Consider the following 115,343-nt stretch of genomic DNA (forward strand, 5'->3'; position numbering starts at 1 on the left):
CCGCAGCGACTCATCCCCCACGGGACGGCGCTGAACAACACCATGCGTCAGGTCGCCTCCTCGATCGGAACGGCGGTTCTGGTCAGCGTCATGACCATGGCCACCCGTGACCCCGAGGTGTATGGAGCGGAAGGACTGGTCCACGGTGCGAACGTCTCGTTCCTGGTGGCCGCGATCATCGGTGTGTTCGGTATCGTCGGTTCGTTCTTCATCAAGGACTCACACGGGCGCGGCTCACAGCCCGCGAACTCCGAGTAGCGGCCGGACGGGTGTTCATCGCGACCGAGCCCCGAACCTCACCTGGGGAGGTTCAGGGCTCGGTCGCCTCGGGCGCGCTGAACGACCGGCGGAACCGATATCCACCTCTGGGTACGCGACCTCCTCGATCAGAGGTGAGACCACCCGGGGCCGGTCGCGTCGTTCAGTCGGGCGATGATCTGCTCGCGCAGGCGCTCGGCCCGGGCGTCGGTGAAGTCCTCCAAGGCCGTCAGCGCCTCGCGCCACCGCCCACGGGCCGCCTCCACGTCACCGGCCTCGACCATCACCGAAGCCGACCGGTTCAGGCACACCGCGAGCCGCCACCACTCCCGGTGGCCGCGGTACTCCTTGGCCGCCTGCCGATAGAACTTCGCGGCCTCGTCCGGACGGTCGATCGCCCGATAGACCTCGCCCACGCCCTCGAAGGCCTCGGCCTCACGCACGTGGTCACCGATTCCGCGGTGCAGGCTCGCCGCCTCGTGAAAGGCGTCAAGGGCGTCTTCGGTGTCACCGAGACGTACCTGGATCCTGCCGAGTTCCAAGAGGGCGAACCCTTCCCGCACGGGGTTGTCCAACTCCCGGGCGACGTCCAGCGCGCGCCGCGTGCGGGGCAGAGCGTGGTCCATCCGCCCCAGTTCCCGCCACGCCGCCCCCGAACACACCAGGCAGGCGAACTGGTTCATCCGGTTGCCGGTCTCCTCGTGTATCTCGATCGCCTCATCCGCCAAGGCCACCGCCTCGCGGAGTTCGCCGGAGTCGAGTAGAGCGTCGGCCAGGTTTCCCAGCACGACCCCTTCCCAACGCCGCTCTCCCCGGCGCCGGACGATCTCCAACGCCCGCTCGAAGTGGTCGCGCGCCTCCTCCAACCGATGCTCGCGCAGGTGGAGCAGGCCCAGGGAGTTCAGCGACATGGCCTCTCCCAGCTCATCACCGGTCTCCTGACGCAATCTCAGGGCGTGCCGATGTTGCCCGAGGGCCTCCTGTCTTCGGTGGGACTGCACATAGGCCATCCCCAGGCTCTCCGACAGGTCGGCCTCGGCCGCCCGTTCGTTCTCGCGCCGGGCGGCTCCGAGACCGATGATGCTTGCGGCGATCCACTCGCTCATGGGGGTGCGGAACACGTGGACGTGCCTGAGTACCACGGGCAGACGCCAGGCGATCGAGTCCAATCCGATGGAGACGGCGGTCTCGGCGGCGGCGACCAGGTTCCGACCTTCGACCTCGAACCACCGGACCGCTTCCGCGTTGTCATCGAACTCGCGAACATGACGGTGCGCTCCGACGTCCGACTCCGGGCACGGGTCGAGATGGCGTAGCGGTGAGTCAACGGCCCGGGCGGCGGCGTCGGCGGTGCGCAGGTACCAGGTCAGCAGACGCGTCAAAGCCTCCTGCCGGCCCTCGGGGCTCTCCTCCTGGCGGGCCTGATCCCAGGCATAGGAACGCAACAGATCATGGAAGCGGTACCGGTCCGGGCCGATCTGCTCCACCAGGTGCGCGCCCACGAGCGAGTCCAGGACGCGGCGAGCCCGTCGGACGGAAAGGTCGGACAGGGCCGCCGCGGACGCCGAGTCGAAGTCGTCGCCCGGATGCAGCCCCAACATGCGGAACTGGCGCGCGGTCTCCTCCGGCAGGGCTCGGTAGGACCAGGCGAAGACGGTGCGGACGGCGTCGGCATCCTCCTCATCGTCTGTGGCCAGCGCGTCCCACAGGGCCGATTCGTCCCGTAGGTCCTGGATGAGTTCGCCCAACGGCATGTGGGGGCGGCCGGCCGCGCGTTCGGCGGCGATGCGTAGGGCCAAAGGCAGACGCCCGCACAAACGGGCCAGTTCGGAGATCTCGTGGAGGTCGTCACGGGGCCGGTGGCGTTCGGTGACGTGTTCCAGAAGTTCCACGGCCTCGGCCGGTTCCAGCGTCCGAACGGTGAGGCGGCGCGCCCCTTCTCTGGCCACCAGCCCGGACAGTCGGTCTCGGCTGGTGACCAGGACCGCGCAGGCGGAGTTGCCGGGGAGCAGGGGGCGCACCTGTGCGGCGGTGGCGGCGTTGTCGAGCAGGATGAGAACGCACCGGTCGGCCAGAAGCGAACGAAAGAGGGCGGAACGGCTATCGATGTCCGGGGGAACGGCGTCGGCCGGAACGTCCAGGGCACGGAGGAAGCGGTTCAGGACCTGGTCGGGTTCGACACTCGATCCCGCACCGTATCCGCGCAGGTCGACGTAGAGCTGTCCGTCGGGGAAGTGCTCTTGGACCCGGTGCGCCCAGTGCAGGGCCAGGGCGGTCTTACCTACCCCGGCGGTCCCGGTGATGACGTGGATCGGTGACCGGGGCCCGCCTTCGGGCCCCCCATCCCGAAGGTGGCTGCTGAGCACTTCCATCTCGCCCAGGCGGTTGACGAACCCGTGCACGTCACCGGGGAGCTGACGGGGGACGGGGGCGAAGTGGGATCTGGAGTCCTGCCCGTGGAAGTGCACTCCACCAGAGACGTCTCGGGCCTGCACCGCGCGCCCCGCGACGTCGGCCATGCTCGATCGAGTGGCCCCGCCGGGCTCTTCCTCGGGTTCGGGGGCTCTAGGGCCGACCACAGCGGAGTTCCGCCTCGGTCACTTCACGAGGGAAGTAGCGCGTCAGGTCCTCACCGATTCCGTGCAACGCGGCGATCTCCTCTCGACACCGCGTGGCTATGGCGGGATCGGTGAATCGCGTCCCACCTTCGAGAACGCCTCGGGCGTCATAGAGGATCCGGTAGGCGACGGTGTCTCCCAGGGTGACGACTTCCGGAACCCGGCCGTTTCGCTCCAGCGCCGCGAGGGGTTCGGGGGAGATGACGCGGACGTCCTCCCCGCATTGGGCCCGCAGGTGGAGGGAGTGCAGTTCCCACAGGAGGTAGGTGGTGAAGGGCTTCTCCACGATGCGGATCCGCCGGAGCGTGCACCCCTGAGCGGCGAGTGCCGCGAACGATTTCCGAAGGGAGGGACGGTTCTTCTCCAGAAGCCGGAGTGACTCTTCAAGGCGTCCATCGCGGAACGCCATCCAGCTTTCACTTTCCGGCTGGTGAAAGTCTTGCCGGCGTTCGACCTTCCAGACATCGGTGTTCCTGAGCGAGGACATCCGAGCGTCGAATTCATCGAGATAGGGATCGAGCGCCAGACGAACACCAGGGAGACCTTCGATGGTGTCAAGCATCGGGAATGTCCGCTTTCGCTGAGGTCAGAGTATTGCGGGGGATGATGACGAGTCGTTCGTCCTCGGCGATGGCGGCGCCAGGGGGAAGCCGTCGCGCGTAGGCCTCGGTCAGATCGCGTCCGATCACGGCGATGTCGCCGTTGTCGAGCTCCCAGATGTCGGGGCATCCGCTGGCCCGGTCCGTGTTGCCCAGCTCGGCGGGTGACCTGCCGAGCCTCCGCTTCATGGTCGCGGTGGGGTCCGCTTCCCAGGGGCGAGGCGTCATCGTGGGATCCCTCCACGCACCTTTTCGGGGGCGGGTGCGTGCAGGGAGGCTAACACGAATTCACGTAAATTTACAGTTGCTTATTATGGCATTGCGGGCTGAATAGGGGCGCTGTGCCCCGGGTTGGGCCTGTGTTGGAAGTGCGTCCTGAAGTTTCCTGGTTCCAGGTGGAAGATCTGGGTTTATTCGTGCATCACGCGAACATGAAAATGCGCGTGCATTGTATTTGGTGTGACAGGGTTCCATTCGAAGTTCGTCACCCGTGGGTCCACGGAACCAGAGGCCGACCGTTGCGTCGGGTGGGGCCTACCGAGGTGCCTCGAAGCTTCCGGACGGGGCCTGAGCCCCGGTGGTGCGGCATCGCGGTCAACGATCGTGGCGTGTACGCACCCACCCCGGACCGCGAACGGTGGTTCGCCATCTGCGGCCGGCGGCGGGTGGCGAACGGTGAAGTTCCGGCGCTGGTCAGTCCCAATGGTTGAAGAGCGCCTCACCGAGGCTTTCGGGCCGCCAGTACTTGATGTCGCTCGTCAGGACCTCAGGCCAGGCCGTGGCGTCGAACGGACCGTTCAGTTCCTCCGGGGTCAGCACCCGAAACCCCGACATCTTCGCCAGGGCGGCCGTCAGAGCGGGAGTGTGGACGAACATCAGCGGGCCCGACTCCACGAAGCCGGCGGCGAAGTCGGTGATTCGAGGCTCTGCTGCGGCCAGTAGCGCCGAATCACGTGTGCAGGCCACGGCGACCGTGCGGTCGTGGTAGGCGATGAGCCCTTGGTGGAAATTGGGTGTCACCCCGTCGGCGATTCGGAATCCGACCACCCTGCCGCCCGTGCGACGGGCAGCCGTATGACAGGCATACCGGAAATCACGGAGGTCCACCATTCGGCGATGGTATCCACTTCGCCGTATCGCTGTTGGTCGCCATGATGAGAGAGGATGATCCTCATCGGGAAACGCCACAATGCGTACAAGATCCGGATGCGAGCCTGGCCGGACGCGGAATAGGCGCTGCGGGTGGTGGTCGTGCCCACCACCCCCTCGCCGGCACAGCCGGGTTGGAAAGGGTCTATCTTCTCGGGCATGGATCATCAGGGAGACTTTCGTCGGGTAGCGCTTGAGTCGGGCATCCCGGACGACGAGATCGACAGGTTCAGCCGGCACCTTCATTTGGCGATCGGGTTGGTCAGGTGTGGCGAGGGTTCCCCGGTCGGGCACATCGGTGGGGCGCCCCGGCTGCCGGTGGGCATGGAGTGGCCGTCCGCCGGGGACATTCCGTTACCGATGCTCCTCTCCGTCGATTGTGGGGCGCTGCCGAGGATCGACGGCTTCGACCTGCCGGCGGACGGGACGCTGCTCTTCTTCGTTCACAAAGAGATGGACTGCGACGAATCGCGGGCCGATCCGGGACAGTACGCACGAGTCGTGTACGTGCCGGACGGCACCGAAACCGCGGTCGCGGAACCCCCCGACGCAGCGTGTGTCGGCGAGCGGATCGACGTCCGCGCCGAACTCAGAGCCGATCTACCCCTTTGGCTGGAGGAGGGCGACGAGGACGAGGACTGGCACGAGTTCTGGGAGGATCTCGAATGGGACGACATGTCATCCTTCCAGCAGCGGTTGGCCCGGTACATGGAGCGTGAACTGCCGCACCTGGACGAACTTCGGTCTCTGGCCTACGGCCTCTGGTCGTCCGACGCCTACCTCGTCATCGGTGGGTACGCCGATGACGAGGCGACGGTCGGCAGCATCATGGCGAAGACCCTCGCCAATGGAGAGTGGTTTTCCTATCTCGACGAGGACGCGTTCCGGCTGGCGAGCGAATGGATACCGCTCGCCCAGGAAGGGCGGGTCTACGCGGAGTACTACACGAAATTCATGATCCGCCACGACGACCTGGCCGCCGCTCGGTGGGACAAGGCACTGACCGCGACCATTTTCAATGCCCCGTGACCAGGTTCGACGCACCTCTACCCGGATGGCCGGCGAAGGCTGTTCGCGAAGGCCGTGTTCCGTGCCGGGTTCGATGAGCAATGACCGGTCCGCCTCCGGCCGGGGTGGTAGATGTTCACACGACGCCCCCATGGCCGCGACCACATGATCGATGTGCTCGGTATCGGTGGACTCCACGGTCGGCCGCGGCCCCGCCATCGACAGGTCGATACTCATGTCACCTTCCAGAACCTCGGTATCCGTGGCGCTGAAGAGAAGACTCGATCCTGTTGAGAGCGCCGGTTCCAGACTCTCCGGTGGCTCCAGGGCTTCGCCGGTGACGGGTACGGACGAACACGGACGCTTGCGAGCATCACCTCATCGGCGTGGGGGAGGACCGGATCATGACTTCACCGCGAACCCCTCACCCGGAATGGGCGAGGGCCCTGCACCGGGCACGTGTGGAAGCAGGATGGGACGTGCACCGCCTGGCCGTGGAGATGGTGCGCGCCGCCAGAACCGAGGCCACGGCCACCACCGAGTCCCTGGCACGACGCATCCGAGAGTGGGAAGCAGGGCGGAACGCCATTCGCGAGCGCTACCGACCGCTGTTGGCCCGTGTCTTTCACCTGGGTCCGGAGATATTCGCCGAACGGCCCGTGGGTGGTACCGACACCACACGGGTGCGGTCGGTCACCAAGGGGCTCATCGCTCTCGACGAGCTGACCGGGGGCACGGACCTGTTGCCCATGGCGGTGCGCAACGCGCGTTCGTCCCATCAGGCCGCCCTGGTCGGTGATGACAAGGAGATGGCGTCGGCGGCCGCGGAGGCCTTACAGGTCGCGGGATGGCTGGCCTTCGACGCCGATGACCACCTGTTGGCCAGACGGTTGACCAGTGCTTCGGTCCTGACCTCCCGCGCGGGCGGTGACCGCTTCGCGGAACTGTTCGCCTTGGCGCAGCTGGCCATGCAGGATGCTCACGAGTATCGCCCCGATCAGGCGCGCACCGTGTGTGAGCACGTCTTGAAACAGGACGTGTCGCCTCGGATCCGTGGGTTGTTCGAGCTGAGGCTGGCACGGGCCCAAGGCCAGGAGGGGACACCCGTCCGGGCCAGGGAGACCTTGAACCGGGCGCGTGCACGGTTGCGGGGAGAGGACCGGGACCGTGATCCGCCGTGGACGTGGTGGATCACCGACGCGGAGCTCTCCTGGCATGAAGCCATGATCCACGTCGACAACGAGGACTGGGGCGCTGCCGTGGAACTGTTCGAGAGCGCACTTGGGGGCCGTCCACCCGGCTACGAACGGGGCGTGCTCAACGACGCCGCGCACCTGGCGCACGCCCTGACCCGGGTGGGAGCCTGGCCGGACGCGGAACAGGTACTGCGGGTGGCGGTCGTGCCCGCGGTGGGGCGGGTGCGTTCGGGCAGGGCGCACGCGCTGTTGCTTCGAACGGGTGCTGAGGTGAGCGCAGACTCGGGACCACTCGCGCTTCGGGAACTTCTCGCCCAGGCCACGACGTAGAGGTTTTCGGTGGTGGAGAAACGGCTGGTGGCGAGGGGGTGATGTTCTGCTTGGTGGTGCGGGCGGAACCCCCCGGTGAGGGCAGGGGATGGGTGAGGGTGGCTCCCGATGGGGGCTCGTTGGAGAGGGCGGGGTCCGCAGGGAGTGGAGTGGGGCGGGCGATCCCCGGTGGGAAAGAGGCACGGAGCGGGGTGGCCGACAGGGTTGTTCCTGTCGGCCACCCCGGGGTGTGTGTCGGTGTCGGGCCGGGTCAGGACTGAGGGGCTCGGGCGGTGGTGAGGAAGGCGTCCCACTCGGAGGAGGAGAAGGGGAGGAGGTCGACGAGGTGCAGTTCACCCTGAACAAGGCCGGGGTGCGCGCCGCCAAACTCGGCAAGGAGGGCCCGCCGTCCGGGTTCGAACAGGCGGTGCACGTGGGCACCCTGCACCGGTTCAAGGGGCTGGAATACCAGCACGTGGCCATCGCGGGGGTGAGCGAGGGGCTGGTGCCCCGCGCCGACCTGGAACGGCTGCGCGAGAGCGATCCGGCCCGGTACCGGCAGGAGGTGCAAAAGGCGCGGTCCACGCTGTTCGTGGCGGCCACCCGTGCGCGGGACTCCCTGGTGGTGTCCTGGCACGCGGACCCGAGCCCGCTGCTCCCCGAGAGGGCGGTGCGCGGGCCAGAGCCCCACGACGAGACCACGGCCGACGACGTGGAGGGCGGTGGGTTCGAGGACGGCGGCCTCTTCAGGCCGCCCGGGGCGCTGCTGTAGGGAGTCCTTCGTAGAGGTCGATCCACGCCCCGGGTCGTGGGGCCTGGATCGACCTTCCACTGAATGGCCGGGGATCGGGCTCTCCCGGCGCGGGTGCCGAGGTCGCGGAGTTCCTCCTGCTTGGAAGACCTCGTGCGTGTGCCGGCCCAAGGCATCGAGCCAGGGATGGCCCCCCAACCTCGGGAACGGTCGCCTCCCGGCCCTTCAACGCGCGGTACTCCTCGGTGTCGGGAAAGTCCGTCCGTGGCCGGGACCGGCCCGGGACGAGGGGCCCGCGCGTGTCCGAGCGGAGTAGCGGGCCGTTGTCGAGACGGCGCGGCCACTTGCGGCCACCGGGTGGTCGCGCGAGGCCTCCAGCACCGGGTGGAGGCCCGGTGGATCGATGGCACATCGGTCGTCGTGGACGTCCGGCGACGCGAGCTTGAGCGCGGGGCACGTCCGAGGGTGGGCCCGAGGTGGTCGACGAGCTCGTGTTCGGTTCCTGACGTGGACCCGGATATCCCGGTGGACCGTCCGGATCGAAAATGTTGTTTTGGGGTATTTGTGGCTGGAGATGATCCCGGCTCACGTCAAATCTCGCCGAAAGAGTGTGACCACATACGGCCAATCACAGGTTCAGGCCCCCGGATCTGTGTCGGATATGAAATCGTGTCCACCGAACCGGTCACCATTATGCTCGTCCAGGCCGTCAGCATCCACCGGCTCAAGCCATGGTCAGGACGAACAACCTGAAGGACCGGTATTGGGGATGGTCGCTATCGGGGGACAAGCGCATCGCAAATCGTGACAACAGCATGTAGGACCGACATAAAGGTTTACTCGTACTGTCCGGGTTCTCTGCTCCGATACCCGCCTTGGCCAGGGGTAATGGGTCAGGGTCCTGTCTTGGGGGAGGGGGAGGCTCTGGGGCGCCAGGGGATGAATTTAATCTGTTGACGCCGCAAGAAGCCTCATATAACGTCAGGCCGAGCATTCGGCGAGGGGGATCGAGCACGACATCATGGATGTGCTATTGGCGTGCCATGATTTCGGGATCATCGTATGAACCCTGAGCCATCCGTATCGAAACATTCAGAGTATCTCGATATCAGTGATGCTCGAAATAAGCATCAGAATGTCAGTTCGCACTCTGATGAATCTCTATTGGGTAGAGGCAGTAAAGGCGCAGCCATGGTAGCCGATCGATTCGATGTCACCAGCACCGAGCCCGCACAACGGAGCAAGGCAGAGGCCTTCGCTCGACTTCACGGCGAGGACGGACCCTTCGTCATCCCCAACCCCTGGGATGCCGGAACCGCAAGGATCCTGCAAGTCTTGGGGTTCGATGCCCTGGCCACCACCAGTGGCGGTCTCGCGGCGGTCCTCGGTAAATCCGACCGTAATGCCGAGGTGACTCGCGACGACACCCTCGCCAACGCGACGCAGATCGCCGCGGCGACGCCGCTGCCGGTCTCGGTCGATCTGGAAGACGGCTTCGGCCCGACCCCGCGGGACGTCGCGGAAACCATCACGCTCACCGCGTCGACCGGTGCGGTAGGAGGCTCCATCGAAGACTCCTCAGGCCGTAGGGAAGACCCTGTTCGGCCATTCGATGAGTCCGTCGAACGCGTCGCGGCAGCGGTCGAAGCCGCTCGCGGACTCGAATTCCCTTTCATGGTCACCGCGCGTGCCGAGAATTTCCTCTATGGACGGAACGACCTCGACGACACCATCGCAAGGCTGCGGGCCTTCGCCGAAGTCGGAGCCGACGTCGTCTACGCCCCGGCCCTGCCCGACGCCGAATCCATCCGACGCGTGTGCGAGGCCGTCGATCGACCCGTCAACGTCCTTCTCGGGGCGGGCCAGGGGTTGACCGTATCCGAACTGTTCGACCTCGGTGTCCGACGCGTCTCGCTCGGATCCTCGCTTTCACGCGTCGCGCTGGGCGCGTTCAAACGCGCGGCCACCGAACTCCTGGAACACGGCACCCACGAGTTCAATCATGACGCTCTCACGATGGCCGACATGCGTGAATTAATGGGCAAATAGGAGATAAGGGGATAATGGCGTATCTGAGTTCCCCCCAGTATGTCTTGGGGGAGATCACCGAGCCCTACGACGCCATCAAGGGCTGGCGCGAGCGCGTCGAAGACCTCCAGATGACACCGGCCCCCGAGATCTGGGGCTGGGGCCGGATCCGTCGTACCGAACACGAGATCTCCGACCTGGCTGTGGCCTCCGGTCGCGCCACGATCGAACGCGCCGGAATCGAAACCGACGAAATCGACGAGCTCTACCTCTGTTCGACCGCGTTCCCGACCTCTCTCGAATCCCAGGCCGACCTCGTGGCCCGAGTCGTGCGTGGTCTGGGTCTGCGTCGGGCCTCCGTCACCGGTATCGGTCTCACTCGATGCGCGAACCTGCTGATGGCACTGCGCGCGGCTTGCGCCGCCGTGGACTCCGGCCAGGCCCGGACCACCCTCGTCATCACCACGGACCGGATCGAGTACGAACCCCACCGGATCGAAGACTTCGCGCTGTTCTCCGATGGCGCCGCGAGTTGCGTCGTCACCGCCGACGAGCCCGGCGATGGTTTCCGCTTCGGTGCCGCAGCCGCCGCCCAGGACTTCACCGCGGCCGAACCGTCGAGGCGGATCTCGGCCGACCTCGCCGTCGAGGTCAACGAACGCCTGCGTCGTGCCACCGGCGTCGAACCGGTTGACGTCGACCGCCTCCTCCACAACAACCTCTACCTCCCGATCGTGTCCCTGAAGGAGTTGCAGGCGGGCTTCGCCCCGGAGCAGCTGTACCTCGACAACGTCACCCGATTCGGACACTGCTTCGCCGCCGATCCGCTCATCAATCTGACCGACCTCGACGAGGCCGGCGAACTCCGCGACGGTGGGGCCTACCTCCTCGCGTCCAGCGTGCCTGGAATACGGACGGCTCTCCTCCTGCATCGCCACGTCTGAGACCGCACACCGAGGTAGACACTCACCGGAGCGAACCATGCGCAACACCGGACACCAGAACGAGCCGCGTCTCGACACGACCACCTCCCTGCCGATCCGCCCCCACCACTTCTCCCCGGAGACCTCCGACGCCGTCGACGCGGTGCTCGCCCAACAACCCCGCGTCTGGCTTCGGCGATTGCTCGGCGACGCCGAGTCCCAGCAGACGAGGCTCCTCGCCCTGCGTGTCGCCGACACCGTGCTCGACGCCGCCTCGGACGAAGCCGAAGCCGACCCGGTCGAGCTGATCCTCCGCCGTCGCGAGGCGATCCGGGAGCGTATGGAGGCGTATAGGGGCGGACCGGCGTGGGATCGGCTCATGCGCCAACGAGCCCCGCTCGCGCTGAGCGCCGGCTGCTGGCTCGACATGATCTCGCAACCCGCCACGGAACCCGCCGTCATCGTCAACCGTCTCGGTGCTCACCAATTCGCCCTCAAAGGCGAAGGCGTCGTCACCGACTCGCTCGAAGCGGTGCGCCGCCGTGCCCTGGAGGCCGCCGGGATCCACTTGCCGCCCCTACGCGCCACCGATTTCGCCGGCCACTGTGAGACCCGACCGCTCACCGCGGTCCACGCCGCCTTCTACGCGGCCCTGTCCCTGGTCTCGGCCAGCCGGCTCCCCGAGGTCATCGGGGTCCACTGCGCGTACTTCCTCCTCGGTATGGACGAGCGCCTACTCGGCGGGACGGCCATCGCCGAATCGGATCTGCTCGCCGTCCTGGAGCAGTACCGGGGCCTGTGCGAGGGTTCGCCCACCGGCGCGCAGGACTGGAACCGTCTCCGCCGTGCCGTCACCACCGTCCTCGCCCTCGAAGACGAGTACCTCCGCATGGCCGACGAGTTCGTTTCCTGGATCGAGGGGTTGTCCATCGACGACAAGGTCGCCGCGATCATCTCTCGTCACATGCCCTTCGCCGGTAAGCAGCACAAACAGGTCAAGGTCGGCGGCAGGCTTCTGACCGACTGGTTCGCCGATCCCGATCGAGCCGACCTCGCCGCGTTCCTCGACGCGCTCGGCTCCTCTCGCCAGGTGCGGACCCGCGCCGACGGCACCGTCCGCTTCATGGAAGCCATCAAGTTCGGCGGGCCGATGTTCGGGATCTTCGACGCCGAGGAGGCCGCGACGTTCTCCGAATGGATCGACGCCGTCAACGCAGGCGAACGCGGCGAGACCACCCTGTCGCCGAACGAGGCCGGCGACGCCGCCGCCCGGCGCTGGCGTGACCGCGTCGCCGCCGGGCCCACACCTGCTCGCGTCGTGTTCGAGCCCTCGGGTGCGCTCGACGACCGGGAGCTGTTCTACCGTCTCGTCAACACCGAGTACTTCCCGAATGTGCTTCCCCACGCTCGCGAGCGGGTGGAGCAGGGCCTGTCCGAGGCCGAGACCTTGTTCGAGCATGGAGCGGACGGCCGCTTCACCGACGCTTCATGGTTCGAGTACAGCCCCGAGGCGCTCCTGGAACGCGCCGAGGCCATCTACTGGCGCAAACTCGTCGAGCCATACCGCAGGCTCGAAGAGGTCCCTGGCCGTGACGAGGTCGTCTTCGGACAAAAACTCACCGCTTTCGGCAGCATGGTCGACGGCGCCTGGGTCCATCGGATCGGCGGCCTCGGCCGCTATGACCGTCGCGCGGACGGCATGCTGATGGGCATCTACGCGGACGAGATGGGCCGTGGTGACGTCGCCAAGAATCACATCACCCTCATTCGCCGTGTCCTGGAGAGCATGGACATCCACCTCCCACATATCCGCAGTGAGGAGTTCAAGGATCAGGTCGAGCTTCCCGACATCTACGCCTTCCCGATCCACCAGTTGAGCCTGGCGCTGTTCCCCGACTCCCTCTACGACGAGATCGTCGGCTACAACCTCGGGATCGAGATGCTGGGGCTCGGCGAGATGCGTCTCCACGAGATCCAGAAGCTGCGCCGTTGGGGTTTCGACACCGTTTACGAGGAAGCGCACCTGACCATCGACAACTTCTCCTCAGGGCACGCCCGACAGTCGGTCGACCTGATCAACATTCATCTCGACGACGTCGCTCGCAACAGCGGTGAGGAAGAGGTGCGGCGAAGGTGGCGGCGGGTGTGGCGCGGCTACGCCTCGTTCGCCTACTACCTCGAAGTCGACCTGGTGAACCGCCTCAAGAGCGCACCCGCGCCGTCCACCGAACTCGTCATCTGAGGAGAAGCGCCGTGACCGCCGTCTTCGACCACGACCTTCTGCGCACGCCGTTGTTCGAGGCCCGTCATCGCGACCTCGCCGACCGCCTCGACCACTGGTGCGCCGCGCGCGACGACCAGGGCGAGACCTCCGTGCCCGCCGACCGGTGCCGCGCACTGCTCCGCGAAATCGGTGGTGCCGGCTGGCTGCGTCACCTTGACGCCGATGCTCCTACGTCCGACCTCCGATCCGTCTGCGTCAGAAGGCAGGTCCTGGCCTTCCACGAAGACCTCCTCGACTTCGTGTATTCGATTCAAGAGCTCAGCGCCGCCGCGATCATCCGCTATGGGACCGAGGAACAGCGCCGACACCACCTGCCGGGCCTCGCGGCCGGAACGAGTGTCGGAGCGCTGGCCCTCTCCGAACCCGGCGCCGGATCCGACCTCGCCGCCGTCGCGCTCGAAGCGAGACCGGACGGCGACGGCTTCGTCCTCGACGGCGTCAAGACCTGGATCGCGCAGGGCGACATCGCCGACGTGCACGTCGTCCTCGCGCGCACGGGCGAGGGGCCCGGCCCCCTCGGCCTCACCGCTCTGCTGGTTCCCGGCGACACCCCCGGGCTCAAGGCGTCTGCGATCGGAGCGATCGCGCCCCGCTCCTGGGCCGAACTCTCCTTCACCGGATGCCGTGTCGGTCCTGACGCCGTGCTCGGCGAACGCGGGCACGGCTATGTGGTCGCCCTCGACGTCCTTGAACGGGCCCGTATGACCGTCGCCGCCGCCGCGGTCGGCTTCGCCGGGCGGGCCTTGCGCCTGGCGGTCGAACATGCCCGCTCCCGCAAGGCCTACCGTGGCCGCCTCGCCGATCTCCAGCTCGTCAAGTCTTCGCTCGCGGAGATGCGCATCAAGCTTTTGGCGGCCTCGTCGCTCACCGCCCGAGCCGCCTGGGCCGCCGACAACGGCGAGGACTACGCCGAGGCCTCCTCCGTCGCCAAGGTCCACGCCACCGAGGCCGCTGGTGAGGTCGTCGACGCCGCCGTTCAGATCTTCGGCGCGTCAGGACTCGTCGCCGACAGTTCGATCGAACGCCTCTACCGCCAGGTCCGATCCCTACGCATCTACGAAGGTCCATCCGAAGTACTCCGGATGGGTATCGCCGAATCACTGTGACCGACCATGAGCGACCAGGAGCCCAAGTGACCACACCGCTCAACGCGGTCCGAAGCGACGACCCGTACCCGTACTACGCCGCACTCACCGCCAAGCGTCCATTCGCGTTCGACGATGAGATCGATTCCTGGGTCGCCGCCGACGCCGAAGCGGTCCAGGCCGCTTTCAACGCCTCCGAGCTCGGAGTACGCGCGAGCGGCGATGAGGTACCCGCGGCGATCACCGACACACCCGCGGGTGAGGTCTTCGGCCAACTGGTCCGGATGCGGGACGACGAGGCCGCCGCCGAACTCAAGACCGCCATCACCACCGTGCTGACCGGGGTCACGCCCGAGGCGATCGCCGAGGCCACTCGCCGCCGTGCCCGCGAAGCGCTTGAGGACGGCGTCGACTATCGCGCACTCGCCTTCGGTGTCCCGGTCGCCGCGGTCGGTTCCTTGTGCGGCGTCCCCGAGAACGACCTTCGCCGGGCGGTCGAGTTGACCGCCGCGTTCGTTCGCTGCGTGCCCGCCTCCGCGGGCACGGAGGACTACGCCGCCGCGAACGAGGCCGCCGCCCGACTCCAGCCGCTCCTCGCCGCCGCGGCCGAACGCGACGGCCTGGCCGCCCGCCTGGTCGAGACCGTCGCCACCGGCCACGTCCCGAGGCGACCCGCGCTCGCGAACGCGGTCGGACTCCTGTCCCAGACCTACGACGCGACCGCCGGCCTCGTCGGCAACACCCTCCTCGGGCTCGGCCGGCACGAACGCGGCGAGGACTTGCGAGCCTTCGTCGACGAGATCGCGCGCCACGACGCCCCGATCCAGAACACTCGTCGCTTCGCCCACCGACCATGGACTCACGGCGGGCAATCCGTGGCGGCGGGACAGAAGGTGCTGCTGCTCCTCGCCGCCGCCAACCGTGACCCGGACGTCAACCCCGAGCCCGACGTCTTCGATCCCGCACGCCGGCACCCGGTCTCGTTCACCTTCGGTTCCGGTCGACACGGCTGTCCCGGACGCGCCGTCGCCATCGAGATCGCCGTCGCCATCGTCGCCGAGGCCGAAGCGGCCGGATGGACCCCGCGCGACCTACCAGGGCGGCACCACTACCTGCCCTCCCCGAACGCCCGAATTCCGGTGCTCGAAGGGGGGACCTCGTGACCGGCCCTCACCCACGGCCCTGTGCCCCGACCCGCTCGAGTGAGCGCCGCTCAGCGCTCGTCCCCGTCGGGTCCGGTGCGCCCATCGAGGACCCGCTCTGGACCTGTCACGCCACCGACCAGGGAGAACAGCCATGAAACCCGATAGCGACCTGCCCCAGGCGTTCATCCTCACCGGAGCGTTCTGGGTGATCTGCCGCAGCCCGCTCTACCTGACCGAACTCGCCGGCCGCGGCTTGAAGATCCTCGTCATCACGCCCGAAGGTTTCCGTGATCGAGCCGAGGCCGTCCGCCGCCAGGACAACGGACCCGCCGCACTCATCGAAGACGTGGCCTATGTGGCCGGCTCGCTCGACAAGGAGGCTTCCTTCAACCCCGGTGTCATGGCCGCCGTCACCGCCTGGTGCTCGCGGTACAGCATCAAAGGTGTCTACGCGGTCGGCGAGACCCTCGTCGAGCCGACCGGGATCGTCGCCGACGCACTCGGCCTGCCCTTCCCCGGTATGAGGGCCACCCGCGTGTGCCGCAACAAGTACCTCCAGCGCTGCTATCTCCATCGGCACAGCCCGGCCTCGCTCATCGTCCCACCTTCCGAACGCGAGGCGATCGACCCTGGAACACTTGAGTTCCCAGTGGTGCTCAAGCCGGCCACCCGCCACTCTTCCTCCGGTGTCGTCTCCGCCGACGGCCCCGTCGACGTCGCCCGTGAGCTCGTCGAATACCCCGACCACGAGACCGTCCTCATCGAGCAGAAGATCACCGGTCCCGAGTACTCGGTCGAGACCCTCAGTCAGCAGGGACGGCGCGTTTTCGCGTCGGTCACCGCCAAGACCACCACCGATACCCACAGCAACGCCTTCGTGGAGTTGTCCCACACCGTAGGCGGCGATGATCCCGCCGATAGCGCCCTCCTGCGGGTCAACGCCGAGATACTCGACCGGCTCGGCTTCGAGGACGGCATCACGCACTCCGAATGGCGGCTCGACCAGAGCGGAACCCCGCACCTGATGGAGATCGCCGCTCGTACACCGGGTGATGGTCTGCTCGCCCTCTACGAGCTCGCCACCGGTCTCCCGCTCGAAGAGCAGATCATTCGTGTCACCCTCGCAGAGCGCGCCGAATACCCCAGGCCCGTCCGAGTCGCCCGCCAGGTATACCTTCGACATCCACTCGGCGTCCTTGAGGACGTCAGGCTCGACTGGCCCGACGTCGCCGCGTCGTGGGTGGGCGAGACCGACATGTGGCCCCGTATCGAGCCGGGAAAACCCGATGACGCACCGAGCCTGCGTGCCGTCATGGTCTGCAAGGAGAAGGGCACACAGCTCAAGCCCTTGCGATCCTCCGATGACCGCGCCGTCACCTTCTACATCGACGCACCGGACACCGAACAGCTCGACGAAATCGAGGCCCGTGTTCGCTCCGCCATCGACATCGTCGTGTCCTAGGAGCGCTCAGTGACCACTACTCCGCCCACCTTGGCCGCGCCGCGCGTCTGGGAGACCTTCCGCGACAGTCCGATCGCCGCCAAGGTCATCCTTCTCGGTGTCACCGTCAATCGCCTCTCGGGCTTCCTGCAGATCTTCATAGTCCTCTACCTCACCCACGAAGGCTTCACCTCGGAGCAGGCCGTCGTCGCCGTGGGCTGTTACGGTGCCGGCGCCGTCGTCGGTGCCCTCGCCGGAGGCATCGCCACCGAACGTCTCGGCCCGCGGGCCGCCACCGTGATCAGCATGGCGGCCACCGCGGTCCTGACGGCCTCACTGCTCTACGTCCCGAACTATCTGCTGCTGCTCGCCTTCGTCACCACGGCCAGCGCCTGTACCCAGCTGTTTCGACCGGCCTCGTCGACATTGCTGTCGTCCCTGGTCGCACCTGAGCGTCAGACGATGATCTTCGCGATGTACCGTCTCGGCCTCAACCTCGGCGCGACCGGCGCCCCGTTGGTCGGCTACGGACTGTACTACCTCGGTGGCGAGAGTTTCGTCTACCTGTTCTGGGGTGAGGCCGTCATCGCCGCGGCCTACGCGGTGCTGGCCTACAACACACTTCCCGCCAAGAGCGTGCTGCGCCCGACCCCGGTCGAGGGCGACAAGACCACCGTGAAGGCACGCGAGGGTTATGCCGCCGTCCTCGCCGACTGGAGGTTCTCGCTCTATCTGGTCGCGGCCCTGCTGCACTCGATCGTGTTCGTTCAGTACGTGACGACCTTGCCGCTCCAAATAGAGGACCAGGGCATCGCGCTGTTCTGGTACACGCTCGCGGTCTCGGTCAACGGCGCGATCGTCATCGCGTTCGAATTGGCGATCACGAAGATCACCCAGCGACTCGCGGCGCGGACCGTGCTCGCCGTCGGCTTCGCGCTCGTCGGGGCCGGCGTGGCCTTCTACGCGCTGCCGATCGGGCCGGCCGCCCTGATCGTCGCCACCCTCATCTGGTCGCTGGGCGAGATCACCTCCGGACCGGCGTTCTTCGCTCACCCCGCCACCGTGGGCCCGCCCCGGCTCAAGGCCTACTACCTGGGCAGTTTCCACTTCATGTTCAGCCTCGGCATAGCTGTGGGGCCGCTGATCGGCGGCTGGCTGTACCTCCACATCGGATCACTGATGTGGCCGTCGATCGGTGTCTGCTCCCTCGTGGCGGCCGTCATCGCCTGGACATGCGTCCCCCGGCCGGAAACGTCCGTCCACACCTGAAACATCGCGACACGAGCACGAGCCCGCACTTCACAGGAAGGACTCGACGTGGGATACGCACCTCGCCGAAAGACGGTGTCCGATGATCCGATACGGCACCTTCGGATCGCCGGCATCGGTGTCGGACCGGCCAATCTCAGCCTCGCCGCACTACTGCACGACGACCCCGAGCAGCCGAACCTGTTCTTCGACCGCAAGGCCGACTTCAGCTGGCACGACGACCAGCTCCTGCCCGGAGCGACCCTCCAGGTGTCGATCTTCAAGGACCTGGTGAGCCTGTCCGACCCGACCAGTCGCTTTTCGTTCCTGTCCTACCTGCACGACCACGGGCGCACTTACCACTTCTTCAACGCCCAGTTCGCCGAAGTGCCCCGCGCGGAGTTTCGCAACTACCTGGCCTGGGCGGCGCGGGAAAACGAGAACATCGCTTTCTCGGAGTCCGTCGAGCGCGTCGATTTCGACGGGGTCTTCCATATCACCACCGACCGCAGGGAGGTCACCGCCGACAACATCGCGGTCGGCGTCGGTACCGTACCGTGGGTTCCCGACTTCGTCCGCCCGTACCAGGGCGCCACCCAGTTCCACGTCAGCGAACATCTGAGCAGGTCAAAGGGCTTGGGTGGCAAGCGCGTCGCCGTCGTCGGCGGTGGTCAGTCCGGCGCCGAGGCCTTCCTCGACCTGCTGTCACGACCCGAGTCCGAGCGGCCCGCCCACACCGCGTGGATCTCCCGGCGTCGCAACTACTTCCCGATCGACGACTCGGCGTTCACCAATGACTTCTTCATGCCGGACTATTCCGACTACTTTTTCCGGCTGCCCAAGAACAAGCGATCCGAACTCAATTCCGCCCACTTACTCGCTTCCGATGGAATTTCCGAGTCCACGCTTCGCGCGATCTACCAGGAGTTGTACAGGCTCCAGTTCATCGACCACGACGATCACCGCTTCGGACTGCTGCCCAACCGGACCGTCACCGCCATTCACCCCGGTGGAGGATGTGCCTGGGAGCTGACCCTGAGCCACAACGACGAGCCCGATCAGACCCAGGGCCTGGCCGTCGACGCGGTCGTTTGGGCCACCGGCTTCCGGAGCGCCCCGAAGACCTTCCTGGAGCCGCTGCTCGACCGCATCGAGACCGAGAACGACGAATTTCGCGTGGACGAGGACTTCGTGGCCGGCTGGGACGGCCCGCCCGACCGCAACATCTTCGTGCAGAACGCGGTACGCGGCCAGCGTGGGCTGCCCGACGTCAACCTGAGTCTCAACGCCTGGCGCGCGAAGCGCATCGCCGATCGCTTGCGCGGCCTGCCGGTCGCCGACCGGGCGACGTCGTTCATCGAATGGTCTTCCAAGGACTCGCAATGGATGCTGTAGACATCGTGATCGTCGGTGGTGGCATCATCGGCGCCGTCATCGCCTATGAGACCGCGGCCGCCTTCCCCGACGCCGACATCGTCGTGGTCGAACGCGGGCTGGCCGCCCGAGGTGCCACCGCCCGCTCGGCCGGCGTCCACTTCCCCCGTGGCGCGACCGAGCGCGTCCGGACCATGACCGACCACAGCCACCACTACTGGCAGCGCCTCGCGACCAGGCTCGACCTGCCGATTCACCGGATCGACGCGACCGTCATCGCTTCGACCGACCGCGCCGACGCCATCCATGAGACCTACCTGTGGCCCGGTCCACGGACCGGCCGCGATACGCCATCGGGTACTCGCGATTGGACCCTGGGCGGGTGCCACCACGCCGACGTCGCGGGAGTCGCCGGCGCGTTGCTGGCCGAGCTGCGCCCGCGTGTGACCGTCTGGGAGGGCGTCGAGGTCTCCGCCATCGAGGACGGCGACATCCAGTGCCTGAGCCTGAGCCACGGTGAACGTCTGTGGGCCCACAGCGTCGTGCTCGCTCCCGGACCCTGGATCGCGCACCCGGCCTGGGCCGAACCGGTCGCGCCCTTGGAGCTACGCGTCAAGAAGATCGTCGCGGCGCACGTCGACGCCGTCCCCGGTCCGAGCGACGCGTTGACCGTCTTCGACGATGAGGACGCCTTCATGTTGCCGCTCCACCACCGCGGGCGATTCCTGTTCAGCTATACCTGCGACGACTGGGACGTCGACCCCGACACCGTCGAGCGTGGGCTCACCCCGGCCGATCTCGCGGCCGCCCGCACCGTCCTGGAGCGCTACGCGCCCGAGATGGCGCCGCTGTGTCGCTCCGGTCGGGTCTTCTGCGACGCCTACGGACCGGCTCGCGAACCCGTCGTCACCGAACTGCGTCCCGGCTTGGTCTTCGCCGGCGGCGCGGGCGGTTCCGGCTACCGGCTCGCCCCCGCCATCGCCGCGGAGACCGTGGACGTACTCGTGTCCACAGCCCTCGTGCCCTGAACCACTGAAGACGGAGACAGCCATGATCTTGAATCGATACAGCGAATCCGAACTCACCGAAGCCTTCGGTATCGACATGTCCTCGGTCGACGGACTCGGTGTCGGCGCGGGTTGGGGCCGCGTCGCTCCGGGCGCGAGTTCCACCAGCCATCAGCACGACGAGACCGAGTTCTTCGTCATAGTCATCGGTGAGGGCGAACTCCACATCGATGGTGCCGTTTACCCGGCGCGTCCTGGCACCGTGGTCCTGTTCGAGCCCTTCGAGTCCCACGTCATCACCAACACCGGTGAGGGTGACCTGGTCTTCTTCACCCAGTACTGGCGCGACGCCGCCCGAGCGCGGGCCTCGGCCACCTCACGGTCACGGCCTCATGCCGTCGACCGCCCGCAGTTCGTGTTCTCCACTCCACCGACCCCCAACGGGGACCTCCACCTCGGTCATCTCTCCGGCCCCTACCTCGGCGCGGACGCCTATGTGCGCTTCCAACGCCTGTGCGGCAACCGCGCCTGGCACCTCACCGGCAGCGACGACTTCCAGAGCTACGTCGAGGCCGCCGCTCAGCGCGATGGCGTCACCCCGGCCGAGGCCGCCCGCCACTACTCCGCCGAGATCGCGACCACCCTGGCCGCCATGGACATCGAAATCGACCAGTATTACACCACCAGTGTCGACAAGGGCTACGCCGAAGGCCTGCGACGGTTCTTCACACGCCTGGTCGAATCCGACAAGGTCCGCCCGAAGGCCACACCGGCTCTCATCGACGGAGACAACGGAAGGTATCTGTACGAAGTCGACGTCTCCGGTACCTGCCCGGGGTGTTCCCACCCCACCGGCGGCAACATCTGCGAGGAATGCGGCGAACCCAACCTCGTCGCCGACCTGGGAGAGGCCCGCTCGCGCCTGAGCGAGACCGCGACCAAGCGGACCGACGTCGAACGCTGGACCCTGCCGCTCCACGAATTCGCCGACGTCGTAGCGGACCACCACCTGCTCGGTCGAGTTCCGGCCCGCCTGCGCGAGCTCGCCCACCGGGTCTTCTCCCGTGACGGTTTCGAGCTGCCCGTCTCCCACCCCTCCGACTGGGGCGTACGACCGGCCGAGGACGAGTCGGACTCCCAGGTGATCTGGGTGTGGCCCGAGATGAGCTACGGGTTCCTGCACGGCATCGAGCGCCTGGGCGACGAGATGGGGGAGCGGTGGTCGCACGAAACACCATCACGCGACTGGAAGCTCGTCCACTTCTTCGGCTACGACAACAGCTTCTACCACTCGATCCTCTACCCGGTCCTGTACCGGCTCGCCTTCCCCGACTGGAACCCCGACATCGACTACCACGTCAACGAGTTCTATCTCCTGGAAGGAGCCAAGTTCTCCACCAGCCGTCGCCACGCCATCTGGGGCAAGGACATCCTCGCCCCCGAGACCGTGGACGCGGTGCGCTACTACCTGTGCCGCACCCGTCCCGAGGACGAACGCACCGATTTCCGCCGCGTCGAGTACGACCGCGCCCTCACCGGGAACCTGATCGGCCGGTGGGAGGCGTGGCTGACCGACCTCGGTGAGCGCGTCCGTCGCGACTTCGACGGACTCATCCCGGACGCCGGCACCTGGACGACCGAGCACACCGCCTTTCTCGCACGGCTCTCGCAACACCTCGACCAGGCCACCGCCGCCCTCGGGGCCGAAGGCTTCTCGCTGCGCCGGGCCGCGGCCGTCCTCGACGCCATCGTCGATGACACCACCGAGTTCTCGCGTCGACAGTCCCGACTGCACGGCCTTGATCGCTGGGCGTCCGAGGGCCGTACCGCGATCGCCCTGGAACTGGCGGCGGCTCGACTGCTCGCGACCGTCGCCGCGCCGCTGATGCCGCGGTTCTCGGGACGGCTGGCCTCCTCACTCGGCCTCGCCCCGATCGATACCTGGCCCGACACGGTCGAACTCATCCCGCCGGGCAACCGTTCCAGCCTCGCCGAGACGAACTTCTTCAACGCCGCGTCGCCGCCCGCCACGCTTTCCTGGTTGCGCGACAAGGTCGCCGTCCTGCTGAGCCTCGAAGGGGACTTCGAAGACCTGTCACTTCCCGAGCTCGGCGCGAACTCCCTGGCCGCGACCACACTCCAGTATCACGCCCTCAGCGAGCTCAAGGCCGACGTGCCACTGAAGACCCTCCTCGGCGACGCCCCACTGAGCACCACGGCGTCCACGCTGGACGACCTGGCCGACCCCGACCTGCTCGCCACACTCGATCGGGAGGAACGATGACCGACACGCCCGCCGCCGTACTCGCCGATCTCCACCAAGCCGGCTTGACGCTCTCGGCCGTCGAGGACAACCTCAAGCTCCAAGGCCCACAAGAGGCCATGACCCCCACACTCCTCGGCCGGCTCAAGGCCGCCAAGGGTGAGCTCCTCGAACACCTCGCCGCCCTCGAACACGGCTTCGGGTTGACCCCACTGCAACGCGCCTACCTGCTCGGACGGTCTGATCTGGTCGACATCGGCGACGTCGCGAATCAGGTCTACCACGAGATCGAGGGCTCTTGGGACCTCGACCGCCTGCGTCGCTCACTGGAACAGGTCGCCCGGGCACACTCCGCGCTCCGCCTGGCGGTCGTCGACGAGGAACGACAGGCCGAGACCGGAACTCTTCCCGGCTTCACCGTCACCGACCTACGCGGGTTCGACCCCGACGAGCGCGAAAGGCGGCGCCTGGCCGTTCGCGAACGCCGTTCCCACCTGAAGCTCGCGGTGACCGGCCCACTGATCGACGTCGAGGTCTGCGTGCTCGCCGACGACCGGATGGCGCTGTGCGTCAATCACGACGGAATGGCCGTCGACGGCATCAGCATGTTCCTCCTGTTCGCCGAATGGCATCGTCGCTATGACTCCGGAGACGAACCCGGTACACCCCCCATGGATTTCCGCGCCCACGTGGAGGCCCTCGACACCGTGGTCGACACGCCGGTCCATCAACGCTCTCGCGACTATTGGCGATCACGCCTGGACCGGCTTCCCCTCGCGCCCCGATTGCCGCTCACAGCCGATCCCTCCGCCATCGGCCCCACCAAAGTCGTTCAGCGGCGCGTCCGCCTCGACGCCGATGACTGGACGCGACTACGACAACAGGCCAAGGGCCTGGGCCTGACACCGTCGGTGGTGCTCCTCGCCGCCTGGGCCGAGACCCTGTCCCAATGGGGGGCCGGGAACGAATTCACGCTCAACACCACCGTCTCCCAGCGCCGCCCGATCCACCCCGGCGCGTTCACCGCCATAGGTCAGTTCTCCGACCCACTGCTCCTCGCCGTCCACATCGACAGGAGCCTGCCCTTCGCCGAACGCGTCCAGGCCCTCCAAGAACGCCTGCGCACCGACCTCGATCACCGCCACTACTCCGGAATCGACGTCATGCGCGACCTGGCGCGACACCACTCGGACACGCGGTCCGCCGCCATGCCCTACACCTTCAACTCCACACTGGACGCGATCGGCGGCGTCGACGGCTCCTCACTGGAGGCCTTGGGCACCGAGGTCTTCACCCTCTCCCAGACCCCGCAGGTCTACCTCGACGTGTTCGTCCTCCAACAGCACGGCGAGCTCGTCATACGCCTCGACGCGGTCGAAGAGCTCTACCCGCCCGGCCTGCTCGACTCCCTCGCCCAGGGACTCGACGTGCTCGTCCACCGACTCTGTGACGAGAACGCCTGGGGCGCCGAGCGATTCGACCTCCTGCCGGACTCGCAGCGCAAGGCCCGCGACCACGCGAACGACACCGAGCGCGAATTCGCACCGGCCATGCTCACCGACGCCTTCCTCCGGCACGCCGCCGAACGACCGACGGCACCGGCGATCATCACCGCGGACGAGCGGATCACCTACGGCGAACTACTCGCCCGCGCCGCCGGTGCCGCCGTCTGGCTCCGCGAACGCGGCACCGCCCCAGGCGACCTCGTCGGACTGGTGATGCGTCGTGGACCGGAGCAGGTCGTCGGCATACTCGGCACACTGCTCGCCGGAGCCACCTATGTCCCCGTCGACGCCGACGTCCCGCCCGCCCGCCGCGACCGACTACTGCGCGATGGCCGCGTCACCCGCGTCCTGACCAACGTGGACGCCAAGACCGGCATGACCTCGCTGGACCTGCGCGGCGCACCGCTCGCGACCGAACCGCCCGAGGTCCTGAGCGCCGACACCGACGACCTCGCCTACGTCCTCCACACCTCCGGCACCACCGGAAAACCCAAAGGTGTCATGGTCACCCACCGGAACGTGGCCAATGTCGTCGCGGACTGTGCCGAACGGTTCGAGATCGGCCCAAAGGACCGGTTCTTCGCCATCAGCGCCTTCAATTTCGATCTGTCGGTATGGGACGTCTTCGGCGCTCTCAGCGCCGGAGCCGCACTGGTCATGCCCGACGCCGATCGGGCCGCGGACCCCGCGCACTGGAAGGAACTCATCGCGGAGACGGGCGTGAGCGTGTGGAACTCGGTTCCGGCCCTGGTCCGCATGTTGGCCGACCACGACCACGCACTCCCGCCCTCGTTGCGACTGATCATGATGAGCGGTGATCGCATCCCGCCCGACCTGCCCGCCATGCTCTATGGCGCGCGGCCGGATCTTCGCGTCGTCTCCCTCGGCGGCCCGACCGAGACGACGATCTGGAACATCTGGCATCCGATCCCACACGATCATCCTGCGGACACGCCGATCCCGTACGGTCGTCCCAACGCGAACAACCGCGCGCATATCCGCGACGCGGACGGCCATGACTGCCCTGATTGGGTACCCGGCGAGATCCTCGCCGCCGGCGTGGGTGTCACCCCCGGCTACTGGGGATCACCCGAGTTGACCGCTGAACGCTACTTCGATGACCCGGCCACCGGCGACCGGCTCTACCGCACCGGCGACCTCGGGCGCTACCGACCCGACGGGACCATCGAAATCCTCGGCCGCACCGACTTCCAGATCAAGGTCAACGGCCATCGCATCGAGGCCGGGGAGGTCGAGGCTCGACTGACCGCCGTCGCCGCGGTCGCCCAGGCCGCCGTCGTGGCCCATGAGGCCACTTCCGGCGTAGTGCTCGTCGCGCACCTCGTCCCCGCTTCCGAGGCCCGCCCTACGCCGGCCGAACTTCGCGAGGTCCTCCACACCGAGCTTCCCGCCTACATGCTCCCCGCGATTTTCTCGTGGCACGAGGCGCTGCCGCTGAACCGCAACCGCAAGGTGGATCGGGTCGCCCTCGCCGCCGCTCCCATCGACGATCGGTCCACCAAACCGCAAAGTCCCGCGGATCCGGCCATCGAGGCCACCATCACCGAGTTGTGGTCGAGCGCGCTGCGCACCGAACGAGTCGACCCCGAGACGGACTTCGCCTCGCTCGGCGGCGACTCCCTGATCGCGGCACGCATCCTCACCGCGGTGCGAGCCGAATACGGGATCGGTCTGCCGCTCGACGCGATCTTCGCCCTCAACACGGTCCGGGCCATGGCGAGTCACATCGCGGACGCCGGGGAGAGGGAACAGTGACGCCCGAATCGATCATCAATCGCATCATCGCCGAACGGCCGACCCACGATGGCGCGCTCACCGTCGCCGGGATCGGACACCACCGCCGCATGCCGTTGTCCGAACTCCACGACCGCGCCCGCGCCGTCGCCACCGCCTTGCGGCGAAGTGGCGTCCAAGAGGGCGATCGGATCGGTGTCCTGGCCGTCAATCGTCTCGAATGGGTCCTGCTCGATCTCGCCGCGCTGATGATCAAGGCACAGACCGCCGGATTCGAGCCTGGGAAGTTCACTCCGGACATCGAACTGGTCGAACGCTACGACCTCGACCTGCTCTACACCGACGCTTCGGTCGATGATGGTGCGCCGCCCACCATTCGCCCCATCGCCGAGGTCGCCGAATACGCCGAGCACGACCCACGGGAACTCAAGGCGCTCCAGTGGGAACCGGACGAATGCACCACCGTCAAGTTCACCTCGGGTTCCACCGGTATCCCCAAGGGGCTGGAAGCCACCGTGGCCAGCGTCGATTCTTCGCTGTGCGACGTCCAGAGTTCCTTCGGGCACCTCTCCGGCGACGACATCCTCGTGTTCCTGCCCCTATCGCTGCTCCAGCAGCGTTACTGGCTCTATTCGGCCATGCACTGGGGTCACGACGTCACCATCACGACCTACCAGTCGGTGTTCGCCGTCATGCCCATGGTGGAACCGACCGTCGTCATGGGTGTGCCCGCGTTCTTCGATACCGCCAAGCGGTACATCGAAGGGCGCCTCGCCGACGACCACGACGCCGCCAAAGCCGCCGTCGAGTTGTTCGGCCCGCGTATCCGCTACATGTGGACCGGGTCGGCCCCCGCCGATCAGGCCGTGCTGCGATTCTTCAACGAAGCCGGCCTGCCGATCTTTGAGGGTTATGGCCTCAACGAAACCTGCATCGCCACCAAGAACCATCCCGGTGCGCACCGCGAAGGCAGCGTCGGTAAGGCTCTCCCCGGCAAAGAGATCCTCATCGGCGACGACAACGTGGTCCGCGTGCGCAGCGACCACCCGGTCAACACCACCTACGCCTACGCTCCACCAGGCGAGAGCGAGCGAATATTCAAACCCGGCGGCATCGTCCGCACGGGTGACTTCGGGCACCTCGACGACGACGGTTTCCTGTTCATCCATGGCCGCGCCGACGACGTCATCGTCCTCGACAACGGAAGGAAGGTCATAGTCCGTGTCATCGAGAGCCGCTTCCGCGACACCGGAGCCGTCGCCGAGTGCGTCCTGTACTGCCCCGATCAGATCGGGCTGGTCGCCGTCGTCTCCCCGTACCCCGGCCCGGTCGATACCGAGGCGATCGCGGCGGCGCTCGAAGCGGTCAACACCGCCTCCGAACCCGACGAGCGCATCACCAGGGTGATCATCGCCCAGGAGCCGTTCACCATCGACAACGACCTGCTCACCTCCCAATTCAAACCGATCCGAAAACGCATCCAGGAACGATACCGAGCCCGCATCGACGACCCGAAGGAAGGCCTCCATGCCCGCTGATCTGGACACCCTGGCCCGCGAGCAACTCGCGCGAACCCTACGAGAGCGGCCAGATCCTGCCTCCCTCGACCTCGGCGAAGACCTCGTCGAGACCTATGGACTCACCTCGCTGAACAAAGTCCTGTTCCTCACCTCGCTTTGCAAGGCCGCCGACGTCGGTCTTGAGAACTTCACCGAAGACGACGTCGCCGGTATGCGCACCCTTGGCGACGTCGTGGACACCTTCCGACTCCACGCCGACAAAAGGGGATGACACCGATGGCCGACAACCTATGGGATCGGACGGCCCCGGCCGTCCTTGAGAACGAGCACGTCCGGCTGCGGCCGGTGACCGAGGCCGACCGTGAACCGCTGCGCAAGATCGCCTTCGGCGACGGCATCTGGGACCACTTCGTCAGCCGCGTCGACACGGACGCCGACTTCGACGCCTTCTTCGACGCCATGATCGCCGACGACGCCGCCGGCAGGCGCGTGGTCTTCATCATCGTCGACAAGGCCACCGAGCGTGCCGCCGGTAGCTCCAGCTACGGCAACATGGCCGAGGTCGACCGGCGTCTTGAGATCGGCTGGTCCTGGCTCGGCGTCGATTTCCAGGGCCGAGGAGTCAACCGCTGGGCCAAGTACCTGTTGCTCCAGCACGCCTTCGAGGACATGGGCGCGGTCCGCGTCGAGTTCAAGACCGACGTGCTCAATGCTCGGGCCTGTGCCGGCCTGCGCAAGATCGGCGCTTGTGAGGAGGGCGTGTTGCGCAGCTTCAACTACATGCCGGGAGGCCGAAGGCGTGACGCCGTCTACTACTCGATACTCGCGAGCGAGTGGCCGTCCGTGAAAGAACAGCTCCGCGACCACGGCAAAGCCGTCAACCCGTCACGATGAACGACGTACCCTTCATCGAACTCGCCGGACCGCCCCGCGAGCGGGGTCTGGCCCACGGGGGCGCGATCGCCGGACGGCTCCGCGCGTTCCTCGACGACTCTCTCGCCCGACTCGACCATCTCATCGACCAGCCGCTGGACCGTGGCTCGGTGCGCCGTGCGATCGCGACTCACCGCGATGCCGTCGCCGAGGCCCTCCCGGACCTCGCCGAAGAGGTCGACGGCCTGGCGGCCGGTGCCGACATCGACCATGACGAGGCTTGGCTGCTCCAATTGCGCCGCGAGCTCCTCGGCTACAGCCGCGTCACCGCCGGTGACTGCACTACCTACACCTCTGTGCGGGGTCGGCCGATCCTGGCCCAGACCGTGGACCTGAACGGGAACCTCGACGACCAGATCGCGGTCCTCGCGGTCTCCGGGGCACGTCACCGCTCGCTGGTGCTCAGCTTCGGCGGCCTACTCGGCTACCTCGGAGTCAACGACGCCGGGGTGGCCATCGGCCTCAACCTCGTCATCGGTGGGGCATGGACACCTGGAGTACCGCCGTACCTGGCGATCCGGCACATACTCGACAACGCCGACAGCGTCGACCAGGCGGTGGAGATCCTCGGCGGGCTCAAGCTCGCCAGTTCACGCTCGTTCACGATCTGCGGCGTCGATCGCGCAGTTTGCGTCGAGGCCCTGGGGGAGGAACGGCGGATCCTCGAACGGGCGGACCTGGTCCACACCAACCACTTCCTGCACCCGGATTTCGCCGTCCACGACGAGATCAACGTCTTCGCGAAGAACTCCTCGAAGCGTCGACTCGAAGCCGTCCACGCGGTGGGCATACCCCGGGCGGACGATGTCGAAGGTCACCACCGGCTCCTGTCGGGCCGGCCGATCAACGTGGCCGACAACGGTGACATTCGCCGCGAGCGAACGGTCGCAGCGGTCATGCTCCATCCCGACACCGGCGAACTGCGCCTGTGGCCCGGCGATCCCGCAGTCGAGAAGGAACACCTGTGGGCCTTGCGGTGATGTCGATACAGGGGCCCCGGCCGATGAACATCGGGCGGGACCCCTTCTCGCGGGCGCTTCTCGTCCAAGGACGAGCGAGAACGCTTCATGGACCCGCGGACCTCAAGGGGCACCTCACCGCGTACGCGCCAATGACAAGGAGACGAGTTCGATGTCGACACCGAGACACCAAGGATGGTTCATCGAGGCCGACGACGGGCCCGACCCCCGTCCGAACCTCTATACCTTCGTGCACGCGGGTGGGCGGGCCGATCGATTCTTGAACTGGCGGCCCGGCCTCCAAGACCTGGTCCGTGTCGTCGCGGTCTGCGGACCCGGCACCGGTCACCGTTTCGCCGAACCTCGACACGACGACGTCACCGAACTCGCCGAGGCCGTCAGCGAAGCGATCACCGCGCACTCCACCGGACCGTATTTCTTCTTCGGACACAGTCTGGGGGCACTGGTGGCGTTCGAGACCGCGCGACGCCTGCCCGGCGGCCCGGCCGCCCTGGTCGTGTCGGGCTGTGCGGGGCCCGCCCTCCTGCCATCCGAACGCGTCAAACGAATGACCACGCTCGGAGCCGATGAATTCGCAGAGGAAGCCCGCTTCTTCGGGGGTATTCCGTCCGAGGCCGAAAGTGGTTCCGCGGCGGCACTGCTACTCGAACCGCTCCGCCGTGACCTTGGCATGGTCGCCGCCTATGCGTTCCAGCCTGGACGTTCGCTCGACCTTCCGGTGGTGAGCATCGTCGGCGGTGATGACCCGCACGTGGACGGCGAAGGTGTCGCCCGTTGGCAGGACGTCACCTCGCAACCGTTGGAGCACCATGATGTGTCAGGCGGTCACTTCTACTTCGAGGACGACGATCGCACCGCCATCGAGATTCTCCGTCGAACCGTCGACCGCCATGACCCGAGACCGCGAAACCGCGACACTCACACCCAGATCATCTAGTGTTCCCGAGCGGTGATTCATTGTTCGAATCCCGGCACACGTGTGTTCCCCGGTGAACCGTGAGAACTCCGGGGTACCGGCCGGCGGGTACCGACGTCGGACATCGCGGTGGGGCGGCGATGCCCGACGTCGGTGGCTCAGTACAGCTTGTTGGCTCCGCCGTCGGCCATCAGGGTCTGGCCGGTCATGTACTTGGAGTCGTCCGACAGCAGGAACGCCACGATCGGGGCGACGTCGGTCTCGGGGTCGCCGAAGCGGCCGAGCGGGACCTTCGCGAGCGAGGCCTGGTACAGCTCCGGGGCGGACTCGCTCCAGGCCTTGACGCCCGCCGTCATCGCCATCGGGCTCACGACGTTCACGCGGATGTTCTGGCTCGCCCACTCGTTGGCGACCACGCGGGAAAGGCCGCGGATGGCCTCCTTCGCGGCGGCGTAGGCGGCCTGGGTGGGCTGGCCGACGAGCGCGGCGCCCGAGCCGAAGTTCACGATCGAACCACCGGACTTCGCCAGGTGCGGGTGGGCCGCGAGCATGAAGTTGCGCGTGGCGATGAAGCCGGTCGAGAACGACAGGTCCCACTGTTCCCGAGTGAGGTCGGTGAAGGGCGCCTGGCGCGAGGCGTGCGCGTTGTTGACCAGACCCGTCAGCCCACCGAAGCGCTCGACGGCGGTGCGGACCGCGAGTTCGGCGGTCTCCGGCAAGCCGACGTCACCTTGGACGAAGGCGACGTCGGCGCCGAGCTCGGTTTCGAGTTCCGCTCCGGCCTCCCCGTTGACGTCGACCGCGACGACCTTGGCGCCGCGACGGGCGAGGACGCGTGAGATCGCGCCACCGATGCCGGCGGCTCCTCCCGTGACGACGACGATCTGGTGTTCCAGCTGCATGAACGTTTCCTTCCTACGCGCGGTGCGCTCGTCGGGATCGGCCCATTCTCCGCCGAACGGGGTTCGGGCGCGGTGTATCCGCGAGGTGTTCGGCGTGGCCGTCGACTCCCGATACCGCGTGTGAATCGGTTGATTAAGGACATCTAGTGCGTTTCGGGTGCCAATGGTGGACCGTACTAGGATCCGAACCATGCCGCGTTCTCGACCGACCCCCGAACACCTGTCCCCGGGGTACTTCGCGTTCGTCATGGGCACCGGGATCCTGTCGGTCGCTGCCGCGCAGCGGTCGTGGCAGGTCACGTCCCTGGTACTGCTCGGGTTGGCGGGGGGCGGCTACGTGCTCCTCATCGCCTTGAACGTGTGGCGGATCATCGCCTACCGCGAGGCCTTCGCCCGTGATCTGCGAGACTCGCGCAAGGCGTTCCTGATCTTCACCTTCGTCGCGGGAACCGGTGTTCTCGCGACGGGCCTGGCGGCGCACGGCGCGCTCACCGTGGCGACCGTCCTGTTGGCGATCGGCGCCGTGAGCTGGATGTTGCTCGGCTACACGGTGCCGTGGGCGGCGGTGCTCAGCCGCGACGAACGGCCGGTGACCGACGCCGCGAACGGGACCTGGTTCATCTGGGTGGTGGCCGCCCAGTCCGTGGCCGTGGTCGCCGCGACGCTGGAGCCGCACTACGAGGGCCTGGGGCGGCACGGGCTCTCGGTGCTGGCGGTCTTCGCCTGGTCGATCGGTGTGGTGCTGTACGCCGCCGTCGCGATGTTCGTCGTCCTGCGGATCCTCCAGGCGCCGCTGGACCCCCGCGACTTCGACCCGCCCTACTGGGTGTCGATGGGCGCCATCGCCATCAGCGTCGTCGCCGGCTCTCGCATCATCGAGATGGAGAGCACGCCGATGGTCGACGCGGTCCGCGGCCTGGTGGAGGGTGGGGCCGTGGTGCTGTGGGCCTTCGCGACCTGGCTGATCCCCGCGCTGATCGCGGTCGGCGTGTGGCGGCACCTCGTCAAGCGGGTACCGCTGAAGTACACGCCGACCCTGTGGAGCATCGTCTTCCCGCTCGGGATGTACTCCGTGGCCTGTATGTACCTGGGGCGGGCCGACCGTCTACCGCTGGTCGAGTGGATCGGCGAGGCGTGGATCTGGGTGGCCCTGACGGCGTGGGCGCTGACGAGCGCGGCCATGGTTCGGTCGTGGTTCCCCACCGTGCCTCGATCGCCTGCGCCTTCTTCTCTTCTCTGAGTAGAGAATCCCGGCCCCGGACGTGTGAAGCATGACCGGATGCGGCCAATGGGGAGAAGAGCCCGATGCGAACGCGCTCCGGTTGATAGAACCTGCGTTGCGGAGTGTCAGTGGGTCGTGACGGTGCGGCCGTCCTCCGGAGAACTGGAGAGTGTTCGGGTGCGGTCGAGCGAGCTGGTGGCCAGGGTCGATTTCGAGGACGACGTCACCGAGGAGGAAGCGGACCGGCACACCCGTGCCCTGGCGCTCCTGTTGGAGGACCTGGACGTCGACGAGGTGCGTGCGGCGGACGGTGAGGCCGTGGAGGGGACCAGGTCAGCGGACCCCGGGCTCCTTGCCGGAGCGGTGCTGGTCAGCGGCGTGCTACTCAAGCCAGTGCTCACGTCCCTGGTTTCCCTTGTGGGTTCCTGGCTGGAACAGAGCGAACAGCGGTCGGTCACGGTCGAGCTGGAGGGCGCCAAGATCACAGTGCAGGGACGGGTCTCACCCGAGGATGTGCAGACCTACGTCCGAGCCCTGCGGAACGACACCGATCGGCCCACGGATGAAACCGTGAAGGACGGCGCCTGATGCGCACGGCGATCCTTATCGGGGTCAACACCTACGAAGAACTCGAAGATCTGCGTTCACCGCTGGCCGACCTACGGGCGCTGGAGCAGGTGCTCCAGGCCAACGGCCACTTCGACCGAGTCCTGGTGTTGGCCGATCCCACCCGCAACGAGGCCAGGGAGGCACTTGAGGGGGTGCTGGGCGAGTGTCGCCCCGAGGATCTCCTGTTCGTCTCGTTCTCCGGTCACGGGGTGAAGGACAATCGTGGCCGGTTGCACCTGGCCTTCCGGGACACACAGCGTAAACGCCTCCTGAACACCGCGATCTCCGCCGAGGTCCTCAAACTCATGCTCCAGGACTCGCGAATGCGCAGCAAGGTGCTCCTACTGGACTGTTGTCACGGCGGTGCCTTCGCCGATGGGTTCGCCACGCGCTCCGGCGAAGACGAGCACATCGACTTCGAACGGGAGCTCAGCGACGGGGCGGGCACCTATGTCATCGCCGCGTCTGGGGCATTGGAGAAGGCCAGGGAGGGCGACAACACCCATGGCGCGCGGCCTTCGCCCTTCACCTCCGCGGTCGTTCGCGGGCTGGCGGGTGCGGCTCCGGACACCAACGGTGACGGCTGGATCGACGCCGTGGAGCTCTACCAATACGTCCACCGTGAGGTGGAGGACGTCGATACCCAGCGCGTCACGGCCTTCGCACTCGGGGTGCGGGGACAACTCGTCCTCGCGCGCCACGCGGGTTCGGCCACGGCCGCGAACCTGCCGGGAGCGACGGACAGGAATGGACGCGCCTCCTCCGAGGGCACAGGTGAGCACGAGGGTGATCCGACCGGGCCGAGCGCCGCGCCGAAACCCCGGGCCACCCACGAGGGGTGGCGTTGGGGCTCCTACCTGGACTACCAGCGCGACTGTTTGTTGCGGCAGAGCGTGCTGCAACAGCTTCCCGACGCCGACGGGCGTGATGTGGTGGTCTGCGACATGGGCTCGGAGGTGTTGCTCAGCGGGTCTGCGGACCGCTGGCGGCTGTCCGAGAGCGCCGAGAACCTCGTTCTGGAAGCGGCCAAGGAGCGTAGGCCGCTGCGCTACGGCTACCCGGCGGTGCTCTTCGACACCGCGCGCCCCGAACATGATAGCGGGAGGCGTGCCAAACTCGCCCCGCTGTTCGTCCTGGACGTGGAGATGGTCGGGGAACAGAAGGAGCGCTTCCTGGTCCCGGTCGGTGAACCGGAGCTCAACCGGGAGCTGCTGCTCTCGGCCGCCGAGCTCGACGAGGCCGACATCGAGGAGCTCGTCGACTGGTTCCAAGTGGACTGGGCAGGGCGAGGTGTCTCGGGGCTGGCGGACAAGGCGCGTGCGGTCTGTGCCCGATTGAATCTGGATCGTGTTGATGACCTGGTTCCGGGCGAACTGAACAGCGAACTGGACGTGCGGCGTGGCGCGCGAAGGGGTGCGCAGAACGCCGCCGTGTTGTACCGGGGAGATCCGGCGGGGGCGGCCGTCAAACAGCTCATCGGTGACCTGGACCATCGCAAGGCCAACGCGATCAGGATCGAGACCATCGCGGACACGGCACTCGGGGTGCTCGCGGAACCCCGTCGGATCATTCAGGAACGGGGTTCGGTGACGCCGGTGGTCACCGGCCTCAGCAACGCGGCGCAGGAGGAGATCCTGGCATCGGCGATGAGCCGGACCCTGACCGTTGCCACCGGGGCACCGGGCACCGGCAAGACCGAGCTCATCACCTCCGTCGTCACCACCGCGGTGGTAGCCGGCCAGTCCGTGCTCGTGGCCTCCACCAACAACACCGCCGTGGACGAGGTCGTCGGCAAGGTCAATCGTCTCGGTTCCCAGGCCGACCTGGTGGTGCGCACCGGCAACCAGGAAAAACGGGGGAACGAACGCGACATCCTCAACGGGCTGCTCGCGGCGGAGTGGGACAGCGTCGATGTCCATACCGCGCATGAGCGCCTGTCCATGCGGCAGCGGAGGCTTCTCACGGCGCAGGACGACCTGGCCGCCGTGGAGGAGACCGAACGGCGTCTGACGATGTTGGCCGACACTCGCCGTAGGCAGATCGAGGAACTGCCTGGCGGACTGAGCCCGGACACGTTCCCAAGGCATCGGGACGTGGAGCGTTGGGCCGGCACCGTCGCTTCCGCCATGGAGAGCCGGTGGTCCGGATGGTGGCATCGATGGCGCACACGCCGGGGACTTCGGGTGGCGGGCTCCGACCGGGAGTTGGTCGCCATCCTGAGCTTCCTGACCACCGAACGCGAGTGGATCGGGCTGCTGGAGGAGCTAGGTGCCCGACCCCGCCCCGAGGACGTGGCCGACACGGTTCGCGCCCTGCGTGACGAGCGGCGACCGGAGAGCACGGAACTGCTGCTGGGCAGAGTCGCCGAGGCACTGACCTCAGGCAGGCCCGTCATCGAGGAACGTCTGCGCAACCTGGATTCGGGTGCGTCCGGGTGGAAGGGCATGAAGAACCTGGTGCGCACCGTCCGGGCCTGGGCCACCACGTCCCGCTCGGTGCGCGGGGTGTTCCCGCCCATGCCGGGCCTGTTCGATCTGGTGGTGGTCGATGAGGCGAGCCAGTGCACCGTCGCGGACCTGATCCCCTTGTTGTATCGGGCCAGGAGGGCGCTGGTGATCGGGGATCCGCACCAGCTACAACCGGTCAATGGGCTCAGCGACCAGGACGACCGCAGGATCCAGGTCGTCCATGGACTGCGCGCCGACGAACTCGACGATCGCTCGCTCACCTACACCGGCTCTTCCGCCTACCACGCCGCGGCCTCGGTACTGGCGGCCGGCGGCGGCGAGGTGCTCTGGCTCGACGAGCACTATCGGTGTCACCCCGACATCGTCGCCCCCGTCAACCGGCGCTTCTACGGTGAACGACTCGCGGTACGCACCGACACGGTGGGTCTCACCGCTCCTGAGGATCCCGCAGCTCGATGGATCGACGTGCGTGGACGGTGTGAACGTCCGGGCGGTCGGTCCTGCCGCAACTCCGAGGAGGCCGAGGCGGTGGTGGACCTGCTCCGAGAGCTGTGGGCGAGCCTTCCGGAGAAGGCCACCATCGGCGTGGTCTCGCCCTTCACCGCCCAGGTGCGCGAGATCGAGCGCAAACTGGGCCAGAGGGCACTCCAGAGGATCAGGGTGGGGACCGCGCACACCTTCCAGGGGGGTGAGTGCGACGTGGTGGTCGTCTCCCCGGCCGCGGCCACCGGTGTGCATCGCTCCAGTGGCCAATGGGCGCTGCGGCAGCAGAACCTGTGGAACGTGGCCGTGACCCGGGCCCGCTCACGTTTGTACGTCGTGGGTGACCGGGCGTACTGGGCCGACCAGGGAGGGCTGCTCTCCGACTTCGCCGACGGTTCGATCGAGCCCGTGGACAAGGCGTCCGGCGATGCTCGCAGCCGACTGTTCGAAGCACTCGTTGTCCGAGGAGCGGAGCCCAGGGTGCGTCAGAGCATTGGAGGATACGTGTGCGACCTGCTGGTGAGCGGGGCCGCCGGTGAGACGGCGGTGATCGTCGACCGTGCGGGCGTCGGCACCAGTATGTCCCTGGGGCCGGGCCGTACACTGCAACGAACCCTGGACCACGCGACCCTGTTCGAGAAGGTCTCGGGTCTGCGCACCGTGCGGGTCCCCGCCTGGCGTTGCCTGGCCGAACCCGAGGTGGTGGCAGGGGAGATCGTGAAGGAGAAGGGTGGAGCGTCCTTAGCGCGGTGAACCTTTGTGGTCACCGCACCAGCGATGTTTCAGGTGGCGGGTGAGTCTTGGGTGGATAGTTCCAGGGCCAGTTCCATACAGCGTTGGCGGGCCGGGGAGAGGTCGTAGGGCATCTTGCCGATGGCCTCGAACGCGCTCATGGAGCCTGCCGCCCGCCTGCCGGAGCCGAGGTCGGCGGGAGCGGGGTGCAAAGCGTCCCAGGCGTCGAAGAGGGCGTCGTCCTCCTCCTCCAGGCCGGACTCCTCGATGACGGCCAGCAGGGCGCTTTCGAAGGCGTGCCGTTCGGCGGCCACCCGAGCCACCCGTGGATCATCGACGGCGACGCCGTCGTCGAGCGCCTCCTCGGCTTCATCGATGCGGTCGGAGTCCTCCCGCAGGGTGGGGTGTGTGGCCAGGGCGATGAAGCGGGTGGCCTGGACGGCCGCGCCGAGCGGGCCGAAGATCCGTTCGGTGACCAGCAGGGTGTCCAGGTCCGCCTGACGCAGGGAGCCCTCGGGCAGGCTCTTGAGACGGTCGGTGACGAAGTCGGAGAGCAGGCCCATCCGGCTGCCTTCGGTGCGCATCCGTTGCACGGCGGTCCGCTTCCGCCGCAGTTCCGCCTCCTGCTCGGCGAGGGTTTCCTCCAACCGCTCCAGGATGTTCGCGATACCGTCTCCGCTGCCTGCGCCGGCGGAAGTCGTGCCGGTGGTGAAGGCGTCACGGATGTCGTCCAGGGCGATCCCGGCGTCGGCCATCTTGCGAATCCACAGCAGGCGGATCATGTCCTCGTACCCGTAGCGGCGGCGGCCATCGCTTCCCCGCTCAGGCTCGGGGAGAAGGCCGATCTCGTGGTAATGACGGATCGCCCGTGGTGTGCTGCCGGCGAAGGCCGCCGCGTCACCGATCTTGACCTGGCGGGGCGGCATGAAGGACGAATGCATGAGCAGGGGCCTTTCCTCAAGGAACCGGGACGTAGGCCCACCAGACCACATGCCGCTACGGAAGGTGCAACCTCGTGCACACCGCCCCGCGCCGATGCCGGGAGATGCGCCCCGCCTCCGTGATGGCCGAGGGCCCGCGGGGCTCGGGGTGGGGGTCTGTACAAGGCGCCGGTGGATGTGGCATCCTCGAAATTGGGCAGTCGTCCAAGTCGATCGCCCAAATTTGGAAACGGGGGAGTGCATGACCACACGGCGCGCGCACCAGGTGCGGGAGAGCCTGCTCGACGCGGCGGCCGAGCTCATCGCCGAGCGGGGCTGGACCGGGGTGAGCACCCGGGTGCTGGCCGAGCGGGCCGGGGTGGGCCCCGGGCTGGTCCACTACCACTTCCCGTCATTGCGCGCCCTGCTCAACGAGGCGGCCCTGCGCACCATGCGAGCCGTGGCCCAGGAGGGGGCCGCCCACCTGCCGGGCGCCACCGCCCGGGAGGGGATCGACCTGCTGCTCGGCTCCCTGGACGCCTACTCGGGAGAGGACCCCACCTCGGTGCTCTTCACGGAGGCCTTCCTGGCGGCGGGGCGCGACGAGGAACTACGCGAGGCCCTCACCCGGCTCCTGGCGGACTTTCGCACCCTGCTCACCGACTGGATGCGGGCCACCGGGGTCCCCGCCCCCGACACCACCGCCCGAGTCCTGGCCGCGACCGTGGACGGGCTCATGCTGCACCGCCCCCTGGACCCCTCCCTGACCGCCGAGTCCGTCGTCCCCGTCCTGCGCAGGCTCCTGAGCGGAGCCGTTGAGGAGCAACGATGAGCACACCGCACACGTCACGAGCACCGCACGCCGTCGTCGCCGGTGCCGGGATCGCGGGTCTGGCCCTGGCCCACCGCCTGGCGCACCACGGATGGCGGGTCACCGTGGCCGAACGCGCCCCGGGACCCCGTCCACAGGGCTACATGATCGACTTCTTCGGTCCCGGCTACGACGCGGCCCGGATCATGGGGATGCTGCCCCGGATCCGGGAACTGGGCCACGACTTCGACGAGGCCGTCCTGGTGGACGAACAGGGGCGGAGCCGGGCTTCGATCGGCTTCCGTCGTTTCGCCCGGGCCATGGGCGGGTCCCTGGTCTCGATCATGCGCCCGGACCTGGAACTGGCCCTGCGAGAATCCCTGCCCGAAGGGGTGGAACTCGTCTACGGGGCCGCGCTGACCGGGGTGGAGGAGCGACCCGACGGGGTCCGGGTGCGGCTGTCCGATGGTCGGGTCCTGGAGGCCGACCTGCTCGCCGGGGCCGACGGCATCCACTCCACGGTGCGGGGCCTGGTCTTCGGCCCGGAGGAGGACCACCTGCTCCACCTGGGATTCCACACGGGCGCCTTCGTCTTCGAGGACGCCGAGCTGCACGCCCGCCTGCGAGGACGCTTCCTGCTCACCGACAGCCTGGGCGCCCAGATGGGCTTCTACGGCCTGGAGGGGGATCGGGTGGCGGTCTTCACCGTGCACCGCACCGAGGACACCACCCTGCCCGACGATCCGCGGCGGGCCCTACGCGAGGCCTGCTCGGGCCTGGGGTGGTCGGTGCCACGGGCACTGGAACGGTGTCCGGAGCCCGAACACGTCTACTACGACAACGTGGCCCAGTCGCGGATGGACACCTGGTCCAAGGGGCGGGTGGTGCTGCTGGGAGACGCGTGCCAGGCGGTGTCGTTGTTGGCCGGACAGGGCGCCTCGATGGGTGTGGGCGGGGCGTTCGTGCTGGCCGAGGAACTGGCTCGGGCGGCAACGGTGCGTGAAGGACTGGAACGCTACGAGGCGCGGTGGCGTCCGGTGGTGGCCGAACGTCAGCGCGCGGCCCGCACCGGGACCTCCTGGTTCCTGCCCGAATCCGCGCTACGACTCCGGTTGCGCCGCCTCGTGCTGGGGTTGGCCGCCCTGCCGGGTGTGGACCGTTGGGTGGCCTCGGCGATGTCGGGCAAGCCCAGCCGGGTGGTCGAGGACCTCGCCGCCACGCCCCTGGCCGAACCGATCGGGGGCGTGGACGCGAGTCCAACGGAGGGCCGGAGCGGGTTCGAAACGCCCCGGCCGTGAGGCCACGGCCTCAGGTGTCGCAGCTTCGGCAGCGGCGTGTGGCGACCCGCTTGGTGTTGCCCTTCGTGGCCTGGGCGGGGGTGCTCTCGCCCAGGCGGCGCCACAGGAGCGGGTCGGGGTCGTTGATCCAGCCCCACATCGGTGCTTCGATCTCGGATTCGGACTGATGCCCGCACCCTGGGCGGTGGGCGATGCCTCTCGGTGAGATGAGGATGGCGCCGCGAGGGAAACGGGCCTCCTTCGAGGCGGGCCCGGGCTCTTGCCCGGATCGGCTGCGAGCCTCGCTCACGAGTGAGCACGCGCAGCCGCCCCCGATGGGGAGTTCGCAGAAATCACAGCGTTCCATGGTCCGATCATGCCCTGTTCTTGTGACGAATGGGCCTCGCGCCGCCTCCCCGGGCCCGTTCGTTGAGCGGAAGGTGGCGGGAATCTCCTCTTCAGGGGCGTCCTGGCCCCCGACTTCAGTCGGCGGGACGTGGCTCCTCCGGGGCCGCGCGGGCCAGGGCACAGGCGTCGATCGGCTGCTGGACGAGAGGCCCGTACAGGTCCAGCACCGCATCGCGGGAGACCTCGTCGGTGGGGAACAGCCCCAGCAGCCGGACCCCCTCGGCCAGACCGATCAGTTGGCAGGCGATGGCGCTCGCGTGGCGGCGGTCGGAGGTGGTGTCCCCGATCAGGTCGCCGAGGCGGGTCAGGAACCGCTCCCGCATCTCCTCGCGGGTGCGGTCGGGGTCGGGTGACTCGCGCACGTGCGAGACGGCCACCAGCAGGGGGTCGCGCACGTCGTGCTCGCGCCGGGTGAGGATCTTCTGCACCAGAGCGCGCCCGAGCTCGGAGCGGGGCAGGTCGAGTTCGGCCAGCGGGATCTCGTTGGGTCCCAGCTCGTTGAACAGCTCGGCCTTGCTCCGGTAGTGCTTCATCACCAGGGAGGGTGAGACCCCGGCGGCGGTGGCGATGTCGCGGATGCTCACCTTCTGGTAGCCGTGTTCGGAAAAGAGCGCTCGCGCCTTGTCGAGGATGGTGCTCCGACTGTCGGTTCTGCTCACGGTTCCACCTTCTCCTGGACCTCCTTGACGACCTCGCGTACCGGGGCGGGCCCGGCGACCACATCATCGCCCTTCTCGTCACGCTTACGAGCCGGGATGACGGCCCCGAACAGCACACTGGCCACGCACACCGCCAGGCCGAGCCCGTTGGCGGTGAACATGGCCTGGGTGGAGGGGAACACCGCGCCGTTCACGGTCACGGTCAGCGAGGCGAAGACCAACGCCACCACGGCGCTGCCGCTGGAGGTGCCCATGGAGCGGACCAGGGCGTTGACGCCGTTGGCCGAGGCGGTCTCGTTGCGGGGGGAGGACGCCATGACCAACGCCGGCATGGCCGCGAAGGCGATGGCGCTGCCGACGCTGACGAGCATGTTGCCCATCATGATCTCCCACACGGCGTCGTTGTTGAACATCCGCCACAGGTAGGTCACGCCCATCACCACGCCGCCGGTCAGCAGTACGGTCTTTCCGCCCCAGCGGTTGAGCATGCGGGCGGAGATCGGTGAGAAGACGAGCATCATCAGGCCGCCCGGCACCATCGCCAGTCCGGCGACGGCCACGGGCAGGGCCATCCCGTACCCGGTCTCGGTGGGGACCTGGAGTTCCTGGGTGGTGACCAGGCTGTTCAGGAACATCGCGAAGCCGACGAAGTACGAGGAGATGTTGGTGAACAGGACGGGTCGTCGGAAGGCGGTGCGCAGGTTCACCATGGGTTCGCGCATGCGCAGTTGGAGGGGGACCCAGATCGCCAGGCAGACGAGCGAGAGTACGGTCAGGCCGATGACCTCGCCGCTGGTCCAGCCCCACGTCGCGCCCTTGGACAGGGGGAGTAGAAGGCCGACGAGGACGATGGTGAGCAGTAGCGCGCCGACGATGTCGAAGCGTCCGGGGAAGCGTTCGGTGGACTCGTCCAGGGTCAGTGGGATGGCGATCAGGAAGATCGCGCCGACCAGGGCGGTGGTCCAGAACAGGGAGGTCCATCCGAACGCGCCGTAGAGCAGACCGGACAGCGGTAGCCCCAGGGCTCCGCCGATGCCGAGGGTGGCGCTCATCAGGGCGATGCCCCCGGCGAGCTTCTCCCGGGGCAGCTGGTCGCGCATGATGCTCATGCCCACGGGGATGAGGGAGGCGCCGAAGCCCTGCATGGCGCGGCCGACGAGCATCGCGGGGAAGCTCCCGCCGAGCGCCGCGATGAGCGAACCGATGGTCATGACCCCCAGGGACACCAGCAGCATCCTGCGCTTGCCGTACATGTCGGCCATGCGGGAGACGATCGGGGTGGCCACGGCTCCGGTGAGCAGGGTCGCGGTGACCAGCCAGGACGCGTCGTCGGCGGATACGTCGAGGATCTCGGGCAGGTCGGGCAGCAGCGGGATGACGAGTGTCTGCTGCAGTGAGACGACCATGCCACAGAAGGTGAGGATCCCCATGGTGGCCCAGGAGGGCACACGCAGGACGGCCATACTTGGAGCTCCAAAGCGGTGAAGGGGTGCGGCGGGCGAGTGGGGTTCGGGCGCACGAGAAAAGGGGTGAACGATTGTTCACCCCCTTGAGTGAACACCCGTTCACCCCCGTGGGTCAAACGACTCGCGCCCACTGGGACCAAGGTCACCGCCAAGTTCACCTTTCCCGCGCGGGCTCAGAGCAGGGGTCGAAGGTGTGTGTGCGCCCAGGCCGCGAGCGTGGTCGGGGTCGTGGTGAGCACGTCGCGTTCCTGCTCGGGCACGAAGTCCTCACGCAACCCGGCCGCCATGCCGACGACGCCCTCGGCCTGGCCGGCGCTCATACCGACGGAGCGCAGCCCCGCGCGCACGTCGTCATCGGAGACCGGCTCGGCGTGTACCTCGCGCCCCAGAACCCGGCCGAGGATCCTCGCCACCTGGGCGAAACTCAGGTCCTCGGGGCCGTGCACCGCCTGCACCCCGCGTCCCACCCCGCCGCCCGCGAGGAGCCTGGCCGCCGCGACGTCACCGATGTCACGGGGATCGACCCAGGGCATCGCGAAGTCGAGCGGCCACAGGGTGGGAAGGACGCCCTCGCGTAGGGAGTCCGATTCCATGAGCAGGTTGGTGAAGAAGTAGCCGCAGCGCAGGTGCAGCACGTTGGCCCCGGTGGCGTCCAGCGCCTGCTCGGTCCGGGCCAGCCCGTCGATCTCACCGGCCCCGTGCCGTTTCTCCGCGCCCACGCTGCTGAGGAACACGGTGTACCCGATGCCGTTCTCCCCGACCGCGCGGGCCGCGTTGGCTCCCATGCGAGCGTGGCCGGCGATGGGGTCGTCGTCGGGGGTGGGCGGGTCCACCCAGAAGAGGCGGTCGGCGCCCCGGGTCGCGCGCAGGACGGCGTCGGCGTCGCCCTGGTCCCCTCGTACCGTGTCCACCCGTTGCCGGGTGGCCGCGTCGAGTCGGTCGGGGTCGCGCAGCAGCAGGGTGGGACGTGCCCCGGCCTGCAACAACAATCGGACGACCCGTGAACCGACCTTGCCGGTGGGCGTGGTGACGACGATCTTTCCGTGTGCGTGTTCGTTTGCCATGGCCGGACGCTACAAGCGATGGCGGTCGATTCCCGTCCGCCACTCGGCGCCGAGCACCGGACGGGAATCGGGGGCGGGGGCACGGGCCCCGCCCCGCGCGTTGGTTCAGGCCCGGCTGCGGGCCTTGTAGGCCGCGCGGCGGGCCGCCTTGGCGACCTTGCGGTCCGGGTGGAGCCGGCCCACCGCGTCCAGCACCGACAGCGTCTGGGGATGGTCGCCCCGCCACACCTCGCCGGAGCTTTGGAACAGCAGCCGGGTGAAGGGCAGACCCTCACCGGCGACCTCGCTCTTCAACGCGCCGGCCAGGGCGGACTCTCCCGTGTGCAACAGGCCCGCCGCGGAGTCGATCGTGAACCAGAGCCCGTGCGAACCGATCACCTCCTCGACCTCCTCCGATGGAAGGTCGGGGGCGCCGATCAGGGTGCTCGCCGCGAGACCGGCCACGGCGGGACGATCGGAGGCGAGCAGTACGCGCACCGGGGGCAGGGCCGGCCCGCCGAGTGCACGCAGCACCTCGGAGGCGACGATGCGACGCACCGCCCCGTCCCCCGTGGGCTCGGCGCACGCCTCGGCGATCTCCGTCACCGCCTCCTGCGCCGTGCGAAGGGCGGCCCACGCCTTGATCTCCGCCACCCGAACCTCGCGGGGGAGCCGGCGCAGCGCGTCCAGGAGTTCGACGGCCCCGGCCCGGGCCAGGCCGCCGAGCAGCGGCGCGTCGACCCCTTCGGCCAGGAACATCCGCCGTACCCCGTACCGGCCGAGCGGGGTGAGCACGGCCGCGCAGACGATCTCCGAGTCCCGAGGGCCCGAAACCGACTCGTCCAGGGTCAGGGAGTAGATGGGGAGCAACCCCCTTTCCGGCGCGAACTCCGCTCGCGCTTCCCCGCCGGTGTGGTCGACCAGTCGGATACCACCGTTGGAGCCGATCCCGAGCGCGGTCTGGTACAGGGTCATGTGCGCCATCCGACGCGAATGGTCGATGAGTTCCGGGGACGCGCCGCTCAACTGGGCACCGGGTCGGGCCAGCTCCTCGATGATGGTCGAGGCCAAGGTCGACAGGGAGACCTCCGTGTCGTCGGGCTCCGCGTACAGGTCGTCCAACAGGTCCCGGATCAGGCCCGAACCGAACCGGCCGACGTCGAACAGGTCCTCCGGGTCCGGGTCGCCGGAGATGGCCCGCTCGAACAGGGCGACCCACAGGTCCAGGGTTCGCCGGGGGGACGTCCCGTCCCGGACCTCGGGGCAGGCCCGGGCCCGCCCCGAGTCGACCTCGATCAGGCCCAGCGCCACCGCGGTGCGCCACAGCGCCAGGAACTCGGGCAGCTCCCGGGCGGCGCGCAGCCGCTTCAATTTCTCCGCGCGCTCGGCGGCCTGTTCCTTCGTGGCACCGGGCCACAGGTCCAGGTCGCTCGCCAGCGCCCGGATGTCGTCCGGGCGGGGCACGCCCGTCCCCGTCAACTTGCGTTCGGCGGTGAACCAGTCGGCCAGCGCCAGCAGTTCGCGCAGTGGCCAGGTGTCCCGTGCGGCGAGCGCCAGTTCCTCCTCCGGCGGTAGGGTCACCGGCCGTACCCGTGCCCGTTCCGTCGGCTCAGTGGTCTCCTGACGCACCAATGTAACTCCCCGTTGTCGAATTCCTACTTTCGGTGTCCACTTCTATCGGTCGGAGCACCGCCATGTGGGGCTTTCCGAACACAGGGGCGCGTCGTCGGGCCGCGACACACCTGATCGAGCCTGGGGCGAGGCCGGTGAACGACCGCGTGTGTTCCGGGTGGCGCCTCGGGGGCCCGCGAGGCACCACCCCTTCGCGAGGAGGATCCGCTACGCGTCGAGGGGGCTCATGTCCCCGCGGCCCTCGGTGCGCCGATCCCCGGGTCGATCCGCACGGGCCCCGACTTGGCGGGTCGCACGTCGAAGTCGAAGATCGCGGTCGGAAGGTAGACCGTGGCGCACGCGTTCGGGATGTCCACCACGCTGGAGAAACGCCCCTCGATGGGTGCCGCGCCCAGGAGCAGGTAGGCCTGCTCGGGGGCGTACCCGAACCTGGTCAGGTAGTCGATCGCGTTCAGGCAGGCGCGCTGGTAGGCGAGCTGGGAGTCCAGGTAGCGCTGTTCGCCGTCCTCGGTGACCGAGATCCCGGAGAAGGCCAGCCATTCGGAGTACTGGGGCGGCGTCTTGCCGGGCATGAAGACGGCGTTCCCACTCACCCCGTACGTCTCCATGCCGCCCTTGATCAGGTCCAGGTGCAGGTCGATGTACCCGCTCATCTCGATGCCACCGCAGAAGGTGATCTCACCGTCGCCCTGGGAGAAGTGCAGGTCGCCGACGGAGAAGTTCGCCCCGGAGACGAAGACCGGGTAGAACACGCGTGTACCCCGGGTGAGGTTCTTGATGTCCTGGTTTCCGCCGTTCTCCCGGGGCGGGGCCGTCCTGGCCGCCTCCGCGGCCACCCGGTCGAACTCCGAGCCGCTCAGGCTCCCCAGGACCGCGTCCCGTGGTTCGGGTGGCAGCGCCAGGGGCGGCAGCCGGTCGGGGTCGGTCGCGATCAGATCGCCCTCCCTGCGGTTCCAGCGCGCGAGCATGTCCGCGGAAGGGGCGGTGGCCATCAACCCAGGGTGGGTGATGCCGGTGAACGACACCCCCGGGACGTGCCTGGAGGTGGCCACCTCGCCGTGGAAGTCCCACACCGCCTTGTAGGCGTCCGGGAAGCGGTCGACCAGGAACGATCCGCCGTTGCTCTTGGCGAAGATACCCGTGTAACCCCAACCCTGGCCGGCCAGCGGTCCGGAGTCCTCCTGCGGTAGCGGTCCCACGTCCAAGACGTCGACGATCAGCAGGTCGCCCGGTTCGGCGCCCTCGACCCCCACCGGACCGGACAGGGCGTGCACCTTGGACATCGGGGCGTCGCGGATGTCCTCGGCGGAGTCGTCGTTCTTGATCGCGCCGTCGAACCACTCGCGACAGTGCATGCGAAACGTCGATCCGGGGCGCACCCGAACGGCGGGCGGGATGTCGGGGTGGTACCTGTTGTGGCCGATGACCCGTTGGTCGGTGAACGGCTTGGACGAGTCGAGCGGAAACAGGAGTTCGGGCATGGTCGAGTCCCTTCCAGGCGGACGACCTCAGGGCTTGGGAAGTCGTCGGTGTGTCGGATCGTTCGTGAAGCGCGCTCCGGGCCGCCCTGCCCGGGGTGGTGGCGACCGCACCACGTCCGGGGCGTCCGCGCTGCGTTCGGCGCGTTCGTAGGCGCTCCTCACGGCTCCGCGGGAGCGGTTGAGCATCGGCGCGCCGAACACCCGACGTGCCGGCCGGTGACAGGTGGGACAGGGCAGGGTCGAGGGCGCGGTTCCCATCGCCGCCTCGATGTCGATGCCGCCGTGTTCCCCGCACTCGAACCGGTACTCGGCCAAGACGACCTCCTCGTCGGCGAATGTTCCGAAGATCCCGCTGATCGCGCGGCATGACCCACCCCGACGCGGTCGGGGTTGAGCGTGATGACGTTATTGCGGAGTGTAATCAAGGGTCGCCGACGTGGCCCGCAAGCGACCGCGTGTGTTCCGGGTGGCGCCTCGGGGACCCGAGAGGCGCCACCCCTTCGCGAGGAGGATCCGCTACGCGCCGAACCCGCGGATCCGGTGCTGCATGACCTTGTAGGGCCAGCCATGGTCGGTGTTCCACTGACTGACGCTCAGGTGCAGTTCGTCGGGGGTGGAACCGGGGATGATGTAGCCGCCGTAGAGCTGGGCCACGTGGGAGTCGTCCTCGTGGCCCCACGTCCCGCCATGGACGAGAGTGCGTCGGTGGGCCGTGTGCAGGTTCGACGTGGGGGTGTCCATGATGATGCCGTCGATGCGGTAGCCGCCCGCGTCGAACCAGGTCAAGACCCATTTTCCGGCCATCGGGCGCAGACACATCTCCCCGAACGCGCCGTCGAGGATCGGGGTGGGCGGGTTGCCCCAGCCCCACACGCCCTCGCGGTACCCCCAGGGCTCGTATGCGGCCGGGTCGGCGATGGCCGCCGTGGGGACCCGGTGCATGATGATCGGCCGGCTGCGGTCGAAGGAGGTGGAGTAGACGTAGACGTATCCGTCGTCGCCCTCTGCCCAGGTGAGCAGCTGGAACAAGCCGTCGTGCAGGTGGGCGTCGAAGTGCGCGTCGGTGTGCGTCCAGGTCGCGCCGGAGTCGTCGGAGCGCCAGATCTCCGTCCACACCACGTTGCCCAGGCCGTTGTTGACCATGGCGTGCAGGTACATGGTGTCGCCGATGGTGATGACGTCGGAGGGCAGGACGGTGGTGAAGACCGGGTTGTCGTGGTCGTAGTGCCACAGTTGCTCGGCGGCCTCACCCCCGACCGCGCCCGACCACTGGACACCGGCGTCGAGGTCGGTGGTCGTGGAGTACAGGGCGGTGGGGGAGCGCCACCAACCGCCGCCGACGGTGGCGCCCTCGAAGCTGTCGCCGAAGACGAAGAGCATCCGCCCGTCGGGGGTGCGGACCGGGATGCCCAGGTCGGTGGCCTCCATGCGAAAGCGCGTGGTCAGGCCGGGGCCGGTGAGGTCGCCGATCTTGGTGACCTCCAGGGCTTGGCGGGAGGAGGCTTCGTCGGCGCCGGCGGGGGAGCCCGTGCCGAGCAGGAGTCCGGACCCCAGGAGGGCGCCGGCGGAGGTGCGAAGGAACGTGGACCGGTCGATCTGCGGGGGACGAGGGGTGCGGGGGTCGATCATGGTCACTCCTACGTGCGAGTGGTCGAACGGTCAGGATCGACAGCCGCGGATGTGGTGTCAACCAGAGGAAACGGGGCCGGTGGGGCGCCCGCGGAGCCGTCACGGACCGGTTCGCGCGCGAAACCCGACGGTGGCGCGCTGTTCGCGGGGGTCGGCAGGAGAAGTAGGAAACCAACATGATTTGCGGGCTCGTTGGTCGAAAATTAACTGATCCGTTATCCGAAGCCCCGGTGTGCTCGCCGCGTCCTCCTGTTTCACTGAGGCGGCGGCCACGAAGAGGTGGCCGGCCCCCGCACCCCAGGAGTCGTCTTGAGCTCGAACCCCCCGAACCGGCGCGCCCTCCTCAAGAGCGTCGGCGGACTCTCCCTCGGACTGGCCGTCACCTCCGGCGGCCTCTTCGCCTCGACCTCGGCGGCCCACGCCGAACCGGTCACCCGGAACCTGCCCGCCCCAGACCACGCAGGGCTGCGCCTCGTGGACCACAACGAGGACGACCCCCGCATGTGGTACTACCGCTTCGAGACCGACGAGATCGGTTGGAACCCCGGCGTCAACGTCCTCGTACCGGACGGCTACCGGGACGACGGCCGCACCTACCCGGTCCTGTACCTACTGCACGGCGGCGGCCCCGGCTCGGACTTCATCAGCTGGGACCGCACCGGAATCCGCGAACTCTCCCAGGACAAGCAGATCATCATCGTGATGCCCGACGGCGGGCCCTGCGGGTGGTACTCCAACCCGGTCACCTCCAACGTGGGTCCGCGCAACTGGGAGACCTTCCACATGAACCAGGTCCTGCCCTGGGTCGACGCGAACTTCCGCACGCACGCCGAGTTCGACGGCCGCGCCGTGGCGGGTTTCTCGATGGGCGGCTTCGGAGCGCTCAAGTACGCGGCCAAGTACTACGGCCACTTCGCCTCGGTGAGCTCCTACTCGGGACCGGCCAGCACGCGCCGCGACCTCGGGGTGGTCACCCACTGGGCGAACTTCACCTCCGCCGCCTTCGAGCTCGGTGGCGGCATGGTCTACGGGGCGCCGTGGGACGAGGCCCGGGTCAGCGCCGACAACGCGGTGGAGAACATCGAGCGTTACCGGGGCAAGCGCGTCTTCCTGGTCGCGGGGAACAGCCCCGAGCGCTTCGACCTGTTCGACCGGATGAACGAGGAGCAGGTGCTGGCCGGGCAGCGGGAGTTCCGTGCCGCCCTGGACGAGGCGGGCATCCCGCACGACTCGCACGAGCCGGACGGCGGCCACTTCGTCCGCCCCGACCTGGTGCGGCGCGACCTCGACGGCATGATCGAACGGCTTCGCTCGGCGGGGTAGAGAGGATCGCGCCGGTCGGGACACGTCCGGTCGGGGGCACGGGCGCGGCCCCGACCGGGCGCGGTCAGTCCCGTGCGCCCGGATCCCGATCGGTTCCCTCGGAGGACGAGTCGGGGACCCCACCGTCCTCGGCCTCGGTCCGCCCGGGATCGTCATCCGCCACGGCCCTGGCCGGCAACAGCGGGTGCTCGGCGACCTCGTAGCGCCGGATGTAGGTGCCCAGGAACGCCTGAAGGCTCGCGCCGATCGGCAACGCGAGCAGCGCGCCCGGAGCGCCCAGCACGGCCACGCCCGCCAGGACCGAACCGAAGGCCACGGCGGGATGCATGTCCAGGGTCTTGGCGGTGATCCGCGGTTGCAGCAGGTAGTTCTCGAACTGCTGGTAGACGATGACGAACACCAACATCCACACCGCCGGCCACACACCCTCGACCAGCGCCACCAGCACCGGGACCGCGCCGCCGATGTAGGTGCCCACGGTCGGGATGAATTGGGACAGCACCCCGATCCACAGCGCCAGCGCGAAGGCGAAGGGCACGTCCAACAGGATCAGCACCACGTAGTGCGCGGCACCGCAGATCAACGCCAACAGCGCGCGGGAGTACAGGAAGCCGCCGGTCTTGGCCACGGCGATCTCCCAGGCCCGCAGTACCTCGCGCTGGGTGCGCGGGGGCAGGACCGAACAGATCACCCGGCGAAAACGCGGGCCGTCCGAGCACAGGTAGAAGGTGAACAGCGCGACCGTCAGCGCGTTGAACAGCAGCACCAGAAGGGTCGTTCCGGCTCCCCACACGTTGTTGGCGATGCCGGTGGCGTACTGCTCGATGAGTCCGCTGACGCTGGAGACCTCGTTGAGCAGCGTGGTGGGGGAGTAGGAGGTGTCGAACGTGCCGTTGACCCACCTCAGGGCGGCCCGGACCATCGACGGGACCTCGGAGACGAAGGCCAGGACCTGACCGATGAGCATGGAACCGAGCATGCTGAAGAACACGACGGCCACCACCAGCACCACCAGCATCACCGCCCCGGTCGCGGGTCCGCGCGGCCAGCGGTGCCGGTGCAGCCAGTTGACCGCCGGTTCCAGGGCCAGGGCCAGGAACAGGGAGATCAACAACAGCATGAAGAGGTTCTGCAGCTTGAGGAACAGCCACAGCCCGACACCGAAGGCCATGACGATCCACAGGGCCAGCAGCATGGCGCGGGGCAGCCACCGGGGCATGCCGCCGCCGCGGTCGTGGCGCGGGGCACGGGGTGGGGAGGGGCTGGTGGACACGCGGGATCTTCCTCACTGTGGACTCGGTACGGCGGGACCCTTGCCGGACGGTGAGGGGAAACCGGCCCTGGAGCACGGGGGCGCGCTCGGTGGTCCTTCGCCGACCTCGGCGCGGGGCGCCGACGTCGTTCTTCGGCAGAACGAGGTCCACCGTACCGACACCGAGGGCGTGCGAGGGGCCCACCGGTGCACGGGAGGGGTGCGTGGGAGGTTGCGCGGGAGGTGAGGGGCGGGGCCCCGGGGGAGGGCGAATGGACGTCCGGGGGAGGGGCGCGGGCGTCCTTCCCCCGGGGGACGTCAAAGGTGCGGGGTCAGGAGGGTGAGCAGGTCCTGGTCGCCGCGGTCGGTCAGGTGGGCCATGAGCTCGGGCGCTTCGGCGTCCTCGGGCAGACCGACGGCATGGATCAGGGAGGACAGACCGTCGGTGAGCGAACGCCCGGCCAGGTACAGGGCGGCGGCGAAGGGATCGTCGGGGACGGCGTCCGCCTTGTGGAGCCGGCACAGCACCCGCCCCTCGGTGAGGGTGATGAAGGCGTGGTCGCCGACCCGGGCGTCCTCGACCAGGAGCAGGGGGCGGATCGAGTTCATCAACGGCTGGTTCTTCCACGCCGCTATGGAGGGGCGATCACCGATACGTACCGGCAGTCGGCAACCCGGACCCATCCCCACGCTCACGGCGAAACCGCTGGGGATCGGAAAGCCCGACCCGCGCAGGTGTTCGCCGTTGAGCTCCACCCGAAGCCACCACGCCCCCTCGGTGTCGCGGAAGCAGCGGCGGGTCCGCTCGACCACCCGCCGGGGCCGATAGGGGGTCCGCGCCGCCACGAGACCCGGTAGGGCCACCCAGCCGGGGCGGGGGCGGGTGAACTCGCTGCCCGCGGCCATGGCGCGGATCGAACTCTCGGTGATGTCGAACCAGTCGGTGATGCGTTCGATGAGCGTGCCCACGGGCATCTCACCGCCCGCCTCGACCAGTTGACGGCGCATCGTCTCCTCCAGGCCGAGGTATTCCCTGCCGCCCCAGGCGCGGAGTCCGAACAGCCGTCGGTCTCGGCGCATGATGCGTTCGTCGCCGTGGACGCGTTCCCGGAAACCGGACTCGTTGAAGCCGGTGCCGACCCGTTCGAGGAGTTCGTCGAAGTGCAGGGGGCGTCCGACTGCGGTCAGCACGGCGAAGGCCTTGTCGGGGAGGTTTCGGCCCCAACGCACGAGATGGCCGTCCATCACCCGAGCGTGCGGCAGCGTGGACAGCCACCCCAGGGCGTGCTCTTGGGGGACGCCGCCTTCGAGGGGCACGCGTTCGGCCTCCTCCAAGGGGATCACGGTCCGCTCGGCCAGTTCCTCGGTGAGCCTTCCGACCAGGGCCGTGGACTCCTCGGAGGTGATCCAGCTGTCGACGACCCGGTGGCCGGGCAGCAACCTCAAGAGGACCTCGCCCACGCGCAGGTCGAGGGAGGGGAGGACGTCGGGGTACTCGGGGGACAGGTCCCAGAAGGCGTCGAGCGGGGTGGCCACACCCAGGTTCCTCGACAGTTCGGGCAGGTGCGCGGCGGTGCGTGCGCCTCGTGCGCCCTTGAGTCGGGAGCGCACCTCCTGGGCGACCTGCTTGTGGATCTGCCGGATGCGTTCGCGGGTGACCCCGAAGCGTGAACCGAGGGTGTCCAGGGTCTCGGACTCCAGGGTGAGGACCCGGCGGCCGGCCACGGCACGGCGTCGGGGATCGGCGGTGGCGAACCACCCCTCGATCTCGGTGAAGAGGGGGCCGGTACCGGGGCCGGTGGGAGGGGCCTCCCACGGCAGGTGGTCCAGCGCCGTCAGGTACAGGTCGTGCAGGTACTTGTGGGCGCCCTCGGGGTCGGGCCACTCGTGCGGGTGGGTGGCCAGGACGTCGGGGTGCTCACCGGTGAGGTAGAGCGCGGGCATGATCTCGCCCAGGGCGAGATCCTCCCAGTGATCCAGGGTGAGGTGGGCCAGGCCGGTGGCCAGGTGGTCGGGGCCGACGGTGTGCAGGGCCCGGGGCAGGGTCACCTGCCGCCACCAGTGTTCCTCGAAGAGGTCGGGATGTCCCAGGGCCTGCCGGACGGATTCCTCGCAGGTGTCGTCGAGGGGTGGGACGAGGTGGGCGAGACGGATGTCGAGGGACCTGGACAAGGGCGACCTTTCCGTGGTCGGGGGATCGGGAGATGACGGTTCGTGAGGTGGGAACATCACACGTTCCTCCCACGCGCGCGTCACCCGGGACGGGGTTATGCGGGATACGCATAGCGGTTGCCGGGGTGCCGCCTTCGTTCCACGTAGGTGATTCGGTCCATGGACGACATGTTAAACGAGCGGTTCGGCGGCGTTTCCCCGCCCGTTTTCGGTCCGCCCGAAGCCAACGGTTACGGCATCGGACAGGATTCGCGGGTCGGCCTCGGATCCATGCGGGAACCACGGAAGCGCTCCGGCCGCGCCTTCGCCCGTCCGCGGCCCGGATCCTCGTCCCCGACGACCGGGACCGCCACCCCGATCGGTACGATCCTCGGTGAGCCGAGGACCTGGTCGGCCGGGGTGTGGGAGGAACGGAACGTTGTTGTACGCGGGCACCTTCACGATCGTCGCCCACGATCGAAGCAGCGGCGCGTGCGGGGTGGCGATCAGCAGCCGGATGCCGGCGATCGGAGCGTTGACGGTGTTCGCGCACGCGGACTTCGGCGCCGTCGCCACACAGGCGCTCATCAACCCGCTGTTGGGGGTGGACGCCCTGGAACTGTTGGGTTCACGCCCCGCGGCGGAGGCGTTGGAGGGGGCACTGGCCAAGGATCCCGACCCCGACTCGCGTCAGGTGGTCGTGGTGGACCGGCAAGGCCGCTCGGCCGCGCACACCGGTACCATGACCCACCCCTGGTGCGGTCACCGGACCGGGGACGGCTTCGCGGTGGCGGGCAACATCCTGACCGGCGCGGACACCCTCGACGCGATGGTCCACGCCTGGTCGACGAAGTCGGACCTCACCTTCGACGAACGGCTGCTCAGCGCCCTGGAGGCGGGGCAGGCCGCCGGAGGCGACCGCAGGGGCAGGCAGAGCGCCGCCTTGTACGTGCACATGGGCAACCCCTACCCCTACCTGGACCTGCGGGTGGACGAACACCCAGACCCGGTCGCCGAACTGCGCAGGGTGCACGGGGTGGCCCGGCGGGAGCTGCTGCCGTTCGTGGCGGCCCTGCCCACCAGGGCCGACCCGGGCGGCTCCTTCGAGCGGCTCCACGAATGACCGGGCGGCGTGAGGTCGGCCACGTGCCGGAGGCTTCTAGGGCGTGTTCCGTGGATGCTGCCCGTCGCGAGCGGCGCATCCAGTGGTGCCGGCACAAGGCCGAAGAAGGAGTCAGCCCGGGTTTGGCTATCGACTGATGAGAACGCTGTGACGGTGCCGCTGGGGCGCCGTGCAGCAGGGTACGTATTCGCGGAACACGCCCTAGCCTGGTGGGATGACCGAACCTGCCTACTCGGCCCCGCTCTCACCTCGGCTGGTGGCGGCCATCCTCGACATGGACCTGCCCCAGCACCTGCTCGACGACCTGGCCCAGACCCCCGACCAGACGGGGGACATCCTCCTGGGCGCCGCGGCCGAGATGCGCGAGCGCCGCCCCGACCTGGCCCGTCGGGTGCTCGACCTGCTGCGCGAACACGCCCCCGAACCCGACTACCGCCAGTACGCCACCCACATGTTGGCGGGCCTGCTCCGCTCCCAGGGCGCGGTGGCGGAGGCCGACGGACTCATCGACGAACTGATGAGCCCGGGGGTGCTGGGCCGGCCCATGGCGGCGGTGCTCGCCGACGAGTTCGCCGCCGACGGGGACCTGGATCGTGCCCTGTACTGCTACAACATCGCCTGTCGCAGCATCCTCGCCGAGCCGGTGGAACTGCTGGAGCGCATGGATCCCGTGGGTCTGTTGCCGCTGATGGGCCGCGCGCGGGTGCGTGAACGACTGGGGCTGCCCGCGGACGAACACGATCGCGCGGTGCGCGCGGCGGATGAGGCCCGCCCCTCATTGGAGGAGGAGATGGGTCTGTTGGAGGAACCCGTCGAGGAGGCCCCCGACGCCCGGGTGGTGCTCGGTGGACGGGCCCGGGAACACTACTCGGGGATCGAACGCGCTCTGCGCGAAGGCGGGAACGGGCAACGGATCGTTCTGGCCGAGCAGGTGGAGATCGACGCCTACGCGGGCGAGCACGGACTCGACCCGGCGGTGGAGGAGACACGGAACGCGTGGGCGCGCACCCTGCCCGAGGACCGCGTGGTCGCCTGGCCACCGGAGCGCAATCGGCCCTGCTGGTGCGGTTCGGGCCGCAAGTACAAGAAGTGCTGCGGATCCCCTTCCGCGCGCTGACCGGTCGACGCCGCCGCCATGGGCGCAAGCGGGCCGGTACCGGTGAGCGGCGCGTCCCGGCGGACGGGGGTGACCTGGTCCAGGGGCCGGCCGGCCTCCCGGCCATCGGCTCGGGCAAAACCCGGGTATAGGTTCGCGTGATTCGTGGGGCTCATGCGTCAGCCGACTCACCATCGGGTAGCGGAGCGTGTGCGACGCAACCGAAAGTCATGGGCTGTAGCCGTGTGTCATATCGACGCGCGTCGGCAACCCGTACGCGTGAGGGAGAACCATGGCCAAGGAAACCAACCCGATCAAGGCGGCGGTCGACAAGGTCTCGGAGGCGGTCTCGGAGGAGAAGGACCCCGCCGCGGACATCCCCGGCCGCCCGACCGAGCAGCCTCCGCCCCTGGAGGAGCCGACCGAACCGCGGGCGCCCCTGCCGCCCAAACCCGACCAGGACAAGCCGGCCTCGTATACGGCGACGGGCCGCCCGGTGGAGGGTCTGGCCGACTCGCGCTCCCAGGAGAGCGCCTACCTGACCAACGCCCAGGGCACACGGCTGCCCGACTCCGACCACTCGCTCAAGGCGGGCCCCCGCGGTCCGGTGCTCCTGCAGGACCACCACCTGCGGGAGAAGATCATGCACTTCGACCACGAGCGCATCCCCGAACGCGTGGTGCACGCCCGTGGAGCCGGCGCTCACGGTGTGTTCAAGGGGTACGGGACGGCCGGAGGCGTCACCAAGGCCGCCTTCCTGCGCAAGGACGTGGAGACCCCGACGTTCACGCGGTTCTCCACGGTGGCCGGTTCCCGGGGGTCGATGGACACCGCACGCGACACCCGCGGCTTCGCCACCAAGTTCTACACCTCCGAGGGCGTCTACGACCTGGTCGGCAACAACATCCCGGTGTTCTTCATCCAGGACGCCATCAAGTTCCCCGACGTCGTCCACTCGGTCAAGCCGCACCCGGACCGGGAGATCCCCCAGGCCCAGAGCGCGCACGACAGCTTCTGGGACTTCCTGTCCCTGCACACCGAGGCGCTGCACCACACCATCTGGTTCATGGCCGACCGCGGCATCCCGCGCTCGTACCGGACCATGGAGGGCTTCGGCGTCCACACGTGGCGGTTGGTCAACGACGGTGGCGAGACCACCCTGGTCAAGTTCCACTGGAAGCCCAAGGCGGGTGTGCACTCCCTGGTCTGGGAGGAGGCGCAGCTCGTCGCCGGCGCCGACCCCGACTTCCACCGCAGGGACCTGGCCGACGCGATCGAGGCGGGCGCCTACCCGGAGTGGGAGCTGGGCATCCAGACCTTCCCGGACACGCCCGACCAGACCTTCGAGGGCATCGACCTGCTGGACCCGACCAAGATCGTTCCCGAGGAGCTGGCGCCGGTCCAGCCGATCGGCCTGCTCACGCTGAACGCCAACCCGTCCAACTACTTCGCCGAGACCGAGCAGGTCGCCTTCCACCCGGGCCACCTGGTGCCCGGCATCGACGTCACCGACGACCCGCTGCTGGCCGGGCGCCTGTTCTCCTACCTGGACACCCAGCTCACCCGATTGGGCGGGCCCAACTTCGCGCAGGTGCCGATCAACCGTACGCACGCGCCCGTCAACGACATGCTGCGCGATGGCATGCACCAGACGGCGGTGCACGAGGGGGTCGCTCCGTACAAGCCCAACAGCCTGGACGGCGGCTGCCCCTTCTTCGCCGGCGCCGAAGAGGGCGGGTACGTCGAGGTCCCCGCGCGGGTGGAGGCCTCTCGGCGGGTCCGAGAGGCACCGGAATCGTTCGCCGACCACTTCAGCCAGCCTCGCCTCTTCTGGTTGAGCCTGTCGTCGGTCGAGCGGGAGCACACCATCTCCGCGTTCACCTTCGAACTCGGCAAGTGCTACGAGGACGCGATCAAGGAACGCACCCTACGCGCGCTCGCCGAGGTCGACCCCTACCTGTGCGAGCAGGTGGCCAACGGCCTCGGACTCCCGGCTCCCAAGGCCACCCGGGAACTCGAATCGCCCGCGCCCAGTCCCGCGCTCTCACAGTTGGGCGGCACGTGGCCGACCAAGGGGCGGGTGATCGGCGTCATCGCCGACGATGGATCGGACCTGGACGTGGTCCGCGCACTCAGGGACGAGATCTTCGACGGGGGCATGGTGCCGCTCGTGGTCGGCCCCACCGGTGGGACGCTCGGCGCCTCGGGCGATGACCCGATCACCGTGCAGCGCAGCTTCGCCACCGCCCGGTCCATCGAGTTCGACGCGTTGATCGTGGCGGGGCTCCCCGCCGCGGGGGACGACGCCAACCCGTCCCGTGACGGCAAGGCGTGGACTGGAGGCGCCGACACCGCCGTCGATCCGCGGGTGTCGCTCATGCTCAACGAGGCCTACCGGCACGCCAAGGCGCTGGGCGCCCTGAACGTGGCCCGGCCGGCGCTCGACGCGGCGGGGGTTCCCGTGGAGTCACTCGGTGTGGTCGTGGGCGACCAGGGCGGGACCATCCTGCGAGAGGTCGTCGACCTGCTCGGACGGCACCGGGTCTGGGACCGGTTCCCCACTCACGCCTGACCGGTGTGGACGCTGTGGCCCCCGTGGAGCGAATTCTCCACGGGGGCCGTCGTCTTGGTGGCCACATGTGGCAACGAACCCGGACGGAGCCTGGGGCATCGGGGACGTCGATTGAGGACGATTTATGAGTAATTGTCGCAGGTGAATATGGTCGGATGTTCTTGATGTGCGATGAATTCGGTATCGGGTTTCTTTGGGTGGTGAGTTCATAAAGCCCTGGTGTAAGAAAAACAAATGGTGATCGCAAGGGTCTCGTGGCACGCTTCCTCTCGTCTCCCCAACGGGGGCGAGAACAAAGGAGAGCGTGTATGAGAGCACTTCGTGGAGCCACCGTCACCGCGGCCCTGGGGTTGGCGGCCATGGGGGTCCTGGCCGCTTCCCCCGCCCACGCGGCCGCGTACAACGGTGCCTGCGGCAGCGGGTACGCCGTCGTGAACCAGATCGAGATCGGCGATTCCGGTACCACTTTCCTCACCTACAACAACTCCACCGGATACAACTGTGCCGTCACCGTGCGCGACACCCCCGGGGACCCGGTGGAGATGGTGGTCGGCCTCAAGCGCACCCCCGACGACGCGAGTGAAGCGGTCCAGGACGCCGGCATGTACACCACCTACGCGGGCCCGGTCTACCTGCACGCCGCGGGGACCTGTGTCGACTGGTACGGCTTCATCGGCGGCGACAACAACCACGAGAACGAAAGCAACTGCGGCTGACCCGCACGGAGGAGATGACATGAGGAAGTTCGTCGAAAGGTCTCTCGCCGTCGCCGGGGCGGCCGTGTTCGCCACCACCGCGTTGTGGACCACCGCCTCGCCCGCGTCGGCCGCCACGTACAACGGTGCCTGCGGAAGCGGGTACTCGGTCGTCAACCAGGACGGCGTCGGTGGTCTGGGGACGGTGTTCCTGACCTACAACAACTCCACCGGTCAGAACTGTGTGGTGACGGTCCGCAACAATCCGGGGCAACCGGTGGTGTGGATGAACGCGGCCATTCGCATCGCCGGTGACCAGTCCACGATCGTGGAGGACCCGGGCCACTACACCACCTACGCCGGGCCCGTGTACCTCAACGCCGCCGGCAAGTGCGTCGACTGGGCCGGGATCATCTCGGACCAGAGCGGTGGGGACGAGGCCACCAACTGTGGTTGACACACGAGGAGGAGAAGACATGGGCAAGCTCGTTCGAAGGACCTTCGCGCTGGTGGCGGCGGCCGGGATCGGTGCCGCCTCACTGGTCGGAGCGGCCTCACCCGCGGCGGCAGCGGCGGACTACAACGGTGCCTGCGGGGACGGTTACGCCATCATCAACAGCTACGACATGTCCTCGGATCGAGGCACCATCTTCCTGACCTACAACAACTCCAACGGCTACAACTGCGTGACCACCGTGCGCACGGTCGCCGGGACCACCACCCTGGTGGAGGCGATGGTGCGGGTCAGCGGAAGCACCGACTGGGTCATCGACTCCGGCGACTACACGACCTACGCGGGCCCGGTCTACGTGGAGGCCGCGGGCAAGTGCGTCGACTGGGGCGGCACGATCGGCACCGAGACCCGGACGTTCCCGAACCAGCACTGCGGCTGACCTCCGCACGTGGATGAGGGGTGGGCCCGCACGGGCCCACCCCTCATCGTGTTCTCAGTCGCGCAGGCGGTCCAGTTCGGAGCGCAGCTCGTCGACGAGGGACAGCGCTCGGTCCAACCCCGTGTCCGTGCCCTTGTCCGTGCCCGTGTCCAGGGTCTGGGCACGGCCCCGGTCGGGACGGGCCAGGGACGGCCCCGGCGCGATGTTCACCTGTTCGGTGGACCCTGCGGCCTCGATGTCGAAGACCACCCGGTCCGACCGGTGCCAACTCTCGAACCACTCCAGCGGGGTACCGGACCGGTCGAAGGTACCGCCCTCCAAGAGCAGCAGCGGGGAGTTCTCGGCCACACCGAGCTCCCTGGCGATCCCCGGGTCGGCGGGGACCGCCCGAATCTGGCGTCGGCCACCGGAGGGCACCACGCCGAAGTGCGACTCCATGAGCCGGTGCAGCGAGGAGTCGGTGAGCATCTCGGCGTCCAGCCCGGCGAACCGGTCCGCGGGCAGCCAGGTGCGCACGTAGGACAGGGGGTCCCCGTCCACCGAACGCACCCGCTCCAGGCGGAGCAGGGAACGCGTGCCCAAGTGTTCCTCGGCCGAGGGCACCCCCGAACGCACCGGGTCGAGGGAGACCACCTTCGTGGAGAGGGCGAGCCCCTCGGCGGAGAACTGGTCGAACAGGCCGGTCACCCGCTGCACGAGACGGTGGTGTTCGGCGCGTACCGCGGCGACCGCCGCCCGACCGTGCGGGCGACGGACCACACCCTCGTCCTCCAGGGTCGACAGCGCCTGACGCACGACGCTGCGCGAGACACCGAAGCGTTCGCGCAGGGCGGCCTCGCTGGGCAGGGTCTCCCCGGGGGCGATCGTATGGTCCTGGATCTGCGCGCGCAGCACGTCCGACACCTGGGAGTGCAGTGGGCGCGGGTCGGAGCGGTCGACAGGCATGACGGCCATTCTAGGCAGTGCGCAGAGGCCACCAGCTCGCTGAACGGGTGGCCTCTGCGACGGGACGCGGAGCGCGGTGCGGCCCCGGGGTCAGGCCTCGGAGCGCGTGGCCCGCCAGACGTGGCCCCAGCCCGGGGCGAGTTCGGCGGCCCGACGCAGCGCCAACACCAGGCTCGCCTCACGGGCGATCCCCCGCCCGGCGATGTCGAAGGCGGTGCCGTGGTCCACCGACACCCGCACCACGGGCAGCCCCGCGGTGATGTTGACCCCGTCGTCGCCGTAGACCGCCTTGAACGGCGCGTGTCCCTGGTCGTGGTAGCAGACCGCCACCAGCTTCCAGTTTCCGCGAACCGCCGCCGGGATGAGGGCGTCGGCGGGGATCGGTCCGTGCGCGTTGATGCCCTCGGCGCGGGCGAGCTCGATCGCCGGCGCGAGGACGTCGGCGTCCTCGTCGCCGAACAGCCGATTCTCGCCCGCGTGCGGGTTGAGTCCGGCCACGCCGATGGGTTCGTCCGGGGAGCCCTGCGCGCGGGCGAAGGCGTTCATCAGCCGCAGCACCTCAAGGGTGCGCTCCGGGGTGACGTCCTCGATGGCCCGTCGCAGCGACACGTGCGTGGTCAGGTGGAAGAAGGACAGCTCCCCGGCGGACAGCACGAGGCTGTAGTCGCGCACCCCGAACTCGTGGGCGAGCAGTTCGGTGTGACCCGGCCAGTCGTGCCCGCCCAGGTGCATGGCGGCCTTGTTCAACGGCGGGGTGACGATGCCCTCGACCAGGCCGCGCTTGGCCAGGTCGACCGCCTCGATCACGAACCGGGCGGCCCCGTCGCCGGCCTCGGCGCTCAGCTCACCGGTCGGGACGTGGCCCAGGGAGGGGCCGGTCTGCACGATGTCGATCACCGAGGGGTCGTCGGCCGCGTCGGCGGGAGACTCGACCGGGTTGACCGCCAAGGGGTCGCCGCCCACCGCGGTGACGGCGTTGCGCAGCGCGTCGACGTCACCGACGACCACCGGTCGGGAGTACTCGCGGACCTCCGGGTGGTGCAGGAGTGCCTTGGCGGTGATCTCCGGACCGATTCCGGCGACGTCGCCGAGGGTGACCGCGAGGGTGGGGCGGTGGCTCATGCGTGGGTGCCTTTCGTGTGGCGGACCGCGTCGGCGGCCTCGATGAGGGCGTTGGGACTACCGAAGCCCCCGGCCTTGGTGACGATGGAGTGCCCCTCGTGAGGGCCTCCGGTGAGGGTGCCCAGCGGGATACCGGGGGCGACCTCTCCGGTCAGGGTGATGGAACGTGCCCGCAGCGCCTCGGTGAGGGCTCGGGCGCCGTCGCCTCCTGTGACGACGAAACCGGACAGTGGGTGCCGCTCGGCCACGCGCGCCGCCAGCTCGCCGAACCGGCGGGCCACCAGAGCGGGGGACAGACCACCGTCACGGTCGTCGGGCGCGACCAGCGCGGTGTGCGGGCAGGCGGGATCGAACCCGGCCACGACCTTGTCGGACCAGGCCCGCCACGCCTGGTCGTCGCCCAGGTCTGTGGTCGTGGGCTGCTCCACCCGGGTCCACTCGTCCACGACCAACTCGTGCACCTGACCGCGTGCGGCCTGGTGCAGCGAGGTGACCACCACCAGTGCGGGTGCGGGCTCGCGGACCGGACGCCAGGACTCGGCGAGCCGTGTCGCCAGACCGGCCGAACCGACCGGGACGACCCGGTCGCCCAGGAGCGTGATGGCCGCGGCGATCCGGGCGAGGTCCTCGTCGCTTTCGGCGTCGACCACCGCGACCGGTCCGGCGGCGCGCAGCCGTTCGGCGTCCTGCTCGGGGTCGGTCCCGGTCAGGCGCACGTGCCGAGCACCCAACAGTTCGGCGACGCGGCTCTCGGTCACCGGGGAGACGGGGTCGGTGCCCACGGCGGTGCGGTGCACCTCCACACCGTCCACCAACAGGACCCCGTCACGGACGATACGACCGTTGGCGGGGAACGCCGTGCAGACCACCGCGACCGAACCCGGGTGCCAGGCCGCCAGGACGCCGTCGATCTCGGCCCGGATGGGGCCGCGCAGCGTGGAGTCGACCTTCTTGTAGAGCAGCCTCGTACCGGCCTCGCGCAGTCGACGAACCTCGGCGGAGGCCGTCGCCGCCGCCTGCTCGTCGGGCAGGGCCCGGGAGTCGGTGGTCACGGCGACGACGTCGGCGGTGGCGTGGGCCGCGGCCAACTGGAGTTCGGTGCGCCAACCGGCGCGCACGAACTGCACGGCGGTGTCGCCCGCGCCGGTGAGGTCGTCGGCGACCACGGCGATGTGCGGCGCGGATGACGCGTCGTGAGCGGTGGCGCTCATGACCGGTCCCCCTTCGTGACGGTGTCCGTGGGACTCTCGGCCCCGTCGAGTGCGGCCTGTTCGGCCCGCTCGGCCTCGGCGGGCCGGGCGCCGGCGCGGCGCAGTGCCCAGGTGGTGACCAGCGGCGCGAGCAGGGCGGTCACCAGCACGCTCGCGGCGACCTGGGAGGTGGCGGTGCCGACGTAGGCGGCGAAGGACGGGTCGGCGGCGGCGACGATGGCCGGGGTGGCCACGGCGTTGCCCGAGGTGGTCCCGGCGGCGAACCCGACGCCGGACTCACCACCGCGACGCAGCAGGAAGCGGTACCCCAGGTAGACCAGTCCGCCGGTGAACAGGACGATCACCACGCCCATGACGATGCCGCCGAGACCGCCGCGGACGACGTCGCCCAGGTCGATACCGGTGCCCAGGGCGAAGGCGAAGAACGGGATGACAATGCCGGGCACGGGCTTGAGCACCTCGCGCCACTTGGCGTCCACGTTGCCGATCACCACGCCCAGCAGGAACGGCAGGATCGCGGCGAGCAGGGTCATGAAGGGGATCTGACCGAGCCCGGAGGCGCCGATGAACAGCAGCGCGAAGAACGGGCCGTCGTTGACCGCGCCGGCGATGTAGGCGCCGCGGTCCTTGGTGCGCCCGTACTGGCCGGTGATGGCCAGCCACAGGCCGCCGTTGGCGTTGGTGGCGGCGGCGATCATCGCCAGGATCGACACACCGAGGATCCCCTCGGGGCCGGTGGCCATGGCCAGGGCGATGATGAGCAGGCCGGGCACGACGCTCTTGCCCAAGAGGACCACACCGGTGGTGGCCAGGACGGGGCCACTGGTGCGGAGGGTGACCTGGGTGCCGGTCGCGAAGATCAGCAGGGCGATGAGCGGCATGGCGCTGTCCTTGAACAGCGCGGTGGTGAAGCTGCCGATGTCGAGCGCGCCCGGGGCGAAGGTGCCCAGGATCGATCCCAACACCAGCGGGACCAGCATGGTTCCGCCGGGGATCTTGTTCAGCCAGTGGTAGAGGGGAACCACCGACCCGTGGTCGTCACGCATGAGTGTCCGTTCGAAAGGGCCCCTCGGGCGGCGAGTCTCGGGGCCGGGTCACATATTGTCCGTACAGAGTGTACGTACAATTTTGTTCCGCGCCACCCCCTACTCACATCCGGGCACGCCGAAGAGGGCCCTCCGACGCTCGGATCCCCGATGGGAAGGGCATTTCGAACAATGTGAATCGGACGGATCCGTCCGCGGCGCCCGGCCATCGGAAGGCGGACGGGCCTGCCGGCGTGGTTCGGGGCGCGAGTACGGGAAGTGCTGCGCTTCCCCCTCGGCGCGCTGAAGGTCTCCGCTGGGCTCAGCGGGCGCGAAGGCGCGGCATGGGCGGGATGGGACGGTCGGGACGGAGAGGGCGTCCCGCCTGTCGGGGCGCCCTCCCTTCGCGGACACAGTCCAGAACCTCACCGGCGGCACACCGACCCGCCTGCTCGAAACCCCACCGATTGGAGTCGACGTCGTGCCAGACGGCGTCACGCAACAGGACGCGCACGGTGTACGGAGGCGTTCCGCGTCCGCGCAGTCGCCACCCCTCCCGGAACCCGTTCTCGAACGCCGTGACGAATTCGCTGGGGATCGGGGCATCGGTACGCCGACGGGCTTCGTGGCACTCGGTGGGCAGGTCGTCGACGAACGCCACGGAGCCGGGAGCCGGGACATCCTCGGGAAGTGGTTCGGCGTCCAGCCACACCAGGGCGAAATGACCTGGACAGGCGGTCTGGACGATCTGCCGGACGAACACGCCGGTGACGGGTCGGGGGAGTGGGAGTGGTTCGACGGGCACGGGTCGCTCCGCTCCTTCGCGCGTTGGGTGGGAAACGTGACCCAAGGGTGCCTGAGATCCCCGCCCCGGGCCGGATGAGTTCGCTTCTCCCCGAAACGGCTGACGAGTGAATGAAAGAATCCCTGACCCCACGGGCCTCCGTTGCCCCGGTATGGCGGCCCTGCTCGAACCTATCGGTACGGCACTACCAGGGTCGTGATCAGAACCGGTCGTCCCCGACCGCACGAAAGGAATAGGCGCTCCCCACGAAACGGCCGTGGACACCGTTGTACTCCGGTTCGGGACCGGCGGACAGGATCGCGTACACCTCGCCGTCCTCACCGAGGAGAGCGCGCGCGAACACCTGGAAGGGACCATGCACGTCGTGCTCGTAGCGGTAGGAGAGCACCTCGTCCACCTCCTGGCCCTCTTCCGTGTCCTGGTCCTCCCGATCGAACTCGGGACGGGACCCCGCCTCGTGCTCCAACCGGTCCAGCGCCCGCCCGGGGGAGGTGACGTCGGGTCCGAAGGACCTGACCTGGATGAAGTGACGTCGAGCGTCCGGGGTGAAGAAGACCTTGAAGACGCCATCCTCGGGCGGCTCCTCCTCACGGCTCCAACGCTCGGGCACGTGCAGGAGGAAACCCTGATGGTCCTCCCAAACGCTGTAGCCGTCGGGTGCGGGATCCTCCTCGCCCCCACCTTCGTCCGCGCCTTCGTCCGCGCCCAGGGTGGGCACGTCATCGGGAGGGGAGGGCGGGGGGTTCTCCTCGGGTTCGGAGGTCCCGGCGGAGACGCTCTGCTCGTCCTTGTCGTCCTCGTCATCGTCGTCGGGGAGGACGAATATCGCGGTCAGCATCAGGACGATCAAGAACCCAAGGACCGTGAACGATCGGACCGGATAGGCGGACACCGACCGAACGGAGACTGCTCCACCCGAGGGCTCTGGGAAGGAGACCCAACGTTGCCGTTCGGCGTCCCAACGCAGGTTTTTCGACATCGGTCCTTCCTCAAGTCAGTAGACGTCGCGCCATGTCCGCCAGTGTGACCGCGGAGGCCAGGGCGCCCAGAGCCGTGTTCCCCGGGGCCAACCGCTCCCACAGTCGGCGCAACAGCCCTTGGTCGGCGCTGCCGCTCTGGGTGATCGCGAGCTCGGCCTCGGCCAGTTCGGCGTCGACCACGGTCACTTCGGAGGTGTCGGCGAGCAGGGGCAGTTGCCCGCGCAACAACCGGATCTGCTCCAGGAGCTCCTGGAACCGCTCGTCGTCGGGCGTGACGTCGGTTCGCGCCGTACTGTTCTCACCGGTGGCGATGGACACGCCCTCGGCGTCGCCGCCGATGACCACCGAACCGGCGGAGTGGTCCCCGGTCGGCGCGGGAGCGACCCGCCGGTCGGGTCGAGGCCGCGCGTCGTCTCGCCCCACCGGAACCGAGGTTCGGGCGTCGCCTCCGGTGCCGGTGGAGAACGCTCCACCACGCACCGACCCTCCGATGAAGACCGAGCCCGAGCCGGTCCGGTCGTTGTCGTCGTTGGTACTGGTCATCTCTACTCCTGGTCCGTGTGAGGGGGCGCGTCGGCGGTGTTGGCCCGGGCTCCGCTTCCGGTGGCGATCGATCCGGCCATGGACCCACCGACGAACACGCCACCGCCACCGACGTTGACCACCTGTTGTTGGAACTCGTCGGTCATGTAGCCGGCCTCTGCGAGGGCCTGGTGGGTACCGGAGGTGATGCGGTCCTGAATGGTGGTGACGTAGCGGTTGATGTCCATCTCCTGGAACATCGACCAGGTCTCGCGCGCCCCCACCTCCCGGATGCTGACCCGGGGCCCCTCCAGGGGAAGGTGGGAGGTGGCACGCCACCCTTCGCGCGTCCAGGAACGCAGGGCGTTGAACCCGGAGAACAGGGTGGCGACCGTCACCGCAGGGCCGGCCGCCAGAGTCGACATCCGTAGCCGGATCGAACGTTCGGTGAGGTCGTCCACCTGGTGGAAACTCGACCGCGGTGGGGCCAGCACGTAGGGCAGTACCTCCAGCACGAGGAGGTCGCCCTGGGTGTGCACGCGCAAGAAGACGGTGGTGACGACCTCCTCCTGCCAGCCGCCCACTCGGATGCGCAGGAAGTGCCGTCGCTGTTCGGCGCCTTCCCCGGTGGCCTCCGCCAGGTGCGCGTGCACGTCGGTGGCCCGGTAGGGCAGGGTGGCGCGGCGCAGATCCTCGGGCAGGTCGCTCGGCAGGAAGACGCACTCCCGCAGTTCCAGTTCGTTGAGCCGGTCCTGGCTGGTGCGAGTGGTGCGTTCGGTGAGTTCGGCCAGCCGGGGGATGATGAGGTCGAGCACCCGGCGGCCGGACAGGCGCCCGGGGGCGGTCGCCTGTCCGGGCCGCGGCCTCAGTTCCAGGGTCAGGGACCAGGGTTTGCGCGGCACCCCGGCGCCCAGGAACGGCTCGTCCGCGTTGTACAGGGCCAGGGGAGAGAACTGCTCGGTCTCGATCGCCGCCAGGATCCTCGCGCGTCGGGAGGCGAACGGCGTATGGGAGGTGTCCGGGGGGAACCCGGTGAACCGGTCGCGGGACAGCTCCGTCCACAAGATCCTGGAGATCGCGCTTCGGTGCCAGGCCCCCACCAGGAGCAGCAGCGCCGGTAGGGACAGGACCACCAGGCCCTCGACGATCTTCTCCGTGACGAAGGTCGACAGGATCACGTACGCCGAGAGGGCCATCAAGAACCAGGTGGAGAGGGGCAGGATCCCGAAGCGGAACCTGGCGAATCGTCCGGTCGGTGGATTGCCCGAGCCGTCGACCACCAGGGCGGACCGGCCCTGTCCGTACGGGGAGCGTCGGGCCAAGGAGAGCAGGCTCGCCACGGTGAAGAGCATCAGCGAGATCAGCAGGGCGCCGCCCAGGCCGGGCCCGGCCTGGTCCGGGTCCAGGCTCAGGTTCCAGTTCGTGACCGGGAGACTCAGCGTGATGATCGTCAGGCCGGTCACCCAGATCAGCAGGATCAGGACGGCGCTCCCCAGATCCAGGTTCCGGGCCCGCAGGGCGTGTCCGAGGACGGTCGAGGCGTCGTAGCCCAGGGAGGGCGGAACCAATCGTTCGGGGTGCTCGACCAGCTCGGTGATGACGGTGTCCCGGAACGCGGGGTCGAGGTAGGTGCCCGCGCTGAGCAATCGGGTGGCCTCACTGCGACGGTGCGGAGCGGTGTCGACGGGAGGAAAGGGGGAGGACGGTGCTTCCGGGGTGGGGGAGGCGTCATGGCCGTGGAGGGTCTGGTTCGGTGCTTCCATTCTTCCCTTCGTCCAGAGAAGTTTTCTTCCGCGGGAATGAACCAGAATTATAGGGCGCGGATTGGGGGATCGGCCATCGAACGGAGTAATTCTCTGGGGCGAAAATCGAAATGTGTATGTTTGCCTTTTTGGGGAACTTGAGTGGATTCATGATGTTCTTCGTCCGCCCTTCTGGTGCCGATGGTCCTGGTGAGCGCTCATGTGGGTGAAGTGGTTCTTCTTCGGGTGGGGGTGCGTGCGGGGCGCGTGTTCGATCAGGGGTGAAGGGGGAATTCAGCGGGGGAATCCTTTGGTGGCCGGGATGGGACATCGCCTATTCCAGCCCGACCACGTGCTCGGATCGCCTCAGTCGCGCAACCGGGAAAGGAGGCTCGGCAGTTCTCGGTCATGGGCCACGGTCAACCGGCGGGTGGCGCGGGTGACGGCCACGTACAGGTCGTTGGCGCCACGGGGCCCGTGGAGCACCTCCTCGGGGCGCACCACGATCACCGAGTCGAACTCCAGCCCCTTGGACTCGGTGGCCGACAGCACCACCACGGGCGCCGCCTCCTCGTCCCGACGCCGTTGGGGGCGGCCCGCTCCGGGCAGGGCCTCGGCCACGTCCACGAGGGAGGCCTCGGAGGTGATGACGGCGACCCGTCCCTCCACGATCGCCTCGGTCTCCTCGGCCACCAGGGCGGGCAGCCCGGACAGGTCCTCGGTGAGCCGCACCGCCCGGGGCGGGTCCCCGTCCTCGCGCACCGACTCGGGCACCTCCTGGTCCGGGGCGGCCACGCGCAGCACGTCGGCGGCGACCGCCATGATCGGCGCGGGCGTTCGGTAGTTGACCCGCAGCGTCTCCACGTGCACCTTGTCGCGGGCGTACGGTTCGAGCGCGGCGGTCCACGAGGAGGTGCCCGCGGCGCTGCCGGTCTGGGCCACGTCACCCACCACCGTCAGGGAACGGGTGGGGACCCGGCGCATGATCGACCGCCAGGCCATGGACGACAACTCCTGGGCCTCGTCGACGATGACGTGTCCGTAGGTCCAGGCCCGGTCCGCCCCGGCCCGGTCCGCGGTGGTCGTCGCCGGCCCCGAAGCCCGGTGACGGTCGGCCAGGGACGCGGCGTCCAGCCCCAAGAGTTCCTGTTCGGCCAGGCCGGTGAACTCCAGCACCCCCTGGGCGTAGCGTTCGGCCTCGGCGCGCTCGGCCTCCTCCCGCCGATCGCGAGCGCGTTCGGCGCTGTCGTCGTGGCCCAGGAGCTCGGCGGCCTCGTCCAGCAGGGGGACGTCCTCCACCGTCCACGGGGACCCGTTAGGGCGGTACAGGGTGGTGGCATCGGGCACCTTGGACGCGGTCGCCACCCGGGCCAGGGCCTCGTGGTCGGCGAACAACTCACCGAGCAGCCGCCCCGGGGTCAGGTCCGGCCACAGGGCGTCCAACGCCCACCGGACGGGGTCCTCGTGCCAGAGGCGTTCGCCGATGAAGGGCAGGTCCTCCTCGACCACCGGGCGGCCCAGCAGGGTGGCCTCGGCGCGGGCGAGTTCGGTGAGCAGGGTGGTGACCACGTACTTGCGGGCCACGTTGTGCGACAGCCGCAGGCCCCGGGCGGTGGTCAGGACCCCCTCGCACACCGGCCCGGGGACCACGAGGTCGCCGGCGTCGGTCCTCACCCGCAGGTCCTCCTCGCCGAACGCCCGCGATGGGGTGCGCCGTCGGTCGTCGATCGCGGCGCGCACGAAGTCCGCCATGGCCACGGACCCCTTGATCGCGGCGACGTCGTGGCCCTCGCGCGCGGTGGCCTCCACCCCGGGCAGGAGTTCGCCCACGGTGCGCATCACCACGTCGGTCTCGCCCAGGGAGGGCAGCACGTCGCCGATGTAGCGCAGGAACGCCGGGTTGGGGCCCACCACCAGCACACCGCGCCGTTCCAGGACCGCGCGGTGGGTGTAGAGCAGGTAGGCGGCTCGGTGCAGGGCCGCCACGGTCTTGCCGGTGCCCGGCCCGCCCTGGACCACCAACACCCCGGACAGGGCGGAGCGGATGACCCGGTCCTGTTCGGCCTGGATGGTGGCGACGATGTCGCCCATCCGACCGGTCCGGCCGCGATCGAGCGAGGCCAACAGCGCGGCCTCGCCGACCAGTTGCCGCCGGTCGCCATCGCTGAGACCGTCGGGGTCGAACACCTCGTCGTCCAGGCCGATCACCGTGCGGCGACGGATCCGCAGGTGGCGGCGGCGGGTGATCCCCTCGGGCGCGCCCGGGGTGGCGGCGTAGAAGGGGCGGGCGGCCGGGGCGCGCCAGTCCACGAGGATGGTCTCGTACTCGCCGTCGCGCAGGCCGATCCGGCCCACGTACCGGGCCTCGGTGTCCCCGTCGGAGTGGGCGAGGTCGATCCGGCCGAAGCACAGGCCCTCCTCCACCGCGTTCAGCTGTGCGCCGCGCAGGGCCTGTTCCTGGGCACGCGTCTCCCGTTCCACGATCGCGGCGTAGCCGGAGCGGTCCTCCTGGAGATGGACGGCGGCCAACCGCTCGCCGGCCCGGGCGCGCAGCACGTCCAGGCGCTCGTACATCGTGGTGACGCGTTCCTGCTCGGTGGCGATCGCCGCGGCCTCCGTCGCCGTGACGGAAGGACCATCTTGACGGTCTTTGTTCAAGCTGCTATCCTTGCGGTGAGAAGTTAGCGAATAGCTCTATTTTTGCGGATGGATAGGGAACTCTAACAGAGGCGCTCCCTCCTCGGCCACCCCTTCGCGCACGCCACCCTCACCCATCACGGGCGAGGGTTTTTTCGTGTCCCCGTCCCACCGGCTCGTCACAGCCGCTACACTCGGCCCCATGCGAACCGAACCGATCAACGGACAGTGGTGGCGCCGCACCTAGGCGGCGCACCGATCAGTTCGCATTCAACGAACAGCGACCGCCCGGACCGGCGGTCGTTTTCTGCTTTCGAGGCGACCCCGGCCGGTGATGACCACCCGACCGTAGAGCGCCCCGAAGGACCGGCCGTGAAGCCCAGCGACGCCCAGAACAGCACTTACAGCACCCCCGCCGGGGTGAGGGTCCACCGCGGCGCCACCCCGTGCGACCCCGAGATCCTCACCGAACTCGTCAGCTCCGTCGAGTTCCGCCGAGGCGGTGTGCTCTCCTCGGGAATGGAGTACCCCGGCCGCTACGACCGCTGGCACCTGGGCTACGTCGACCCCTGTCTGGAGGTCGCCACCCGAGGGCGACGGGTCACCGCCACCGCCCTCAACGAGCGGGGCCGCGTCCTGCTCCCCGTCGTGGACCAGGCGCTGCGCACCGCCGGCGAGGCCGTGGCCGCCGGCCCCGACCAGGTCACCGTGACCGTGCCCGAAGCCGACCCGGGGGAGTTCTTCACCGAGGAGGAACGCAGCCGCCGGCCCAGCGTCTTCACCGCCGTGCGCGCCCTCCTGGACGCCCTGCGCAGCCCCGAGGACACCAACCTCGGCCTCTACGGCGCCTTCGGGTACGACCTCGCCTTCCAGTTCGAACACATCGAACGGCACATCGACCGCGACCCCGGCGACCGCGACCTGGTCCTGCACCTGCCCGACGCCATCGTGGTCCGCGACCGCAAGCGCGAGACCTGCGTGCGCTACACCTACGAGTTCACCGTCCCGGCCCAGGGCGATCGGCCCGAGGCCACCACCGAGGGCCTGCCCCGGACCACCGAACCCACCCCGCCGGTGGTGGCCACCGAGGTGCCCGCGGGGCCCGAACCCGGCTCCTACGCCGAGATCGTGGCCGAGGCCAAGAAGCGCTTCCGTCGCGGCGACCTGTTCGAGGTGGTGCCAGGACACCGGACCTACGCCCGCTGCTCCTCCCCGGCCCGCTTCTACGAGAACCTGCGCGAGCGCAACCCCGCCCCCTACGAGTTCTTCTTCAACCTGGGGGAGGGCGAATACCTGGTGGGCGCCTCCCCTGAGATGTTCGTACGGGTCAGCGGCGAACCCGGAACCGGTCAGCGGGTGGAGACCTGCCCCATCTCCGGCACCATCCGCCGCGGCGATGACGCCCTGGGTGACGCCGAGAACATCCAGGAACTGCTCTCCTCGGTCAAGGAGAAGTCCGAGCTGACCATGTGCACCGACGTGGACCGCAACGACAAGTCACGGGTGTGCGAGCCGGGCAGCGTCAAGGTGATCGGCCGGCGGCAGATCGAGATGTACTCACGCCTGATCCACACCGTCGACCACATCGAGGGCACCCTGCGCAAGGAGTTCGACGCACTGGACGCCTTCCTCACCCACATGTGGGCGGTCACCGTCACCGGCGCGCCCAAGACCTGGGCGATGCGCTTCATCGAACAGCACGAGACCAGTCCTCGCCGCTGGTACGGCGGGGCCGTCGGCGTGCTCAACTTCGACGGTTCGATGAACACCGGGCTCACCCTGCGCACCGCCCACATCCGCGACGGGGTGGCCGCGGTGCGGGTCGGCGCGACCCTGCTGTACGACTCCGACCCCGAGGCCGAGGAGAAGGAGACCTTCCTCAAGGCCCGCGCCCTGATGGAGACCCTCGCCCAGGGCGAGGAGCAGCACGCCCGGGAATCGCAGCCGTCGCGGGTCGTCGAGGAACCCGAGCCCGCTCCGCTGCCGGGCGCCGGCATGCGTGTTCTGCTGGTCGACCACGAGGACTCCTTCGTCAACACCCTGGCCGACTACGTGCGCCGCCACGGCGCCGAGGTCACCACCGTCCGCTACGGGTTCGACCACGCCCTGCTGGACCGGTTCGCCCCCGATCTGGTCGTCCTCTCGCCCGGGCCCGGTCTGCCCGTGGACTTCGCCATGAGCGACCTGCTCGACGCCCTGGCGACCCGCGGTCTGCCCGTGTTCGGTGTGTGCCTGGGTCTGCAGGGCATGGTCGAACACGCCGGCGGTGAGCTGAGCACCCTGAACGCCCCCGTGCACGGCAAGCCCGGCCGGGTCGAGGTCCTGGGCGGGGACCTGTTGGCCGGCCAAGGTGAGGACGGCCGATTCCAGGCGGCCCGCTACCACTCGACCTACACGGTGCCCGAGGCGGTGAAGCACTTCGAGGTGACCGCCGTACTGGACGGGGAGGAGGGGGAACCCCCGGTCGTCATGGCGATCGAGGACCGTGCGGCGCGCTGGTACGCCGTGCAGTTCCACCCCGAGTCCATCCTCACCGCGGTGGTCGGCGAGGGCATCGTCTCCCGCGCCCTGGAACTCGCGCGGCGTTGACCGGGGACGGCCACCGATGCGAGCGATCCGAGCTTGAGAGATCTCTCGCGTGCGGACCACCTCTGATCTGCGAGGGAGACATTCGTGGTCGAGACCTTGCCGTGAACGAAGTTTGACCGACTCGTTAGCGGACAGGGGTTGCGTATGAGTATTTTGCTGCTAATCCTCGGAATCATCCTTATCGTCGCCGGCGTGATGGGGGTCCTGCGCGGGCAGCTCCTCTGGGGCATCGTCCTCATCGTCGTCGGAGTGATCCTCTCGCCCGGCGGTTTCGCCCTCGGTCTCTAACGAGCGGCCGGACCCTTCCAACGAGCACCGTTCCACGATGAGATCGGCCGAGGGATCGGGTGTCCGACACGCGCACGAGCGTGATCGGACACCCGATCCCTCGGCCGTGTCCACACCCTCACACGGAAGGCAGGACCTACCCCCGGGTTGGACGTGTACCCTCGTGGGAGGCCGAATCGGCCCAACCCCATCGCGTGTACCGTTCCCCGATCAGATCCCCGGGTCACGGGATCGAAGCGTGCCATGGGTCGGGGGAGTTGCTAGGAGAGGGTGCTGTGAAGAAGGTCGATCCCCAGGTCCGCCTGGTCGCACGTCCGCAGGTGGACTACGACGCCATCACCGACTACCTCAAGGAGGTCGGAGGAGAGGCGTGGATCGAGCGGTTCGACCGGGGTGAACTCGATGCACACCTCAACGACTCCCAGAACCTCGCCGAGTTCGCCGGGCGACTGTGCTATCGCTCCTGGGAGCCGGGGCTCAACCCCAACGTCACCCGGGTGCGCAAGGACCAGGACCAGTACCTGGGCAACCTGTTGGCCAGCCTGCACGGTTCGGTGCTCGAACACATCAGCTTCAGCTTCGTGCTGCACAACGTCTCGCGTGTGCTCACCCACGAACTCATCCGTCACCGCCCCGGCGTCGCCGTCTCCCAGGAGTCGCTGCGCTTCGTGCGCCTGACCGACCTGCCGTTCTGGTTCCCGGACTGGGCCGAGGAGGACCCGGAGCTGATGGAGCGCGCCACGGCGATGCTCCAGCAGATGGAGGAGTTCCAGTTCTGGATGGCCGAACACTTCGGTCTGGACGACGAGGGCGTGAAGTTCGCCGAGAAGAAGCACAAGACGTCGTTCATGCGTCGCTTCGCCCCCGAGGGCGTGGCCACCGGTCTGGTGTGGACCGCCAACGTGCGCACCCTGCGGCACACCCTGGAGGCCCGCACCGCTCCCGGTGCGGAAGAGGAGATTCGCCTGCTTTTCCACCTCATCGGTGAGACACTGAAGGAGGAGGCCCCCGCGCTGTTCGGCGACTACGTCGTCGAGGACGGCGCCTGGGTGCCCCAGTGGCGCAAGGTCTGACCGACCTCCCATGACCGCCCGCCCCGGCCTCTGCCCGGGGCGGGCTCCTTTGTGCCCATCAGGCGTCCAGGCCGGCCATCCTGCGGTGATCTTGCTACCAGAAGCGAAAAAGGCACCTTTTTCGCTTCTGGTAGCAAGATCACCGCTTTTCGGTGCCGGTCCGTGTCCACTTCGTCCCGAAAGGGTCAAGGGGGCCTCGGGAATGGGCCAATGATTCCCGGGCCGCGCCAATAGCGAGCACGGATTTGGTTGGATCTCGCATAAGTCCTGGTGGGAGCATTCGTAGGGGTGTCCGGCGTGGGTAGGAGGCGAGGGCGAACGGAAGGCGAACAGCCCCGCCTCCCGCGAACCAGGAAGGGGTTGCGCAGTGACCAGCGAACTTGTACCGGAGAACCTCATCGGGCACCAAGTACTCGACCCCGAAGGCAACAACATCGGGAAGATCAAGCAGGTCTTCCTGGACGACCGCACGGGGGAACCCAGTTGGGTCTCGGTCCACACCGGACTCTTCGGGATGAAGGAGACCCTGGTGCCGCTCCAGGGGGCCCGACCGATGGCGGAGGACATCCAGATCCCCTACGACAAGGCGACGGTCAAGGACGCTCCGCAGGTGGAGGCCGACCGTCACGTCGAGCCCGAGGACGAGGCCATCGTCCGCGACTACTTCGCCAAGCACGGTGGTGTGCCCCGCCAGAGCGGCGGAGAGTCGGACGACATGACCGGGCGGACACCCATGGGCGCGCCGGGCACCACCGACGACGGGACCAATACCTGGACCGAGGACGGTGACGAGGGCTCCATGGTCGGCCGTGCCCGTTCGGGCGAACGCCTCGGTGGTCCGGTCGACCCCGAGGCAGAGGACGTCTCGCTGATCCGGCACGAGGAGCAGGTGGAAATCGGCGTCGAACGCCGAGAGAGCGGACAGGCGCGGATGCGCCGACACGTGGACGTCGAGCGCTTCGACGAGACCGTCCCGGTGCACCACGACGAGTTGGAGGTGGAGCGCCGGCCGATCACCGACCCCTCCCAGGTGACCGACGAAGGCGACCTGGAGGAGGGTGAGCAGACCTTCACGCTCTACGAGGAGCGTCCGGTGGTCTCCAAGCAGAACGTGCCGGTGGAGGAGATCCACGTTCGAAAGCGCGACGTCACCCGCGAGGAGCACGTCGAGGGCGAGCTTCGCAAGGAGCGGTTCGAGATCGAGGGTGAGGACGAGGACGGCACTTCGCCCTCCGGCCCCAGGTGATCGCGAGCGCCATCGTGCGCCGGGTGCCTTCGGGCGCCCGGCGCACCCTTTTCGTGCGGGGCCCGGTACCGGAGGGACGAAAGGAAACCGAAAGCCTTGCGCACTAGGTTTTCTGAACGAGGGGTGTCGGGGACGGACGACACCTCCTGGTCAGTCCTTTCCTGAGGCCCGCCGCCTCGGGGAGGGGGTACCTCTCGAACGGTGGCCGGTGGAGAGCGCCGGCCACCGTCACCCCTTCACCGATCGCCCACCCGAGCCCTGTCGGGGTGTCCTCCCAGGTCGGAGCCGGACGTGAGCTTAGGCTCGCATCTGTCGGCCGCCGACAGGAGCAGGGGGAACACGATGACCGAGGACGTGAACGGGGAGAGCGCCCGAGAAGAGGTCACCGGCGAGGAGACGGCCGGGCGCGACGCCGAACCCGAGCCGCGTGGTCGTGACGCCGAACCCGGCCGCGGACACACCCTCGTCCTGGGGGCCGGCATGTCCGGACTGGCGGCCGCCGACCGACTCGCCGAACAGGGGGAGCGGGTCACCGTACTGGAGGCCCGTGCCCGCACCGGCGGACGGATCCACTCCGTGCGCACCTGGGGCGGAGCGACCCTGGACGTCGGCGCCTCCTGGATGCGGGGGGAGGAGAACAATCCGCTCTCCCGCCTGGTCCGGGAGGCCGGCGCGCGTACGGCGACCTTCAACCGTGCCACCGAGACCGCCTACGACCCCAAGGGGCGCCGCCTCCTCTTCGACCGACACCGGCGCAACATGGAGGACGTCAACCTCCTCCACGAGCACATGTACTGGACCACGGTCGGCGCCGGCCGGGAGGAGTCCATGGAGCAGGGCATCGACCACGCCCTCTACGACGTCAACCTGGTCCGCGCGCGCGCCCGCGACGCAGCGGAGATCGTGCACCGCATCGCCGAGGCCGAACACGGGGCCGACGCCGAGGAGATCGCCTTCACGGCGGTCTCCGCCGCTCACGAGTTCAGCGGTGACGACGTCGTCTTCCCCGACGGGATGGGCCGACTCACCGACCACCTGGCCCGAGGGTTGGACGTGCGCTTCGAGCACGTCGTGTTGTCGGTGGACCACGGCGAGGACGGCGTCCGGGTCCGGGTGGACACCCCCGGCGGAGAGGAGACCCTCACCGCCGACCGCGTCCTGGTGACCCTGCCGCTGGGGGTCCTGCAGGCCGGCCAGGTCGACTTCGAGCCGCCACTGCCCCAGGACAAGCGCGAGTCGTTGGAGAGCCTGGGCAACGGCCGCTTGGAGAAGCTGTTCCTGCGCTTCGACGAGGTCTTCTGGGGCGACGCCGAGGTGATCGTGCACCTGGGGACCGAGGAGGGAACCTGGTTCCACTGGTACTCGGGACAGAACGTGTTCGGCGTGCCGGTCCTGGTCTGTCGCAACGGCGGCAACGCGGCGCGCTTCCTGGCCGGCAAGGACGACGCCGAGGTGGTCGAGCACGCCATGGAGTCGCTGCGGGGCATGTTCAAGAAGGCGCCGGACCCGGTGGACCACTACCTGACGCACTGGATGGACGACCCGTTCGCGCGAGGAGGGTTCTCCTTCACTGCGGTCGGCTCCGGTGACCAGGACCGGATCGCGTTGAGCGACCCGATCGGGGAACGCGTGTTCTTCGCGGGGGAGGCCACCGTCGTCGAGCACAGCGCCACGGTGCACGGCGCGTTGCTGTCGGGGCTGCGGGAGGCCGAGCGCATCCTGTCCCTGGACTGATCCCCTCGGCGGGAGGTTGTGCCCGGTGACGGGCGGGTAGTGCGTTTTCACGGGCCGCGCACCCCTTTGACCAGGGAAGTCGTGTGTGCGGGGTCGGCGGTGTCATTCATCGAACAGGAAACGGGGAGCCACGATGGGGACCGAACACGGTGTCGAGGGTCTGAAGACGATTCTGGGCCAGGTGCCCTTTCCCGCGGACAAGGAACGGATCCTGGACCGGGCTGCTTCTCTGGGGGCCGACGACGAGATCATGAGGGCATTGAGGGCGATGCCTCCGGTCGACTACGACCGACCCGACGACGTCCTGCGGTCGGTGCCCATGGACGAGTCCGACACGGACGCGCGCAAGGAGTCCGATCGGGCCCAGCAGCGGCGGGAACACACCAAACCCGGTCTTTCCGAGACGATGAAGGACACCGGGCCGGTGAACCCGATCGAAGAGGAGACCGGGGAGAACCGTAAGTCCTGAGCGGGCCGGGGCGGCGGGGCCGCCGCCGCACCCGCTGACGCGTTCGCCGGGAGAAGAGCCCGAACCGGAAGGTGGGTCCGTACAGGCTACGATTGGCGGGCGGCCGTTTCGCCGGGTCACGGGACATCGACGGAGCGCGCTGCGGTGGGAACGGAAGATCCCGCCCGTTATCGTGGTCGCCATGGGGCGATCCGCGCAAGAAGGCAGACACGAGGCGGGGGGCAGTGTGGCCGGCCCGGTGGTCACCGACCGCATCTGGACGGTTCCCAACCTGTTGAGCATGCTCCGGTTGTTGGGTGTTCCGCTGTTCCTGTGGCTCATCCTGGGACCCGAGGCCGACTGGTGGGCACTGCTCGTGCTCGCCTTCGCCGGGATCAGCGACTGGCTGGACGGCAAGATCGCCCGAGCCTGGAACCAGGCCTCCAAGTTGGGTCAGTTCCTCGACCCGGCCGCCGACCGGCTCTACATCTTCGCGGCGCTGCTGGGACTGGTCATCCGTGGGATCGTGCCGTGGTGGCTGATGGCCATCCTGGTCCTGCGAGACGTCCTCATCCTCGGCGCCCTGCCGCTGCTGCGCCACTTCGGCTACGGGCCGCTTCCGGTGAACTTCGCGGGCAAGGCCGCCACCCTGTGCCTGTTGTACTCGTTCCCGTTGTTGTTCGTGGCCGAGTACGCGTCCATCGTGGGAGATGTGGCCAAAATTGTAGGTTGGGCGTTCGCGCTCTGGGGAACGGCTCTTTATTGGTGGGCCGGATTGCTCTACGCCGTACAGGGACTACGCCTGATCGGACAGTCCCGCCGTGCCGAACGCGCTGATCACGAGGGTGTGAGAACGGGAGACCCGGACAGCGACGAGGGGCACGGCAGGTTCACGGAACGGTAACGGGGCCTGATCCGTGACACCGACGGGCCGGCTCACCTGAGTCCTGTCGGATCGAAAGGGAGTGTCGTCTCCGTCATGAGAACATGTCCCACCGCGCGCGCCGGTGCGCGCTCCGAAGAACGCACATCCCCCATCGCCCCCCACGGCCAAGCCGTTCGGGGGGATCGGGGATGACCACACCCAACGAAGGGCCCGGGACCACCACGCCTCCGATGAAGGCCGTCGTGATGGCGGGCGGCGAGGGCACTCGCCTGCGCCCGATGACGGCCAACCAACCCAAACCGCTCCTACCGGTGGTCAACAAGCCCATCATGGAGCACGTGCTGCGCCTACTGCGCAAGCACGGATTCACCGAGACGGTCGTCACCGTCCAGTTCCTGGCCACGCTCATCCGCAACTACTTCGGTGACGGCGAAGAGCTCGGCATGAAGCTCCACTACGTCGCCGAGGAGGTCCCCCTCGGGACCGCCGGCAGCGTCAAGAACGCCGAGGAACACCTGCGCGGCGAGCCGTTCATCGTCATCTCCGGTGACGCGCTCACCGACATCGACCTCACCGACATGCTCCGCTTCCACCGTGAACGCGGCGCCAAGCTCACCATCGCCCTGAAGCGGGTCCCCAACCCGCTGGAGTTCGGCATCATCATCGTCGACGAGCAGGGCCGCATCCAGCGTTTCCTGGAAAAACCCACCTGGGGACAGGTCTTCTCCGACACCGTCAACACCGGCATCTACATCATGGAACCGGAGGTGTTGGAGAGAGTCGCCACCGGAGAGGTGGTCGACTGGTCCGGTGACGTGTTCCCCGAACTCCTGGCCGAGGGCGAACCCATCTACGGGTACGTCGCCGACGGCTACTGGGAGGACGTGGGCACCCACGAGAGCTACCTGAGCGCCCAGGCCGACGTGCTCTCGGGCAAGGTGGACGTCGACATCGACGGCTTCGAGGTCTCCCCGGGCGTGTGGGTGGGCGAGGGCTCCGAGGTCAGCTCCGAGGCCGTACTCAAGGGACCGCTCTACATCGGCGACTACGCCAAGGTCGAGGCCGGCGCGGAACTGCGCGAGTACACCGTGGTCGGCAGCAACGCCGTGGTCCGCGCGGAGGCCTTCGCCCACCGCACCGTGCTCCACGACAACGTGTTCATCGGCCGCGGCGCCAACCTGCGCGGCACCGTGATCGGCAAGAACACCGACGTCATGGCGGCGGTGCGGATCGAGGAGGGCGCGGTCATCGGTGAGGACTGCGTCATCGAGTCCGAGGCCTACCTGCACAACGACGTCAAGGTCTACCCGTTCAAGACCATCGAGGCCGGGGCGGTGGTCAGCACCAACGTCGTCTGGGAGTCACGGGGGCAACGCTCCCTGTTCGGTCCCCGTGGTGTGTCCGGCCTGATCAACGTCGAGATCACCCCCGAACTCGCGGTCCGGTTGGCCAACGCCTACGCCACCACCCTGAAGAAGGGTGCGATGGTCACGACCTCCCGCGACGTCTCGCGCGCCGCGCGCACGCTCAAGAGGGCCATCATCAGCGCGCTCACCGCGACCGCCATCGAGGTGCGCGACCTGGAGGTGGTGCCGCTGCCGGTGGCGCGCTTCCACACCTCCCAGAGCGGCGTCAGCGGCGGCATCGTCGTGCGCACCAGTCCGGGCGACCCCGAGTCGGTCGACATCATCTTCCTGGACGGTGAGGGGGCCGACCTGTCGCCGGGCGCCCAGCGCAAACTCGACCGGGTCTTCTCCCGAGCCGAGTACCGGCGCGCGTTCCCCGGGGAGATCGGCGAGCTGACCTTCGCCGCCCGCAACATCGAGAACTACTCCCACGACCTCCTACGGTCCGTGGACACCTCCGGGGTGGCCGAGGCGGAGCTGAAGGTGGTCGTGGACTGCGCGGGCGGCACGGGTTCGCTCATCCTGCCCTCGCTGCTGGGACGGATCGGCGTGGACGTGCTCACCGTCAACAACCGCCTGGACGAGGCCTCGCCCACCGACACGGTCGCCAGGAAGATGCGCGACCTGGAACGTCTGGGCGAGTTGGTGTCGGGTTCGGGGGCGGACTTCGGTGTGCGTTTCGACCCGGTCGCCGAACGCCTGTCCATCGTGGACGAGAACGGCGAGCTGATCGACGACGACCGCGCGTTGTTGGTGGTGCTGGACCTGGTGGCCGCCGAACGCGGTGCGGGCAAGGTGGCGCTGCCGGTGACCACCACCAGGGTGGCCGAGCGCGTGGCCGGTGCCCACGGTGTCGAGGTGCGTTGGACGGCCACCGCCACCCACGAGCTCACCAAGGCGGTCCGTGCCGAGGGTGACGCCATCATCTTCGCCGGTGACGGCCGGGGCGGGTTCGTCCTCCCCGAGTTCAGCTCCACCAGTGACGGCATCGCCGCGTTCGTGCGGCTGCTGGGTCTGGTGGCGCGGACCCGTCGCCCGATCGTGGAGATCGATCGGGCGATCCCTCAGGCGCACCTGTTGCGCCGTTCGGTGCCCACCCCATGGGCGGTCAAGGGCAGCGTCATGCGCGCGGTCGTGGAGGCCGCGCAGGACCGGGAACTGGACACCACCGACGGCGTGCGCGTGATCGAGTCGGACGGAAGCTGGGCGCTGGTCCTCCCGGACACCGCCGAAGCCGTCACCCATCTTTGGGCCGAAGGTCCTGATTCGGACAAGGCTCAGGCTCTGTTGGACGAATGGGCCTCCGTCGTGGAGCGTGCGGAGGGCTGAAATGGCAGGTCGTGGGCGTGGGCGGCGGTGGCCGTCCACGCCCACGTGCTTCGGTCCGTCCGTCGGTGGGGAAAAATCGCCCGGCAGGGCGGTCGAGCGGACGAATCGAGCGGAATCCCAGGTCAATCCACGGTCGGGAGGCCGACGAAAATCCACTCCGCGTTCAACAGAACCAAACCCCTCGGACGGGCATCTGCCCCAGAACAGGCGTTGATCTCTTCCGAGGTCCGGTGTGGCGGTGCCCCGGGTGCCGCCTCCATCGAGTCCGTCGCACGCCCGTGTCACGGGGCCGCGCGGCGGGCCACGGGGGAGCGAAACCCTGTCTGGACAGGGATATGGTTTAAAGTCGAGTGTTCCCTGAAGCATCTCGTCACCATCGACACAAGGGGTTCCGGCAACGGCGGACGTCCGTCGGGGTGACAAGGGGCAGAACATAGGGGATGAGACCTAGCGACCGACCGTGTGGGACGATCCGTTGCCGCGAAAGCGGAACGTCTCACCGTGTTCCGGACGTTGAGCGGGCACAGTGTCCGTCCGGCGAGCCGGAACGCGCCACCGATCAGCCGAATCAAGCACCGCCCCGTGCGGTAGGAGGCCGAGCCGACCTATGTCGAGCGTTTACTGCACGCAGTGCGGTCACGCCGTTGCGGATGATGCCCGTTTCTGCTCCCACTGTGGAACTCCCCTCCGCAGGGCCGACCAGCAGAATCCGCCGTCCAACACGGGCGGGGAGTCCGGTGGAGGGGACGTCACCTCCACCATCTCCATCTCCGGGATACAGGCCCTGGAGGACGAGGAAGCGGGTGAGGATCTCGGCGGCGACGACCCCGCCAGTGCCGATGCGTTGCCCCCGGGCACCGCGCTACTCGTGGTCCGCCGTGGCCCCAACGCCGGAAGTCGTTTCCTGCTGGACAGCGACGTGACCACCGCCGGGCGCCACCCCAACAGCGACATCTTCTTGGACGACGTCACCGTCTCCCGACGCCACGTGGAGTTCTTCCGCAGGGGTAACGGGTTCGGGGTCCGTGACGTCGGTAGTCTCAACGGCACCTACGTCAACCGGGAACCGGTGGACGAGGCCGAGCTGGGTGGTGGGGACGAGATCCAGATCGGCAAGTTCCGGATGATCCTGCTGACCAAGCCCCGCCGATGACGGATCGGTGACCACGGTCGACGGGGGTGGGAGGGCCGAAGAGGTTTGCGGCCCTCCACCTCCGGAGAGCTTTGTAACGAAGGGTGCCGATTTCGCCCTCGGGTCCTGATCCGACGGGGGAGCAGGGACGAGCGCCCAGCCGGCATGACGACTCGTGGGACGGAGACGCTGTGAAGCACATGGAGGTCGTCGGCGTCCGGGTTGAGATGCCTTCGAACCAACCGATTGTCCTGCTCAAGGAATCCGAGGGTGACCGCTACCTGCCGATCTGGATCGGCGGGGTGGAGGCCACCGCCATCGCCTTGGCCCAACAGGGGGTCGCGCCCGCCCGACCTCTCACGCACGACCTGTTCCGGGACGTGCTCGACGCCCTGGAGACCGGCCTGGAAACGGTACGGATCACGGGGCTGAGCGATGGCATCTTCTACGCCGAACTGGTCTTCAGCAATGGTGTCGAGGTCAGTGCACGACCCTCCGACTCCATTGCCCTGGCCCTGCGGACCGGAACCCCGATCTACGCGCACGAGGATGTGATCGACGAGGCGGGGATGCCGATACCCGACGAGCAGGAGGACCAGGTCGAGGCGTTCCGGGAGTTCCTGGACAACATCTCGCCCGAGGACTTCGGTCGACGCAGTACCTGAGAGATCGCAAGGGCGGGGCCCGCGCACGGCGTGGGCCCCTCTTCCTTGCCCGAGCGGGCCCATCGGCCCATGAGGCCGAGGACACGGCTGTGACCTGCGACTTCATTATCGGGGTCAGTGGTAGATTGGGATGAGGGAATGGACGCGGCGACCACAACCGAAAAGGCCCGGTCTCCTCGGGGCATCGGACGTACGGGTGGGTCGGAGCCGTCACCGCGCGTACTTGGCGACGCGCCGGGCGGCTTCGTTGACGCTGCCTTGGCGTCGCCCTACCGTCAGTGCTGTGGAACCCGCGGCGCGCCCATTCCCTGAGTGGACCTTCCCCTGTCGATGCCGCCGTGGGACGAGAAGCCGGAGGTCGGCGTGGCGGTAGCGAGCGGCAAGCGGGATCCCCATGACAGGCGGTCCGCGCTGCGGCTAGCGGGGCAGCAGGGCCTACTGTGCGAAGAGGACGTGATGGCGCTGCCTATGGACGTCGGGTATCGGGGCCCAGCGGCGTGTACGGCCGCCGGGATCACCTATCGACAGCTCGACTACTGGGCCAGAACCGGCCTGGTGGAGCCGAGCGTGCGCACAGGAGCCGAAAACGCCCCGCTGTACAGTCTTCCGGACATCCTGATGCTGAAGGTGGCCAAGCGTCTCCTGGACACCGGGATCTCCCTGCAGCAGATCCGCACGGCCGTCGACCACCTGCGCGGCCGTCCCGCCGGGGAGTTGGCCCGCATCACCCTGATGAGCGACGGTGTGAGCGTCTACGAGTGCACCTCCCCCGACGAGGTCGTCGACCTCATGCAGCGGGGCCAGGGCATGTTCGGGTTGGCGTTGGCGAACGTGGCCCGTGAGCTGGAGGAGGCGCTGGGGGTCGTCCCGGCCGAGGCCCGTTCCGACCTTCCCACCCCGGACCCCCGACCCGTCGACGAACTGGCCCGTCGGCGACGTGAACGCCGTACCGGTTGAGAGCGGTACGAAGGTGTGCCCTGGCTCCTCGTTCCGGAGTCCGATCGAGTACCTTCGTAACCACAACAGGGGTGAAAACCGACATTTCTCCCTGCTTGGATACATGTACAGAGCGTCAGCAGGCTTTTGATATCGCGCGGGAGAGACCCCGACGCTACGGGGCGCCGACGGGGCAATACTCCCCAGTAACCTCTCAGGCACCATGGACCGCGCGAAGGAGGCCGCTCTGGAGCCGGCATCGTCGTGCCCGGTGACAGAGGGGGAGACCGTGAGGAACACCGCCGATCGAATCGGCCCTGTCACCAGGAGGTCTCCGTGACTGACCCGTCGAACGCCTCGACCATGGGCGCACCCGCCCGGGTCTTCGCCGACCGGCACATCGGCCCCACGCCCACCGAGACGGCGGAGATGCTCAAGACCGTGGGCTACGGCTCCACGACCGAGCTCATGAGCGCCGCCGTGCCCGAGTCCATCCTCACCGGCCCCGGGCAGAGCGCCCCGCTGGCCCTGCCCGAGGCCGCGGGAGAGGCCGAGGCCCTGGCCGAGCTGCGGGAGTTGGCCGGTCGCAACCGCCCCCACACCACACTCATCGGCCTGGGCTACTACGACACGCTCACCCCGCCGGTCATCCTGCGCAACATCATGGAGAACCCGGCCTGGTACACCGCGTACACGCCCTACCAACCGGAGATCTCCCAAGGCCGGTTGGAGGCCCTCCTCAACTTCCAGACCGCGGTCTCGGACCTGACCGGTCTGCCCATCACCGGCGCCTCGCTGTTGGACGAGGCGACCGCCGCGGCCGAGGCCATGACCCTGGCCCGACGCGCCTCCAAGGTCAAGAGCGACGTCTTCGTCGTGGACGCCGACGTCTTCCCGCAGACCCTGCAGGTGTTGCGCACCCGCGCCGAGCCCCTGGACATCGAGGTCGTCGTCGCCGACCTGACCAAGGGCCTGCCCGAGGGCGAGGCCTTCGGAGTCCTGGTCCAGTACCCGGCCTCCAGCGGTGTGGTCCGCGACCCGAGCGCGGTCATCGAGCAGGCGCACGAGCGCGGCGCGCTGGCCGTGGTCGCCGCCGACATCCTCGCCCTGACCCTGCTGCGCAGCCCCGGTGAACTGGGCGCGGACATCGCGGTGGGTTCCACCCAGCGCTTCGGTGTGCCGCTCGGCTTCGGCGGCCCGCACGCCGGTTACATGTCCGTGGGCGAGAAGCTGCGCCGGCAGCTGCCCGGTCGTCTGGTCGGGGTGTCCGTCGACAACGTCGGCAGACCCGCCTACCGTCTGGCCCTGCAGACCCGTGAACAGCACATTCGTCGGGAGAAGGCCACCAGCAACATCTGCACCGCCCAGGTACTGCTGGCGATCATGGCCGGCATGTACGCCGTCTACCATGGCCCCGATGGGCTGCGGGCCATCGCCCGTCAGGTGCACACCCGCACCGCGTCCCTGGCCGACGCGCTCACCAAGCGCGGCTTCGAGGTCGTCCACGGCGCGTACTTCGACACCCTGCGCGTGCGCGTGCCCAGCGCCGACCGCGTCGTGGAGCGGGCACTGGAGTCCGGCGTTAACCTGCTCGCCACCGACCAGCACACGGTCGGTCTGAGCGTGGACGAGACCACCGGCGTGGACACCCTGGGCAAGGTCCTGGCCGCCTTCGGCGAGGCCGACCGTGGTGCCGAGCGCGGCCCGGTGACGGTGGACGAGTCCGCCGACCGCCTGCCCGCGGACCTGACGCGCGGCGTCGACTACCTCACCCACGAGGTCTTCAACACCCACCGCAGTGAGACCTCGTTGCTGCGTTACATGCGCCGTCTGGCCGACCGGGACCTGGCGCTGGACCGCACGATGATCCCGCTGGGCTCGTGCACCATGAAGCTCAACGCCACCGCCGAGATGGAGCCCATCACCTGGCCCGAGTTCGCCGGGCTGCACCCGTTCGCCCCGATGGACCAGGCGGCCGGCAGCGTGGCGCTCATCCGCGACCTGGAGGCCTGGCTGGTCGAGGTCACCGGCTACGACGCGGTGTCCCTACAGCCCAACGCCGGTTCCCAAGGTGAGCTCGCCGGCCTGCTCGCCATCCGCGGCTACCACCGCTCGCGCGGGCAGGCCCACCGGGACGTGTGCCTGATCCCCAGTTCGGCGCACGGCACCAACGCCGCCAGCGCCGTCATGGCGGGCATGCGTGTGTCCGTGGTGGCCTGTGACGACGACGGCAACGTCGACCTGGACGACCTGCGCGCCAAGACCGACAAGCACCGCGAGGAGCTGGCGGCCATCATGGTCACCTACCCCTCCACCGCGGGTGTGTACGAGGACACCATCACCGAGGTGTGCCGCCTGGTGCACGAGGCCGGAGGCCAGGTCTACGTCGACGGGGCCAACCTGAACGCCCTGGTGGGTTGGGCCAAGCCGGGCGAGTTCGGCGCCGACGTCAGCCACCTGAACCTGCACAAGACCTTCTGCATCCCGCACGGCGGCGGCGGCCCGGGCGTGGGTCCGGTCGCGGTTCGTTCGCACCTGGCGGGCTTCCTGCCCAACCACCCGGGCCAGCCGGAGGCCGGCCCGCACACCGGGGTCGGTCCCGTCTCGGCGGCGCCGTTCGGTTCGGCGGGCATCCTGCCGATCTCCTGGGCGTACGTGCGCATGATGGGGGAGAAGGGGCTGCGTTCGGCCACCGAGACCGCGGTGCTCTCGGCCAACTACATCGCCAAGCGCCTGGAGCCCTACTACCCGGTCCTGTACACCGGTGCGGGCGGACTGGTGGCGCATGAGTGCATCATCGACATCCGTCCGTTGCAGAAGACCAGTGGCATCAGCAACGAGGACGTCGCCAAGCGGCTGATGGACTACGGCTTCCACGCGCCGACCATGTCCTTCCCGGTCAACGGCACGCTCATGGTGGAGCCGACCGAGAGCGAGAATCTCGCCGAGTTGGAGCGGTTCATCCAGGCGATGATCGCCATCCGCGGTGAGATCGACAAGGTGGCCAAGGGGGAGTGGGGCGCCGAGGACAACCCGCTGTGGGGCGCTCCGCACACCGCGGAGGCGCTGACCGCCGACGAGTGGGGCCGCGGCTACACGCGCTCCGAAGCCGCCTACCCGCTGCCGTCGCTGCGCCAGGACAAGTACTGGCCGCCGGTCGGTCGGATCGACCAGGCCTACGGTGACCGCAACCTGGTCTGCTCCTGCCCGCCGCCGGAGGCCTTCGAGCTCTGAGGGTGGTGAGCGGGGTGTCGGCTTCGGTCGGCGCTCCGCTCTTTTCGGACCATAGCGAATCTACAACGTAAAGGCATCGCTTCGGGTGGGGCGACACGCGACATCCACTACCAGGGCGCAGCTCTCGTCATCGACCGGCAGGTTAGAGTTACGGCGAGCAGAACACTCGCGCCGCCCACCGCGTGACCCTCGCCCCCACGGAAAGTCGCACACCATGACCACGACGTCCGGATCTTCCGCACGCCCTGGACCCTCGGACCCGCAGCCCCAGGCCATCGACCCCGAAGACGTCGAGGACACCGGAACCGGTGGCGGGGACGCCGCCGACCTGTGCGATCAGGCCCGCGACCTGGCCGAGAACGGGCACCTCAAACGCGCCGCCAAGCTCTACCAGCAGGCGGTCGCCGCCGACCCGCATCCCAGGGTGCGGGCACGGGCCCTGTTGGGGCTGGCCGTGGTCCAAGACCAGCGCGGCGACCTGGCCGCCGCGCGTGAGGCCGCCCGTCGGGCGCTGTCCACCGGGGACGCGCGTTACGCGCCACGAGCCGCCTACCACCTGGCGCTGTCCCTGGAGCAGGAGGGCTCGCACGGTGAGGCCGCCCGGGTGTGGGAACGGCTGCTGGGATCGGGTGGCGCGGCCTACGGCGCGGTGGCCCGCTACGGGTTGGCGCGAGAGGCCGAAACGCGGGGTGAGCACACCGAGGCGGAGGAGCACTGGGAGGCCGCGCTGGAACTGCCGCCCGAAGGCGAACCGATGAGCCGTCTGCACGCCACCACGGTCCAGGACGCCGCCAGGGACCTGGCGGGGCGCCTGTTGGACCGAGGACAGGTGGAGGGCGCCTCCGTGGCGGTCGAGCGCGGTCTGGCGGTGGGAGACGACCCGGGTCTGCGCCTGTTGCGCGCCGCCACCCACCTGGAGCGGGCCATCTCCGACGTCGCCGGGGTCGCCGAGCCGGGCACCGCCGACGAGGGGGCGCACCCGCGGGCGCGCACCTCGGGCGCCGCGGTGGAGCTTCTGGCCGGTCTGTTGGTCCTGCGGGGCGAACCGGACGAGGCGGCCCGGGCCTGGCGTACCGGGTTGGAGAGCCGGGACACGGAGACCGCCGAAGAAGTGCGGTGGCGGCTGCGCCGCTCCTTCGCCCAAGCCGGGGACGAGGACGGTGAGGAGACGCCCGAACCCTGGTGGGAGGGGTACCTGGAGGAGGCCGTGGCGACCTCCAGCGCGTCCGTGCTCGCCGGGGAGCTCTTCGCGACGGTGACTCAGATGCACGCCCTGTTGGCGGTGCCGGTGGTGGAGGGCGAGTCACGCCCGGCCGCGCTGCGCGCCGCCATGGAGCAGGCCCTGCGAGCCCCGAGCGAACTGGTGTGGGGCCCGGACGTTCACGCGGACTTCCGGCGTCGGCTCGCGGAGGCGATGGGGGAGGACGTGCTCCCCCAGGGTTGGCCGGACGGTCCCTGACCGGTTCGCGCACACGTCACCGCCCGGGATTTCGCGGTTCCCGGGCGGGAGAGGTCGAGGGATCAGGGGATCGGACATTCGGTGGGGGCCACGAGGTCGGTGGAAATCGTGGCCGGGTGCCGGTCGAGGACCGGTGGTCGGTCGCTTCAGGCCGCGGCGCGGGGGCGGTGCGGGGCCACGACCGCCCCGTCGGGGAGGAGTTCACCGGTGTCGTCGAAGAGGACGACGCCGTTGCAGAGCAGACTCCATCCCTGTTCGGGGTGGCTGGAGACGACGCGGGCCGCCTCGCGGTCGGTTTCCTCGGCGGTGGGACAGGAAGGCTTGTGGCTGCACATGGATGGACCCTTTCGGTCGTGTGCCGGTTGAGGCCAACAGTAGTGGCTGACATCACATGATGTTGTCGTTTCAGGCCGATGACAAAGGTGCCGCTCTGCTGTTGTTCGCTCTCAACAGGTGAGACTCCCGCCCCGGCGAGCAGGTTCTCCCCGAAATGTCGTGGGCGTGTCCGAACCCGGACACGCCCACGGGGAATCAGTAACCGCCGCGTGTGCGTCGGGCGGCCGGACGACTGCGCATCCCCGCACCCGCCAGACCACCGCGCTGGAAGGCCCGGACCAGTTCGCCACCGAGGTTGACCCCGGCGCCCAGCGCGAGCGCCACCGTGATGGCCTCGGCGAGACTGAGCATCCCCGCCACGGCCGTGCCCTGGGTCATCTCGATCAGGCCCCGGTAGAGGATGCTGCCCGGCAGTAGTGGGGCGATCGAGGGGATCAGGTAGGGCAGGACCGGTCGTCTGGTGCGACGGGCCAGCCAGTGCCCGACCACGCCCACGGCGACCGCGCCTACCACGGTGCCCACCACCGGGGGAACGTCCACCAGTGAACGCAGCCCCGCGTAGGTCACCCAGATCATGACGCCCATGACGCCGATGCTGGGGAGCATCCTGGGTGGTACCGCCAGTGAGATGGCGAAGGCCATGGCGATGCCGGCGGCGCCCACCAGCACCGCGACGTCCAGGGTGGTGCCCGCCGCCGGCAGGTTCTCCAGGTCCATGTTCACGCCCAGACGCACCGCCGTGTAGGCCACCGCGCCCACACCCGAGACGATCGCGCCCAGCGTGAAGAAGGTCTCCAACAGGCGTGCCGCGGCGGAGACGTAACTGCCGCTGATGCCGTCCTGGAGACTGGAGACCAGGGGACGACCGGGCAACAGCGCCATGATGTTACCGGTGATGATGGCGCCCGCCTGGAGGCCGAGGTCGAGTGAGGTGCTCACCCACAACAGGCCCACGCCGATGGAGGCGGCCACGGTGGCGGCGGCGACCATCTGGTAGAACTCCGCCACACCGCGGTTGGCGAGGAACACCGATGTGCGGTCGCCCAGCACGGTGGCCATGAACGCCACGGTGGCCACTATCAGACCACCGCCCACCATGAGGCTGGCGCTGGAGGCGATGAGTCCGAAGCCCACCGCGATCAACCAGTTCGGGTAGGGCATGGGGGCTCGCCGGATCTGCTCCAGCCTGGCCGCGGCGTCCTCCAGCTCCAACAGCCCGAGGGCGGCCTGCTGGACCAGGGTGTGCAGCTCGTTGACGCGGAAGTAGTCGAGGGTACGGCGACGCACCACGCGTTCGCCGGTCACCGGTGGACTGTCGCCGCCCGGGTGGGTGGACAGGGAGATGGTGGTGAAGGTGACCGACACCTCCGAACGGGGCAGGTCGAAGGCGATCGACAGGCTCAGCATGGCCTCGCTGACCGCTTCGGTGCTCTCCCCGCTGGCCAGCATCAGTTCGCCCACGCGCAGGACCAGGTTGATGGCTCGCGCGTCGGGAAGGTTGGTGTCCTCGTCGTCGAGGTTGTCCGGGGTCAACTCACGCTCGTGCTCGGCGCGCCAGTCGCGCATCCGGCTGAGCATGATCTCCTCGCTCGGCGGCCCCGACCGCCCCCGCTTGCTCGGCATGACTGTGCTCCGTCTCCCCCTCTTCGTCCGCGCCCCGTGGTGGCGTTCGGCTTTTGATGGCCACCAAGGGGACGCCGTACCCAACGGCGGGGTTCGCCCTTCCGGGTCGGATGGCGCCGGTGAGTTCGATCACCCCGGCCATCCTGTCAACGCCCGCGGTCGTGCTCTACGGTCGACGCGCCGTCACCTGGCGGCCTGCGGTGGGTCCCCGCCCGGGGTGACCAGGCCGTTCTCATAGGCATACACGACGGCCTGGACCCGGTCGCGCAGTTCCAGTTTGGTGAGGATGCTGCCCACGTGGGACTTGACGGTGGTCTCGCCGAGGAAGAGGTGGCCGGCGATCTCGGAGTTGGATCGGCCGCGGGCGACCAGTGCCAACACCTCATGTTCGCGATTGGTGAGGGGGTCGGTTTCGGGTTCGGTCTCGGACTCGGGGGCGGGCATCAGGGGGACGAAACGGTCCAGGAGACGGCGCAGGACGGTGGGGGAGACCACGGAGGAACCGTCGGCGACCAGGTCGATGGCGGCGATCAGGTCGGTGGGCGGGACGTCCTTGAGCAGGAAGCCGGAGGCGCCGGCGCGCAGGGCTTCGACGGCGTACTCGTCCAGGTCGAAGGTGGTCAGGGCCAGGACGCGTACCCCGTGCCCGAGGCCCTTGGCCCACTCGACGATCTCGCGGGTGGCCTGGATCCCGTCGACGCCGGGCATGCGGATGTCCATGAGGACGATGTCGGGGAGCAGGCTTCGCACGGCTCGTGCGGCCTCGCGGCCGTCGGAGGCCTCGCCCACCACGGACAGGTGGGGTACGGATTCGAGGATCATGCGGAAGCCGGCACGGACGAGGGGTTGGTCGTCGACCAACAGGACTGAGACGGGCACGGGGCCGATTCTGCCGTATGGGGTGGAGTGCCGGGGTCGGTTCAGGCGGTGGGGAGCGGGGGCGGGGTGCCACCGAACTCGGGGCACAGGGCCTGGTGTTCGCACCACCCGCAGAGCTTGCTGCGCTTGGGTTCCCAGCGTCCCGCGCGTCCGGCGGCCTCGATGCGCGCCCAGATGTCACCGATCTCGGCCTCGGCCGCGACGAGTTCCTCCTGGGTGGGGTCGTACCAGCGCACGGAGCCGTCGCCCAGGTACATGAGTTGGAGCCGGGCGGGGACCACGCCGAGGTCACGCCAGATCATGACGGCGTAGAAGAAGATCTGGAACTTGGCCTTGTCCTCGAAGCGGGGGTGGGGCGACTTGCCGGTCTTGTAGTCGACGACACGGATCCGGTCATCGGGTGCGACGTCGAGGCGGTCGACGTAGCCGCGCAGGCGCAGGCCGGTGGGCAGGGACACCTCTAGGCGCATCTCGCGTTCGCGCGGTTCGAGGTTGGCGGGGTTCTCCAGGTCGAAGTAGCGCTGGACGAGGTCGCGGGAAGACTGGAGCCAGTCGTCGAGGCCCTCTCCTTCGGGGAAGAGGTGGTCGGCGACGTCGGGCTTCTTGTCGCGGATCTTCTTCCACTGGGGGTCGACGAGGCCGAGCGCGGTGCGCGTGGTGCGGGTTTCGGCGGGGAGTTCGTACAGACGTTCCAGGCAGGCGTGGACCAGGGTGCCGCGCAGCGCGGCGGCGCTGGGGGCCTCGGGGAGGCGGTCGATGGCGCGGAAGCGGAACAGTAGCGGGCACTGGAGGAAGTCGGATGCTCGCGAGGGCGACAGGGCGCTCGGCAGCGTCGGCACGGTGGTCATACCCGCCAGCCTATGAGAGCCGGCGCCCGGTGGGGGCGGGTGTGGTGGGACCCGTCGCCGGTGGGGTCATAGTGTGGGGCCTGTGAGCAACGGCAGTGAATCCTCCGAGACCCGGCCCGAATCCCGTTCCCGGAAGGCGGGGTTACTGCTCGGACGGCCGTTCGGCGTTCCGGTGTACGTGACGTCGTCGTGGTGGATCGTGGCGGTGCTGATCACCCTGGTCTATGGGGGCATCGTCCAGACCCGGTTGGCGTTGGGGCCCTCGGCGTACCTGTTGGCGTTCGTCTTCGCGATCCTGTTGTACGCCTCGGTGCTGGTGCACGAGTTGGCGCACTCGGTGGTGGCGCGTTCGTACGGGTTGCCGGTGCGGCGGATCGTCCTTTACGTGCTGGGTGGGGTCTCGGAGATCGATCGGGAGGCGCCCACCCCAGGCAAGGAGTTCTGGATCGCCTTCTCGGGGCCGTTGTTGTCGCTGGTGTTGGCGGGGGGCGCGTTCGGGTTGGCGTTGTTGGCGGACCCGTTCAGCATCCCCGGTGAGCTGATGTTCCAGTTGTGGATCGCGAACCTGTTGGTGGGTGTGTTCAACCTGTTGCCCGGGTTGCCGTTGGACGGTGGTCGTCTGTTGCGCGCCGGGGTGTGGAAGCTGACCGGGCGCCCGCACACCGGGAGCGTGGTGGCGGCCTGGGGCGGTCGGGTACTGGCGTTGGTGGTGGCGGCCTTGCCGTTCCTGTTCGCGTGGAGCGCGGGTGGCACTCCGGGTCCGTGGGCCATCGTGTGGGGTGTGGTGCTGGCCGGGTTCATGTGGATGGGCGCCACGGAGGCCCTGCGCAACGCGCGGGTGCGGGCCCGTGTCCCGGGGCTGCGCGCCCGGGACCTGGCGCGCCGGGCCGTGGTGGTGCCCGCGGACCTGCCGCTGGCGCAGGTGGACGTGCGTGCTCGGGAGGCGGGCACGGAGGCGGTGGTGGTGACCGACTCCGGGGGCACGCCGATCGCGGTGGTCCATCCCACCGCGGACGAGGCGATCTCGAAGGCGCGGCGGGCCTGGGTGCCGGTCTCGGACGTGTCCCGGGCGTTGACCGGGAATTCGGTGGTGTCGGTGGGGCTGGAGGGTGAGGAGCTCTTGACCGAACTCACCCGGCACCGGTTGCCGGAGTACCTGGTGGTGGCCGAGGACGGTGGGGTGTTCGGGGTGATCCGGGCCTCGGACGTGAACGCGGCGATGGCGGGACGGGAGCGGACCTAGGTCCGCCACGGCCGAGGTTCACCCCGTCGCGGCGTTCGGCACGGCACCTCGCCTCGCCGCGCCGGGAGTGGTGTCGGTTTTTCGCCGTGGGGTCAGCGACGGGCGCCTTGGGGCCACAGGACGATGACGGGGCGGCTCAGGGCCCGGGCGTAGGCGACCACGTCGGCGGTGCCGCCGGGGCCGCGGGCGGGTAGTCCGTCCCAGACGGCGATGAGCCGGTCGCTCTGTTCGACGAGGAGACGACCCGCGGCCATGTGGGAGTGGGGGTCGGAGACGGCGTGCGGTAGTTCGTGGACCAGGACGGAGCGGGCCAGGAGCCGGTCGTAGACGGGGTGGTGTCGGGCGGGTAGCGCCGAGCGGTAGCCGGCGGCGGGGATGACGGCCTCCAGGGGGGCTCCGGCGTCCAGGACGGCCTCGGCGAAGAGGGAGTCGGCGCCGTCGGCGAGGCAGGACAGGCCCACCATGGCGTGTCCGTAGGGCTCCAGATGGTCCTTGACCAGCGCGGCGACGTGTTCGTTCACGTCAGGGGTCAGGTTGCGGTGCCCGGTGATGCCGATGCGGATCACATGACCTCCCAGTTCGTTCGCTTTCGCCGCGTTTCTACCCACTGGGGAGGCCGGTAACGAGGGCGGCGAGACGGGTGTCGAGTTCGTTGACACGGTCGGCGTGGGGGCCGCGGTAGCGCCGGCGGAAGGAACGCACGCGGGCCACGACGCGTTCGGAGGCGAAGCGCACCCCGGTGTCGAGGGCCTCTTGGGCCAGGCGGAAGGCCTCGTCGATGTCTCCGGCCTCGGCGTGGGCGGAGGCCAGTTCGACCTTGAGCACCGCGGACTGTTTGACGTTGCGGGAGGGTGGGGCGACGGCGTCGGCGAAGGCGACGCGTGCTTCGTGCGGGGTGCGCAGGCGTACGCCCACCAGGGCGCGGTAGCCGGCGACCTTGGCCTCGTCGAAGGCGAACACCCAGGGCCAGGGCGGTCGGGCGTTGTCGGGGCGGTGGACGTCGCGTTCGGCGCGGCGGATGGCGTTCGCGGCGGAGGTGCGGTCGCCGATGCCGGCGTGGGCGAGGGCGCCGACGCAGGCCAGCCAGGCGCGGGCGGTGGGGTGGGAGTCGGGTCCCAGGACGTGTTCGGCCTCTTGGACCAGCCCCAGTCCGAGTTCGGGATCCTCGGCGGTCTCGATCTCGAAGGAGGCCAGGGAGCCGAGCATGTAGACGTCGAGCAGGCGCATGCCGGCCTGGCGGGCGCGTACGACGGCGGTGCGGTAGTGCATGCGGGCCGATCCCATGTCGCCGAGGTCGGCGTTGAGCCAGGCGGCGAACCCGGAGGCTTCGCTCGCCGCGGCGCTGAGTTCGGTGTGGAAGGGCGTCACGCGCGCGTTCGCGAGCATCTGCTCGGCCAGGTGCACATGCGCGATCGCGCCGGGCAGCAGGTGGCGCGCGGGCGAGGTCGCGTCCATGCGTCGTTGGCCGCCGGTGATGGCCCGCAGGGAGGGTGCGGTGTCCTCGTCGATGCCGTGGTGGACCTCCGGTCCGACGATGGGTCGTGCGGTGGAGGCCAGGAGTCCGCCGGCGGCGACGGCCTTCCCGAAGTCGCGACGTCTGGTGGGAGGTATCGCCTTGGTGGTGGGACCCTCCTTCGCTGTTTCTCCGCCGAAGCGGATCAGGTGCAACGGGATGTCGAGTCGCCGTGCCAGGTCCTGGACCTGGCTGATGGTGAGCGACTGCTGGCCGTTGACCACTCGGGAGACCCAACTCTGTGAGTAGGTGAGTTCCCGCGCGAGGTCGCCCTGGGACCAGCCGCGTGCGGTGCGCACGCTTTCGATGACCGTCGGCATGTCGCATTCGGCGAGGGCGTCGGCCACGCGGGGTCGGGTCCACAGGTCCTGGGGAAGGCCGTCTGGTTGAGGCATGAGCCCAGGTTAGGGATCTCGGCTCGTCTTGGTGGCTATGTGTGAAAAAGAAGGTGTGATGCGTGATCCGCATACTGGTCATGCGGGCCCTTCGGCATGGGGCAGAGTGAACTTGTCGTTGGGTCCGGCGGCGGTGGTCGCCGGGGCCGTGAGGAAGGAGAACACGTGACGGTGCGGACGTCGCCGGCGGAGAGCCCGGGTGTGTCGGACCATGATGGTCCGGCGTCCTTGGCGCTGCGGGGTATGGCGGACGAGCTGCGTTCACGTGGGATCGACGCGTGGGAGGACGGGGTGTGCGGGATCGTGCACGCCGGGCCGATCGCGCAGGGTCGGCGTGCGGTGCTGCGTCCCCACCGGGGGGACCTGTGGTGGTGGATGCGCTGGTCGCTCCAGGAGGGGACCGCGGCGGTCCTGCCCGGGGTTCCGCTCTCTCCGGCCTCACGGACCTCCGACGCCGCCCGCAGGATCATGGGCGTCATGTCGGCCGCCGAGGGCGGCTGACGTAGAAGACTCACGTGGGAGAGGTCTCACGTGGCTGGACGGGTCGTACAGCGGTGCGACCCCGGGTGTGGGATGGTGTTCGGGTGGTGGCCCGAACCCGTTTCTCCCTCTGTGCGGGCTCCGAACCCGCCCGACACCCGAATCACCCGCTCCGGAGCGTGACCGGGGCGGCCGCCTCCACCCCCGGGCGCCTGGCGGTGCCGTCCCCACGAATTCGCCAGGCGCCCCTTTCCCTTCCCCGGCTTCAGGGACGGGTCCTGTTGTCCCAAGCCCGTAGTAGGACACCCAGGTCGTGGACGTTCATGGTCCGTGCGTGCTCCGGTCGCGGCAGCGCAGGTGTCCTGATCAAGGTGACCGGTACCGAATCCAGCCCCAGGCGTAGGGCCACGGCGATCCGGTGGTTGCCGTCGAGCGTGCCGAAGGCGGGGTTGAAACCCAGTCGTAGTGGGGTGCGGATTCCGTGTCGGGCGATGTCGGCCGTCAAAGCGTCCAGGTGGCGTGGTGTGTCCAGCAGGGCCGAACCCACGACCTCGCGGTCCACGGCCCGGTAGCGCGTCACCAGGGCCGTGGGGAGTGGCGTCGTGGGGGAGGGGGTCACGGCACCTCCAGGCCTTGGGCGGCGGCCAGGGTGGCGCCCACGATGCCCGCCGTGTTGCGCAGGACGGCGGGCACGATCGGGGTGCGGATGTCGAGCAGGGGCAGGAACTTGTGGGCCTTGCGGCTCACCCCGCCGCCCACCACGATCAGGTCCGGCCACACCAGGTCCTCGATCACCCGGTAGTAGCGCTGTAGGCGCTCGTTCGCCCACTCGGGGTAGGAGAGGCCGTCGCGTTCCTTGGCGCCGGAGGAGGCCCGTGACTCGGCGTCGTGGCCGTCGATCTCCAGGTGCCCGAATTCGGTGTTGGGCACCAGACGGCCGTCCACGACCAGGGCGGATCCGATGCCGGTGCCCAGGGTGGTCATCAGGACGGTGCCGCGCACGCCCTTGGCCGCGCCGTAGCGGGCCTCGGCCAGGGCGGCGGCGTCGGCGTCGTTGAGGACCCGGACGGGGCGTCCCACGGCTTCGGTGAACAGGGCACGGGCGTCGGTGCCCACCCAGGCCTTGTCCAGGTTGGCGGCGGTGTGGACCGTGCCGTTCTGCACCACTCCCGGAAAGGTGACGCCCACGGGACCGCGCACGGTCTCGGGGAAGTGGTCGGCGATCCGCGAGACGATGTCGGCGACGGCCTGGGGCCCCGAGTCCTCGGGGGTGAGCACCTTGTGCCGTTCGTGGAGGAACTCACCTGAGTCCAGGTCGACGGGGGCACCTTTGATGCCGCTGCCGCCGATGTCGATTCCCAAGCCCGTGTTCGGCTGTGACATGGGTGGTGTCTCCCGTGGTCCTCGTGTGCTGTCGGGGTCGGTGGCCGGGCCACATGCCTGATACTGCCCAACGGCGTCGGGTTTCGCACGCCGAAGGGGCGGATGTGGTCGGCGCGCCGGACGGTTCGGCGCGGTGCCGGAGGCCGATACGCTGGACGACTGCCCGACCCGAACGCGATGTGGGAAGACGAGAGCGACGTTGACCGGTATCCATGGCCGCCGCGGCCCCTTCACCGATGGCGACACCGTGCAGTTGACCGACCCCAAGGGTCGCATGCACACGATCACCCTGCGTGAGGGTGGCGCCTTCCACTCGCACAAGGGCAAGGTCGACCACGACGATCTCATCGGTGAACCCGAGGGCAGCGTGGTCGTCTCCAACACCGGCACGGCCTATGTGGCCCTGCGCCCCCTGCTCATCGACTACACGCTGTCCATGAAGCGCGGGGCGACCATCGTCTACCCCAAGGACGCGGCCCAGGTCCTGGTGGAGGCCGACATCTTCCCGGGCGCGCGCGTGGTGGAGGCGGGTGCGGGCTCGGGTGCGATGTCCAACTGGCTGCTGCGCGCGGTCGGGGAAAAGGGCATGGTGCACTCCTATGAGCGACGGGCCGACTTCGCCGAGATCGCTCGCAAGAACGTGGAGAACTTCCACGGTGGTCCGCACCCGGCGTGGCGGCTGACCGTGGGCGACCTGGTCGAGGAACTCGACGAGACCGACGTGGATCGGGTGTTCCTGGACATGTTGGCGCCTTGGGAGTGCCTGGACGCGGTCGCCAAGGCCCTGATCCCCGGTGGGTTGGTGTGCTGCTACGTGGCCACCACGACCCAGTTGTCCCGTGTGGTGGAGGAGCTGCGTGAGGACGAGCGGTTCTACGAGCCGCGTTCGTGGGAGACCATGTTGCGGACCTGGCACGTGGAGGGGTTGGCGGTGCGTCCGGACCACCGGATGATCGGTCACACCGGTTTCCTGGTGGTGGCGCGTCGTCTGGCCGACGGTGTGGCGGCGCCCGAGCGGCGTCGTCGTCCGGCCAAGGGCGCCTATGGCAAGGACTACGAGGCCGCGCGGGCGGCCGGTGCCAAGGGCACGGCCGGTTCCGCCGAGGGTGTGTCCGACATGCCCGAGAAGGAGACGGATCGAACCGCCGAGTAGCGTTCTCGGTACTCGTGAAAGCCCGTTTCCGGACATGGTCCGGGGCGGGCTTCGTTGTTTTTCGCGAAGTGGTGTTATCGCCGTCCAAGCCTGGGGAAACGTCTGGAATGCACTTGCCCGACCCCCGCCACGGAGGTTACTTTCTCATTACGTCGGGTCATCCGCTGCGGCCATGACCTGCGTGGACGCCAGGTGTGAAAGTGAGGCCCAGGACACTCCTCGAAGCTGGGAGGTTAGGAAAGGGGCAGGGGTAGGTAGGTTCCCGAGTAGTCGTCCTTCTCATAGGGAGGTGGCGGACGTGGCCGAGCGCGAAGACGAGCGTCAAAACGACCAGGACCGTGAAGTCGCTGAACTCACGGCTCAGGTCTCCTACATGGAAAAGGAACTCAGCGTGGTTCGGCGTAAGCTCGCCGACTCGCCCCGACATGTGCGTCTGTTGGAAGAGCGGTTGCGGGAGGCCCAGGCCAACCTGGCCGCCGCCAACGGGCAGAACGAACGGCTCGTCTCCACACTGAAGGAGGCGCGCGAGCAGATCGTGGCACTCAAGGAGGAGGTCGATCGGCTGGCGCAGCCACCGTCGGGCTTCGGTGTCTACCTTGGGTCGCGCGAGGACGAGACCGTCGAGATCTTCACCAATGGCCGCAAGATGCGGGTCAACGTCAGTCCATCCGTGGATCTGGACGCGTTGCGCCCGGGCCAGGAGGTCATGCTCAACGAGGCGTTCAACGTCGTCGAGGTGGAGTCGTTCGAGACCGTCGGTGAAGTCGTCATGCTCAAGGAGGTCCTTGAGGACGGCGAACGCGCCCTGGTGATCTCGCATCACGACGATGAGCGGATCGTGCGGTTGGCGGAGCCGCTGCGCGACGAGCCGATCAGGGCCGGGGACTCACTGCTGTTGGAGTCCCGGTCGGGTTACGTGTACGAGCGCATCCCCAAGTCCGAGGTCGAGGAGCTCATCCTCGAAGAGGTCCCCGACATCGCCTACAGCGACGTCGGTGGTCTGTCGGGACAGATCGAGATGATCCGCGACGCGGTCGAGTTGCCCTACCTGTACAAGGAGTTGTTCTTCGAGCACCGGTTGCGCCCGCCCAAGGGTGTGCTGCTGTACGGGCCGCCCGGGTGCGGTAAGACGCTCATCGCCAAGGCGGTCGCGAACTCGTTGGCCAAGCAGGTCGCCGAGCGCACCGGCAAGGACGTCGGCAAGAGCTTCTTCCTTAACATCAAGGGTCCGGAGCTGCTGAACAAGTACGTGGGTGAGACCGAGCGGCACATCCGCCTGGTCTTCCAAAGGGCCAGGGAGAAGGCCTCCGAGGGAACCCCCGTCATCGTGTTCTTCGACGAGATGGACTCGATCTTCCGCACACGTGGTTCGGGTGTGTCCTCCGACGTGGAGAACACGATCGTCCCGCAGATGCTCAGTGAGATCGACGGTGTCGAGGGGTTGGAGAACGTCATCGTCATCGGCGCCTCCAACCGCGAGGACATGATCGACCCGGCGATCCTGCGGCCCGGCCGTTTGGACGTCAAGATCAAGATCGAGCGGCCCGACGCCGAGGCGGCCCGCGACATCTTCGCCAAGTACATCACCGAGGAGTTGCCGCTGCACGAGGAGGACCTGGCCGAGCACGGTGGTTCCAGCAAGGCCACGGTGGACGCCATGATCCAGCGGGTCGTGGAACGGATGTACACCGAGGGCGAGGAGAACCGCTTCTTGGAGGTCACCTACGCCAATGGGGACAAGGAGGTCCTGTACTTCAAGGACTTCAACTCCGGCGCGATGATCGAGAACATCGTCTCGCGGGCCAAGAAGATGGCGATCAAGGACTTCATCGACAGCCGGTCCAGGGGCATCAGGGTCTCGCACCTGATGCAGGCCTGCGTCGACGAGTTCAGTGAGAACGAGGACCTGCCCAACACCACCAACCCGGACGACTGGGCGCGCATCTCCGGCAAGAAGGGCGAGCGGATCGTGTACATCCGTACGCTCATCACCGGCAAGACGGGCTCCGACTCGGGCCGATCCATCGACACGGTCGCCAACACCGGCCAGTACCTGTAAGAACGCTCGCCGCGGTCACGTACCGCCTCGGGGCCCGCCGGAGGTCTTTCTCCGGCGGGCCCCTACGCGCGCGATTGCGGGACCTTCGCCCCTTACCGGGGCGCGGTCCGGTGTTTTGCGCGCGCCCCGTCGTCACTTTATGGCGAATCCGCCGAAAGGCTCCATGACCTGTGCGGACACGCCGGGTGGAGGTCTTTGGAAACGCCCGGGAAGACGGCGCTTAGGCCACAATTGGCGCGGAAGCGTTCAAGAGGCCGCCCGGGCGGATAACCTCTCATCATGAGTGTGCGGCGGATTATGGGTATCGAGACCGAATACGGGATCTCCGTGCCGGGAAACCCCGGGGCCAACGCGATGGTCACCTCCACCCAGGTGGTCAACGCCTACCTTGCCGCCTCGGCGGCGCGGGCCCGGCGAGCACGTTGGGACTTCGAGGAGGAGAACCCGCTACGGGACGCGCGCGGCTTCGACCTGGCGCGAGAGGTGGCCGACCCCACCCAGTTGACCGACGAGGACCTGGGGTTGGCCAACGTCATCCTCACCAACGGCGCGCGGCTGTATGTGGACCATGCCCACCCGGAGTACTCGGCCCCCGAGGTCACCAATCCGCGTGACGCGGTGCTGTGGGACAAGGCCGGGGAGCGGGTCATGGCCGATGCCGCGGCGCGGGCCGGTTCCACGCCCGGCATCGAACCGATCCAGCTGTACAAGAACAACACCGACAACAAGGGCGCCTCCTACGGGTGCCACGAGAACTATCTGATGAACCGGTCGACGCCCTTCGGGGACATCGTCCGCCACCTCATCCCCTTCTTCGTGTCCAGGCAGGTGATGTGCGGGGCCGGCAAGGTCGGCATCGGTTCGGATGGGAACGGCAGCGGCTTCCAGCTCTCCCAGCGCGCCGACTTCTTCGAGGTCGAGGTGGGGTTGGAGACGACCCTGAAGCGTCCCATCATCAACACACGGGACGAACCGCACGCGGACCCGGATCGGTACCGGCGTCTGCACGTGATCATCGGTGACGCCAACATGAGCGAGCTCTCCACCTACCTGAAGATGGGTACCACCGCGCTGGTGCTGTCGATGATCGAGGACGGGTTCTTGCAGGAGGACCTGTCGTTGGAGACGTCGGTGGCGGACCTGCGGGAGATCTCCCACGACCCGGGGCTGACGCACCGGGTGCGGTTGCGCGACGGGCGGCGGATGAGCGCCCTGGAGTTGCAGGGCGAGTACCTGGATCAGGCGCGCAAGTACGTGGAGGAGCGATACGGCACGGACGTGGACCCCGACACCGCCGACGTGCTGGACCAGTGGGAGACGGTGCTGACCGGGCTCGGGCGGGATCCGATGGACCTGGCCGACCGGTTGGACTGGGTGGCCAAGCTCAAGCTGTTGGAGGGATACCGCTCGCGTGATGGCCTGGAGTGGTCGAGCCCGCGGTTGCAGATGGTGGATCTGCAGTACTCGGACGTGCGCCAGGACCGGGGCCTGTACAACCGGTTGGCGGCTCGTGGGCGGGTCCGTCGGTTGTTGGAGGAGCCGGAGGTGACCCGGGCGATCACCGAACCGCCGGAGGACACGCGCGCCTACTTCCGTGGTCGTTGTCTGGCCAAGTACGCCGACTCGGTGGCGGCGGCCTCCTGGGACTCGGTCATCTTCGATCTGCCCGGTCACGACTCGTTGCAGCGGGTGCCGACCCTGGACCCGCGGCGGGGCACCAAGGAGCACGTGGGTGCCCTGCTGGCCGCCGCGGACACCGCCGAGGACCTGGTCGCGGTACTGGGCGGCGGTAAACGCGGGGACTGACCCCGCGCGAAAGCGGACGTCCCCGCCCGCGCGAAAGCGGACGGGGACGTCTTGTGCGGTGTAGGAGACGGATCAGGTCCGCAGGGTCAGGCCCCAGGTGTTGAGCATGGGGTTGACCTCCTGGTAGTAGGTGGTGCCACCGAAGGAGCAGTTGCCCGAACCACCGGAGGTGACGCCCTGCGCCTGGCTTCCGGAGATGAAGGAACCACCGGAGTCACCGGGTTCGGCGCACACGTTGGTGCGGGTCAGGGCCTGAACGGTGCCCTGTGGGTAGTTCACCGTCTGGTTGCGGGCCTGGATGGTGCCGCAGTGCCAGCCGGTGGTGGAGCCGGAGCGGCAGACCTGGGAGCCGATCGCGGCCGCGCTGGAGCCGCTCACGGTGGCGTGTCCGCCGCTGTTGTAGCGGCTGACCAGGTTGGTCAGGGTGAAGTTGGAGGTGCCGCGGACGAAGGCGGCGTCGTTGCCGGGGAAGATGGAGCGCTCGAAGACTCCCCGACCGTTGCCGATGCTGACGGCGGTGCCGACGCTTCCGCAGTGGCCGGCGGTGACGAAGCCGGGCTGGCCGGAGGAGTTGGTGGCGGCGAAACCGACCGAGCAACGTCCGCCCATGGTGTAGGCCAGACCACCGACGATGTCGGCGTACAGCTCGGGCTGTTCGGTGGTGGTCTGCACCGTGACGTCGGCGGAGTCGACACCGGAGTCGGCGAGGAGGGCGTCCACGTCGGCCTCGGAACCCTCCAAGACCTCCAGGACGACCGTGTCGCCGGCGATGTCGGGGTACCAACCCACGACGCCCGAGTCGGCCTGGGAGGCGTTGAGTTCGTCGACGATCTCCTCCAGACCCTCGATGCCGTGGGCGACGACCTCGGCCCGGGCGCCGGCGGCCTCGACCGCGTCCACGGCGGAGGCGTCGGTGACCAGGACGGTCAGTTCGAGGGCTTCGGTGTCGAAGATGGAGCCGCCGTAGGCCTCGGCCGCGGCCTCGGTGGCGGCGGCGTCGATCTCGAACGATTCGGCCTGGGCGTCGAGCAGTTCGTCGGCCTGGGACGGGGACAGGCCAAGGTCGCGCTGGAGGGCCTCGGCCATGGTGGGGGCCTCGGCGTCGGGGGACTGGGGGACGGGTGCGGTGGGAGTCGCGGCAGCGGGGGTGGTGCCCAGGGCCAGACCGAAGGCCAGGGCTCCGGTGCCTATGGCGGAGACAACGGGGGAGGGTCGCATGGTCCCTACTCTCCTTGGGGGATTTGCGGGGGATCGGTGACCGAGTCGCTTCGGTCGCCATTGTTCACCGAGACATCCGGTAAACAATGCCCAACCATAAGTGCACGTTTTGGCGAGGGAAAGAGCGTCAGGCGGGAAAAGCATTCAAGACGAAATCCGGTGATGGGGTGATGGGGCGGTTCCGGTCGCTGTCAGTCGCGGTCCACGGCGCCACGTCAGGATCACCGCAGGCGGCCGGTCACAGACCGAAATGGTCGTTATTCCACAAGGGGGGCAAAATGGCCACATACGGACGCCGGTATCGGGTACCGGTCGTGGCCGATCGGACACACTCCCGTAACCGTTCTGGTCACGGGCGTGCCCAGGGCGTGCGGGGTGCGGATGGTCGTGCACTCGATGAGAGCCGGCCGGGTATCGGTGGTGGCCGGATACGGATACCTGGAAACGAAAGACGCCCCCGCCCGCTGGAAAGCGGACGGGGGCGTCGGTGCGATGCCGGACGGATGGAGCTATCCGGTCACCAGCGAGAGGTTCCACGAGCTGAGCACCGGGCCGACCTCCTGGTAGTACGTCGTACCACCACTGGTGCAGTTGCCCGAGCCGCCCGAGGTCATGCCCTGGGCCTGGTCGTCACTGATGAACGAGCCACCGGAGTCACCCGGCTCGGCGCAGACATCGGTGCGGGTCAGGTCGTTGACGGTGCCCTCGGGGTAGCTCACCGTCTGGCCGCGGGCCTCGATGGTCCCGCAGTGCCAACCGGTGGTCGAACCCGAACGGCACACGGCCGAGCCGACCGGGGCCTGAGCGGAACCGGCCACCGTCTGGGTGTCACCCGCGCTGTACATGTTGACCAGGTTGGTGACGGTCCAGTTGGAGCTCGCCGACACGTACGCCCCGTCGTTGCCGGGGAAGACCGACTCGGCGAAGGTGCCCGAGCCGGAACCGTCCTCGCTCTCGGCGGAGGTGCCGACGGTGCCGCAGTGACCGGCGGTCACGAAGCCGTCGCCGCCGGAGGCGTCGGTGGCGGCGAACCCGATGGAGCAGCGGCCGCCGCCCATGTAGTACGCGTCTCCACCGACGATGTCGGCGAACAGCTGCGGCTGCTCGGAGGTGCCGCGCACCTCCACGGCGGAGGCGTCCACGCCCGCGGCCTCGATGAGGCTCTGTGCGTCGTCGCCATCGAGGGCCTCGATCACGACCGTGTCGGAAGTGACGTCGGGGTACCAGCCGACGACGCCGGGCTGGGTGCCGGCCGCGTCGAGCTCGTCCATGATCTCGGCCAGGCCCTCGGTGCCGTATGAGACCACTTCGGCCTCGGCTCCGGCGGCCTCGACGTCCGACACGGCGGAGGTGTCCGTCACCAGGACGGTCAGCTCCAGGGTGTCGGTGTCGAACACCGAGCCCGCGTAGGCGTCACCCGCGGCGTCGGCCGCGGCCTCGTCCAGGCCGAAGGCGGCCGCCTGGGCGTCGAGCAGTTCCTCGGCCTCGAACGGGGTGAGGCCGAAGTCGCGCTCAAGCGCTTCTTCCATGGTGGACACCGAGTCGTCCTGCGTGACGGGCTCGGTCGGCACGGTCGCGGCTCCGGCGCCCGGGGCCACGGAGAGCGACAGCCCGAAGGCCAGCGCTCCCGTGCCGATCGCGGAGATAACGGGGGAGGGTCGCATTGATCCCTACTCTCCTAGGGGGAATGGGGCGGGGTCTCGGAAGGCGCCTCGTCCGCTCGGGGGTGGACGATGCGCTCCGAGGCGGGACCCCGATGGGGGCGGGTCCCTTCCGTTCACCGAGACACTCGGTAAACGGTTCCCCACCATAAGTGCACATCTTGGACAACTGGAACCCCGGAAAGCTGATACTTCAGCGAGCGGACAAAGGGGTCATCCGATGACCGGATGTCTTGAAGTTCTGGTCATCGGGAGGCGACCCATCTGACCTTGACTTTTCCGAAGAGATCGGATGTGAATCAGAAACTCGCCGGTAAGTCAAGGGATACATGTTGGCCGGATCCGGACACTGAAACCGCGTACCAGTAGCGATGGTTCGGACACGTAGACGTAACCCGCGTGGTCAGGCCGCCGTCCTGGGTGAAGATCATGTTCGCAAGGCGAATACATGTGCGCATGTCGCGAAAACGATCTTCGTGGGCGTGCGGGGGTCGACCCCGGGGACACGCCCGACCCCGTGACGGCGTCGAATTCGTGAGCACCCGACCGCACCCGTTCGCCTCTCGCGCGCACGCGCGGTGATGACGCCGAGCCCAGAGGTAACTAGCGGGTATCGGGCCCGGGGAACGGGGTTGAGTCGGGGGTCGTTGGGCCAAGATAAGGGCGAGAGCTCCGAACGGGAGGTTGCAATGGCGACGAAGGACACCGGCGGCCAGAAGCACGGCACCCGCCGCGACGAAGAGGTCGAGGAGACCGAGGGCGCCGCGGAGGCCAAGGAACGCGACGAACAGTTGGATGAGGACGTCGACGACATCCTCGACGAGATCGACGACGTTCTGGAGAGCAACGCCGAGGACTTCGTGCGGCAGTTCGTGCAGAAGGGCGGTCAGTGACCGTCATCGGACGGTTCGCTGACAGCGCACACGGGAGCCGGTGGCCCCCGGGCGCACAGGGTTAGGGTCGACACGTCGGCCGGGGTGGGAAAGCCCGGCCGACGTGCAGGCCGACAACAAACGGATGAGCAGGCGCCCCATCCGCCCCCGAGACGGGGTGGGGCGCCAGTGGAGGGAGTCGCGTGTTCGAAGGGTTCGAGGGCGGACGGATGCCGGCCGCTTTCATGAGTGCGGGTACTTCGTCCTTCACCGAGTTCCTCCGGGCGGTCAACCCCGAGTTGCTGCCCGGAAGGCATCTGGACGCCGCCGGAGGGGTCACCGAACACCTCACCCCGGACGCGACGACCATCGTCGCCATGACCTTCCCCGGGGGTGTCCTGCTGGCCGGTGACCGCAGGGCGACACAGGGCAACGTCATCGCCAACCGGGACATGGACAAGCTCTACCGGACCGACGAGTTCTCCGCGGTGGCCATCGCGGGCTCGGCCGGGATCGGTATCGAACTGGCCCGCCTGTACCAGGTGGAGCTGGAACACTACGAGAAGCTGGAGGGTCGCTCCCTCTCCCTTGAGGGTAAGGCCAACAAGCTCGCCCAGATGGTCCGGGGCAATCTGGGCATGGCCATGCAGGGATTCGTCGTAGTCCCCCTGCTGGTGGGCTTCGACGAGGTCACCGAGGAAGGCCGGGTCTTCAGCTACGACGCGGTCGGTGGACGCTACGAGGAGCAGCGCTACCACTCCATCGGCTCCGGCTCGGTCTTCGCCAAGGGCTCCATCAAGAAGCTCTATCGCGACGACCTGGACGAGACGACGGCGATCAAGGTCGCCCTGGAGTCGCTCTACGACGCCGCGGACGAGGACTCCGCCACCGGCGGACCCGACCTGCATCGGGGGATCTTCCCCCTGGTCGACGTCATCACCGAGGACGGCCACCGCCGTATCTCCGGCGAAGAGGTCGCCCGTTTGGCCACGGAGGTGGTCCAGGGACGCTCCGTCCACCCCGACGGACCAAGGGCCCGGCTCGACTGACCGGCGGGCCATGACCGGCCCGGCCGATCCGGGCCGGGCGCCCCTCACCACCAGACCTCTCCCGACCAGGTAAGGAAACGATCCGCGGTGTCGATGCCCTTCTACGTCGCCCCCGAACAGCAGATGAAGGACAAGGCGGACTACGCGCGCAAAGGGATCGCGCGCGGCCGCAGTGCCGTCGTCCTGCAGTACGAAGGCGGCATCCTCTTGGTGGCGGACAACGTGTCCCGCACCCTGCACAAGATCAGTGAGCTCTACGACCGCATCGGCTTCGCCGCGGTCGGGCGCTACCCCGAGTTCGAGAACCTACGCCTGATGGGCGTCCGTTTCGCCGACGTTCGCGGGTACCAGTTCGACCGTCGTGACGTCAGCGGACGCCAGCTCGCCAACATCTACGCCCAGACCCTGGGCACCGTCTTCAGTGAGAGCCTCAAGCCGTGGGAGGTCGAGATCGTCGTCGCGGAGGTCGGCGACACCGCGGACGACGACGAGATCTACCGCATCACCTTCGACGGGTCGATCGTCGACGAACAGGGCTTCGTCGCGGTGGGCGGCTCCTCCGAGCACGTGTCCAACCAGCTCAAGGACCGCTTCGACGCGAGGGCCCCGCTCAGCGCGGCGCTCAACGCCGCCACCCACGCGCTGGCGCACGAGAACGGGGAGGAGCGTGAGCTGGAGGCCACCAACCTGGAGGTCGCCGTGCTGGACCGCTCCCGACAGCACCGCAAGTTCCGTCGCATCCACGGTGACCGCCTGACCTCCCTCATCGAGGAGGGCAAGCGAGGCGCCACCACGAAGGCCGCCACGAGCACGGACGCCTCCGAGGACACGAGCGCCGGTGGGGACGAGGCCGACCAGGACTGAAGCTAGGGACGACGGTGCGGCGCCACCGGGGCGCCGCACCGGCCGGGCGGGTGTGGACGACGTGGCCCCGTCGTCGGCACCCCGGTGACGGAAGTTGGTGAGGCCGCGTGGAACGACGGATCTTCGGGCTGGAGAACGAGTACGGGGTCACGTGCACCTTCCGGGGACAGCGCCGCCTGTCGCCGGACGAGGTCGCCCGCTACCTCTTCCGACGGGTGGTCTCCTGGGGACGCAGCAGCAACGTGTTCCTGCGCAACGGGGCCCGTCTGTACCTGGACGTGGGAAGCCACCCCGAGTACGCCACCCCCGAGTGCGACAGCCTCCTGGACCTGGTGGCCCACGACAAGGCCGGCGAACGCATCCTGGAGGGGCTGCAGATCGACGCCGAGCAGCGCCTGCACGAGGAGGGCATCGCCGGCGACATCTACCTGTTCAAGAACAACACCGACTCGGCGGGCAACTCCTACGGCTGTCACGAGAACTACCTCGTGGGTCGGCACGGGGAGTTCGGGCGCCTGGCCGACGTGCTCATCCCCTTCCTGGTCACGCGGCAGATCATCTGTGGCGCCGGCAAGGTCCTGCAGACGCCTCGGGGCGCCCTGTACTGCGTGAGCCAGCGCGCCGAGCACATCTGGGAGGGTGTCTCCTCGGCCACCACCCGCTCGCGGCCCATCATCAACACCCGCGATGAGCCCCACGCCGACGCCGAACGCTTCCGGCGCCTGCACGTCATCGTGGGCGACTCCAACATGAGCGAGACCACCACCCTGCTCAAGCTGGGCGCCACCCACCTGGTGCTGCAGATGATCGAAGCCGGTGTGGTCATGCGCGACTACACCCTGGAGAACCCCATCCGGGCCATTCGCGAGGTCAGCCACGACATGACGGGGCGGCGCAAGGTGCGTCTGGCCAACGGGCGCGAGGCCAGTGCCCTGGAGATCCAGCGCGAGTACCTGGAGAAGGTACAGAGCTACGTGGATCGGCACGGCACCGACGCCGTGGGCAAGCGGGTCCTGGACCTGTGGCAGCGCACCCTGGAGGCGGTGGAGACCCAGAACCTGGAGATGGTCTCTCGGGAGATCGACTGGGTCACCAAGTACCTGCTGTTGGAGCGTTACCGGGACAAACACGACCTGTCGCTGTCCTCGCCCCGGGTGGCCCAGCTGGACCTGACCTACCACGACATCCACCGCGATCGCGGCCTGTTCTACCTGATGCAGAACCGCGGCCAGATGGATCGAGTGGTGAACGACCTGAAGATCTTCGAGGCCAAGTCGGTGCCACCGCAGACCACCAGGGCGCGGTTGAGGGGCGAGTTCATCCGCAGAGCCCAGGAACAACGCCGCGACTTCACCGTGGACTGGGTGCACCTCAAACTCAACGATCAGGCGCAGCGGACCGTGCTGTGCAAGGACCCGTTCAAGTCGGTGGACGAGCGGGTGGAGAAGCTGATCGCCGGCATGTGAGCGGACGGACTCCGAACGGTCGAGCCGGGCCCCGGCGGGAGGTGCGCGGCGCCACCCGACGGGGCCCGTGACCTTCGGTGCGTTCCCAGGGGTGGCCGGACTTGTGCTTTTCGGTAGTGTGAGCCTGTCCTGAGCCGGAAATCAGAGGTTGTGACCCATGCACCGACGTGCCGCCGCTCTCGCGGTGCCACTGACCGCCATCGCCTTGGTGGTCTCAAGCTGCGGATCGATCCCAGAGGATTGGAAGACTCCCGCCTTCCTGCGCATGAACGCGGAGGAGCTGGACCCGCGGCTGCCCGACGTCACCGGCGAGGTCGGTGAGGAACCGCAGATCACCTTCCCCGACGCGGAACCTCCGGAGGAGGAGATCTCCGGCGTCGTCAGCAAGGGCTCGGGGGAGGACGTCCTGGTGGGCGCGGACGACCTGGTGGTCGCCAACGTCGCCCAATACCAGTGGACGGCCCCGGGCGAGGGCGAGGCGATGGAGGGCCAGTCCAGCTACGAGTCCGGTGCCCCCGACCTCGTACGCATGAACGAGATGCCCGAGTACATCACCGAGACGCTGGTGAGCCAGCCGCTCGGCAGCCGTGCGGTGTACGTGTTCCCGCCGTTGACCCCGGAGGAGATCGAGCAGGCCCAGGGCATGGGCCAGGAGGTTCCCGAGGGCGCCAGCGTGCTCGTCATCGACGTGATGGACCGCTACGCCCAGGGTGCCGTGGTGCCGGGCGAGCCGGTCACCGACGGTGGCGACGGTCTGCCCACGGTCACCCAGGACGGCCACAGCCGCCCCGAGATCGAGGTCCCCGAGGGCGACGCCCCCGAGGACCTGGAGGTCGTCCCGCTCATCGAGGGCGAGGGCCCCGAGGTCGAGGAGGGGCAGCAGGTCATCGCCCAGTACACGGGTGTGCGCTGGGACCCCGAGGAGGATGGCGGTCACCAGGTCTTCGACTCCACCTGGGATCGTGGTGGCGCGCCCTTCGACACCACCATCGGTGACGGCGCGGTGATCGAGGGCTGGGACGAGGGCATCGTCGGAGCCAACGTCGGTGACCGCCTGATGCTGGTCGTCCCCGGTTCCATGGCCTACGGCGAGACCGAGGAGGAGGCGATGGGCGGTCCCGTGGGCACCCTGGTCTTCGTGATCGACGTCCTGGGCGCCTACGACAACCCGCCGCCGCCCGAGCCGGCGGAGGGCGCCGAGGGTGAGGCGGCCGACCCCGAGGCCCAGGCCGAGGACGAAGAGGCCTCCGAGGAGGAGTAACCGCCCCGACGTACCCGCGGTTCGTTCGCGCTGCGACGCCCCCGTCATCCGGCGGGGGCGTCGTCGTGTTCAGGGTCCTGACACGCGGGGTGGGCACATCTGCGGGGGAGTGGGGCGATCGCTGCGTAGAGTCGTCACCCTGAGTGATTTCTGGCGAGGGGGAGCCATGCCGGAGGGACGGCGGTTCTGCTATGTGTCCGGTCTGCGCCTGGGGGTGCCGGCGTTGGAGGAACTCTGTGCCCAGGGGCGTCCACCGGATCTGGTGGTGTCCTATCCCGCCGAGTTGGCGCACCGTTGCGGCTACGTCGACTACGAGTCCGTGACCCGTCGACTGGACCTGCCGCACCTGCGCGTGGCCGACGTCAACGGTGATGAGGCGCGTGACGCCCTGGCCTCGCACCACATCGACCTGATGGTGGTGGCCGGGTGGTCGCAACTGGTCCAGGAGGAGGTTCTGGCCTCGCTTCCGTTGGGTGCCGTGGGCATGCACCCCTCCCCGTTGCCGGTGGGGCGCGGACGTGCGCCCATTCCCTGGACGATCCTGCGCGACATGCGGGCCAGCGCGGTGACCCTTTTCCACCTGGCCCGTGAGGTCGAGGCAGGTGACATCGTGGATCGGATCCGTTTCGAGGTGGCCGCCGACGCCACCGCCACCGGCCTGTACGAGCGGGTGGGGCGTTTGCAGGCCGAACTGATCGTGCGAAACCTGGACGCCCTGTTGGAGGGGCGTGCCCCTCGACGTCCCCAGACCGGACACGTGTCGGTGTGGCCCCGTCGTCGTCCCAGTGACGGGCACCTGGACCTGGCCGCCGCCGGGCGCGACGTGGACCGGATGGTGCGGGCGTTGGCGGCCCCCTACCCGGGGGCGTTCGCGATGTTCGGGGGCGCGCTCATCACCTTTCATTCGGGGGAGTTGTCCACCGAGGCGGTGGGCGGCGATCCCGGGCAGATCGTCTCCGCCGGTCCCGGTAGGAAGTGGGGGGTGACGTGTGGGGACGGTGCCGTGTTCGTGCCGGAGCTGGTGAGCGTGGACGAGGGGGTCGTGGCCGACCCGGCCTCCCTGGCCATGTTCCGGCCCGGGAGGTACTTCGACGCTCCGTCCGAGCACATGCTCGCGGCCACCCGTCGCACTCCGGTGCCCGGTAACGGCGACGCCGAACACCGGCGTTCCGCCACGTGGCTGCCCAGGACCGTCGATCGTTGAAGGGTGGGTGCGCGGTCGTTCAGGGGGCCAGGAGGGTGGCGGCGTACCGTCCGGCCGCCGCCGCGCTCAGGAAGGCGGCCGGGTCCTGTTCCAGGCCGCGCCCCATCGTCGACGGCCTCACCGGCGACGAGAGAAGTTCGCCCTCCAGTCCGGTCGTGGAGACCTCCACCAGTGTGTGCCGCTCGCCGAGGGGCCAGGCCTGGCCGCGTACCCTCTCCCCGAACTCTCCGGGAAGGACGGGTACGACCACGTCGGCGGGGGCCAGGGCGACCTTGCCGTAGGCCGTCAGACTGTGGTGGGAGACCCCGTGGTGACGGGGACGCGGGTCTGCCTCGCTGACCCGCAGGGCGGCCACGGGCAGGCCGCCCAGGGCGGCGACGGCGTTGACGGCCTCGCCGCAGGCCACACCCGAGAAGCCCCAGGGGGTTCCGGTGCCCAGGTTGCCCGGTCCCTGGCACACCACGGTGACGTCCGCTCCCAGGACGTGCCTGGCCGCCAGCAGGCCCGAGTGCACGGTGGCCGTCTCCAGGTCGCCGCCGAACGCCTGGCCGGTGGTCACACAGCCCGCCAGGAGGCCGTCCTCGCGTAGCGCGCCCAGGTTCTGAGAGAACATCGCCGGTAGCGCGCCGCCGTCCAGCATCACGTTGACGATCCGGGCGCGGGGACGTTCGGCGCGTACCCCCGCCAGCACGGCCGGTAGCGACGAGTGCAGGTCGGCGACCACCACCGGCATTCCGTCGACCCCCCGAGCGGTACGCAGGGTCTCGTGGTGGGGCGATCCCTGTTCGTCGGCGCCTTGGACGGTGGCCTGGAGCGGGGTGTAACGGGCCTTGACCAGGTGGCCGGGGCCCTCCCGATCGGCGGGTAGGCGGTCGGGCAGGGCCACCACCAGCGCGTACCCGCCGGTGCCCAGCCCAAGGTCGAGGGCACCGGTGTTGAGCAGCACCTCATCGCCCACGCGTGGTTCACCGACCAGATCGGTGTAGGCCAGGGCCTGGCAGGTGGACGGGGGAGCGGTGTCGGGACCGGTGGTCAGATCGACCGCGCACACGTGGACCCCGGTCCAGGAGGGCAGGAGCGAACGCACTTGGCCACGACGCCACCGGATCATGGTCGGCACGGTACCGTCAGTGCTGAACCGAAGGTGGGAGGACGCGCCCTCGCGGCCCCGCCCGGCGCATCATCCCAGGGTGAAGGAGTGGCGACGATGTCGCGCAGGAAGACCGAACGACAGCTCAACCTGGTCATCTGCCTGTTGTCCACCCGGCGCCACCTGACCGCCCAGGAGATCCGGGCGACCGTCCAGGGGTACGCGGAGGCCGAGACCGAGTCGGCGTTCAAGCGCATGTTCGAACGCGACAAGCGAGAACTGCGCGATAGCGGTATCCCGATCCAGGTGGGCACCGGTGACGCCTTCAGTGGCGAGGAGGGCTATCGGATCTCGCGGTCGGACTATGAGTTGTCCGAGATCGAGCTACGGCCGGACGAGGCGCTGGTGCTGGGTCTGGCGGCCCGTGCCTGGCGGCACGCCTCCCTGGGCGAGGCCGCCGCCAACGCCCTGTTCAAGCTCCGTTCGGCCGGGGTGCCGGTGGACGCGGAGGCCGCGCCCGGGCTGACCCCGACCATGCGCACCGACGAACCCGCCTTCGGGCCCGTTTGGCAGGCGATCCGCGACCGCCGGCCGGTGGTCTTCTCCTACCGCAGGCCCGGCCAGACCGAAGCGGTGCGTCGCGAGGTCGAACCGTGGGGCGTGGTCAACCAGGACGGCCACTGGTACGTGGTCGGTCACGACCGGCTGCGCGAGGCTCGCCGGGTCTTCCGACTCGGACGCATCCAGGGACAGGTGACGGTGGTGCGCACCGGTCCCGACGTCGAGGTGCCCGAGGGCGTGGACCTGCGTTCGGTGGTCTCCTCACAGCGGCCCGACCCCGACCACACCGCCACCGTGCGGGTGCTCGTCGACTCCGCGCACGCCCTGCGCCGCAGTGCCCTGCGCGTGGTCCCCGGTGAACGGGAGGCCGCCGGGCCGGTGTGGGACACCCTCACCCTGCCCTACACCGACACCGACACGTTGGTCGGTCGGGTGGCCGCACAGGGTGCCCGGGCCGAGGTCGTCGAGCCCGAGCAGGCCCGCGAGGCGTTGGCCGCCCACATGTCCGGGGTGATCCGCCGGGCCCGGGCCGAGGCCGAACCCGTGCGGGAGACCGAGGAGGAGGACGCCCCGGCCCGCGGCCCGCGCTCGGCGGACCAACTGCGTCGGTTGCTGATGTTGGTGCCCTACGCGCTGGGCCGCGACGTGCGTGTGCCGGAGGTGGCCCGCCACTTCGGTCTCAGCGAGAAGCAGGTGGTCCAGGACCTGAGCCTGCTGTGGATGTGCGGTCTGCCCGGCTACACCCCCGGCGACCTCATCGACGTGGACCTGGAGGCGGCCAAGGAGACCGGGGAGATCATCATCGCCAACGCCGACACCCTGGCCCAGCCGCTGCGCCTGACCGCGGACGAGGCCGCCAGCCTGGTCGTGGGCCTGTCGTTGTTGGAGGAGTTGCCCGAGGCCCAGGGCGTGGAGGACGGCGCGCTCAAGCGCGTGGGGGAGAAGCTGCGCGGGGCGGCCGGCAGCGCCGTGGGCGCGCTCGCCGACGCCGTCCAGGTGCGGGTGGAGATGGACGAGCAGGTGGCGCAGACCCACCGGCGCTGTTCCCAGGCCTTGGAGGCGGGCCAGCGCCTGCACCTGCGTTACCTGTCCGGATACCTGGACCAGGTCACCGAACGCGACGTGGATCCGATGGGCCTGGTGGTCCAGGACGGCAAGCCGTTCCTGGAGGGCTACTGCCACCTGCGTGAGGACGTGCGCCTGTTCCGGCTGGACCGGGTGCTGGAACTGACCGTGCTGCCCTACGCGGCCGAGGTGCCCGAGGGTGTGGGCCGCCGTGACCTGTCCAAGGGCGTGCTCCAGCGTTCCGAACGCGACGCCCTGGTCGTGTTGGACCTGGACTCGTCGGCGCGTTGGGTCACCGAGGACTACGCGTGCGAGTCGGTCACCGAATTGGCCGACGGCGGGGTGCGCGCCACGCTGCGGACCCCGGCGCTGGCGTGGGTGGCGCGACTGGTGTTGTCGTTGGGGTCACGGGGGCGCGTGGTGGCTCCCGAGGGTCTGGCGCGAGAAGTGCGCGCGGAGGCCGAACGGGCCTTGAATCTTTACCAGGCAGGGCAAACCTCCCCCGACCTGGTCGAGATCGATTCGTCCTCGGAGTGACGCCCACCCGTTCACAGGGGGTCGAGGTGTAGGTCTTCCGGAAAAGGATATGGTGAGTTCGTGATCGCCCTCGCTGTCCTTTTCGGCCTGGTTCTGGTCGGTGTGCTCGTCGTCGGATCCCTTCTGGTGAAGGTCCGACGCGAGGCCGTCGTGCTGTCCGAAAAGGTGACACGGGCGGCGGGCGGGTACCAGGCGAGCAGCGCTGACCTGCGTGAGCGTGT

General features: G+C 68.7%; 94 protein-coding genes and 1 riboswitch (2 of these 95 running past the window's edge). Of the genes, 58 read left to right on the top strand and 36 right to left on the bottom strand.

Features of this window, described 5'->3' with window-relative positions; genetic code table 11:
* Positions 1 to 258, top strand: partial view of an MDR family MFS transporter gene (locus ACWGSK_RS00475; RefSeq protein WP_452454842.1) — the 3' end only. Its footprint begins 1,200 nt before the window's first position; the window shows 258 of its 1,458 coding nt (coding positions 1,201-1,458); its start codon lies off the left edge, out of view; its stop codon occupies positions 256 to 258.
* A 128-nt stretch (positions 259 to 386) separates the two neighbouring features.
* On the opposite strand, the gene ACWGSK_RS00480 is transcribed toward ACWGSK_RS00475, so the two are convergent.
* The 4 genes from ACWGSK_RS00480 to ACWGSK_RS00495 all read right to left on the bottom strand — a co-directional run bounded on the left by ACWGSK_RS00480 (position 387) and on the right by ACWGSK_RS00495 (position 4,495).
* Positions 387 to 2,777 carry an ATP-binding protein gene (locus ACWGSK_RS00480; protein ID WP_358506580.1) on the bottom strand — a complete coding sequence of 797 codons (2,391 nt, stop codon included), beginning with the start codon at positions 2,775 to 2,777 and terminating at the stop codon, positions 387 to 389.
* 46 nt (positions 2,778 to 2,823) lie between these two features.
* Positions 2,824 to 3,438: a DUF6879 family protein gene (locus ACWGSK_RS00485; protein WP_358506545.1), complete on the bottom strand. Its 615-nt coding sequence runs from the start codon at positions 3,436 to 3,438 to the stop codon at positions 2,824 to 2,826.
* Positions 3,431 to 3,703: a hypothetical protein gene (locus tag ACWGSK_RS00490; protein ID WP_358506548.1), complete on the bottom strand. Its 273-nt coding sequence runs from the start codon at positions 3,701 to 3,703 to the stop codon at positions 3,431 to 3,433. The genes ACWGSK_RS00485 and ACWGSK_RS00490 overlap by 8 nt, the downstream gene beginning before the upstream one ends.
* Before the next feature lie 465 nt (positions 3,704 to 4,168).
* Positions 4,169 to 4,495 carry a hypothetical protein gene (locus tag ACWGSK_RS00495; RefSeq protein WP_358506550.1) on the bottom strand — a complete coding sequence of 109 codons (327 nt, stop codon included), beginning with the start codon at positions 4,493 to 4,495 and terminating at the stop codon, positions 4,169 to 4,171.
* Between the two features lie 231 nt (positions 4,496 to 4,726).
* Here ACWGSK_RS00495 and ACWGSK_RS00500 point away from each other — a divergent pair, with 231 nt between their 5' ends.
* The 19 genes from ACWGSK_RS00500 (at position 4,727) to ACWGSK_RS00590 (ending at position 30,316) form a co-directional block, all read left to right on the top strand.
* Positions 4,727 to 5,653 (top strand): DUF1963 domain-containing protein, encoded by a 927-nt coding sequence (locus ACWGSK_RS00500; protein ID WP_358506553.1) that lies wholly within the window; start codon positions 4,727 to 4,729, stop codon positions 5,651 to 5,653.
* A gap of 383 nt (positions 5,654 to 6,036) precedes the next feature.
* A complete protein-coding gene (locus ACWGSK_RS00505) occupies positions 6,037 to 7,158 on the top strand; it encodes a DNA-binding protein (RefSeq protein ID WP_358506556.1) in 1,122 nt (373 codons plus the stop codon).
* Between the two features lie 325 nt (positions 7,159 to 7,483).
* Positions 7,484 to 7,909 (top strand): 3'-5' exonuclease, encoded by a 426-nt coding sequence (locus ACWGSK_RS00510; protein WP_452454843.1) that lies wholly within the window; start codon positions 7,484 to 7,486, stop codon positions 7,907 to 7,909.
* Between the two features lie 1,170 nt (positions 7,910 to 9,079).
* Complete coding sequence (locus ACWGSK_RS00515) at positions 9,080 to 9,937, top strand: isocitrate lyase/PEP mutase family protein (protein ID WP_452454844.1); 858 nt, start codon at positions 9,080 to 9,082, stop codon at positions 9,935 to 9,937.
* A gap of 14 nt (positions 9,938 to 9,951) precedes the next feature.
* A complete protein-coding gene (locus ACWGSK_RS00520) occupies positions 9,952 to 10,860 on the top strand; it encodes a 3-oxoacyl-[acyl-carrier-protein] synthase III C-terminal domain-containing protein (RefSeq protein ID WP_452454845.1) in 909 nt (302 codons plus the stop codon).
* Between the two features lie 37 nt (positions 10,861 to 10,897).
* A complete protein-coding gene (locus tag ACWGSK_RS00525) occupies positions 10,898 to 13,081 on the top strand; it encodes an iron-containing redox enzyme family protein (protein WP_452454846.1) in 2,184 nt (727 codons plus the stop codon).
* Positions 13,082 to 13,092: 11 nt separating this feature from the next.
* Entirely contained in the window at positions 13,093 to 14,229 is a 1,137-nt protein-coding gene (locus ACWGSK_RS00530) for an acyl-CoA dehydrogenase family protein (protein ID WP_452454847.1), read from the top strand.
* Positions 14,230 to 14,255: 26 nt separating this feature from the next.
* Complete coding sequence (locus tag ACWGSK_RS00535; RefSeq protein WP_452454848.1) at positions 14,256 to 15,371, top strand: cytochrome P450; 1,116 nt, start codon at positions 14,256 to 14,258, stop codon at positions 15,369 to 15,371.
* A gap of 133 nt (positions 15,372 to 15,504) precedes the next feature.
* On the top strand, positions 15,505 to 16,815 hold the full coding sequence (locus tag ACWGSK_RS00540) for an ATP-grasp domain-containing protein (RefSeq protein WP_452454849.1): 1,311 nt from the start codon (positions 15,505 to 15,507) through the stop codon (positions 16,813 to 16,815).
* Between the two features lie 9 nt (positions 16,816 to 16,824).
* Positions 16,825 to 18,063 (top strand): MFS transporter, encoded by a 1,239-nt coding sequence (locus ACWGSK_RS00545; RefSeq protein ID WP_358513377.1) that lies wholly within the window; start codon positions 16,825 to 16,827, stop codon positions 18,061 to 18,063.
* A 48-nt stretch (positions 18,064 to 18,111) separates the two neighbouring features.
* Positions 18,112 to 19,437 carry a lysine N(6)-hydroxylase/L-ornithine N(5)-oxygenase family protein gene (locus ACWGSK_RS00550; protein WP_452454850.1) on the top strand — a complete coding sequence of 442 codons (1,326 nt, stop codon included), beginning with the start codon at positions 18,112 to 18,114 and terminating at the stop codon, positions 19,435 to 19,437.
* Positions 19,425 to 20,444: an FAD-dependent oxidoreductase gene (locus ACWGSK_RS00555; protein WP_452454851.1), complete on the top strand. Its 1,020-nt coding sequence runs from the start codon at positions 19,425 to 19,427 to the stop codon at positions 20,442 to 20,444. The genes ACWGSK_RS00550 and ACWGSK_RS00555 overlap by 13 nt, the downstream gene beginning before the upstream one ends.
* Before the next feature lie 22 nt (positions 20,445 to 20,466).
* Positions 20,467 to 22,707: a class I tRNA ligase family protein gene (locus ACWGSK_RS00560; protein WP_452454852.1), complete on the top strand. Its 2,241-nt coding sequence runs from the start codon at positions 20,467 to 20,469 to the stop codon at positions 22,705 to 22,707.
* Positions 22,704 to 25,967, top strand: coding sequence for a non-ribosomal peptide synthetase (locus ACWGSK_RS00565; RefSeq protein ID WP_452454853.1), 3,264 nt, complete (start codon positions 22,704 to 22,706; stop codon positions 25,965 to 25,967). Before ACWGSK_RS00560 ends, ACWGSK_RS00565 begins: the two co-directional genes overlap by 4 nt.
* Positions 25,964 to 27,484 carry an AMP-binding protein gene (locus ACWGSK_RS00570; protein ID WP_452454854.1) on the top strand — a complete coding sequence of 507 codons (1,521 nt, stop codon included), beginning with the start codon at positions 25,964 to 25,966 and terminating at the stop codon, positions 27,482 to 27,484. The genes ACWGSK_RS00565 and ACWGSK_RS00570 overlap by 4 nt, the downstream gene beginning before the upstream one ends.
* On the top strand, positions 27,474 to 27,737 hold the full coding sequence (locus ACWGSK_RS00575) for an acyl carrier protein (RefSeq protein ID WP_452454855.1): 264 nt from the start codon (positions 27,474 to 27,476) through the stop codon (positions 27,735 to 27,737). Before ACWGSK_RS00570 ends, ACWGSK_RS00575 begins: the two co-directional genes overlap by 11 nt.
* 5 nt (positions 27,738 to 27,742) lie before the next feature.
* Positions 27,743 to 28,360, top strand: a complete 618-nt coding sequence (locus tag ACWGSK_RS00580) for a GNAT family N-acetyltransferase (RefSeq protein WP_452454856.1) — start codon at positions 27,743 to 27,745, stop codon at positions 28,358 to 28,360.
* Positions 28,357 to 29,379 (top strand): C45 family autoproteolytic acyltransferase/hydolase, encoded by a 1,023-nt coding sequence (locus ACWGSK_RS00585; protein ID WP_452454857.1) that lies wholly within the window; start codon positions 28,357 to 28,359, stop codon positions 29,377 to 29,379. Before ACWGSK_RS00580 ends, ACWGSK_RS00585 begins: the two co-directional genes overlap by 4 nt.
* A 151-nt stretch (positions 29,380 to 29,530) precedes the next feature.
* Positions 29,531 to 30,316 carry a thioesterase II family protein gene (locus ACWGSK_RS00590; RefSeq protein WP_358513395.1) on the top strand — a complete coding sequence of 262 codons (786 nt, stop codon included), beginning with the start codon at positions 29,531 to 29,533 and terminating at the stop codon, positions 30,314 to 30,316.
* Positions 30,317 to 30,453: 137 nt separating this feature from the next.
* Here ACWGSK_RS00590 and ACWGSK_RS00595 read toward each other — a convergent pair whose 3' ends face one another.
* Positions 30,454 to 31,197, bottom strand: coding sequence for an SDR family NAD(P)-dependent oxidoreductase (locus tag ACWGSK_RS00595; protein ID WP_358513397.1), 744 nt, complete (start codon positions 31,195 to 31,197; stop codon positions 30,454 to 30,456).
* 190 nt (positions 31,198 to 31,387) lie between these two features.
* Here ACWGSK_RS00595 and ACWGSK_RS00600 point away from each other — a divergent pair, with 190 nt between their 5' ends.
* The 3 genes from ACWGSK_RS00600 (at position 31,388) to ACWGSK_RS00610 (ending at position 36,732) form a co-directional block, all read left to right on the top strand.
* Complete coding sequence (locus ACWGSK_RS00600; RefSeq protein ID WP_358513399.1) at positions 31,388 to 32,437, top strand: tellurite resistance/C4-dicarboxylate transporter family protein; 1,050 nt, start codon at positions 31,388 to 31,390, stop codon at positions 32,435 to 32,437.
* A gap of 159 nt (positions 32,438 to 32,596) precedes the next feature.
* The gene (locus tag ACWGSK_RS00605; protein WP_358513401.1) at positions 32,597 to 33,007 is read left to right on the top strand and encodes a hypothetical protein; all 411 of its coding nucleotides are present in this window, start codon (positions 32,597 to 32,599) and stop codon (positions 33,005 to 33,007) included.
* Entirely contained in the window at positions 33,007 to 36,732 is a 3,726-nt protein-coding gene (locus tag ACWGSK_RS00610) for a caspase, EACC1-associated type (RefSeq protein WP_452454858.1), read from the top strand. The genes ACWGSK_RS00605 and ACWGSK_RS00610 overlap by 1 nt, the downstream gene beginning before the upstream one ends.
* A 29-nt stretch (positions 36,733 to 36,761) precedes the next feature.
* Here the strand turns inward: ACWGSK_RS00610 and ACWGSK_RS00615 are convergent, their stop codons facing one another.
* On the bottom strand, positions 36,762 to 37,652 hold the full coding sequence (locus tag ACWGSK_RS00615) for a MerR family transcriptional regulator (protein WP_358513405.1): 891 nt from the start codon (positions 37,650 to 37,652) through the stop codon (positions 36,762 to 36,764).
* A gap of 241 nt (positions 37,653 to 37,893) precedes the next feature.
* On the opposite strand from ACWGSK_RS00615, the gene ACWGSK_RS00620 reads away from it, so the two are divergent.
* Both ACWGSK_RS00620 and ACWGSK_RS00625 read left to right on the top strand, forming a co-directional pair.
* Positions 37,894 to 38,463: a TetR/AcrR family transcriptional regulator gene (locus tag ACWGSK_RS00620; RefSeq protein ID WP_358513407.1), complete on the top strand. Its 570-nt coding sequence runs from the start codon at positions 37,894 to 37,896 to the stop codon at positions 38,461 to 38,463.
* Positions 38,460 to 39,740: an FAD-dependent monooxygenase gene (locus ACWGSK_RS00625; RefSeq protein WP_452454859.1), complete on the top strand. Its 1,281-nt coding sequence runs from the start codon at positions 38,460 to 38,462 to the stop codon at positions 39,738 to 39,740. The genes ACWGSK_RS00620 and ACWGSK_RS00625 overlap by 4 nt, the downstream gene beginning before the upstream one ends.
* 10 nt (positions 39,741 to 39,750) lie before the next feature.
* On the opposite strand, the gene ACWGSK_RS00630 is transcribed toward ACWGSK_RS00625, so the two are convergent.
* The 8 genes from ACWGSK_RS00630 to ACWGSK_RS00665 form a co-directional block, all read right to left on the bottom strand.
* Entirely contained in the window at positions 39,751 to 40,086 is a 336-nt protein-coding gene (locus ACWGSK_RS00630; RefSeq protein WP_358513411.1) for a hypothetical protein, read from the bottom strand.
* A 115-nt stretch (positions 40,087 to 40,201) separates the two neighbouring features.
* Positions 40,202 to 40,786 (bottom strand): TetR/AcrR family transcriptional regulator, encoded by a 585-nt coding sequence (locus ACWGSK_RS00635; RefSeq protein WP_452454860.1) that lies wholly within the window; start codon positions 40,784 to 40,786, stop codon positions 40,202 to 40,204.
* Positions 40,783 to 42,249 (bottom strand): MFS transporter, encoded by a 1,467-nt coding sequence (locus ACWGSK_RS00640; protein ID WP_358513415.1) that lies wholly within the window; start codon positions 42,247 to 42,249, stop codon positions 40,783 to 40,785. Before ACWGSK_RS00640 ends, ACWGSK_RS00635 begins: the two co-directional genes overlap by 4 nt.
* A 176-nt stretch (positions 42,250 to 42,425) precedes the next feature.
* Complete coding sequence (locus ACWGSK_RS00645) at positions 42,426 to 43,316, bottom strand: NAD(P)H-binding protein (protein WP_452454861.1); 891 nt, start codon at positions 43,314 to 43,316, stop codon at positions 42,426 to 42,428.
* Positions 43,317 to 43,421: 105 nt separating this feature from the next.
* The gene (locus ACWGSK_RS00650; protein WP_452454862.1) at positions 43,422 to 44,876 is read right to left on the bottom strand and encodes a hypothetical protein; all 1,455 of its coding nucleotides are present in this window, start codon (positions 44,874 to 44,876) and stop codon (positions 43,422 to 43,424) included.
* Positions 44,877 to 45,151: 275 nt separating this feature from the next.
* Positions 45,152 to 46,408 (bottom strand): formamidase, encoded by a 1,257-nt coding sequence (gene fmdA, locus ACWGSK_RS00655; protein ID WP_452454863.1) that lies wholly within the window; start codon positions 46,406 to 46,408, stop codon positions 45,152 to 45,154.
* Between the two features lie 27 nt (positions 46,409 to 46,435).
* Complete coding sequence (locus ACWGSK_RS00660) at positions 46,436 to 46,723, bottom strand: hypothetical protein (protein ID WP_452454864.1); 288 nt, start codon at positions 46,721 to 46,723, stop codon at positions 46,436 to 46,438.
* Between the two features lie 201 nt (positions 46,724 to 46,924).
* Positions 46,925 to 48,037 carry a DUF4185 domain-containing protein gene (locus tag ACWGSK_RS00665; protein ID WP_358513425.1) on the bottom strand — a complete coding sequence of 371 codons (1,113 nt, stop codon included), beginning with the start codon at positions 48,035 to 48,037 and terminating at the stop codon, positions 46,925 to 46,927.
* 309 nt (positions 48,038 to 48,346) lie between these two features.
* Between ACWGSK_RS00665 and ACWGSK_RS00670 the strand changes: the two genes are divergently transcribed.
* Positions 48,347 to 49,360, top strand: a complete 1,014-nt coding sequence (locus ACWGSK_RS00670; protein ID WP_358513427.1) for an alpha/beta hydrolase — start codon at positions 48,347 to 48,349, stop codon at positions 49,358 to 49,360.
* Positions 49,361 to 49,424: 64 nt separating this feature from the next.
* Here ACWGSK_RS00670 and ACWGSK_RS00675 read toward each other — a convergent pair whose 3' ends face one another.
* Together ACWGSK_RS00675 and ACWGSK_RS00680 are read right to left on the bottom strand one after the other, a co-directional pair.
* Positions 49,425 to 50,633, bottom strand: coding sequence for an AI-2E family transporter (locus ACWGSK_RS00675; protein ID WP_452454865.1), 1,209 nt, complete (start codon positions 50,631 to 50,633; stop codon positions 49,425 to 49,427).
* A gap of 297 nt (positions 50,634 to 50,930) precedes the next feature.
* Entirely contained in the window at positions 50,931 to 52,784 is a 1,854-nt protein-coding gene (locus ACWGSK_RS00680; protein WP_452454866.1) for a sigma factor-like helix-turn-helix DNA-binding protein, read from the bottom strand.
* Between the two features lie 421 nt (positions 52,785 to 53,205).
* Between ACWGSK_RS00680 and ACWGSK_RS00685 the strand changes: the two genes are divergently transcribed.
* The 6 genes from ACWGSK_RS00685 (at position 53,206) to ACWGSK_RS00710 (ending at position 59,142) form a co-directional block, all read left to right on the top strand.
* Entirely contained in the window at positions 53,206 to 53,886 is a 681-nt protein-coding gene (locus ACWGSK_RS00685) for a DUF1028 domain-containing protein (RefSeq protein ID WP_358513435.1), read from the top strand.
* Positions 53,887 to 54,100: 214 nt separating this feature from the next.
* Positions 54,101 to 55,003, top strand: coding sequence for an SEC-C metal-binding domain-containing protein (locus ACWGSK_RS00690; RefSeq protein WP_452454867.1), 903 nt, complete (start codon positions 54,101 to 54,103; stop codon positions 55,001 to 55,003).
* 271 nt (positions 55,004 to 55,274) lie between these two features.
* On the top strand, positions 55,275 to 57,554 hold the full coding sequence (locus ACWGSK_RS00695; protein ID WP_452454868.1) for a catalase: 2,280 nt from the start codon (positions 55,275 to 55,277) through the stop codon (positions 57,552 to 57,554).
* A 308-nt stretch (positions 57,555 to 57,862) separates the two neighbouring features.
* The gene (locus ACWGSK_RS00700) at positions 57,863 to 58,270 is read left to right on the top strand and encodes a spore-associated protein A (protein ID WP_452454869.1); all 408 of its coding nucleotides are present in this window, start codon (positions 57,863 to 57,865) and stop codon (positions 58,268 to 58,270) included.
* Positions 58,271 to 58,289: 19 nt separating this feature from the next.
* A complete protein-coding gene (locus ACWGSK_RS00705; protein WP_452454870.1) occupies positions 58,290 to 58,706 on the top strand; it encodes a spore-associated protein A in 417 nt (138 codons plus the stop codon).
* A 19-nt stretch (positions 58,707 to 58,725) separates the two neighbouring features.
* The gene (locus ACWGSK_RS00710) at positions 58,726 to 59,142 is read left to right on the top strand and encodes a spore-associated protein A (RefSeq protein ID WP_452454871.1); all 417 of its coding nucleotides are present in this window, start codon (positions 58,726 to 58,728) and stop codon (positions 59,140 to 59,142) included.
* A gap of 54 nt (positions 59,143 to 59,196) precedes the next feature.
* Here the strand turns inward: ACWGSK_RS00710 and ACWGSK_RS00715 are convergent, their stop codons facing one another.
* From ACWGSK_RS00715 to ACWGSK_RS00755, 9 genes are all read right to left on the bottom strand, one after another.
* Positions 59,197 to 60,096 (bottom strand): GntR family transcriptional regulator, encoded by a 900-nt coding sequence (locus ACWGSK_RS00715; protein WP_452454872.1) that lies wholly within the window; start codon positions 60,094 to 60,096, stop codon positions 59,197 to 59,199.
* Between the two features lie 81 nt (positions 60,097 to 60,177).
* Positions 60,178 to 61,209, bottom strand: coding sequence for a 4-hydroxythreonine-4-phosphate dehydrogenase PdxA (gene pdxA, locus ACWGSK_RS00720; RefSeq protein ID WP_358511565.1), 1,032 nt, complete (start codon positions 61,207 to 61,209; stop codon positions 60,178 to 60,180).
* Complete coding sequence (locus tag ACWGSK_RS00725) at positions 61,206 to 62,420, bottom strand: four-carbon acid sugar kinase family protein (protein WP_358511568.1); 1,215 nt, start codon at positions 62,418 to 62,420, stop codon at positions 61,206 to 61,208. Before ACWGSK_RS00725 ends, pdxA begins: the two co-directional genes overlap by 4 nt.
* Entirely contained in the window at positions 62,417 to 63,466 is a 1,050-nt protein-coding gene (locus ACWGSK_RS00730) for a 2-keto-3-deoxygluconate permease (RefSeq protein ID WP_358511571.1), read from the bottom strand. The genes ACWGSK_RS00725 and ACWGSK_RS00730 overlap by 4 nt, the downstream gene beginning before the upstream one ends.
* A gap of 301 nt (positions 63,467 to 63,767) precedes the next feature.
* Positions 63,768 to 64,250, bottom strand: a complete 483-nt coding sequence (locus ACWGSK_RS00735) for a hypothetical protein (RefSeq protein WP_452454873.1) — start codon at positions 64,248 to 64,250, stop codon at positions 63,768 to 63,770.
* A 199-nt stretch (positions 64,251 to 64,449) separates the two neighbouring features.
* Entirely contained in the window at positions 64,450 to 65,229 is a 780-nt protein-coding gene (locus ACWGSK_RS00740; protein WP_358511577.1) for a hypothetical protein, read from the bottom strand.
* A 10-nt stretch (positions 65,230 to 65,239) separates the two neighbouring features.
* The gene (locus tag ACWGSK_RS00745; RefSeq protein ID WP_358511580.1) at positions 65,240 to 65,773 is read right to left on the bottom strand and encodes a hypothetical protein; all 534 of its coding nucleotides are present in this window, start codon (positions 65,771 to 65,773) and stop codon (positions 65,240 to 65,242) included.
* A gap of 2 nt (positions 65,774 to 65,775) precedes the next feature.
* Positions 65,776 to 67,515 carry a hypothetical protein gene (locus ACWGSK_RS00750; protein WP_358511583.1) on the bottom strand — a complete coding sequence of 580 codons (1,740 nt, stop codon included), beginning with the start codon at positions 67,513 to 67,515 and terminating at the stop codon, positions 65,776 to 65,778.
* Positions 67,516 to 67,860: 345 nt separating this feature from the next.
* On the bottom strand, positions 67,861 to 70,152 hold the full coding sequence (locus tag ACWGSK_RS00755) for a HelD family protein (RefSeq protein WP_452454874.1): 2,292 nt from the start codon (positions 70,150 to 70,152) through the stop codon (positions 67,861 to 67,863).
* A 351-nt stretch (positions 70,153 to 70,503) separates the two neighbouring features.
* Between ACWGSK_RS00755 and ACWGSK_RS00760 the strand changes: the two genes are divergently transcribed.
* From ACWGSK_RS00760 to ACWGSK_RS00820, 13 genes are all read left to right on the top strand, one after another.
* The gene (locus ACWGSK_RS00760; protein WP_452454875.1) at positions 70,504 to 72,720 is read left to right on the top strand and encodes an anthranilate synthase component I; all 2,217 of its coding nucleotides are present in this window, start codon (positions 70,504 to 70,506) and stop codon (positions 72,718 to 72,720) included.
* A 144-nt stretch (positions 72,721 to 72,864) separates the two neighbouring features.
* Complete coding sequence (locus ACWGSK_RS00765; RefSeq protein WP_452454876.1) at positions 72,865 to 73,008, top strand: GPGG-motif small membrane protein; 144 nt, start codon at positions 72,865 to 72,867, stop codon at positions 73,006 to 73,008.
* A 275-nt stretch (positions 73,009 to 73,283) separates the two neighbouring features.
* Positions 73,284 to 74,081, top strand: a complete 798-nt coding sequence (gene thyX / locus ACWGSK_RS00770) for an FAD-dependent thymidylate synthase (protein WP_358511593.1) — start codon at positions 73,284 to 73,286, stop codon at positions 74,079 to 74,081.
* A gap of 367 nt (positions 74,082 to 74,448) precedes the next feature.
* Positions 74,449 to 75,327, top strand: coding sequence for a DUF2382 domain-containing protein (locus tag ACWGSK_RS00775; RefSeq protein ID WP_452454877.1), 879 nt, complete (start codon positions 74,449 to 74,451; stop codon positions 75,325 to 75,327).
* 342 nt (positions 75,328 to 75,669) lie between these two features.
* Complete coding sequence (locus ACWGSK_RS00780; protein WP_452454878.1) at positions 75,670 to 77,061, top strand: flavin monoamine oxidase family protein; 1,392 nt, start codon at positions 75,670 to 75,672, stop codon at positions 77,059 to 77,061.
* 133 nt (positions 77,062 to 77,194) lie between these two features.
* Positions 77,195 to 77,530 carry a DUF2795 domain-containing protein gene (locus tag ACWGSK_RS00785; protein ID WP_087096765.1) on the top strand — a complete coding sequence of 112 codons (336 nt, stop codon included), beginning with the start codon at positions 77,195 to 77,197 and terminating at the stop codon, positions 77,528 to 77,530.
* 226 nt (positions 77,531 to 77,756) lie between these two features.
* Positions 77,757 to 78,413 carry a CDP-alcohol phosphatidyltransferase family protein gene (locus tag ACWGSK_RS00790; protein ID WP_452455178.1) on the top strand — a complete coding sequence of 219 codons (657 nt, stop codon included), beginning with the start codon at positions 77,757 to 77,759 and terminating at the stop codon, positions 78,411 to 78,413.
* 212 nt (positions 78,414 to 78,625) lie between these two features.
* Positions 78,626 to 81,130, top strand: a complete 2,505-nt coding sequence (locus ACWGSK_RS00795; RefSeq protein ID WP_358511704.1) for a mannose-1-phosphate guanyltransferase — start codon at positions 78,626 to 78,628, stop codon at positions 81,128 to 81,130.
* Between the two features lie 607 nt (positions 81,131 to 81,737).
* Positions 81,738 to 82,283 carry an FHA domain-containing protein gene (locus ACWGSK_RS00800; RefSeq protein ID WP_358511602.1) on the top strand — a complete coding sequence of 182 codons (546 nt, stop codon included), beginning with the start codon at positions 81,738 to 81,740 and terminating at the stop codon, positions 82,281 to 82,283.
* Between the two features lie 170 nt (positions 82,284 to 82,453).
* The gene (locus ACWGSK_RS00805) at positions 82,454 to 82,927 is read left to right on the top strand and encodes a bifunctional nuclease family protein (RefSeq protein ID WP_358511605.1); all 474 of its coding nucleotides are present in this window, start codon (positions 82,454 to 82,456) and stop codon (positions 82,925 to 82,927) included.
* A gap of 468 nt (positions 82,928 to 83,395) precedes the next feature.
* On the top strand, positions 83,396 to 83,884 hold the full coding sequence (locus ACWGSK_RS00810) for a MerR family transcriptional regulator (RefSeq protein WP_358511707.1): 489 nt from the start codon (positions 83,396 to 83,398) through the stop codon (positions 83,882 to 83,884).
* A gap of 127 nt (positions 83,885 to 84,011) precedes the next feature.
* Positions 84,012 to 84,104, top strand: a riboswitch (glycine riboswitch).
* 122 nt (positions 84,105 to 84,226) lie between these two features.
* Positions 84,227 to 87,097, top strand: coding sequence for an aminomethyl-transferring glycine dehydrogenase (gene gcvP, locus ACWGSK_RS00815; protein WP_358511710.1), 2,871 nt, complete (start codon positions 84,227 to 84,229; stop codon positions 87,095 to 87,097).
* Between the two features lie 214 nt (positions 87,098 to 87,311).
* A complete protein-coding gene (locus ACWGSK_RS00820; RefSeq protein WP_452454879.1) occupies positions 87,312 to 88,556 on the top strand; it encodes a tetratricopeptide repeat protein in 1,245 nt (414 codons plus the stop codon).
* A 146-nt stretch (positions 88,557 to 88,702) separates the two neighbouring features.
* Here the strand turns inward: ACWGSK_RS00820 and ACWGSK_RS00825 are convergent, their stop codons facing one another.
* The 4 genes from ACWGSK_RS00825 to ACWGSK_RS00840 form a co-directional block, all read right to left on the bottom strand.
* On the bottom strand, positions 88,703 to 88,891 hold the full coding sequence (locus tag ACWGSK_RS00825; protein ID WP_358511611.1) for a DUF5999 family protein: 189 nt from the start codon (positions 88,889 to 88,891) through the stop codon (positions 88,703 to 88,705).
* 196 nt (positions 88,892 to 89,087) lie between these two features.
* Positions 89,088 to 90,515, bottom strand: coding sequence for a threonine/serine exporter family protein (locus ACWGSK_RS00830; RefSeq protein ID WP_358511614.1), 1,428 nt, complete (start codon positions 90,513 to 90,515; stop codon positions 89,088 to 89,090).
* Positions 90,516 to 90,698: 183 nt separating this feature from the next.
* Positions 90,699 to 91,394: a response regulator transcription factor gene (locus tag ACWGSK_RS00835; RefSeq protein WP_358511617.1), complete on the bottom strand. Its 696-nt coding sequence runs from the start codon at positions 91,392 to 91,394 to the stop codon at positions 90,699 to 90,701.
* A 41-nt stretch (positions 91,395 to 91,435) separates the two neighbouring features.
* Positions 91,436 to 92,242 carry a RecB family exonuclease gene (locus ACWGSK_RS00840; protein WP_358511620.1) on the bottom strand — a complete coding sequence of 269 codons (807 nt, stop codon included), beginning with the start codon at positions 92,240 to 92,242 and terminating at the stop codon, positions 91,436 to 91,438.
* An 82-nt stretch (positions 92,243 to 92,324) separates the two neighbouring features.
* Between ACWGSK_RS00840 and ACWGSK_RS00845 the strand changes: the two genes are divergently transcribed.
* The gene (locus ACWGSK_RS00845; protein WP_358511623.1) at positions 92,325 to 93,485 is read left to right on the top strand and encodes a site-2 protease family protein; all 1,161 of its coding nucleotides are present in this window, start codon (positions 92,325 to 92,327) and stop codon (positions 93,483 to 93,485) included.
* Positions 93,486 to 93,577: 92 nt separating this feature from the next.
* On the opposite strand, the gene ACWGSK_RS00850 is transcribed toward ACWGSK_RS00845, so the two are convergent.
* Both ACWGSK_RS00850 and ACWGSK_RS00855 read right to left on the bottom strand, forming a co-directional pair.
* On the bottom strand, positions 93,578 to 94,051 hold the full coding sequence (locus ACWGSK_RS00850) for a hypothetical protein (RefSeq protein WP_358511626.1): 474 nt from the start codon (positions 94,049 to 94,051) through the stop codon (positions 93,578 to 93,580).
* Positions 94,052 to 94,085: 34 nt separating this feature from the next.
* The gene (locus ACWGSK_RS00855; protein WP_452454880.1) at positions 94,086 to 95,393 is read right to left on the bottom strand and encodes a helix-turn-helix domain-containing protein; all 1,308 of its coding nucleotides are present in this window, start codon (positions 95,391 to 95,393) and stop codon (positions 94,086 to 94,088) included.
* A 165-nt stretch (positions 95,394 to 95,558) separates the two neighbouring features.
* Between ACWGSK_RS00855 and ACWGSK_RS00860 the strand changes: the two genes are divergently transcribed.
* On the top strand, positions 95,559 to 95,894 hold the full coding sequence (locus tag ACWGSK_RS00860) for a hypothetical protein (RefSeq protein WP_358511632.1): 336 nt from the start codon (positions 95,559 to 95,561) through the stop codon (positions 95,892 to 95,894).
* A gap of 244 nt (positions 95,895 to 96,138) precedes the next feature.
* On the opposite strand, the gene ACWGSK_RS00865 is transcribed toward ACWGSK_RS00860, so the two are convergent.
* Together ACWGSK_RS00865 and ppgK are read right to left on the bottom strand one after the other, a co-directional pair.
* Positions 96,139 to 96,492 (bottom strand): ParB N-terminal domain-containing protein, encoded by a 354-nt coding sequence (locus tag ACWGSK_RS00865; RefSeq protein ID WP_358511635.1) that lies wholly within the window; start codon positions 96,490 to 96,492, stop codon positions 96,139 to 96,141.
* Entirely contained in the window at positions 96,489 to 97,256 is a 768-nt protein-coding gene (gene ppgK / locus ACWGSK_RS00870; RefSeq protein ID WP_358511638.1) for a polyphosphate--glucose phosphotransferase, read from the bottom strand. Before ppgK ends, ACWGSK_RS00865 begins: the two co-directional genes overlap by 4 nt.
* 199 nt (positions 97,257 to 97,455) lie before the next feature.
* On the opposite strand from ppgK, the gene ACWGSK_RS00875 reads away from it, so the two are divergent.
* The 3 genes from ACWGSK_RS00875 to dop all read left to right on the top strand — a co-directional run bounded on the left by ACWGSK_RS00875 (position 97,456) and on the right by dop (position 102,274).
* The gene (locus ACWGSK_RS00875) at positions 97,456 to 98,409 is read left to right on the top strand and encodes a tRNA (adenine-N1)-methyltransferase (RefSeq protein WP_452454881.1); all 954 of its coding nucleotides are present in this window, start codon (positions 97,456 to 97,458) and stop codon (positions 98,407 to 98,409) included.
* 289 nt (positions 98,410 to 98,698) lie between these two features.
* Complete coding sequence (gene arc, locus ACWGSK_RS00880; RefSeq protein ID WP_358511644.1) at positions 98,699 to 100,468, top strand: proteasome ATPase; 1,770 nt, start codon at positions 98,699 to 98,701, stop codon at positions 100,466 to 100,468.
* Between the two features lie 279 nt (positions 100,469 to 100,747).
* Positions 100,748 to 102,274, top strand: coding sequence for a depupylase/deamidase Dop (dop, locus tag ACWGSK_RS00885; RefSeq protein ID WP_452454882.1), 1,527 nt, complete (start codon positions 100,748 to 100,750; stop codon positions 102,272 to 102,274).
* Positions 102,275 to 102,346: 72 nt separating this feature from the next.
* Here dop and ACWGSK_RS00890 read toward each other — a convergent pair whose 3' ends face one another.
* Both ACWGSK_RS00890 and ACWGSK_RS00895 read right to left on the bottom strand, forming a co-directional pair.
* Positions 102,347 to 103,492 carry a S1 family peptidase gene (locus ACWGSK_RS00890; protein WP_452454883.1) on the bottom strand — a complete coding sequence of 382 codons (1,146 nt, stop codon included), beginning with the start codon at positions 103,490 to 103,492 and terminating at the stop codon, positions 102,347 to 102,349.
* 509 nt (positions 103,493 to 104,001) lie between these two features.
* Entirely contained in the window at positions 104,002 to 105,156 is a 1,155-nt protein-coding gene (locus tag ACWGSK_RS00895) for a S1 family peptidase (RefSeq protein WP_358511652.1), read from the bottom strand.
* Between the two features lie 686 nt (positions 105,157 to 105,842).
* Between ACWGSK_RS00895 and ACWGSK_RS00900 the strand changes: the two genes are divergently transcribed.
* The 6 genes from ACWGSK_RS00900 (at position 105,843) to ACWGSK_RS00925 (ending at position 111,869) form a co-directional block, all read left to right on the top strand.
* Complete coding sequence (locus ACWGSK_RS00900; protein ID WP_304079557.1) at positions 105,843 to 106,046, top strand: ubiquitin-like protein Pup; 204 nt, start codon at positions 105,843 to 105,845, stop codon at positions 106,044 to 106,046.
* A 182-nt stretch (positions 106,047 to 106,228) separates the two neighbouring features.
* Positions 106,229 to 107,074, top strand: a complete 846-nt coding sequence (gene prcB, locus ACWGSK_RS00905) for a proteasome subunit beta (RefSeq protein ID WP_358511655.1) — start codon at positions 106,229 to 106,231, stop codon at positions 107,072 to 107,074.
* 87 nt (positions 107,075 to 107,161) lie between these two features.
* Positions 107,162 to 107,938 carry a proteasome subunit alpha gene (gene prcA, locus ACWGSK_RS00910; protein ID WP_452454884.1) on the top strand — a complete coding sequence of 259 codons (777 nt, stop codon included), beginning with the start codon at positions 107,162 to 107,164 and terminating at the stop codon, positions 107,936 to 107,938.
* A 107-nt stretch (positions 107,939 to 108,045) separates the two neighbouring features.
* Positions 108,046 to 109,404, top strand: coding sequence for a Pup--protein ligase (pafA, locus tag ACWGSK_RS00915; RefSeq protein ID WP_358511661.1), 1,359 nt, complete (start codon positions 108,046 to 108,048; stop codon positions 109,402 to 109,404).
* A 157-nt stretch (positions 109,405 to 109,561) separates the two neighbouring features.
* Positions 109,562 to 110,665 carry an FKBP-type peptidyl-prolyl cis-trans isomerase gene (locus tag ACWGSK_RS00920; protein ID WP_358511663.1) on the top strand — a complete coding sequence of 368 codons (1,104 nt, stop codon included), beginning with the start codon at positions 109,562 to 109,564 and terminating at the stop codon, positions 110,663 to 110,665.
* Between the two features lie 166 nt (positions 110,666 to 110,831).
* Positions 110,832 to 111,869, top strand: coding sequence for a methionyl-tRNA formyltransferase (locus tag ACWGSK_RS00925; RefSeq protein WP_452454885.1), 1,038 nt, complete (start codon positions 110,832 to 110,834; stop codon positions 111,867 to 111,869).
* Between the two features lie 19 nt (positions 111,870 to 111,888).
* Here the strand turns inward: ACWGSK_RS00925 and ACWGSK_RS00930 are convergent, their stop codons facing one another.
* Positions 111,889 to 112,980 carry a DUF3866 family protein gene (locus tag ACWGSK_RS00930; RefSeq protein ID WP_452454886.1) on the bottom strand — a complete coding sequence of 364 codons (1,092 nt, stop codon included), beginning with the start codon at positions 112,978 to 112,980 and terminating at the stop codon, positions 111,889 to 111,891.
* 96 nt (positions 112,981 to 113,076) lie between these two features.
* Between ACWGSK_RS00930 and ACWGSK_RS00935 the strand changes: the two genes are divergently transcribed.
* Positions 113,077 to 115,122: a helix-turn-helix transcriptional regulator gene (locus tag ACWGSK_RS00935; RefSeq protein ID WP_452454887.1), complete on the top strand. Its 2,046-nt coding sequence runs from the start codon at positions 113,077 to 113,079 to the stop codon at positions 115,120 to 115,122.
* A gap of 60 nt (positions 115,123 to 115,182) precedes the next feature.
* Positions 115,183 to 115,343: the 5' portion of a hypothetical protein gene (locus ACWGSK_RS00940; RefSeq protein ID WP_452454888.1), read on the top strand. Its footprint extends 25 nt past the window's final position; the window shows 161 of its 186 coding nt (coding positions 1-161); its start codon is at positions 115,183 to 115,185; its stop codon lies beyond the right edge, outside the window.

This window comes from Nocardiopsis sp. NPDC055551 (assembly GCF_053619415.1).

Coding starts and splice junctions, on each gene's coding strand:
- ACWGSK_RS00555 (WP_452454851.1), top strand. CDS start 19,425: ATGGATGCTGTAGACATCGTGATCGTCGGTGGTGGCATCATCGGCGCC.
- ACWGSK_RS00840 (WP_358511620.1), bottom strand. CDS start 92,242: ATGACCACCGTGCCGACGCTGCCGAGCGCCCTGTCGCCCTCGCGAGCA.
- pdxA (WP_358511565.1), bottom strand. CDS start 61,209: ATGAGCCACCGCCCCACCCTCGCGGTCACCCTCGGCGACGTCGCCGGA.
- ACWGSK_RS00920 (WP_358511663.1), top strand. CDS start 109,562: ATGCACCGACGTGCCGCCGCTCTCGCGGTGCCACTGACCGCCATCGCC.
- ACWGSK_RS00630 (WP_358513411.1), bottom strand. CDS start 40,086: ATGGAACGCTGTGATTTCTGCGAACTCCCCATCGGGGGCGGCTGCGCG.
- dop (WP_452454882.1), top strand. CDS start 100,748: ATGAGTGTGCGGCGGATTATGGGTATCGAGACCGAATACGGGATCTCC.
- ACWGSK_RS00715 (WP_452454872.1), bottom strand. CDS start 60,096: ATGGCCGTCATGCCTGTCGACCGCTCCGACCCGCGCCCACTGCACTCC.
- ACWGSK_RS00855 (WP_452454880.1), bottom strand. CDS start 95,393: ATGCCTCAACCAGACGGCCTTCCCCAGGACCTGTGGACCCGACCCCGC.
- ACWGSK_RS00800 (WP_358511602.1), top strand. CDS start 81,738: ATGTCGAGCGTTTACTGCACGCAGTGCGGTCACGCCGTTGCGGATGAT.
- gcvP (WP_358511710.1), top strand. CDS start 84,227: ATGGGCGCACCCGCCCGGGTCTTCGCCGACCGGCACATCGGCCCCACG.
- ACWGSK_RS00490 (WP_358506548.1), bottom strand. CDS start 3,703: ATGACGCCTCGCCCCTGGGAAGCGGACCCCACCGCGACCATGAAGCGG.
- ACWGSK_RS00700 (WP_452454869.1), top strand. CDS start 57,863: ATGAGAGCACTTCGTGGAGCCACCGTCACCGCGGCCCTGGGGTTGGCG.
- ACWGSK_RS00830 (WP_358511614.1), bottom strand. CDS start 90,515: ATGCCGAGCAAGCGGGGGCGGTCGGGGCCGCCGAGCGAGGAGATCATG.
- ACWGSK_RS00750 (WP_358511583.1), bottom strand. CDS start 67,515: ATGGAAGCACCGAACCAGACCCTCCACGGCCATGACGCCTCCCCCACC.
- ACWGSK_RS00785 (WP_087096765.1), top strand. CDS start 77,195: ATGGGGACCGAACACGGTGTCGAGGGTCTGAAGACGATTCTGGGCCAG.
- ACWGSK_RS00705 (WP_452454870.1), top strand. CDS start 58,290: ATGAGGAAGTTCGTCGAAAGGTCTCTCGCCGTCGCCGGGGCGGCCGTG.
- ACWGSK_RS00935 (WP_452454887.1), top strand. CDS start 113,077: ATGTCGCGCAGGAAGACCGAACGACAGCTCAACCTGGTCATCTGCCTG.
- ACWGSK_RS00620 (WP_358513407.1), top strand. CDS start 37,894: ATGACCACACGGCGCGCGCACCAGGTGCGGGAGAGCCTGCTCGACGCG.
- ACWGSK_RS00825 (WP_358511611.1), bottom strand. CDS start 88,891: ATGTGCAGCCACAAGCCTTCCTGTCCCACCGCCGAGGAAACCGACCGC.
- ACWGSK_RS00925 (WP_452454885.1), top strand. CDS start 110,832: ATGCCGGAGGGACGGCGGTTCTGCTATGTGTCCGGTCTGCGCCTGGGG.
- ACWGSK_RS00540 (WP_452454849.1), top strand. CDS start 15,505: ATGAAACCCGATAGCGACCTGCCCCAGGCGTTCATCCTCACCGGAGCG.
- ACWGSK_RS00930 (WP_452454886.1), bottom strand. CDS start 112,980: ATGATCCGGTGGCGTCGTGGCCAAGTGCGTTCGCTCCTGCCCTCCTGG.
- ACWGSK_RS00565 (WP_452454853.1), top strand. CDS start 22,704: ATGACCGACACGCCCGCCGCCGTACTCGCCGATCTCCACCAAGCCGGC.
- ACWGSK_RS00575 (WP_452454855.1), top strand. CDS start 27,474: ATGCCCGCTGATCTGGACACCCTGGCCCGCGAGCAACTCGCGCGAACC.
- ACWGSK_RS00900 (WP_304079557.1), top strand. CDS start 105,843: ATGGCGACGAAGGACACCGGCGGCCAGAAGCACGGCACCCGCCGCGAC.
- ACWGSK_RS00730 (WP_358511571.1), bottom strand. CDS start 63,466: ATGCGTGACGACCACGGGTCGGTGGTTCCCCTCTACCACTGGCTGAAC.
- ACWGSK_RS00780 (WP_452454878.1), top strand. CDS start 75,670: ATGACCGAGGACGTGAACGGGGAGAGCGCCCGAGAAGAGGTCACCGGC.
- ACWGSK_RS00640 (WP_358513415.1), bottom strand. CDS start 42,249: ATGGCCGTCCTGCGTGTGCCCTCCTGGGCCACCATGGGGATCCTCACC.
- ACWGSK_RS00625 (WP_452454859.1), top strand. CDS start 38,460: ATGAGCACACCGCACACGTCACGAGCACCGCACGCCGTCGTCGCCGGT.
- ACWGSK_RS00690 (WP_452454867.1), top strand. CDS start 54,101: ATGACCGAACCTGCCTACTCGGCCCCGCTCTCACCTCGGCTGGTGGCG.
- ACWGSK_RS00520 (WP_452454845.1), top strand. CDS start 9,952: ATGGCGTATCTGAGTTCCCCCCAGTATGTCTTGGGGGAGATCACCGAG.
- fmdA (WP_452454863.1), bottom strand. CDS start 46,408: ATGCCCGAACTCCTGTTTCCGCTCGACTCGTCCAAGCCGTTCACCGAC.
- ACWGSK_RS00590 (WP_358513395.1), top strand. CDS start 29,531: ATGTCGACACCGAGACACCAAGGATGGTTCATCGAGGCCGACGACGGG.
- ACWGSK_RS00485 (WP_358506545.1), bottom strand. CDS start 3,438: ATGCTTGACACCATCGAAGGTCTCCCTGGTGTTCGTCTGGCGCTCGAT.
- ACWGSK_RS00580 (WP_452454856.1), top strand. CDS start 27,743: ATGGCCGACAACCTATGGGATCGGACGGCCCCGGCCGTCCTTGAGAAC.
- ACWGSK_RS00560 (WP_452454852.1), top strand. CDS start 20,467: ATGATCTTGAATCGATACAGCGAATCCGAACTCACCGAAGCCTTCGGT.
- ACWGSK_RS00525 (WP_452454846.1), top strand. CDS start 10,898: ATGCGCAACACCGGACACCAGAACGAGCCGCGTCTCGACACGACCACC.
- ACWGSK_RS00585 (WP_452454857.1), top strand. CDS start 28,357: ATGAACGACGTACCCTTCATCGAACTCGCCGGACCGCCCCGCGAGCGG.
- ACWGSK_RS00710 (WP_452454871.1), top strand. CDS start 58,726: ATGGGCAAGCTCGTTCGAAGGACCTTCGCGCTGGTGGCGGCGGCCGGG.
- ACWGSK_RS00595 (WP_358513397.1), bottom strand. CDS start 31,197: ATGCAGCTGGAACACCAGATCGTCGTCGTCACGGGAGGAGCCGCCGGC.
- ACWGSK_RS00895 (WP_358511652.1), bottom strand. CDS start 105,156: ATGCGACCCTCCCCCGTTATCTCCGCGATCGGCACGGGAGCGCTGGCC.
- ACWGSK_RS00695 (WP_452454868.1), top strand. CDS start 55,275: ATGGCCAAGGAAACCAACCCGATCAAGGCGGCGGTCGACAAGGTCTCG.
- ACWGSK_RS00515 (WP_452454844.1), top strand. CDS start 9,080: ATGGTAGCCGATCGATTCGATGTCACCAGCACCGAGCCCGCACAACGG.
- ACWGSK_RS00810 (WP_358511707.1), top strand. CDS start 83,396: ATGGACGTCGGGTATCGGGGCCCAGCGGCGTGTACGGCCGCCGGGATC.
- ACWGSK_RS00765 (WP_452454876.1), top strand. CDS start 72,865: ATGAGTATTTTGCTGCTAATCCTCGGAATCATCCTTATCGTCGCCGGC.
- ACWGSK_RS00610 (WP_452454858.1), top strand. CDS start 33,007: ATGCGCACGGCGATCCTTATCGGGGTCAACACCTACGAAGAACTCGAA.
- ACWGSK_RS00820 (WP_452454879.1), top strand. CDS start 87,312: ATGACCACGACGTCCGGATCTTCCGCACGCCCTGGACCCTCGGACCCG.
- ACWGSK_RS00795 (WP_358511704.1), top strand. CDS start 78,626: ATGAAGGCCGTCGTGATGGCGGGCGGCGAGGGCACTCGCCTGCGCCCG.
- ppgK (WP_358511638.1), bottom strand. CDS start 97,256: ATGTCACAGCCGAACACGGGCTTGGGAATCGACATCGGCGGCAGCGGC.
- ACWGSK_RS00600 (WP_358513399.1), top strand. CDS start 31,388: ATGCCGCGTTCTCGACCGACCCCCGAACACCTGTCCCCGGGGTACTTC.
- ACWGSK_RS00740 (WP_358511577.1), bottom strand. CDS start 65,229: ATGTCGAAAAACCTGCGTTGGGACGCCGAACGGCAACGTTGGGTCTCC.
- ACWGSK_RS00745 (WP_358511580.1), bottom strand. CDS start 65,773: ATGACCAGTACCAACGACGACAACGACCGGACCGGCTCGGGCTCGGTC.
- ACWGSK_RS00645 (WP_452454861.1), bottom strand. CDS start 43,316: ATGGCAAACGAACACGCACACGGAAAGATCGTCGTCACCACGCCCACC.
- ACWGSK_RS00890 (WP_452454883.1), bottom strand. CDS start 103,492: ATGCGACCCTCCCCCGTTGTCTCCGCCATAGGCACCGGAGCCCTGGCC.
- ACWGSK_RS00615 (WP_358513405.1), bottom strand. CDS start 37,652: ATGCATTCGTCCTTCATGCCGCCCCGCCAGGTCAAGATCGGTGACGCG.
- ACWGSK_RS00665 (WP_358513425.1), bottom strand. CDS start 48,037: ATGATCGACCCCCGCACCCCTCGTCCCCCGCAGATCGACCGGTCCACG.
- ACWGSK_RS00480 (WP_358506580.1), bottom strand. CDS start 2,777: ATGGCCGACGTCGCGGGGCGCGCGGTGCAGGCCCGAGACGTCTCTGGT.
- ACWGSK_RS00505 (WP_358506556.1), top strand. CDS start 6,037: ATGACTTCACCGCGAACCCCTCACCCGGAATGGGCGAGGGCCCTGCAC.
- ACWGSK_RS00725 (WP_358511568.1), bottom strand. CDS start 62,420: ATGAGCGCCACCGCTCACGACGCGTCATCCGCGCCGCACATCGCCGTG.